101 protein-coding genes, 2 tRNA genes and 3 pseudogenes (2 of these 106 only partly in view) are annotated in these 113983 nt (G+C 64.5%); 36 read left to right on the forward strand and 70 right to left on the reverse strand.

Annotation, left to right across the window (positions count from 1 at the left end; all coding sequences use genetic code 11):
* From I6F16_RS21065 to I6F16_RS21080, 4 genes are all read left to right on the forward strand, one after another.
* Positions 1 to 398, forward strand: the 3' portion of a protein-coding gene (locus I6F16_RS21065; RefSeq protein WP_057030516.1) for a carbohydrate ABC transporter permease. The gene continues 460 nt to the left of window position 1, outside the view; 398 of the gene's 858 nt are visible here — the last part of the coding sequence; the start codon falls outside the window, past its left edge; its stop codon occupies positions 396 to 398.
* A 10-nt stretch (positions 399 to 408) separates the two neighbouring features.
* Positions 409 to 1518: an ABC transporter ATP-binding protein gene (locus I6F16_RS21070; RefSeq protein ID WP_225112530.1), complete on the forward strand. Its 1110-nt coding sequence runs from the start codon at positions 409 to 411 to the stop codon at positions 1516 to 1518.
* The gene (locus I6F16_RS21075) at positions 1515 to 2282 is read left to right on the forward strand and encodes an SDR family oxidoreductase (RefSeq protein ID WP_225112531.1); all 768 of its coding nucleotides are present in this window, start codon (positions 1515 to 1517) and stop codon (positions 2280 to 2282) included. The genes I6F16_RS21070 and I6F16_RS21075 overlap by 4 nt, the downstream gene beginning before the upstream one ends.
* Positions 2283 to 2412: 130 nt before the next feature.
* A complete protein-coding gene (locus I6F16_RS21080) occupies positions 2413 to 2730 on the forward strand; it encodes a hypothetical protein (RefSeq protein ID WP_141697647.1) in 318 nt (105 codons plus the stop codon).
* Positions 2731 to 3041: 311 nt separating this feature from the next.
* On the opposite strand, the gene I6F16_RS21085 is transcribed toward I6F16_RS21080, so the two are convergent.
* Entirely contained in the window at positions 3042 to 3704 is a 663-nt protein-coding gene (locus tag I6F16_RS21085; RefSeq protein ID WP_225112532.1) for a phytochelatin synthase family protein, read from the reverse strand.
* A gap of 258 nt (positions 3705 to 3962) precedes the next feature.
* On the opposite strand from I6F16_RS21085, the gene I6F16_RS21090 reads away from it, so the two are divergent.
* The 4 genes from I6F16_RS21090 (at position 3963) to I6F16_RS21105 (ending at position 5346) form a co-directional block, all read left to right on the forward strand.
* On the forward strand, positions 3963 to 4178 hold the full coding sequence (locus I6F16_RS21090; protein ID WP_035699963.1) for a dodecin family protein: 216 nt from the start codon (positions 3963 to 3965) through the stop codon (positions 4176 to 4178).
* Positions 4179 to 4334: 156 nt separating this feature from the next.
* A complete protein-coding gene (locus I6F16_RS21095; RefSeq protein WP_057030484.1) occupies positions 4335 to 4646 on the forward strand; it encodes a hypothetical protein in 312 nt (103 codons plus the stop codon).
* Between the two features lie 148 nt (positions 4647 to 4794).
* Positions 4795 to 4980, forward strand: coding sequence for a hypothetical protein (locus I6F16_RS21100; protein WP_225112533.1), 186 nt, complete (start codon positions 4795 to 4797; stop codon positions 4978 to 4980).
* 39 nt (positions 4981 to 5019) lie between these two features.
* The gene (locus I6F16_RS21105; protein WP_036010004.1) at positions 5020 to 5346 is read left to right on the forward strand and encodes a GcrA family cell cycle regulator; all 327 of its coding nucleotides are present in this window, start codon (positions 5020 to 5022) and stop codon (positions 5344 to 5346) included.
* A gap of 81 nt (positions 5347 to 5427) precedes the next feature.
* Here the strand turns inward: I6F16_RS21105 and I6F16_RS21110 are convergent.
* Positions 5428 to 5571: pseudogene (locus tag I6F16_RS21110) on the reverse strand (lipid-A-disaccharide synthase); the annotation flags it as partial.
* Between the two features lie 352 nt (positions 5572 to 5923).
* Here I6F16_RS21110 and I6F16_RS21115 point away from each other — a divergent pair.
* Positions 5924 to 7459: a PAS domain-containing sensor histidine kinase gene (locus I6F16_RS21115; protein ID WP_225112534.1), complete on the forward strand. Its 1536-nt coding sequence runs from the start codon at positions 5924 to 5926 to the stop codon at positions 7457 to 7459.
* Between the two features lie 111 nt (positions 7460 to 7570).
* Here I6F16_RS21115 and I6F16_RS21120 read toward each other — a convergent pair.
* A pseudogene (locus I6F16_RS21120) lies at positions 7571 to 7746 on the reverse strand (lipid-A-disaccharide synthase); the annotation flags it as partial.
* 493 nt (positions 7747 to 8239) lie between these two features.
* Between I6F16_RS21120 and I6F16_RS21125 the strand changes: the two are divergent.
* The 3 genes from I6F16_RS21125 to I6F16_RS21135 are packed head-to-tail and all read left to right on the forward strand — an operon-like array spanning position 8240 to position 10918.
* The gene (locus I6F16_RS21125; protein WP_225173978.1) at positions 8240 to 9589 is read left to right on the forward strand and encodes a glycosyltransferase; all 1350 of its coding nucleotides are present in this window, start codon (positions 8240 to 8242) and stop codon (positions 9587 to 9589) included.
* Complete coding sequence (locus tag I6F16_RS21130; RefSeq protein WP_225112536.1) at positions 9586 to 10632, forward strand: HlyD family efflux transporter periplasmic adaptor subunit; 1047 nt, start codon at positions 9586 to 9588, stop codon at positions 10630 to 10632. The genes I6F16_RS21125 and I6F16_RS21130 overlap by 4 nt, the downstream gene beginning before the upstream one ends.
* Positions 10633 to 10666: 34 nt before the next feature.
* Positions 10667 to 10918, forward strand: coding sequence for a hypothetical protein (locus tag I6F16_RS21135; RefSeq protein ID WP_225112537.1), 252 nt, complete (start codon positions 10667 to 10669; stop codon positions 10916 to 10918).
* 52 nt (positions 10919 to 10970) lie between these two features.
* Here I6F16_RS21135 and lpxB read toward each other — a convergent pair whose 3' ends face one another.
* Genes lpxB through lpxA form a run of 3 tightly spaced genes read right to left on the reverse strand, consistent with a single transcriptional unit; the run spans position 10971 to position 13854 of the window.
* A complete protein-coding gene (gene lpxB / locus I6F16_RS21140) occupies positions 10971 to 12164 on the reverse strand; it encodes a lipid-A-disaccharide synthase (RefSeq protein ID WP_225112538.1) in 1194 nt (397 codons plus the stop codon).
* Positions 12164 to 13033, reverse strand: coding sequence for a UDP-2,3-diacylglucosamine diphosphatase LpxI (lpxI, locus tag I6F16_RS21145; RefSeq protein WP_036038899.1), 870 nt, complete (start codon positions 13031 to 13033; stop codon positions 12164 to 12166). The genes lpxB and lpxI overlap by 1 nt, the downstream gene beginning before the upstream one ends.
* A gap of 29 nt (positions 13034 to 13062) precedes the next feature.
* Positions 13063 to 13854, reverse strand: a complete 792-nt coding sequence (gene lpxA / locus I6F16_RS21150) for an acyl-ACP--UDP-N-acetylglucosamine O-acyltransferase (RefSeq protein WP_036025239.1) — start codon at positions 13852 to 13854, stop codon at positions 13063 to 13065.
* Between the two features lie 174 nt (positions 13855 to 14028).
* On the opposite strand from lpxA, the gene I6F16_RS21155 reads away from it, so the two are divergent.
* Positions 14029 to 14349 (forward strand): KTSC domain-containing protein, encoded by a 321-nt coding sequence (locus I6F16_RS21155; RefSeq protein WP_225112539.1) that lies wholly within the window; start codon positions 14029 to 14031, stop codon positions 14347 to 14349.
* Between the two features lie 12 nt (positions 14350 to 14361).
* Here I6F16_RS21155 and fabZ read toward each other — a convergent pair whose 3' ends face one another.
* The 16 genes from fabZ to I6F16_RS21235 form a co-directional block, all read right to left on the reverse strand.
* The gene (gene fabZ / locus I6F16_RS21160; RefSeq protein ID WP_036010015.1) at positions 14362 to 14823 is read right to left on the reverse strand and encodes a 3-hydroxyacyl-ACP dehydratase FabZ; all 462 of its coding nucleotides are present in this window, start codon (positions 14821 to 14823) and stop codon (positions 14362 to 14364) included.
* Complete coding sequence (gene lpxD / locus I6F16_RS21165) at positions 14820 to 15887, reverse strand: UDP-3-O-(3-hydroxymyristoyl)glucosamine N-acyltransferase (protein WP_036010017.1); 1068 nt, start codon at positions 15885 to 15887, stop codon at positions 14820 to 14822. Before lpxD ends, fabZ begins: the two co-directional genes overlap by 4 nt.
* A 125-nt stretch (positions 15888 to 16012) precedes the next feature.
* On the reverse strand, positions 16013 to 18538 hold the full coding sequence (gene bamA / locus I6F16_RS21170; RefSeq protein WP_036010019.1) for an outer membrane protein assembly factor BamA: 2526 nt from the start codon (positions 18536 to 18538) through the stop codon (positions 16013 to 16015).
* Positions 18539 to 18714: 176 nt separating this feature from the next.
* Positions 18715 to 19866: an RIP metalloprotease RseP gene (gene rseP / locus I6F16_RS21175; RefSeq protein WP_225112540.1), complete on the reverse strand. Its 1152-nt coding sequence runs from the start codon at positions 19864 to 19866 to the stop codon at positions 18715 to 18717.
* A gap of 44 nt (positions 19867 to 19910) precedes the next feature.
* Positions 19911 to 21134, reverse strand: coding sequence for a 1-deoxy-D-xylulose-5-phosphate reductoisomerase (gene dxr, locus I6F16_RS21180; RefSeq protein WP_225112541.1), 1224 nt, complete (start codon positions 21132 to 21134; stop codon positions 19911 to 19913).
* Positions 21135 to 21138: 4 nt separating this feature from the next.
* The gene (locus I6F16_RS21185) at positions 21139 to 21981 is read right to left on the reverse strand and encodes a phosphatidate cytidylyltransferase (protein WP_225112542.1); all 843 of its coding nucleotides are present in this window, start codon (positions 21979 to 21981) and stop codon (positions 21139 to 21141) included.
* The gene (locus tag I6F16_RS21190) at positions 21978 to 22736 is read right to left on the reverse strand and encodes an isoprenyl transferase (protein WP_036010029.1); all 759 of its coding nucleotides are present in this window, start codon (positions 22734 to 22736) and stop codon (positions 21978 to 21980) included. The genes I6F16_RS21185 and I6F16_RS21190 overlap by 4 nt, the downstream gene beginning before the upstream one ends.
* Before the next feature lie 104 nt (positions 22737 to 22840).
* Positions 22841 to 23404, reverse strand: a complete 564-nt coding sequence (gene frr / locus I6F16_RS21195) for a ribosome recycling factor (RefSeq protein ID WP_025036556.1) — start codon at positions 23402 to 23404, stop codon at positions 22841 to 22843.
* Positions 23405 to 23469: 65 nt separating this feature from the next.
* Entirely contained in the window at positions 23470 to 24186 is a 717-nt protein-coding gene (pyrH, locus tag I6F16_RS21200; protein ID WP_036010035.1) for a UMP kinase, read from the reverse strand.
* Positions 24187 to 24245: 59 nt separating this feature from the next.
* The gene (gene tsf, locus I6F16_RS21205) at positions 24246 to 25169 is read right to left on the reverse strand and encodes a translation elongation factor Ts (RefSeq protein WP_225112543.1); all 924 of its coding nucleotides are present in this window, start codon (positions 25167 to 25169) and stop codon (positions 24246 to 24248) included.
* A gap of 132 nt (positions 25170 to 25301) precedes the next feature.
* Positions 25302 to 26297, reverse strand: a complete 996-nt coding sequence (locus tag I6F16_RS21210) for a 30S ribosomal protein S2 (RefSeq protein WP_036010040.1) — start codon at positions 26295 to 26297, stop codon at positions 25302 to 25304.
* A gap of 211 nt (positions 26298 to 26508) precedes the next feature.
* The gene (locus I6F16_RS21215; protein WP_225173979.1) at positions 26509 to 29316 is read right to left on the reverse strand and encodes a caspase family protein; all 2808 of its coding nucleotides are present in this window, start codon (positions 29314 to 29316) and stop codon (positions 26509 to 26511) included.
* A gap of 222 nt (positions 29317 to 29538) precedes the next feature.
* Positions 29539 to 30324, reverse strand: coding sequence for a carbonic anhydrase (locus I6F16_RS21220; protein ID WP_225113123.1), 786 nt, complete (start codon positions 30322 to 30324; stop codon positions 29539 to 29541).
* A gap of 249 nt (positions 30325 to 30573) precedes the next feature.
* The gene (locus tag I6F16_RS21225) at positions 30574 to 30936 is read right to left on the reverse strand and encodes a DUF2846 domain-containing protein (protein ID WP_036010067.1); all 363 of its coding nucleotides are present in this window, start codon (positions 30934 to 30936) and stop codon (positions 30574 to 30576) included.
* Between the two features lie 271 nt (positions 30937 to 31207).
* Positions 31208 to 34711, reverse strand: coding sequence for a DNA polymerase III subunit alpha (gene dnaE, locus I6F16_RS21230; protein WP_225113122.1), 3504 nt, complete (start codon positions 34709 to 34711; stop codon positions 31208 to 31210).
* 446 nt (positions 34712 to 35157) lie between these two features.
* Entirely contained in the window at positions 35158 to 35880 is a 723-nt protein-coding gene (locus I6F16_RS21235; RefSeq protein ID WP_109143607.1) for an outer membrane beta-barrel protein, read from the reverse strand.
* A gap of 583 nt (positions 35881 to 36463) precedes the next feature.
* Here I6F16_RS21235 and I6F16_RS21240 point away from each other — a divergent pair.
* Positions 36464 to 37780 carry a hypothetical protein gene (locus I6F16_RS21240; RefSeq protein ID WP_225113121.1) on the forward strand — a complete coding sequence of 439 codons (1317 nt, stop codon included), beginning with the start codon at positions 36464 to 36466 and terminating at the stop codon, positions 37778 to 37780.
* Between the two features lie 49 nt (positions 37781 to 37829).
* On the opposite strand, the gene I6F16_RS21245 is transcribed toward I6F16_RS21240, so the two are convergent.
* Together I6F16_RS21245 and I6F16_RS21250 are read right to left on the reverse strand one after the other, a co-directional pair.
* Positions 37830 to 40979 carry a GAF domain-containing protein gene (locus I6F16_RS21245; protein WP_225113120.1) on the reverse strand — a complete coding sequence of 1050 codons (3150 nt, stop codon included), beginning with the start codon at positions 40977 to 40979 and terminating at the stop codon, positions 37830 to 37832.
* Positions 40980 to 41150: 171 nt separating this feature from the next.
* Complete coding sequence (locus tag I6F16_RS21250) at positions 41151 to 41924, reverse strand: helix-turn-helix transcriptional regulator (RefSeq protein ID WP_225113119.1); 774 nt, start codon at positions 41922 to 41924, stop codon at positions 41151 to 41153.
* A 111-nt stretch (positions 41925 to 42035) separates the two neighbouring features.
* Between I6F16_RS21250 and I6F16_RS21255 the strand changes: the two genes are divergently transcribed.
* The gene (locus I6F16_RS21255; protein WP_036025284.1) at positions 42036 to 43115 is read left to right on the forward strand and encodes a zinc-binding alcohol dehydrogenase family protein; all 1080 of its coding nucleotides are present in this window, start codon (positions 42036 to 42038) and stop codon (positions 43113 to 43115) included.
* A 92-nt stretch (positions 43116 to 43207) separates the two neighbouring features.
* Here the strand turns inward: I6F16_RS21255 and I6F16_RS21260 are convergent, their stop codons facing one another.
* The 8 genes from I6F16_RS21260 to I6F16_RS21295 form a co-directional block, all read right to left on the reverse strand.
* Positions 43208 to 43912 carry an ABC transporter ATP-binding protein gene (locus tag I6F16_RS21260; protein WP_036010093.1) on the reverse strand — a complete coding sequence of 235 codons (705 nt, stop codon included), beginning with the start codon at positions 43910 to 43912 and terminating at the stop codon, positions 43208 to 43210.
* A 7-nt stretch (positions 43913 to 43919) separates the two neighbouring features.
* A complete protein-coding gene (locus tag I6F16_RS21265; protein ID WP_036010095.1) occupies positions 43920 to 45200 on the reverse strand; it encodes a lipoprotein-releasing ABC transporter permease subunit in 1281 nt (426 codons plus the stop codon).
* 90 nt (positions 45201 to 45290) lie between these two features.
* Entirely contained in the window at positions 45291 to 46610 is a 1320-nt protein-coding gene (gene proS, locus I6F16_RS21270; RefSeq protein ID WP_225113118.1) for a proline--tRNA ligase, read from the reverse strand.
* A gap of 164 nt (positions 46611 to 46774) precedes the next feature.
* A complete protein-coding gene (locus tag I6F16_RS21275; protein ID WP_225113117.1) occupies positions 46775 to 48337 on the reverse strand; it encodes a CopD family protein in 1563 nt (520 codons plus the stop codon).
* Positions 48337 to 48855: a YcnI family protein gene (locus tag I6F16_RS21280; RefSeq protein WP_225113116.1), complete on the reverse strand. Its 519-nt coding sequence runs from the start codon at positions 48853 to 48855 to the stop codon at positions 48337 to 48339. The genes I6F16_RS21275 and I6F16_RS21280 overlap by 1 nt, the downstream gene beginning before the upstream one ends.
* Before the next feature lie 29 nt (positions 48856 to 48884).
* Positions 48885 to 49382, reverse strand: coding sequence for a copper chaperone PCu(A)C (locus I6F16_RS21285; RefSeq protein ID WP_225113129.1), 498 nt, complete (start codon positions 49380 to 49382; stop codon positions 48885 to 48887).
* A 104-nt stretch (positions 49383 to 49486) separates the two neighbouring features.
* Positions 49487 to 51697 (reverse strand): TonB-dependent receptor, encoded by a 2211-nt coding sequence (locus I6F16_RS21290; protein ID WP_225113128.1) that lies wholly within the window; start codon positions 51695 to 51697, stop codon positions 49487 to 49489.
* Between the two features lie 85 nt (positions 51698 to 51782).
* Positions 51783 to 52157, reverse strand: coding sequence for a DUF2946 family protein (locus I6F16_RS21295; RefSeq protein ID WP_225113115.1), 375 nt, complete (start codon positions 52155 to 52157; stop codon positions 51783 to 51785).
* A 482-nt stretch (positions 52158 to 52639) separates the two neighbouring features.
* Between I6F16_RS21295 and I6F16_RS21300 the strand changes: the two genes are divergently transcribed.
* From I6F16_RS21300 to I6F16_RS21315, 4 genes are all read left to right on the forward strand, one after another.
* Positions 52640 to 53044, forward strand: coding sequence for a globin (locus tag I6F16_RS21300; protein WP_225113114.1), 405 nt, complete (start codon positions 52640 to 52642; stop codon positions 53042 to 53044).
* A 142-nt stretch (positions 53045 to 53186) separates the two neighbouring features.
* Entirely contained in the window at positions 53187 to 54206 is a 1020-nt protein-coding gene (locus tag I6F16_RS21305) for a sugar ABC transporter substrate-binding protein (protein ID WP_036010114.1), read from the forward strand.
* Between the two features lie 15 nt (positions 54207 to 54221).
* Positions 54222 to 55724 carry a sugar ABC transporter ATP-binding protein gene (locus I6F16_RS21310; protein ID WP_225173980.1) on the forward strand — a complete coding sequence of 501 codons (1503 nt, stop codon included), beginning with the start codon at positions 54222 to 54224 and terminating at the stop codon, positions 55722 to 55724.
* An 11-nt stretch (positions 55725 to 55735) separates the two neighbouring features.
* Positions 55736 to 56761 carry an ABC transporter permease gene (locus tag I6F16_RS21315; protein ID WP_036038970.1) on the forward strand — a complete coding sequence of 342 codons (1026 nt, stop codon included), beginning with the start codon at positions 55736 to 55738 and terminating at the stop codon, positions 56759 to 56761.
* 310 nt (positions 56762 to 57071) lie between these two features.
* Here I6F16_RS21315 and I6F16_RS21320 read toward each other — a convergent pair whose 3' ends face one another.
* Positions 57072 to 57761, reverse strand: coding sequence for an L-2-amino-thiazoline-4-carboxylic acid hydrolase (locus I6F16_RS21320; RefSeq protein ID WP_225113112.1), 690 nt, complete (start codon positions 57759 to 57761; stop codon positions 57072 to 57074).
* Positions 57762 to 57807: 46 nt separating this feature from the next.
* The gene (locus I6F16_RS21325) at positions 57808 to 58200 is read right to left on the reverse strand and encodes a RidA family protein (RefSeq protein ID WP_225113111.1); all 393 of its coding nucleotides are present in this window, start codon (positions 58198 to 58200) and stop codon (positions 57808 to 57810) included.
* A 129-nt stretch (positions 58201 to 58329) separates the two neighbouring features.
* Here I6F16_RS21325 and I6F16_RS21330 point away from each other — a divergent pair, with 129 nt between their 5' ends.
* The gene (locus tag I6F16_RS21330) at positions 58330 to 58956 is read left to right on the forward strand and encodes a LysR family transcriptional regulator (protein WP_225113110.1); all 627 of its coding nucleotides are present in this window, start codon (positions 58330 to 58332) and stop codon (positions 58954 to 58956) included.
* A 551-nt stretch (positions 58957 to 59507) separates the two neighbouring features.
* Here the strand turns inward: I6F16_RS21330 and I6F16_RS21335 are convergent.
* The 7 genes and pseudogenes from I6F16_RS21335 to mtnK form a co-directional block, all read right to left on the reverse strand.
* Positions 59508 to 60789 (reverse strand): annotated as a pseudogene (locus tag I6F16_RS21335) (lipoprotein-releasing ABC transporter permease subunit).
* Between the two features lie 79 nt (positions 60790 to 60868).
* Complete coding sequence (locus I6F16_RS21340; protein WP_225113109.1) at positions 60869 to 61897, reverse strand: oligopeptide/dipeptide ABC transporter ATP-binding protein; 1029 nt, start codon at positions 61895 to 61897, stop codon at positions 60869 to 60871.
* The gene (locus tag I6F16_RS21345) at positions 61890 to 62870 is read right to left on the reverse strand and encodes an ABC transporter ATP-binding protein (protein ID WP_225113108.1); all 981 of its coding nucleotides are present in this window, start codon (positions 62868 to 62870) and stop codon (positions 61890 to 61892) included. Before I6F16_RS21345 ends, I6F16_RS21340 begins: the two co-directional genes overlap by 8 nt.
* Positions 62867 to 63688 (reverse strand): ABC transporter permease, encoded by an 822-nt coding sequence (locus I6F16_RS21350; protein ID WP_225113107.1) that lies wholly within the window; start codon positions 63686 to 63688, stop codon positions 62867 to 62869. Before I6F16_RS21350 ends, I6F16_RS21345 begins: the two co-directional genes overlap by 4 nt.
* Complete coding sequence (locus I6F16_RS21355) at positions 63685 to 64608, reverse strand: ABC transporter permease (protein ID WP_128265629.1); 924 nt, start codon at positions 64606 to 64608, stop codon at positions 63685 to 63687. The genes I6F16_RS21350 and I6F16_RS21355 overlap by 4 nt, the downstream gene beginning before the upstream one ends.
* A gap of 54 nt (positions 64609 to 64662) precedes the next feature.
* Positions 64663 to 66249, reverse strand: a complete 1587-nt coding sequence (locus I6F16_RS21360; RefSeq protein ID WP_225113127.1) for an ABC transporter substrate-binding protein — start codon at positions 66247 to 66249, stop codon at positions 64663 to 64665.
* Positions 66250 to 66494: 245 nt separating this feature from the next.
* Positions 66495 to 67784 carry an S-methyl-5-thioribose kinase gene (mtnK, locus tag I6F16_RS21365; protein WP_225113106.1) on the reverse strand — a complete coding sequence of 430 codons (1290 nt, stop codon included), beginning with the start codon at positions 67782 to 67784 and terminating at the stop codon, positions 66495 to 66497.
* A 230-nt stretch (positions 67785 to 68014) separates the two neighbouring features.
* Between mtnK and I6F16_RS21370 the strand changes: the two genes are divergently transcribed.
* Together I6F16_RS21370 and I6F16_RS21375 are read left to right on the forward strand one after the other, a co-directional pair.
* On the forward strand, positions 68015 to 68464 hold the full coding sequence (locus I6F16_RS21370; protein WP_036025325.1) for a YidB family protein: 450 nt from the start codon (positions 68015 to 68017) through the stop codon (positions 68462 to 68464).
* Positions 68465 to 68495: 31 nt separating this feature from the next.
* A complete protein-coding gene (locus I6F16_RS21375) occupies positions 68496 to 68759 on the forward strand; it encodes a GlsB/YeaQ/YmgE family stress response membrane protein (protein ID WP_024341246.1) in 264 nt (87 codons plus the stop codon).
* On the opposite strand, the gene I6F16_RS21380 is transcribed toward I6F16_RS21375, so the two are convergent.
* From I6F16_RS21380 to I6F16_RS21485, 22 genes are all read right to left on the reverse strand, one after another.
* Positions 68760 to 69113: a hypothetical protein gene (locus I6F16_RS21380; protein WP_036025327.1), complete on the reverse strand. Its 354-nt coding sequence runs from the start codon at positions 69111 to 69113 to the stop codon at positions 68760 to 68762.
* 30 nt (positions 69114 to 69143) lie between these two features.
* Positions 69144 to 69419 (reverse strand): DUF1467 family protein, encoded by a 276-nt coding sequence (locus I6F16_RS21385; protein WP_025036606.1) that lies wholly within the window; start codon positions 69417 to 69419, stop codon positions 69144 to 69146.
* 9 nt (positions 69420 to 69428) lie between these two features.
* Complete coding sequence (gene mce / locus I6F16_RS21390) at positions 69429 to 69833, reverse strand: methylmalonyl-CoA epimerase (protein ID WP_036010154.1); 405 nt, start codon at positions 69831 to 69833, stop codon at positions 69429 to 69431.
* Positions 69834 to 69843: 10 nt separating this feature from the next.
* Positions 69844 to 71514 carry a ribonuclease J gene (locus I6F16_RS21395; protein WP_225113105.1) on the reverse strand — a complete coding sequence of 557 codons (1671 nt, stop codon included), beginning with the start codon at positions 71512 to 71514 and terminating at the stop codon, positions 69844 to 69846.
* On the reverse strand, positions 71514 to 72320 hold the full coding sequence (locus tag I6F16_RS21400) for a biotin--[acetyl-CoA-carboxylase] ligase (protein WP_128265624.1): 807 nt from the start codon (positions 72318 to 72320) through the stop codon (positions 71514 to 71516). Before I6F16_RS21400 ends, I6F16_RS21395 begins: the two co-directional genes overlap by 1 nt.
* A gap of 1 nt (position 72321) precedes the next feature.
* The gene (gene nuoN / locus I6F16_RS21405; RefSeq protein ID WP_225113103.1) at positions 72322 to 73758 is read right to left on the reverse strand and encodes an NADH-quinone oxidoreductase subunit NuoN; all 1437 of its coding nucleotides are present in this window, start codon (positions 73756 to 73758) and stop codon (positions 72322 to 72324) included.
* A gap of 22 nt (positions 73759 to 73780) precedes the next feature.
* The gene (locus I6F16_RS21410) at positions 73781 to 75289 is read right to left on the reverse strand and encodes an NADH-quinone oxidoreductase subunit M (protein WP_225113102.1); all 1509 of its coding nucleotides are present in this window, start codon (positions 75287 to 75289) and stop codon (positions 73781 to 73783) included.
* Positions 75290 to 77389, reverse strand: coding sequence for an NADH-quinone oxidoreductase subunit L (gene nuoL / locus I6F16_RS21415; protein ID WP_225113101.1), 2100 nt, complete (start codon positions 77387 to 77389; stop codon positions 75290 to 75292). It lies immediately after the preceding gene.
* Positions 77390 to 77450: 61 nt separating this feature from the next.
* Positions 77451 to 77759, reverse strand: a complete 309-nt coding sequence (gene nuoK, locus I6F16_RS21420) for an NADH-quinone oxidoreductase subunit NuoK (RefSeq protein ID WP_036010170.1) — start codon at positions 77757 to 77759, stop codon at positions 77451 to 77453.
* Positions 77756 to 78394, reverse strand: a complete 639-nt coding sequence (locus I6F16_RS21425; protein ID WP_036010173.1) for an NADH-quinone oxidoreductase subunit J — start codon at positions 78392 to 78394, stop codon at positions 77756 to 77758. The genes nuoK and I6F16_RS21425 overlap by 4 nt, the downstream gene beginning before the upstream one ends.
* Positions 78395 to 78403: 9 nt before the next feature.
* Positions 78404 to 78892, reverse strand: coding sequence for an NADH-quinone oxidoreductase subunit NuoI (gene nuoI, locus I6F16_RS21430; RefSeq protein WP_027550624.1), 489 nt, complete (start codon positions 78890 to 78892; stop codon positions 78404 to 78406).
* A gap of 14 nt (positions 78893 to 78906) precedes the next feature.
* Positions 78907 to 79974: an NADH-quinone oxidoreductase subunit NuoH gene (gene nuoH, locus I6F16_RS21435; protein ID WP_085969087.1), complete on the reverse strand. Its 1068-nt coding sequence runs from the start codon at positions 79972 to 79974 to the stop codon at positions 78907 to 78909.
* 10 nt (positions 79975 to 79984) lie between these two features.
* Entirely contained in the window at positions 79985 to 82060 is a 2076-nt protein-coding gene (nuoG, locus tag I6F16_RS21440; protein WP_225113100.1) for an NADH-quinone oxidoreductase subunit NuoG, read from the reverse strand.
* A 5-nt stretch (positions 82061 to 82065) separates the two neighbouring features.
* Positions 82066 to 83391, reverse strand: a complete 1326-nt coding sequence (gene nuoF / locus I6F16_RS21445) for an NADH-quinone oxidoreductase subunit NuoF (protein ID WP_036025343.1) — start codon at positions 83389 to 83391, stop codon at positions 82066 to 82068.
* 15 nt (positions 83392 to 83406) lie between these two features.
* Positions 83407 to 83607 (reverse strand): hypothetical protein, encoded by a 201-nt coding sequence (locus I6F16_RS21450; protein ID WP_050991808.1) that lies wholly within the window; start codon positions 83605 to 83607, stop codon positions 83407 to 83409.
* Positions 83607 to 84218: an NADH-quinone oxidoreductase subunit NuoE gene (gene nuoE / locus I6F16_RS21455; RefSeq protein ID WP_036025344.1), complete on the reverse strand. Its 612-nt coding sequence runs from the start codon at positions 84216 to 84218 to the stop codon at positions 83607 to 83609. The genes I6F16_RS21450 and nuoE overlap by 1 nt, the downstream gene beginning before the upstream one ends.
* Positions 84219 to 84230: 12 nt before the next feature.
* Positions 84231 to 85208, reverse strand: coding sequence for an FkbM family methyltransferase (locus I6F16_RS21460; protein WP_036025345.1), 978 nt, complete (start codon positions 85206 to 85208; stop codon positions 84231 to 84233).
* On the reverse strand, positions 85208 to 86404 hold the full coding sequence (locus tag I6F16_RS21465) for an NADH-quinone oxidoreductase subunit D (RefSeq protein ID WP_036010192.1): 1197 nt from the start codon (positions 86402 to 86404) through the stop codon (positions 85208 to 85210). The genes I6F16_RS21460 and I6F16_RS21465 overlap by 1 nt, the downstream gene beginning before the upstream one ends.
* A 2-nt stretch (positions 86405 to 86406) precedes the next feature.
* Entirely contained in the window at positions 86407 to 87021 is a 615-nt protein-coding gene (locus I6F16_RS21470) for an NADH-quinone oxidoreductase subunit C (protein WP_057029443.1), read from the reverse strand.
* A gap of 11 nt (positions 87022 to 87032) precedes the next feature.
* Positions 87033 to 87617: an NADH-quinone oxidoreductase subunit B gene (locus I6F16_RS21475; protein ID WP_172783815.1), complete on the reverse strand. Its 585-nt coding sequence runs from the start codon at positions 87615 to 87617 to the stop codon at positions 87033 to 87035.
* Complete coding sequence (locus tag I6F16_RS21480) at positions 87614 to 87979, reverse strand: NADH-quinone oxidoreductase subunit A (RefSeq protein WP_008136158.1); 366 nt, start codon at positions 87977 to 87979, stop codon at positions 87614 to 87616. The genes I6F16_RS21475 and I6F16_RS21480 overlap by 4 nt, the downstream gene beginning before the upstream one ends.
* A 665-nt stretch (positions 87980 to 88644) precedes the next feature.
* On the reverse strand, positions 88645 to 90891 hold the full coding sequence (locus I6F16_RS21485; RefSeq protein ID WP_225173996.1) for a TonB-dependent siderophore receptor: 2247 nt from the start codon (positions 90889 to 90891) through the stop codon (positions 88645 to 88647).
* 379 nt (positions 90892 to 91270) lie between these two features.
* Between I6F16_RS21485 and I6F16_RS21490 the strand changes: the two genes are divergently transcribed.
* Positions 91271 to 91474, forward strand: coding sequence for a hypothetical protein (locus I6F16_RS21490; RefSeq protein ID WP_036010204.1), 204 nt, complete (start codon positions 91271 to 91273; stop codon positions 91472 to 91474).
* A 164-nt stretch (positions 91475 to 91638) separates the two neighbouring features.
* On the opposite strand, the gene I6F16_RS21495 is transcribed toward I6F16_RS21490, so the two are convergent.
* Positions 91639 to 92745 carry an autotransporter domain-containing protein gene (locus tag I6F16_RS21495; protein ID WP_225173981.1) on the reverse strand — a complete coding sequence of 369 codons (1107 nt, stop codon included), beginning with the start codon at positions 92743 to 92745 and terminating at the stop codon, positions 91639 to 91641.
* Positions 92746 to 92997: 252 nt separating this feature from the next.
* Positions 92998 to 93249, reverse strand: a complete 252-nt coding sequence (locus I6F16_RS21500; RefSeq protein WP_225113098.1) for a hypothetical protein — start codon at positions 93247 to 93249, stop codon at positions 92998 to 93000.
* Positions 93250 to 93487: 238 nt separating this feature from the next.
* On the opposite strand from I6F16_RS21500, the gene I6F16_RS21505 reads away from it, so the two are divergent.
* Entirely contained in the window at positions 93488 to 95683 is a 2196-nt protein-coding gene (locus tag I6F16_RS21505; RefSeq protein ID WP_225173982.1) for a caspase family protein, read from the forward strand.
* 16 nt (positions 95684 to 95699) lie between these two features.
* Positions 95700 to 97199: a caspase family protein gene (locus I6F16_RS21510; protein ID WP_225113096.1), complete on the forward strand. Its 1500-nt coding sequence runs from the start codon at positions 95700 to 95702 to the stop codon at positions 97197 to 97199.
* 99 nt (positions 97200 to 97298) lie between these two features.
* Here the strand turns inward: I6F16_RS21510 and I6F16_RS21515 are convergent.
* Positions 97299 to 97375 (reverse strand) — tRNA-Asp (locus tag I6F16_RS21515).
* A gap of 233 nt (positions 97376 to 97608) precedes the next feature.
* Here I6F16_RS21515 and I6F16_RS21520 point away from each other — a divergent pair.
* Positions 97609 to 97938, forward strand: coding sequence for an HU family DNA-binding protein (locus I6F16_RS21520; RefSeq protein WP_036010212.1), 330 nt, complete (start codon positions 97609 to 97611; stop codon positions 97936 to 97938).
* Between the two features lie 97 nt (positions 97939 to 98035).
* Entirely contained in the window at positions 98036 to 99286 is a 1251-nt protein-coding gene (pepT, locus tag I6F16_RS21525; RefSeq protein ID WP_036025351.1) for a peptidase T, read from the forward strand.
* 63 nt (positions 99287 to 99349) lie between these two features.
* On the opposite strand, the gene I6F16_RS21530 is transcribed toward pepT, so the two are convergent.
* Positions 99350 to 100240, reverse strand: coding sequence for a hypothetical protein (locus I6F16_RS21530; RefSeq protein ID WP_036010217.1), 891 nt, complete (start codon positions 100238 to 100240; stop codon positions 99350 to 99352).
* Positions 100241 to 100599: 359 nt separating this feature from the next.
* Between I6F16_RS21530 and I6F16_RS21535 the strand changes: the two genes are divergently transcribed.
* The 6 genes from I6F16_RS21535 to I6F16_RS21560 all read left to right on the forward strand — a co-directional run bounded on the left by I6F16_RS21535 (position 100600) and on the right by I6F16_RS21560 (position 107820).
* On the forward strand, positions 100600 to 100830 hold the full coding sequence (locus I6F16_RS21535; RefSeq protein WP_225113095.1) for a hypothetical protein: 231 nt from the start codon (positions 100600 to 100602) through the stop codon (positions 100828 to 100830).
* A 120-nt stretch (positions 100831 to 100950) separates the two neighbouring features.
* Positions 100951 to 101313, forward strand: a complete 363-nt coding sequence (locus I6F16_RS21540) for a hypothetical protein (RefSeq protein ID WP_225113094.1) — start codon at positions 100951 to 100953, stop codon at positions 101311 to 101313.
* Between the two features lie 55 nt (positions 101314 to 101368).
* Complete coding sequence (gene ihpA, locus I6F16_RS21545; protein WP_036010223.1) at positions 101369 to 102643, forward strand: divalent metal ion exporter subunit IhpA; 1275 nt, start codon at positions 101369 to 101371, stop codon at positions 102641 to 102643.
* Positions 102640 to 103626 (forward strand): divalent metal ion exporter adaptor subunit IhpB, encoded by a 987-nt coding sequence (ihpB, locus tag I6F16_RS21550; protein WP_036010224.1) that lies wholly within the window; start codon positions 102640 to 102642, stop codon positions 103624 to 103626. Before ihpA ends, ihpB begins: the two co-directional genes overlap by 4 nt.
* Entirely contained in the window at positions 103619 to 106837 is a 3219-nt protein-coding gene (locus I6F16_RS21555; protein WP_036010226.1) for a CusA/CzcA family heavy metal efflux RND transporter, read from the forward strand. Before ihpB ends, I6F16_RS21555 begins: the two co-directional genes overlap by 8 nt.
* A 2-nt stretch (positions 106838 to 106839) precedes the next feature.
* Positions 106840 to 107820: a cation diffusion facilitator family transporter gene (locus I6F16_RS21560; protein ID WP_036010229.1), complete on the forward strand. Its 981-nt coding sequence runs from the start codon at positions 106840 to 106842 to the stop codon at positions 107818 to 107820.
* A 123-nt stretch (positions 107821 to 107943) separates the two neighbouring features.
* Here the strand turns inward: I6F16_RS21560 and I6F16_RS21565 are convergent, their stop codons facing one another.
* A complete protein-coding gene (locus tag I6F16_RS21565) occupies positions 107944 to 108804 on the reverse strand; it encodes a methyltransferase domain-containing protein (RefSeq protein WP_225113093.1) in 861 nt (286 codons plus the stop codon).
* Positions 108805 to 109299: 495 nt separating this feature from the next.
* Between I6F16_RS21565 and I6F16_RS21570 the strand changes: the two genes are divergently transcribed.
* The 3 genes from I6F16_RS21570 (at position 109300) to I6F16_RS21580 (ending at position 111681) form a co-directional block, all read left to right on the forward strand.
* Entirely contained in the window at positions 109300 to 110814 is a 1515-nt protein-coding gene (locus I6F16_RS21570; RefSeq protein ID WP_225173983.1) for an autotransporter domain-containing protein, read from the forward strand.
* Positions 110815 to 111048: 234 nt separating this feature from the next.
* Positions 111049 to 111411, forward strand: a complete 363-nt coding sequence (locus tag I6F16_RS21575) for a hypothetical protein (protein WP_051057016.1) — start codon at positions 111049 to 111051, stop codon at positions 111409 to 111411.
* A gap of 193 nt (positions 111412 to 111604) precedes the next feature.
* A tRNA-Val gene (locus I6F16_RS21580) sits at positions 111605 to 111681 on the forward strand.
* 120 nt (positions 111682 to 111801) lie between these two features.
* On the opposite strand, the gene I6F16_RS21585 is transcribed toward I6F16_RS21580, so the two are convergent.
* Together I6F16_RS21585 and lon are read right to left on the reverse strand one after the other, a co-directional pair.
* A complete protein-coding gene (locus I6F16_RS21585; protein WP_036010277.1) occupies positions 111802 to 112206 on the reverse strand; it encodes a GFA family protein in 405 nt (134 codons plus the stop codon).
* 72 nt (positions 112207 to 112278) lie between these two features.
* Positions 112279 to 113983, reverse strand: the 3' portion of a protein-coding gene (gene lon / locus I6F16_RS21590; protein ID WP_036010279.1) for an endopeptidase La. It continues 719 nt past the right edge of the window; only the last 1705 of its 2424 coding nucleotides appear in the window; the start codon falls outside the window, past its right edge; its stop codon occupies positions 112279 to 112281.

The following is a 113983-nucleotide window of genomic DNA, read 5'->3' on the forward strand; positions in this document are numbered from 1 at the left end:
ACACCATTCAGGGGCTCTCATTCACCACGCTGTTCTGCCGGAATTATTATGTCGCCATTCCCCATGAACTGATCAGGGCCGCCCGCATCGACGGCGCCGGCTTCTTCCGCATCTTTTGGCGCATCATCCTGCCGCTCTCAGGTCCCATCCTGATCGTCACGGTGATCTGGCAGTTCACCCATATCTGGAACGAGTTCCTCTATGGCGTGACGTTCACCACCGGCCAGCAGCAGCCCGTCACCGCAGCGCTTATCGCGCTGTCCGCCGCCGTCGCGGATATCCCGCAGCATGGCGTGCAGAGCGCAGCGGTGATCATCGCCGCGCTGCCCACGCTGTTGATCTACCTGCTCGGCGGCAAGTACTTCGTCCGCGGCCTGACTGCCGGGGCCGTGAAATGATGGAGTTGTCATGGCAGCACTGAGCATTCGTGCCCTGTCCAAGCGTTACGCCAATCTGGAGGTGCTGAAGGACATCGCGCTCGACATCGAGAGCGGCGAGTTCACCGTGCTGGTCGGCCCGTCCGGCTGCGGCAAGTCCACCCTGCTCAACATCGTCGCCGGGCTCGACCGCCCGAGCGCGGGAACGATCGAAATCGGCGGCCGCGTCGTCAATGACGTCGCGCCGAAGGACCGCGACATCGCCATGGTGTTCCAATCCTACGCGCTCTATCCCTCGATGACCGTGCGCCAGAACATCACCTTCGGCATGGAATGCCGTCACGTTCCCAAAGCAGAGCAGGACGCTGCGGTCGGCAATGTCGCAAAACTGCTCCAGATCGAGCCGCTGCTCGGCCGCAAGCCCTCGCAATTGTCCGGCGGCCAGCGCCAGCGCGTGGCGATGGGACGCGCGCTGGTGCGCAATCCCCTGCTCTTCCTGTTCGACGAACCGCTCTCCAATCTCGATGCCAAGCTGCGCGTCGAGATGCGGATGGAGATCAAGCGCCTGCATCAGCGCATCGGCGCCACCATCATCTATGTCACCCACGACCAGATCGAGGCGATGACGATGGCGACGCGGATCGCCGTGATGCATCAGGGCAGCGTGCAGCAATTCGCCGATCCCGACACCGTGTACCGCTATCCCGCCAATCTGTTCGTCGCACGCTTCATGGGCTCGCCGCCGATGAACACCATGCCGGCGCGGCTCGAGGCCGAAAATGACGGTCCGGTCGTCGTGATCGGCGCGGGACGGCCCGACGAGCTTCGTCTGCGCCTGAGGGGATATGACGCCGCAGCACCCTTTGTCGGGCGCAAGGTGGTGTTCGGAATCAGGCCGGAATGCATCGCTGAGGGGAGCCGCACGTTTTCCAGCGAAGCGCCTGTCCTCGTCGAGGCGCCGGTGGAGCTGGTCGAGCCCACCGGCGCCGAGACGATGGTGCTCCTGCGGCTCGGCGGCGAGCCCGCGATGGCACGAGTCTCGCCGGATATCCGCCCCGCGCCCGGCACGTCCGCCGCCTTCGCGCTCGACACCCGCCGCATTTGCCTGTTCGACCCCGAGACGGAGCGCCTGATCGCATGACGAAGACGACCTATTCCAGCCTAGCCGGCAGCGTGGTGCTGATCACCGGAGGCGCCAGCGGCATCGGCGCCGCCTTCGTCCGGGCCTTCGCGGGCCAAGGCGCCCGGGTCGCCTTCTTCGACATCGATAAGGACGCCGGCGAAGCCCTGGTGCGGGAAATAGCGGCCTCGTCCGGGCCTGCGCCGCTGTTCGTGCCCTGCGATCTCCTCGACATCGATGCGCTGCGCAGCGCGATGGCAGAGGCCCGCCGCTCGCTTGGCGACGCCGCCGTTCTCGTCAACAACGCCGCCAACGATCAGCGCCAGGTGCTCGCCGAGGTCACGCCATCCGAGTTCGACTGGATGATCGGCGTCAATCTCAAGCACGTCTTCTTCGCGGCGCAAGCGGTGGTGCCACAGATGCAGGCGCGCGGCGGCGGCTCGATCATCAACATGTCGTCGATCGCCTGGATGCGCGGCGCGCCGGCACTGCCGGTCTACGCCGCGGCGAAAGCGGCGATCGTCGGCTTCACCAACTCGCTGGCGCGCTCCGTCGGTCCCGACCGCATTCGCGTCAACGCGATCGCGCCGGGCATGGTCATCACCGAGCGCCAGCGCAGGCTGTGGTATCCGGACGATCGGGTCATCGCCGAGATACGCTCGCGCCAGGCGGTGCCCGATGCGGTAACGCCCGAAGACATTGCCAATATGGCACTGTTCCTCGCCTCCGACGAAAGCCAGCGCATCACCAGCCAGTGTTTCAGGGTTGATGGCGGACTCGCCTAGGCCGGTGCGCATAAGACCGTTCGAGTGCCCTTTGCTTAGCCCTACGTGACGTTCGACAATAGTGATTGGAACTAGGAAACCTTGGGAGGTTCGCGCGTTTAGGGGCCGGAGCAAGCCGTGGAGGAGAAGCATGCGAACAGCAATTCTCGCATTGATTGTAGTTGCCGGAAGCGCAATGAGCTTCCAAGCAACGGCCCAACAGCAAAAGGCCGCACCCAGTGAGCAAACCAAGGAGGAGATGAAGCGCGACGTGGACCGGGAGCTCAAGGCTGGCCAGCCCAACGAGCAGATGCAGCGCGATGCGGACAAAGGGATCAAGACCCGCAACTCCGGAGAGTCCGGATACGTGGCCGATCAAGACAAGCCGGCCGCTTCGGCGCATCCTCCGGGCCGACCGGGAAGTGAGCAGACCACGGGTTCGGGTAGCCAGACCGGCACTCCGAAATAGAACACTCGGCCTGCTCTGCGTCTACGGCGAGTTGCGCGGGCGCCGGAAGTGGCCAATTCACGGGTCGCATGCGGTCCCGGGTTAGCGTGTCGTCCGCCTGGTTGCCGCCCAAATGTCCTCCCGGGGTCAGTATGTCGCGCTCAGTGTACGCGTGGAGCGAGACCCCGGGGGCAAGTGGCGGGCCGTCATAGGGCGCACAAGCGCCAGTCGAGGCAAGACGGCCCCCCGCGTTCTGTCCACCGCCGATAGACGACATCCCAACTGCCTCAAATGATCCGGCTAAGGGTCACGAGGCGACATGGAGCGGGATGTCACTCTATGAACAGCAGTCCCCTCTTCTTATCGCCGTCAAACGTATTTACAGCGTCGAACAGCCGCTTCCGTTCGACTAGCCACGGCTGGAAATCGAAATTGACATCGAGCACGAAAACGAGGTCTTCGGCTTCGAAATAGCCTCCAATTGGGGAATGGTGTCCACTACCAGCACCAAAAATATGAGCGCGATCGAAATTCACGATGTAGCGTCGCCGCGGATCGTTGGAGCGACGGAGATGCTCCAGAAACTGGTTTTCGCTGAGATCACGCAAGACAGTAACTTTCCGGCTGGTGTTGGACTGGGCGACGTTGGCCAGTTCGTCAAGCGTGAGCCCCATAATGCATACGCCTGTCCAGCAACTCCACGTCCCGGCCAACACCTTGCCTTCCGTCCTTGCCGCCTCGCCAAGGGACCGATACGCATTTGCAACAGCGGCAGGTCCGCAGCGAGAGCCATTTGACTGCCAAACAACGTGTCCTTCAAATGTTGCTGCCACGGGCAGGTGCCACGCACGCTCAATAAGCTCCGGAGTACGTGTGACCGATGAGGCTATGGCTTCTGATGGCACGTGCGATTGATTGACCACCAGGGCCCCGGCACACACCAGACTCAGGGCAATCACCAAGCTGCTGACGCTTACGCGGTGCCATCGCTTCATGGATCGGAACCTTGGCGGCAATGACGACTTAGGCGCGCAAAATCATACTCGGAAGCCGGAGAGCGCGAAGAAGATACCTGTCCGCGTTCGTTCGGGCTGAAAATGCGAACATAATTTCCGACAGGACGACCCGAGTTCTTCTTTTGGGTCGAACAGGAAAGTGACAGCCAATCGGACCCTTTCCGCGGCATCCCGAGATGTATCAGCGTCGAGATCCCAGTGCTAGACTTCCTGCTCCTAGCGATTGGGAGGACGAACATGCCCGATAGCGTCTACAAGGTCATTGAACTGGTCGGTACCAGCAGCGACTCATGGGAGAAGGCGGCCGCTAACGCAGTCGAGCAAGCTGCTAAATCTCTCCGAGATCTCCGCATTGCAGAGGTCGTCAAGCTCGATATGCAACTGGATGACAAGGGAAAAGTTGAGGCCTATCGCGCCAAGCTCAACGTATCGTTCAAGTTCGAGGGCTCCTGAGCCTCAGCACCTCGCCGCTTCGGGCGAGGACGGCTCATTGGACAGGCGCGTTGCGGTCCGCCAGCCGGACGCTGTGGCCCACCCCGGAAGTTGGCACTAGTCCGAGCGGGACCGAAATGCTTTGATGCGAAGGAGCGTATGGCGCGTGGTGGCCCCATGTACATGGTCATTCGCAAGTACAGTAAGGTTCGTTCGGTCGCCGACGCCGCTCGTCGCGCCAAGAGCGGCGTCGGTGAGATCCTAAGACAATCGCGGGGATTCAAATCTTACCATGTGCTGGATGCGGGCGACGGTGTCGGTATCGCGGTGATGATATTTGACGACCGCGAAAGCGCCAACGCAGCGAACGCCAAGATACTGGCATTTGTTCAAGCCAGTCTACCCGACCTCGATCTTGGAGTTCCTGAAATCGCTGCCGGCGAGGTTTTGGTGAACTTAGAGCCCAATGGGTCCTCGGGCATCAAGTAGCCGAAAACGCTGCCTGTTGCATGGCCCGCCGCCCGCTGATCGTGCAGTCTACCCGACCTGCATCGCGTTTGCGGCGGTCGCGCCCCGGCACCGGCATATGCCGGCCAAGAATCTGGCGACTGCGCTAATTTTCGAGGAGCACAATGCCATGAAGCAACACACCTCCGAAGCATTTTCCACCACAGCCAGGAAACTGCTCATGCGGATGCGCATCGTGATGCCACCCAGGGATCCCGATGAAGACGAGGAGGATGAAGACGAGGAGGACGAAGACGAGGATGAGGAAGATGATGCCGACGAACCGGCGGTCGTGCGCGAGCCGGACGAAGACTAGACTAGCCGGTGTCTGGCAGTCGCCGTTATACTATCTCTCATGGGCTGGGATGCGAAAGACATAGCGCTTCTCAAAAGGCTCTGGTCCGCGGGGCAGAGCGCGGCGCAGATTGCGCGCCATCTCGGCTGCAGTCGTAACGCGGTATGCGGTATGCTGAACCGTCTGGGCCTGAAGCGCGGCCACAAGCCGCCCACAGCGCAGCCCCAGATAAGGCCGGCCCCGAAGCTGAGGCCGTCGTCGGCCGCCTGCGCCCGTCCCATCGCGCGGAGGGTGTCGCCGAGTACAGCAGAGAGGGAGCTGCCAAAAGAATTCAGCCGGCAGCAGCTTTACGCCATTCTGGCTGAGGCGGTCAGAAACACTGGTTAAGAGCTCACCACGAACGTCCTTGCCCTCCCGTCCATGTGTCGGGCCCGCCTCGACGGGTTCGGACGTTCATGAGTACGCGCCTTAGCTCGTTCGCCTACTCTTCCGCATTGTTACGAGCACGATGTCGGCGGCGAGCACGCTCGGCGCTTTGTTGCCGGTCGACACGAACTGATGACGGAGCGGCGAATCCGTCAGCAGCGCGGACAGCGCAGGCGCCAGCTTCTCAAGTTCGAGAAATCCGCTTCAGTTCAACAAGCGAAGAACTCGCGGAAGCAAGTTTAGCCCGTTTCACTCCAATCAGCGGATCGATGGCCGCGTCGTTACTTTGCAAATGAGCGTCGGCCACCCGCGAGCCAGAAACAGGGCCCACCTCACACGCATACGTTGATGGAACCGGGTTTTAGCTCGCGTTGTTCCGGCTCGGGGTCGTCACAGCCACGTCGCTATAGAGAAGCCCTGTATACGGGAGTATAGTCGCCAAAGGCATATTCCCGATCGATCTTGACCGGCTCCGGGAGACGCGATCCGGCATGAGAAATCTGTCGATTGATCCATCACGCGTGAGCAAGAGATGATCATGCAACATGCGATTGAAGTGCCGTCGGTCGCCCTCGATTCGAATGAGAGCAAGCGCCCCGAGGAGGCACTGCGCGAGAGCGAGGAGCGCTTTCGCACGCTGGTGCAATTCTCCTTCGATGTGTACTGGGAAACGGACGCGGAGCATCGCTTCATCCGCCAAGAGTTCGCCGAGACGCTTCCCGAGCCGCCGGTCTCCGAGATCGGCAGGACACGATGGGAGATCCCGTATCTCGAACCTGACGCAGATGGCTGGCGCAAACACCGGGAGATACTCGACGCTCACCTCCCGTTTCGCGATTTCGAGCTCGCGCGGCCGATGCCCGACGGCGGCAAGCGCTATATTTCCGTCTCTGGGCTGCCCATCTTTGACAAGACAGGGAACTTCGTGGGTTACCGAGGTGTGGGGCGCCACATCACGGAGCGCAAGCGCGCCGAACAGGCGCTGATCGAGAGCGAGGCCCGTTTCCGTACCTTCGTGGACCACGCGACCGATACGTTCATGCTGCACAGTGAAGATGGTCACGTTCTCGATGTGAATCGGAATGCCTGCGAAAGTCTCGGCTACAGCCGGACCGAACTGGTTGGGGCAACTGCGGCCTTGTTCGATCTGGAGATGGATGAAGCGACTTGGCGTCGCAACCGCGAGCGTCTCAAGGCCGGCGGCATCGCTACGCTCGAGAGGCGCTATTGCCGAAAGGATGGCACTGTGTTTCCCGTCGAAGTTCGTATGCGCGAGTTCTGCGAAGTCGAACAGTCACGAATCATTTGTCTGAGCCGCGACATCACCGAACGCAAGCGAACCGCCGAGACGTTCCGCGAGATGCAGGCTGAACTAACACACGCCAATCGCGCGGCGGCAATGGGCCAGGTCACGGCGTCGGTGACGCACGAATTAAGCCAACCAATCACCGCTGTGCTCTGCAACGCAGAGGCCGCACTGAACTGGCTAGGAACACAATCTCCGAATTTCGAAAAGGCACAGCAGGCGCTCGCATCCATTGTCGCAGAAGCCAAGCGAGGCGGCGAGATCATCAGTTGGATCCGTTCCTTGATCAAGAAAGCTCCGACGCCGAAGGAGAGTGTCAATGTCAATGGCGCAATCCTGGATGTGATCACCATCGCCCGTAGCGAGCTGCTCAAACATGATGTCTCGATCCAGACCGACCTCGCTCCGGGCTTGCCGCTCGTGCAGGGCTATCGCGTTCAGCTGCAACAGGTGGTTCTCAATTTGATCCTCAACGCGATCGAGGCAATGAACTGTGTCGACGTTGGCGGACGAGAGCTGCGGATCAGCACGGCTGCAGATGCTTCAAATCTCGTTGTTGTCGCCGTACGGGATACCGGACCTGGACTTGACGTCGCAATCGTTGACCGCCTGTTCGAGCCCTTCTACACCACCAAGCCGGACGGAACCGGCATGGGCTTGTCGATCTGCCAATCGATCATCGAGGCGCACGGAGGACGACTTTGGACTGGTGCCAATGAACCACGGGGGGCGGCGTTTCACTTTAGTCTGCCTTCGCAACAGGAGTGATCCACGTCGCTTTAGCGTAACTCACGCCTTCGCTGTTGCGTTTGTTGGCGTCTGGCCTTGGAGGGCAGCTCACGCTTTGGAGGGGGCAGCTCAAGACTTTTATGAAACAACCTAGCTCGTTCGCCGGCATTGGCGCATCGTTGCGAGCACGATGTCGGCGGCGAGCACGCTCGGCGATGTGTTGCGGTCGACATGATCCGATCGAGCCTGGCGAACGCCTCGACCTGCTCTCGGCGGAACGGCGAACCCGTCAGCAGCGCGGAGAGCGCAGTTGCCAGCTTGTCCGGCGCGCCCTCCGAATGCCCCCTTCGGGTCGAATAAACAAAAGCCCATGCCAGTAGTTCACTTCCGGAGATCCGTGCGACACAGATCTCGATGGGGCGAGCGGTAGGTCGACAAAGCGGCACTTAGGGTTTGGTCAAGAAAGCAGCGCGCCTGGCCGCGAGCGGCGCCTGCCGAGAGGAAACACAGAAAGCTAGAACGGCCCTTGTTGCGAGCACCGTGCTGAGGGCGCCTACCACTATGATGGGGGCTGCAACGACCCGATCATTGCTCATTGCGCTTGCCCGCCTCACGCATCTCAGCACAACAATCTGCGCGGGAAAAGGGCCGCGAGGCTGACCTACAGTGCTCACGACATCGAGGCCCAAGGTCTTGGCGAGAAGTGAAGCCTGCGAGGACGTGCCCAACCGACGCTTGGGTTCGTATTGAATCAATCTTTAGAGTTCGCCGATCAGCACGGAACAGGTTGGACGGCCAACGCAGAGGTGCGGGGTGGCATTGATCCATCTCAAGCTGCAGTGTGTTCATCGGCATACGCCTCGCTCAGGAGTCTGGTCACCCCCTCTAGCGAGGCCCCCCATGTTGGAGATGTTGCAGCTCGTCGCCAGGACCGATCCGCTGCAGCTCTTTCTGGCTGTGCTGATATTCGACATCCCCCGCTTCACGCTTTCGCTCCTTTCCCTGGTCTTCTTTGGCATACGCAAGTCGAACGTGGAGCCGCCTGCCGAGCTTCGTTCGGTTACCGTCGTCATTCCGACCTTCAACGGTGGCTCGGGCCTCGAGCCGACGATCGCATCCTTGCGGCAGCAGACGCTGCGACCGGCCGAAATCATCGTCGTGGATGATGGCTCGACCGACGCGACTCGTCGCCTTGCGGAGCGTGCCCGGGCGCTCGGCCTCATCGACGCGGTGATCTGCCACGGCACGCGCTGTGGGCGCAGCGCGGCAATCAATGCCGGTGCCCGATTTGCCAGCGGCGACCTGCTCATGACCGTCGATGCAGACACCGTGTTCGAGCCAACTGCGGTAGCGCGGCTCGCCGACGCATTTCGTGATCCCCGCGTTGCCGGCGCGAGCTGCAACATCGCGATCAGCAACGAGCACGACTCGCTGTGGACCGGGCTGCAAAGCGTCGAGTACCTGATGTCGATCAGCGCCGGCCGCTCCGTCCTGGACGTCGCGGGGGCGATCGCCTGCCTGTCCGGCGCCTGTTCCATGTATCGCCGCGACACGTTCCTCCGGCACGGCGGCCTCGATGTCGGCCCCGGCGAAGACCTCGAATATAGTCTTCGGCTGCGCCGGCTCGGCCATCGTATCAGGTTCGTTCCGGATGCCTGGGCGGAAACGGCTGGCCCGGCAAGTGGCATCGGCCTGTTGCGGCAACGCGCGCGCTGGGACCGCGATGCGCTGCGAATCCGCTTCATGATGTATGGCGAATTGAGCTTCTTCCACCCACTCGAACGATTCCCGGACACGCTCCAGCGGCTGGACTTCGTCATCTTCGATCTCGTCCCGACGCTCGCCCTGCCGTTCTACCTGGCCTACGTCTTCCTGTTGTTCGGCCCGAACGCTGCGGCGTTTCTCGGCGCGATCTATATCCTTCTGCTCTGGATATCGATCTTTAACATGGCGCTCGCGTTCGTCATGTTCAACCGAACGATCGGCTTCTTTGCACTCGGCGCCTCGCTGATCTTTCCGTTCTACCAGGGCATCTATCTGAAGGTCGCCCGGTTCTTCTCCTACTCATCCGAGATCATCTTCGCGACCTCGCGGCATGACGACTTCGTGCCGCCCCGCGTCCGTCGCGCACTGCTGGGGGCGTCGGATTTCAAGGACGCAGCGCGATGAACATCGAAATCAATCGGCTCGATCCCAACGTTCCCGACCCCGTCGAAAGCCGCCGACGCGCGGCGGGGCGAATGGTGCGGTTTGCCTATGCTGTCGTCGTGTTCGGAGTGCTGGCATTCTTCGTCGTCTATTTCGGCGCACCCTTTGTCTATCTCGGCGGCGCCGGCACCGTTGCATCACCGCGCCACGTCGTCTCGCTGCCTTATACGGTTCAGATCACCAGGATGAACCTGGAGTCGGGTGCCCTCGTCAAGGCCGGGGAGGAAATTGCCGACGTGATTTCGCCAGAGCAGGATAGCATCGTCGCAACCTATATGCGCGCGCTGGCGGATATCAACGGCCGCACCGCCGAGTTGCGCATCAAGGCGCGCGTCGCGCAGGAATCACTCAGCGCGGCGCGAGCCTACCTGCAGGTCACCCGCGAGGCCGTCGAGCGCGTGGAAGCGATGGCGTCAGCGACGGTGACGTTCCGCATGGACGTGCTGCGCGAACGCGCCGCAGCCAGCAAGGCAGTGGTCTCGCACGAGGCGGAAGTGGCTGAGTCCGCTATTCAACTCGCTTCGCTCGACACCTTCATTCAACAACTGAACGGTCGCCTTGATGAAGTGCAACGCCATTACAATCAGGGAAAAGTCTTCGCACCCGTCGGCGGAATAGTGTCGACCAGCCTCGCGCGTGTCGGCCAGTCTCTGACGGCGGGCACATCGATCGCCGAAATCCTCGATCCGTCCGACATCTTCGTCGATTGGTACATCCCCAACGAGCGCCTGATCGAGCCGAAGGTCGGCAAGGAGGTCTTTGTCCTGTTCGGCAACCGGCGAATCCCCGGAAAGATCGTGCAAATCCTGCCGGTCTCCGCAGTGTACGCGGTGACGCAACAGGTGCAAATTCGAGACCGTCCCGCGACGCAGATCGCGCGCATCCAGTTCGACCCGGGAACGTCTGCGCCTCCGCTCAACTCCACCGTCTACGTTCACATGCACTACAGCCAATTTGCCGGGCGGATAGCCAGCGCACTTGTCAGTATTTTTGGGCTCGATTGAAAGTAAACCGCCCGCGGAAGCAGGATGACGGCACATGCAGATCGAAAGCCGTGAAACCGCGTGCCCGGCCTGTGGCGCCCGGGCGTTGCAGAGCTTTCCGGTGCTTCATCACATGATCTGCGCCTATGTCGGGCCGGTGTACGATTTCGGCGTGGAGACTGGCGGATATTCCTGTCCAAAATGCCGCCGGACGATCGTAACGAACGACGTCACTTGCGAGATCATAGGAACAAGCGCGCGCTGCCTGCGCTGTTGCAGGGAGATGGTCGTGTTGCCGACCAACTAACCCGAACGAAGGATAATGTCGGCTCTCCCGCTCAGCCGTCGCGAGCAGGCGTTCATAATAAAACACCCTGACCCGCTCGCCGGCCCTGGCGCATCGTTGCGAGCACGATGTCGGCGGCGAGCACGCTCGGCGATGTGTTGCCGGTCGACATGATCTGATCGAGCCTGGCGAAGGCCTCGACCTGCTGCCGGCGCAGCGGAGACTCCGTCAGCACGTCCCGAAGCGCCGGCGCCAGCTTCTCCGGCGTGCATTCCTCCTGCAAATACTCGGGAATGACATCCTTGCCGATCACGAGATTGGCAAGGATCACCGAGGAGACACGGATCGCGCGTCGCAGGATGAACGCCTCGATCGCGCCGACGCGATAGGCCGTCACCATCGGAATGCCCGACAGCGCGAGCTCGAGCGTCACCGTGCCGGATTTCGCCAGCGCGGCGTGAGCGATGCGGAAGGCCGCACGCCGCTCGTTCTCGCCGATCACGATCTGAGGCTTGACCGGCCAGCTCGCGATGCCTTCGCGGATGGTGGCTTCGAGATGCGGCATGGTCGGCAGCATCAGTTCGAACGCACAGCCCTCACCCCTTAAGCGACCGAGCGTTGCGCCGAACACGTCGAGATGATGCCTGACCTCGCTGCGGCGGCTGCCGGGCAGCACCAGCAGCACCGGCGGCTCACTGTCGCGGCGCGCCTGCTCCTCCGCACTCGGCCGCAGCGAGCCCAATTGCTCAATCAGGGGATGGCCGACATAGCTGCAGGGCGGGCCGCCGAGCTTGCGGTATTCCTCGGGCTCGAACGGCAGCAGGCCGAGCACGTGGTCGACATAGCCGAGCATGGTCCGCGCCCGTCCCGGCCGCCATGCCCAGAGCTGCGGCGAGACGTAGTCGACGATCGGGATCACGGGATTGCGCGCGCGCACGCGGCGGGCGACGCGATGGGTGAAGTCGGGGCTGTCGATGATGACGAGCACGTCGGGCGCGGCCTCGGTCACTGCGTCGGCGGTCTGCCGGATCAGCCGCAGGATCTTCGGCAATTGCTGCAGCACCGCGGCAAACCCGACGATCGAGAGCTCCTCGATCGGAAACAGCGATTCCAGGCCCTCGCGCGCCATGGTGCGGCCGCCGACGCCGACGAACTGCACGCCGTCGCCAAGGCGCTGGCGCAGCACCTTCATCAAGGCGCTGCCGAGCCTGTCGCCGGATTCCTCCGTCGCGATCAGGAAGATCTTGCGCTTGGGATCACGCGACATCACGCGGGCAGGCCGATGACGAAGAGATATTTGGCATCGGCAAGCGCGATCATCGCCTGCGGCTCGGCGGCGATGGTGTTGCCCGCGATGACGGCGATGCCGGCAAGGCCGGCAGCCGCGACGCCCTCGATGGTGCGCGGACCGATCGTCGGCAGGTCGAAGCGCAGGTCCTGGCCGCTCTTCGGTGCCTTCACCAGCACACCGCGTCCGGTGGCGGCGCGGATGCGGCCCTCCTCGCGCAGCCTCGCGACGCGGGCGAGCAGCGCGTCGGTGCCCTCGATGTCCTCGACCGCCACCACGTGGCCATCGATCACGACCACGGCCTGGCCGATGTCGAACGGGCCGAGTGCGGTCAGCACCGCCCGGCCCCGGTCGGTATCGGCCTTGCTGGCATCGCTCGGCCAGGCGCGGCTGATGCAGCCCTCAGGCATCAGGAGATCCGGCGCAACGTCCTTGATGCCGACCATCCGGAAGCCGTCCTGCTCGAGGATGCGGCCCACACCCGACAGCAGATGATCGTCGCCGCCACGGAAGGCGCGGATGACGTTGCCGAGCAGGCGCAGCGTCGTGAAGTCGAACCGGATCTCGGACAGCGAAGGCCGCACCAACGTGCCGATGAAGATCAGGTCGCGGCAGCCCTCCTCGCGGAACAGCCGCATCGCGCGTCCGAGCTGGCCGACGGAGATCCAGCGATGCCGGTACTTCTCCACCCGCTGGGGATCGCAGGCCCCGCGTAGCGGAAACAGCACCGGCGTGATGCCGTGCGCGGCGAGCGACTCGGCGACCGCAAACGGCATGGCACCGCCGCCGGCGACGATGCCGACCGGTGACGAAACCTGCAAAGCCGCCGATGTCGTGCCCGCGGCCATCCCAAGATCACTCCAAGATCATTTCAAGATCACTTCGCGATGGCGGGAAGACAGAGCGGGCGCTTGCCCTTGCCGATGAAGTCGAGGATTTCGGCGATCGCGGGGTCCTCGCCCGCGAGCGGCCGCGCCGCCTCCAGCCGCTCGGCGAAGGTGCCGGCGCCATGGAATAGCTTCTGGTAGAAGGCGCGCACGGTGGCGAGGCGCTGCTTGGTGAACTTGCGACGTTTCATGCCGATCAGATTGAGGCCTTCGAGCACGGCATATTGGCCGTTGACGAGACCGAACGGAATGATGTCGTCGCGCACGCCACACACGCCGCCGACCATGACCTGCGGTCCGATACGGGTGAACTGATGCACGGCGGACAGCCCGCCGATGAAGACGAAGTCGCCGATCTCGCAATGGCCGCCGAGCGTTGCCGAGGTCGCGAAGATCACGTCGTTGCCGAGATGGCAGTCGTGGCCGACGTGGCTGCAGTTCATGAAATAGCCGCGGTCGCCAACCGAGGTGACGCCCCCGCCAGCGACGGTACCCGCGTTCATGGTGACGGATTCGCGGATGGTGCAGCCCGCGCCGATCCTGAGCTGCGTCAGCTCGCCACGATAGCTGAGCGATTGCGGCGGCGTGCCCAGCGAAGCGAACGGATAGATGGTGCAGTCGTCGCCGATCGTGGTTTGCGCCGTGATGTGCACATGCCCGATCAGCTTGCAGTTCGCGCCGATGACGACGTTCGGGCCGATGATGCAATAGGGTCCGATCTCGGTGCCCTCGCCGATCACGGCGCCGTCCGCGATCCGCGCGGTGGGATCAATCTTGCTCATCAAGCCAATCTTACTCGTCAAGAAGGTCGGGTTATGTATTGAAGTCGCTCGGTTTTCGGCTGGTTAGCGCGACTATGCCCGATCTGTCCAGTGACGTATCATCTCGCCGTGTTTCAAGTGCCGGATGACGCGGCCTTCCCGTCCCCGCCAGGTTCATGTGGAGCTTCAACGATCGTGGTCAGGGCCCTGATCCTTCTGCTGGCGCAGCTCGCGGATACTCCGATCGTGTCGGAGGCGGTCGAGACCGGCGAACACCGCCTGGTCGATCTGCGGACATTCGAGTGCCGGGACATCACCCGCAGCACGGTGCTTCAGCGGGTCTGTTACGATCGCGCGCAGCAGGACCTGATCGTCGCGAGCAACGGCGCCTATCACCGCTATTGCGGCGTGACGGCCGACACCGTCGAACGCCTCCTCGGCGCGCCCTCCATGGGCCAGTTCTTCAACCGGACTATCAGGCGGGAGACGACCGGCAGCCGCTGCGATTGCACCTGAGCCCAGTGCCGCTCAATCGGTCAGCATGGCGCCGACGTCGGCTTCGGCAACGACCTGACCGTTGACCTTTGCATCGCCGTGAAACCACCACATGGTCTTGCGGCGGCCGAGCGAGCGCATGTGATACTCGATCGTGTCGCCCGGCAGTACCGGCTTGCGAAACTTGCACTTGTCGATGGTGAGGAAATAGACCGCCCGCGGCTTCTCGGTGCCCTCGACCGACTTGATGCCGATCACGCCCGCGGTCTGCGCCATCGCCTCGATCATCATGACGCCGGGATAGACCGGACGCTCGGGGAAATGTCCCTGGAACGCCGGCTCGTTGAAGGTGACGTTCTTGATGCCGATGCCGCTGTAATCGGCGCGGATGTTGATCACGCGGTCGATCAGCAGCATCGGAAAGCGGTGCGGCAGTGTCTGGAGGATCGCGTTGATGTCCACCAGCTCGAACTTAACAGGTGATTCCGCCGTCATTCCCGTCCCTCGTCCTTCGGATCGGCCTTGCTGTCGCGTACCAGCCGCTCCACCGCGATGATCTCCTTGAACCATTGCTTGGTCGGCTTGGCGAAGTGCCCGCCCCAGCGGCCGCCCGGCGGGATGTCGTCCTTGACCGCGCTCATCGCCGTCACCTGCGCCCCGTCGCCGATCTTGAGGTGATTGTTGATGCCAACCTTCGCTCCGAGCGCCACGTTGTCGCCGATGGTCAGGCTGCCGGCGAGCCCGATCTGGGCCGCGAGCAGGCAGTGCCGGCCGATCGTCACATTGTGGCCGATCTGGACCTGATTGTCGATTTTGGTCCCCTCGCCGATCACGGTGTCACGCAAGGACCCGCGGTCGATCGTGGTGTTGGCCCCGACCTCGACGTCGTTCTGGATCAGCACGCGCCCGGTCTGCGGCACCTTCAGATGGCCCTCCGGGCCGAAGAAGATGAAGCCGTAGCCGTCCTGGCCGATCGAGCAGCCGGGATGGATCAGCACGTTGTTGCCGATCAGGGCGCACTGGATAGCGGTCCGGGCGCCGACATTGCAATCCCGGCCGATCTTGACGCCGGGACCGATCACCGCCCCGACGCCAATCACAGTGCCACTGCCGATCTCGACGTCCGGGCCGATCACGGCCAGGGGGTCGACGACCACTCCGTCCTCGAGCCGGGCCGTGGGATCGATGATGGCCGATGGCGCGATACCGTCGTTGCCGACCCAGGATTGCGGCCGCAGCGCGTCGGCGTGCCATTCCCGCGCGATCCGGACAAAGGCGCGGAATGGCTGCGCCACCCGCAGCACGGCCACATGTTCGGGCACCTCGGCCTCGAAGCGCGGACTGACTAGACAGGCCCCCGCCTTGGTCGCCCTGAGCTGATCGGCGTATTTGAGGTTGTCGAAGAACGCCAGATGCATCGGGCCCGCTTCGTCGAGCGAAGCAAGGCCCGTGATGACGTGGCCGCCCCTCGCGGGGTCGACCAGCTGCGCCTTTGTCAGCGTGGCAATGTCGGCCAACGCTGCGGCAGGCGGCTTTGTGAAGAAGATCGGCTGCGCCATTCCACCCCGTCGCGGTCCGGCTTCGGCATGAAGCGGTCAGGCCGCATCATGCCTCATGTCCTGGATCGGCACGATCCCTTTCCGAAACCGGTTCCGGTGATCCGGATCGTGCCGTGCTGATCGAATTAGAACGTGGTGCCGCCGCCGAACCGGAATTCCTGCGTGCGGTCGTACTTGCCCTTGCTGAGCGGCACGGCGTAGTCGAAGCGCAGCGGTCCGAACGGCGACTGCCAGATCACGCCGACACCGACCGACGAGCGAACGACCTTGCTGTCGTCATAGACGAGACCGGTGCAGGTCCCAGTGCTCGAGGGATTGATGCTCGACGGGATACATCCCGGCGCATTGACCTCGTTGGTGGTGGTCCAGCTCGTCGGTCCCTTGTAGTCATAGAGGCCGCCGGCGTCGGCATAGACCGCGCCCTTCAGACCCACTTCCTTGGGCAGGAACCAGAACGGCATCTGCAATTCGAACGAAGCACCCCAATACTGGGTGCCGCCGAGCGCATCCTGCGTGCCGAACGGGTTCAAGTCGCGCGGACCGATGCCGTTCGGGGCGAAGCCGCGGACGAGGTTCGGGCCCATCTGGAAGTGGTCGAGCATGCGCAGATCGGTGCCGATCTTGTTCAGCATGCCGCCTTGCAGGCGGACGAGGCCGACGATGTCGGACACCAGCGGCGTGTAGTACTTCGCGTCGACGACCGACTTCAGATAGGAGACGTCGCCGCCGACGCCGGCGAAGTCCTGCCGGAAGTCGACGAGCAGACCGTCGGTCGGGTTCTTGTTGTTGTCCAGCGTGTTGTAGGTCAGCGTGTAGCCGAGCGCCGAAGTCAGCGTCTTGCCGTTAGCGAGCTCCTTGCGCACCGGCAGCGAGGCTTCGCCGTCGTTATAGCAGCCGAGGCCGTTGGTGGACGGATCCAGAGGTATACCGGTGGCAGCAGAGAAGGCCGGGCTGGGATTGAAGGCCGCCGAACCAACCACGTTGTTACAGTTCGCCAGGTAGCCCGGCAGGGTGATTTCCTGCCGATAGATCGAGTAGCGCACCTGGAGCGAGAGATCTTCACGCAAGGAGAAGCCGAGGCGCGGCGAGAAGCCGAGCGTCTTGGTGCCGTAGGAGATGTAGCTGTTGGACTTCTGCTCACGCTGATAGAGGTCGAGGCCGAGCGCGACGCGGTAGTCGAGCAGGTACGGCTCGACGAACGACAGCGAGTAGCCGCGCGCATACTGGCCATAGGTCACCGCAGCCTTGGCGAACAGGCCGCGACCGAGCAGGTTGCGCTCGGAGATCGAGACTTCGGCCAGCGCGCCGTCGGTGGTGGAGTAACCGCCCGAGACCGAGAAGTCGCCGGTCGACTTTTCTTCCATGTCGACGATCAGGATGACGCGGTCACTCGACGAGCCCGGCTCGGTCGTGATCTTCACGCTCTTGAAATAGTCGAGGTTCTTCAGCCGCCGCTCGGCACGGTCGACCAGCGCGCGGTTGTAGGCGTCGCCTTCCGAGATGTCGAACTCGCGGCGGATCACGTAGTCGCGCGTGCGGGTGTTGCCGCGCAGGTTGATGCGCTCAATATAAGTGCGCGGGCCCTCGTCGATGTTGAACACGACGGACACGGTGTGCGCTTCGAAGTTGCGATCGCCGCCGGGCCGGACCACGGCAAAGGCATAGCCGCGGCGGGAGGCTTCGATCTGCATCTCCTCGACCGACTTCTCGACCAATTCGACGTTGTAGAGCGAGCCGACATTGAGGCGCGAATAGGCGCGCATCGAGCTCGGATCGAAGTTTGGAATGCTGCTGCGGAAATCCACCGCGCCGACGCGGTATTGCTGACCTTCCTCGATCTTGAAGGTGACGTTGAAGCCCTTCTTCTCCGGATCGTACTCGGTCAGCGCCGCGACGACCTGCACGTCCGCGAAGCCGTTCTTGAGGTAGAATCGGCGGATCAGGTCGCGATCGGCTTCGACGCGGTCGGGATCGTAGACGTCACCGCTGCCGAGGAAGCTCAGCAGATTCGTCTCGCGCGTCTTGATCACGTCGCGGAGGCGGTAGGACGAGAAGGCATTGTTGCCGACGAACTCGATCGACCGGACGCCGGTCTTGACGCCCTCCTCGACCGTGAAGATCAGGTCGACGCGGTTGTTCGGCTGCTCGATGATCTCGGGCGTGACGCGCACGTCGTAGCGGCCGGAGCGGCGATAGATTTCGGCGATACGGAGCGTGTCCGACTGCACCATGGCGCGGGAGAAGGTGCCGCGCGCCTTGGACTGGACTTCAGCAGTGAGCTGCTCGTCCTTGATCTTCTTGTTGCCCTCGAAGGCGATACGGCCGATCACCGGGTTTTCCACCACGGAGACGATGAGCTGGCCGCCGGAACCGCGGTTGATCCTGACGTCCTGGAACAGGCCGGTCTCGATCAACGCCTTGAGGCCGTCGTCGATGGCGGCCTGATCCAGCCGGCCGCCGGGACCCGGCTTGAAATAGGAGCGGATCGTCTCCACCTCGACGCGGCGATTCCCTTCGACGGAAATCGACTGAACGGTCTGGGCGAGCGCAGACGAAGACACGAAAACAGCCCCAACCGGGGCAACCACCGGCGCGCCGAACAAGATCAGGGTCGCGAGCAAGCCCCCCCGGAGTCGCAGTCCAAACTTCATCGCGCAACGCGCCCTTATCATTCCCTGCCAGACCCAACCCCAACGCCGGTCCGGAGATTCCCCAAGTTCAGGCCGCTTGTAGCCAATTTCGCCGACGCCGCAAACGGCCGAAAGCGCCGTAATTTCAATTTCATTCCAAGACGTTGCTCAACAGCAACGCCACAAAAAAGCCCCTATCAGGAAGCTGCCATCCGCAGGATGTCGTTGTAGGTCGCAAACACCATCAACATCAGCACCAGGCCAAGCCCGATTCGGAACCCCATTTCCTGGGTCCGCTCGGACAAAGGCCGGCCCCGGACCACCTCGGCCGCATAGAACATCAGGTGGCCGCCATCGAGCAGCGGGATCGGGAACAGGTTCAAAAGGCCGATCGACACCGACAGCACCGCGCAGAGATTGATCACGAACTGGAACCCAGCGCTGGCCGCCTGCCCCGACATTTTCGCGATTCCCAGGACGCCGCTGACCTCGTTCGGATTGCCCTGGCCGACGAACAGCGAGCCCAGGAACTTGAAAGTGCTGGTGATGATGAACCAGACCTGCTCGACGCCGATCTTGAGCGCTTCGCCGACGCCGACCGGGGTGGTCGAGGCCTCCCCGGCCTGCGACTTGTGCTCGATGCCGAGAACGCCGAGACGGTGGCTGTTGCCGAACGGGTCCTTGCGCTCCAGCAGCGCCGGGGTCGCGGTCAGCGAGACGACGGCGCCGTCGCGCTTCACCTGGAAAGTAAGAGCCGAACCGGCGTTCATCGCAACGATTCGCTGCATGTCGGCAAAGCTCTCGATCGGCTTGCCGTCGATCTGGATGACGACGTCGCCCACCTTGAAGCCGGCGGCAGCCGCCGCGCCGTTGGCGACGACGCCGTCGACCCGGGCGATCGTGCTCGGCTTGCCGTAATAGAGCGCCATTCCGGCGAAGATCAGCGCGCCCAGGATGAAATTGGCGATTGGTCCGGCCGCGACAATCGCCGCCCGGGGACCGACCTTCTTGTGGTGGAAGCTGCCGGCGCGCTCCTCGGCCGACATAGACGCCAGCGTCTGGGCCGACGGGGTCGAGGCCTCGCTCTCGTCGCCGAAGAACTTGACGTAGCCGCCGAGCGGGATCGCCGAGATCTTCCAGCGGGTGCCATGGCGGTCGTTGAAGCCGACCAGCTCGGGGCCGAAGCCGAGCGAAAAGGTTAACACGCGTACGCCCGCCCAGCGCGCGACCAGGAAATGGCCGAGCTCGTGGAAGAACACGACAATGGTCAGGACGAACAGGAAGGGAACCGCGTAGCCGAGGAGCCCATGGCTCAAAGTATTGAAACTATGGACGAAAAAGTCGATCATCGAATTCCCTCACCCAGCGCCGCAAGGCCCTGGTCCCGAACCAACTAGGATGCCTTTAAGGCAATTTGAGGCAATAGGGCGGCAGCCCTATTTCGCGCAACATGGTCAACAGAGATTGCATCGTCTGCGGAGGTCAGGGGCGCCTGGTTGCCGCCTGCGATCCAATCCTCGAGGGTCGCCTCGACCAGCCGGGCAATCGCCCCGAACCGGATCTTGCCGCCGATGAAGGCGGCCACCGCGACCTCGTTGGCGGCATTGTAGACGGTGGTCGCGCCCTTCCCGGTCCGGAGCGATTCGTAGGCCAACCGCAGTCCGGGGAAGCGCTCGAAGTCCGGCGCTTCGAAGGTCAGCTGGCCGATCTTGGCAAGGTCGAGCTTGGCCGCCGGGCCCTTGATTCGATCGGGCCAGCCGAGGCAATGGGCGATCGGCGTCCTCATGTCGGGCGCGCCGAGCTGGGCCACCACCGAGCGGTCGGAAAACTCGACCATGCCGTGGATGATCGACTGCGGATGAACCAGCACGTCGATCTCGTCCGGTGAGAGCGCGAACAGGTAGGACGCCTCGATCACCTCGAGCCCCTTGTTCATCATCGAGGCCGAATCGATCGTGATCTTCTGGCCCATGCTCCAGTTCGGATGCTTCAGGGCCTGCTCGAGCGTCGCCTGCTCGATGTCTGAGGGCTTCCAGGTCCGGAACGGGCCGCCGGAGGCGGTGATGATGACGCGGACGAGCTCGTCACGATTGCCTGAGCTCAGCGCCTGGAACAGCGCGTTGTGCTCGGAATCGGCCGGCAGGATGCAGGCGCCGGCTTTTGCCGCACGCTGCATGAAGAAGTCGCCGGCGCAGACCAGGCACTCCTTGTTGGCGAGCGCGACATACGCGCCGCGATCGACCGCGGCGAGCGCCGGCTTCAGCCCGGCAGCGCCGCTGACCGCCGCCATCACCCAGTCGGCCGGACGCGCGCCGGCCTCGATCACCGCGCTTTCGCCGGCGCCGCATTCGGTACTGGTGCCCGCGAGCGCAGCCTTGAGCTCGTCGAGCTTGGAGGTGTCGGCGATCGCGACATAGCGCGCGTTGAATTCCTTGGCGAGCTTGGCGAGCGCTGCGACATTGCCGTTCGCCGTCAGCGCCTCGACACGGTAGCGCTCGGGCGAGGCGCGCAAGAGATCCATCGTGCTGTCGCCGATCGAGCCGGTGGCACCGAGGACCGTGACGCTGCGAATGTCGGACGCAGCAAGCCTGTTGTTACGCAAGGGAACGGCGCTCATATCCTCACCAAACCATAAGACCGCTTCCGGCGCTATGCACACCATGGCGGAAAAAGCCGATAAACCAGGCCGCCAGGATGGCGGCGACAAATCCGTCCAGGCGGTCCATAAGCCCGCCATGGCCGGGAATTAAGTGACTGGAATCCTTGACACCGAAGCGCCGCTTCACGGCGGATTCAAAGAGATCGCCGAGCTGCGACACCATCGACAGGACGGCGCCGACGAGCAGCAGCGGAACCAGCTTTCCGATCCCGCAGGCGGCGAAGCCGGCCGCGACCGCAAGGCTCGCCGCAAAGCCGCCGAGCGCGCCGGCCCAGGTCTTTTTCGGGCTCACGCGCGGCCATAATTTCGGGCCGCCGATGCTGCGTCCGGCGAAATAGCCGCCGATGTCGGTCGCCCACACCACGAGCAGCACGAACATCAGCGCGGAGAAGCCGTTGACGAGATCCTTGCGCACCAGGATCGAGGCCAGCAGCGCCGCCGCCGCATAGGCAAACCCGCTCGCCGCCCACAAGAACTTGCCCCGGGCGATCAGCGTCACGATGGCACCGCCGATGAGGCCGGTGACGACGGAGGTCTTGAGCGCGCCGAAAGCGACGGAGGCTCCCATCATGGCGATCACGACCGTCCCTGCCCCGGTCAGCGCGGCCGACGCTGCGCCCACCACCATCAGCCATTCTGCGAACAGCCCGATCGAGACCAGGGTGACGAGAAGCGCCCACAACCAGCCACCGGCATAGGCGATCGCGATGGCCAGCGGCGCCAGCACCAGCGCTGCGAGGACCCGCATCACCAGATTGCTCGGGGCAGGCTTGGCGCCCGCCGATGCAGGATCGGGTTCGTTCACGAGGCGGTCTTCGCAACCAGGCCGCCGAAACGGCGCTCGCGCCTGGCAAATTCGGCGATCGCGCTTTCCAGCGCCGCCTTGTCGAAGTCGGGCCAATGGATCGGCACGAACACGAGCTCGCTATAGGCGGCCTGCCACATCAGAAAGTTCGACAGGCGCTGCTCGCCGCTGGTGCGGATGATGAGATCAGGGTCCGGGATGTCGGGCGCATCGAGATGCGCGCCAAGCGTCTCGGCGTCGATCGTGGCAGGATCCCGCCTGCCCTCGGCGACCTCGCGGGCCAGCTTCTGCGCCGCCTTCGCAATCTCCTGCCGCGAGCCGTAGTTGAAGGCGACGACCAGCGTCAGGCGCGTGTTGTCGCGCGTCAGCTCCTCGGCCTCGTTCAGCAAGGCGCAGATGTCGCTCTCGAGCCCCTCGCGCTCGCCGATGATGCGGACCTTGACGCCGTCGCGGTGCAGGCTCGCCAGGTCGTTGCGGATGAAGCGCCGCAGCAGGCCGAACAGGTCTCCGATCTCGCTCGCCGGGCGCGACCAGTTCTCCGACGAGAACGAGAAGATGGTGAGATAACGGATGCCGAGCTCGTGCGAGGCGCGCACCACGCGGCGCAGCGCGTCGACGCCGCGGCGATGCCCTTCCGCACGCGGCAGACCGCGCGCGGCCGCCCAACGCCCGTTGCCGTCCATGATGATGGCGACATGCGCAGGCGCCTCGGACCTGTCGGGTCCTTCCGTTGCGGGCGCGGCGGCGTTGGACATGAAGGCGATGCCTTAAAGCATGATCCGGAAAAGTGCGAAGCGGTTTTCCGACAAAATCATGCGCGAACAATAGTCTAGAGCGCGATGATGATACTCATCGCGGTTTAGACGGTGAGGATTTCTTTTTCCTTGGCGGCCAGCAACTGGTCGATCTCGGCGATGGTGCCGTCGGTCGCCTTCTGCACCTCGTCGGCGTGACGCTTCTGGTCGTCCTCCGACATCTCGTGATTCTTCTCGAGCTTCTTGAGCACGTCGAGACCGTCGCGGCGGACATGGCGCGCGGCGACCTTGGCGGCTTCGGCATATTTGTGCGCGACCTTCACCAGCTCCTTGCGGCGCTCCTCGTTGAGCTCGGGAATGCGCAGGCGCAGCACCTGGCCCTCGGTCGCGGGCGACAGGCCGAGATTGGAATCGACGATCGCCTTCTCGACGGCCTTGACCATCGACTTGTCCCAGACCTGCACCGAGATCAGCCGCGGCTCCGGCACGCTGACGGTGGCGAGCTGATTGAGCGGCATGTGGCTGCCATAGGCCTCGACCTGCACCGGATCGAGCATCGAGGCGGAGGCGCGTCCCGTGCGCAGGCCGCCGAGCTCGTGCTTGAGCGAGGCGACGGCGCCCTGCATGCGACGCTTCACTTCGTTGAGATCGAAATTACCCGTGGCCATCACGTTTCTCCTTCAAAATCCCGGCGACCGCTCCGCACCGTCCTTTCGGCGCGTCAGATGAGCCGTCAGCCGGCGACGATGGTTCCGTGGCCGACGCCACGCAGAATCGCGCCGATCGAGCCCGGCTCCGCGATCGAGAATACGATGATAGGCAGCGATGTCTCGCGGGCAAGCGCGAAGGCGGTCGCATCCATCACCTTGTAACCGCCCTCGATCGCCTGCGAATGCGTCAGGCGGTCGAACCGCGTCGCGGTCGGATCCTGCTTCGGATCGGCCGAGTAGACCCCGTCGACATTCGTCGCCTTCAGGACCGCCTGCGCGCCGATCTCGGCGGCCCGCAGTACCGCGGTCGTGTCGGTGGTGAAGAACGGGTTGCCGGTCCCGCCGCCGAGCAGCACGATGCGGCCTTCGGCCAGGTATTTGTGTGCCGCAGTGCGGGTAAACAGCTCGGAAATCTCGGGCATGACGAAGGCCGACAGGGTCCGCGCCGGCGTTCCCTTGCGCTCGATCGCCGCTTCCAGCGCGAGGCAATTCATCATGGTGGCGAGCATGCCCATGGTGTCGCCGGTGGTGCGCGACACCCCGCGGGATGAGACCTCGACGCCGCGGACCATGTTGCCGCCACCGATCACGACCGCGACCTCAGTGCCGAGATGGCGGGCCGCGATCAGATCGTCCGCAACCCGGTCGACGGTCGGCTGATCGATGCCAAAGCCTTGCCGTCCCGCGAGATACTCGCCGGACAGCTTGATCACGACGCGACGATAGACCGGATCAGTCATGAGCACTTTCCTTGTCCGGGCGCCGCTTCCGGCGGCACGCCGGAAGGAACTTCCGGCGCTTACTTCTTGCCGCTGGCCGCGGCGACCTCGGCCGCGAAGTCGCTTTCCTGCTTCTCGATTCCCTCGCCGAGAGCATAGCGCACAAAGCCCGCGATTTTCACAGCCCCGCCGACCTTGCCCTCGGCCTCCTTCACCGCCTGCGCCACCGACTTGCCGGTGTCGTGGATGAAGGCCTGCTCGAGCAGGCAGACTTCCTTGTAGTAGGTCTTGAGGCCGGACTCGACGATCTTCTCGATCACGTTCTCGGGCTTGCCCTGCTGACGGTACTTGTCGGCCAGTACGTCCTTCTCGCGCTTGACCACGGCCGGATCGAGGCCGGACGGATCGAGCGCCAGCGGGTTGGCGGCCGCAATGTGCATCGCGATCTGACGGCCGAGCGCTGCGAGCTCATCGGCCTTGCCCGGCGATTCCAGCGCCACGATCACGCCCATCTTGCCGGCGCCGTCGATGACGGCACCATGGACGTAGTGCGAGACAACGCCCTGGCTCACCTCGAGCGCGGCGGCGCGGCGCAGCGTCATGTTCTCGCCGATGGTGGCGATCGCATCATTGATGGCGGTTTCGATCGTGACGTCGCCGACCTTGGCGGCCTTGATCTTCTCGACGTCCGCTCCGACGTCGAACGCGACCTGGGCGATCATCTTGACCAGGCCCTGGAACTGGCCGTTGCGCGCAACGAAGTCGGTCTCGGAGTTGACCTCGACCACGACGCCCTTGGTGCCCTTGGTGAGCGCGCCGATCAGGCCCTCGGCGGCGACGCGGCCCGACTTCTTGGCGGCCTTGGACAGGCCCTTCTTGCGCAGCCAGTCCTGCGCCGCTTCCATGTTGCCGTCGTTTTCGGTGAGCGCGGCCTTGCAGTCCATCATGCCCGCGCCGGTTGATTCGCGCAGGTCCTTGACCATCGCAGCTGTGATCGTTGCCATCGTTGAGAATCCTTTGTGCCTGCCGGTTTGCCGCGGCGCGGCATCAATCGCCCCGCCGCGGTCCATCTCAGGAATTCGCGTCAACTGAAATGGTGGCCGGATCCTATCCGGCCAACCCATCGCTCTTTTTAACTATTCCGCTTCCGCGGTCAGCGCCTTGGCCTTGGCCACCCAGGCATCCGCACGGCTCGGCAGACCGACTTCTTCGCCGATCGTGTGCGCGGTGTCGTGGTCGAGCTCGGCGAGCTGCCAATAGTGGAAGATGCCGAGGTCGTTGAACTTCTTCTCGATCGCGCCCGACACGCCCGGGAGCTTCTTGAGGTCGTCGGCAGTGCCGCGAGGACCCGCAAGGCCCTGGAAGCCGCTCGAAGACGCCGCCGGCAGCTCTTCGGCGACCGGCTGGGCCGAGGCGCCGACGTCGATGCCCGAATCGCCTTGCGCGCGCGAGATGCCGTCGATCGCCGCACGCGCGACGAGATCGCAGTACAGCGAGATGGCGCGGCCGGCGTCGTCATTGCCCGGCACCACATAGGTGATGCCCTTCGGGTCCGAATTGGTGTCGACGATCGCAGCGACCGGGATGTTGAGCCGCTGGGCTTCCTGGATCGCGATGTCTTCCTTGTTGGTGTCGATCACGAAGATCAGGTCGGGCAGACCGCCCATGTCCTTGATGCCGCCGAGCGAGCGGTCGAGCTTGTCGCGCTCGCGCTGCAGCGTCAGGCGCTCCTTCTTCGTGTAGGAATTGGCTTCGCCGCCCGAGAGCACGTCGTCGAGGTGACGCAGGCGCTTGATGGAAGCCGAGATCGTCTTCCAGTTGGTCAGCGTGCCGCCGAGCCAGCGCGAATTGACGAAATACTGCGCGCAGCGCTTGGCCGCGTCGGCAACGCCGTCCTGCGCCTGGCGCTTGGTGCCGACGAACAGGATGCGGCCGCCCTTGGCCACCGTGTCGCTGACGGCCTGGAGGGCCTGATGCAGCATCGGCACGGTCTGGGCGAGGTCGACGATGTGGATGTTGTTGCGGGTGCCGAAAATGAACGGAGCCATTTTCGGATTCCAGCGGTGAGACTGGTGGCCAAAGTGCACGCCAGCTTCGAGCAGCTGACGCATAGTGAAATCGGGCAGTGCCATCGTTCTAATTCTCCGGTTGGTTCCTCCGGAAACGTGTGAGCAAAACGGAGCGTTCACGCCCCGGTTGCCACCGGACGGCCTTGTGAGCCATGTTTCCGTGTGAGATGGCGCGCTATATAGCGCCATTTCGGCCAGAAGCAAGGAAATAACGGCCTTTGGGGACGCCTCTAGGCTGCTGTCGCATCCCGGCATCCCCTGCCCCTCGCGCCTCCTAACACCTGGGCTGGCCCGGGGGGCAGCTCTTCGGTGGCGGGCCGGCCGGCCGCGGAGGCGCATGCGGCGCGGCGGCCATCGGCGGCGGCGCCGGTCGGGCGACCGGAGGTGGCGGCGGCGGCGGCGCTGGCCGCGCAACCGGCGGCGGAGGTGGTGCCGGCCGCGCCATTACTGGCGGAGGCGGAGGCGGCGCCGGCCGGGCAACAGGTGGCGGCGGCGCCGGCCGCGCCACGGCCACGGGCGGAGGCGCCGCTCGCGGCGGCGGAGGTGGCGCAACCCGCGGCGGAGGCGGCGGCGTCGGCCTTGCCAGAGCCTGAGGAGGCGGCGGCGGAGCGGCGGTCCTGGCGGCCTGCGGTGGCGGTGGCGCGGGCCGATGATCCTGAACTCCGGACGGTGTCCGCGCCGCTACAGGCGGCGGCAGAGGTGTCGCGGGTTTGACCGCAGTCGGGGCCGCGGGCTTGCCGGTGGCCGCGCTCGGCGGCGGCAAAGCGCCCGGCTGGGGCCCGCCCGGCCTGCCGCGCAGGTCAGGCACAGGCGGGGTCGTTGTCCCCGGCGGCCTGGGCAGGGCCGCGGACGGGCTCGCCGCGGTTCCGGAAGCCGGCGGGGGATTGGGCGTCGTTGCCGCGTTCGGCTGCGCCGGCGGAACGTTGCCGCTCGGCGCCGTGGCGGTCGCGGCGGGCTTGCCAGGGGATGGGACGGTCCCGGGCACAGCCCCTGCCCTGGCCGGCGGCGGCCCGCCGGGGGTGCCGGGCACGGGCAGCGTATTGGCCGGCGGCAGCTTGGTCGGGGCCAGCGCTTGCGGGGTTGCTGCGGCGTTGCCGGCGGGAGCGTTCGCGCTCGGACTGGGCGTGCCGCCGGGCGTCCCCGTCGCGGGCGGCGCTCCGGCCGGCGGGCTGCCCGGAGATCCCGGCACCGGCAGCGTATTGGCCGGCGGCGGCTTGGTCGGGGCCAGCGCTTGCGGGGTTGTAGCGGCGCTGCCGGCGGGAGCGTTTGCGGTCGGACTGGGTGTGCCTCCCGGCGTCCCAGCTCCGGGCGCCGCTCCGGCTGGCGGGCTGCCGGGAGCTCCCGGCGGCGGCACAATATTGGCCTGCGGCAGCTTGGCGCCGGCGGGTGGCGGCGCTGTCGTGCCAGGGGCGACATTGGCCGGAGCCGGAGTCGCGATACCCGGCCTTGCCGTCGGCTGGATGGTCGCGCTCGGCGGCATCGGCGCCTTGCCCTGCTGGATCAGGGCGGCGCGCTGAACGACCGCCTGCGGCACGGCCGGTCCTGCCGGCGTGGCGCGGCCGGCAACCGCCGGCGCCAGATTGCCAGGTCCGATCCCAGATCCGAGCGCCGGCCCCGCGGCCGGCGGCGGCGCCGGCGGGCGGTTAATCACGGTGTTGATGACCGTGGTGTTGTGGATGTTCTGATAGATGATGTTGTTCGGCGGCGGCGCGACATAGACCGGCGGCCTCACGAACACCGGGATCGGCACGAACACCGGCTGCGGCAGCACGAACAGGCCGACCACGGGCAGCGGCGGCGGCAGCACGACGAAATCCGGCGGCGGCGGCGGCAGATAATAGACCGGCGGCGGCGGTGGCGGCGCGAAGCCGAAATCGGGATCGCTGAAATACAGCACCGGGCGATCGACATAGACCACCTCCTCCGGCGGCGGTGGCGGCACGTCGTAGTCGATCATCGCGAAGGTCGGCGGCGGCTCGGGCGGCGCGGTGAGGATCGCAAGGCGGCGCCGCGCATCCGCCGCATGCGGCCCGCGCGGATAGCGGCGCAGATACGACCAATAGGCCTCCGGCGTGTCGGTCCGGTAGGTCCGCCGCCAGGTGATGGCTTCGCGGCGCGCGGCAACGATCGCCATCACGCGCTTGGCGAGGGGATCGTTCGGATAGGCCGCGAGAAACTCTTCATAGGCCGCCAGCGTGTCGCGCTCGAGCGCGGCGGCATAGGCGTCCTGCACCCCGAGATCGCGGATCGGCTTGCCGCGGATCGCGGCGACCTGGTCGGGCGCAGCCGCCGGCGGCGCATCGGGCGCGCGCTCGAAGAACGAGAAAGGCGCCGAGATCGTCTGCTCGTTCCAGGGCACCTGCGCACCCTTGGAGGCCTCGTTGACGCGCAGGCGGACGCGGTCGAACACCTCGGGGAGCGGCAAGCCGCCGGTGCGGATCATCTCGGCGAGAGACTGCGCATAGATGCCGTAGGGCCCCGGCTCCTCCGGCGCCACCGTGCCGGGCGCGGCATTGAAGGCGATCAGCATGTTCGCCTCGGGCTCGACCAGCGCCAGACCGCTCGCGATCGGCTGACCGCCCTCGATGAAGGGCTGCGCACGGGCTGCGTCGAGCACGACGATATTGGCCTTGAGCGGAATCGAGGCGAGCTGGCGCGCATAGTCGCTGATGCGCAGGGCCTCGGTCGGTATGTCGGTGTCGCGGCTGATGTTGGAATCGACCGGGATGAAATAGTTCTCGCCGGCGAGCTGCACGCCGTAGCCGGCAAGATAGATCATCGCGACGGTGCCCGGGCCCGACGCCTGGGCCTTCTGGATGAAATCGCGCAAGCTCTTGCGCAGCGTGTCGCCGTCGAGATCGCGCGCGCCGACCACGTCGAAGCCGGCCGCCTGTAGCGTCTGCGCGATCAGGCCGGCATCGTTCGCGGTGGTCGCCAGCGGCGATTTGGCGTAGGCGCCATTGCCGACCACGAGCGCGATACGCTTTTCCTGCTGCTGGGCACGCGCCTGATGCGGCGCGCCTGCGGCAAGGACCGCCATCGGCAGGAGAAGGCAGAGGAAGACTTTGAGCGTCCCACGCATGGCTTGTGCCTGCTTTTGTCGTTGAGGTGGCCACCGCATATACCGCATATCAGGCGCGCGGCCAGCTGAATGGCACTTGAACGAAAAGCGCGGATTGAGGCGGCGGCATGGCGCCGCCGCCCAACTCAAACCTCCACGCCAAACCTCACGTCAAACCTCGAACCTCCACGTGAGGCCTGCAAGCCTCGCGACCGCACTGCGGCACAAGGCTCCTCGGTCCGTTCAGCCCTGGGCGATCAGATCGACCGTGCCCGTGGTTAGCCGGTAGATGCCGCCGACGACCTTCAGCTTGCCCTGCTCCGCGGCCGCATTGAGGATCGGCGCAGCCGTCTTCAGCTTGGCGATGTTGTCGACCACGTTCTGCCGGATCGCCTTGTTGAGCACGTCCCCGCCCTGCTGCATCGCCGCCTTTGCGGCGGGCGCGATCGCATCGACCAACGAGGGAATGTGCCCCGGCGGCGACGTATTGTCCTTGATCGCCTTCAGCGTCGCGTCGACCGCGCCGCAGGCATCATGGCCGAGCACGAGGATCAGCGGTGTGTTCAGCACCGCCACCGCATATTCCATGCTTGCGATGGTCTCGGTGCCGGCAAAATTTCCGGCGACGCGACAGACGAAGAGGTCGCCGCGCCCCGCGTCGAACGCATATTCCGGTGCGATGCGCGAGTCGGCGCAGCTCAGCACGGCCGCGAACGGATTCTGTCCGCCGGCCAGCGCCTCGCGCTCGTGCTTGAAATCGTGACGTCGCGACACGCCGGCGACGTAGCGCCCATTGCCTTCCATCAGTCGCTTCAGCGACGCGTCGGGCGACAGCACGTTCTGCGGCTTCGGCGGCTGCTTGGCGTCCTTGGCCAAGGCGCCTCTGGCGAAAGCTCCACCGGCGAAGGTCATGCCGAACGCGGCGGCGCCAAACAGCATCGCCGATCGCCGCGACGGCGCGATGTCTTGGCGCAGAGAGGCTTGGCGCAGAGATTGGTGATGCAGAGTGTCAGAACACTTGTCGCACATGTGACGTCTCCTCGGGTCAGTGGACGAATGAAGCGTCGCGAAGATAGGTGCGCCGATATGAAGAAAAAACAAATGTTAATTGATGCAACCGATGATTGCTGCACCGCGCGCTATGCTGCAAGCCGAAAGGCCGGTCATTCCGCGCCCGACGATTGCACGAACATGCGTCCGCCTGCATGCATTCGAGATCAACCCGCCAAAGAGCCCCTGCGCCAGCGCGATCAGAGGCACGTCGTCGTACCGCGCGCCCTACTCGACGGCTTCCAGCTCCGCGAGCTTCGTCCGCGCGGTTGCCTCATCCAGCGCGACGAGCTCGCCCGGCCCGAGATTGGCCTCGCCCGCCGTCGCGACGGACACGACCGCAAGTCCGGCCAAACCGCCGAGCACGGCGCCGCCCATGGCCGCATCGTGCCGGGGGCTGCTCTTGATCAGGTAGAAATGCGTCCGGCCTGCCTCCATGACGATCTCGCGCTTGGTCTCGCCCGGAAACATCAGCTCGGTGAGCAGCACGTCGTGACGCCCGGCAGGCCGGTCGGCATAGGCATATTTCCCGGCCACGACTTTTCCGAGCGGCGCACCGTCGAGCTTCACCTCGCAGGCGCAAATGGCCATGCTCAAGCCGCTCCTCTTGTCCTGCAGGAACACCACACGCGAGTGCCCCGCGCGCGGAGGACCAACCTTTTTCGACACCGACGCAAAGTCCGTCCCAACCTGATTGCTGACGCACCCCGTCAGCATGGCACAAACGGCCAACAACAACGCAACCTGTCGCAGCATCACACGCCCCATTCCATTCCCCGGGACATGCTAGTCGGAATCAGCGCAGGGTTGCAACCGATGCAGTATGACGACTTTGCAAAAACCGGAACGCGTGGCGGAGAAGCTAAAGCTGCTGCACGTCGACGACGCCTGCCACCGCCTTGATCGCGCCGGCGATCTGCGGCGAGACCTTGAAGCGGCCGGGCAGCTTCATCTCCACCTCGGTCTCGAGGTCGAGCATCAGCACCAGCGAGACCTCGCCGTCGCCGTTTCCGCGCGGTGCGATGTTGGGACTGCCGACCTTCGGCGCGCCGCCGCTGGAAGCCGCCATCTCGGACCCGGCGAGACGCTTGGCAATCGAGTCCAGCGGCTTGGTGTCGCGCAGGAAGATGCGCAGCCCCTTCTGCGTCTTGGCCGCGGCATCATCGAGCGGCTCGGCATGCAGCACGCGGGCGCGGACGTCCTCGCCCTGAAGCTCGGCCCCGAGTTGCAGCAGCACGGCCGCGCCCGGCTCCAGCACGTCGCGATATTGCGCAAGGCCTTCCGAGAACAGCACCGCCTCGAAATGGCCGGTGGGATCGGACAGCCCCATGATGCCCATCTTGTTGCCGGTCTTGGTACGCCGCTCCATGCGCGAGACCACGGTCGCGGCGACCTTGCCGGCGGTGGCGCCGGTCTTCACCGCGCGCGAGAACTCGGCCCAGCTCTGCACCCGCAGCCGCTTCAGCACGGTCGCGTAATCGTCGAGCGGATGCCCCGACAGGAAGAAGCCGATCGCGTCGTATTCGCGGCGCAGCCGCTCGGCCGGCAGCCATGGCTCGACCTGCGGCAGCATGATGGTCGGCGCATCCGCCGACATGCCGAACATGTCGTTCTGGCCGATGGTCGCAGCTTCATGCGCGCGCTGGCAGGCGGCGAGGATCGCATCCGCACCGGCAAAGACGCGCGCCCGGTTCGGCTCCAGCGTGTCGAAGGCGCCGGCGGCGGCGAGACTTTCGATGATGCGCTTGTTGATCGCGCGCGGCGAGACGCGCGCGGCGAAATCCGCGAGCGAGGTGAACAGGCCGCCCCGGGTGCGCTCCGCGATGATCTGCTCGATCGCCTGGATGCCGACGCCCTTGAGCGCGGCGAGCGCGTAGTAGATCGTGTTCTCGCCGACCTCGAAGGTCGCGCCCGACCGATTGATGTTCGGCGGCTCGACCTTGATGCCGAGGCGCTGCGCCTCGGAGCGGAATTCGGAGAGCTTGTCCGTGTTGTTGAGATCGAGCGTCATCGACGCGGCGATGAACTCCACCGGATAATGCGCCTTCATGTAGGCGGTGTGATAGGACACCAGCGCATAGGCCGCCGCGTGACTCTTGTTGAAGCCGTAGTCGGCGAACTTCGCCAGCAATTCGAAGATGGTCTCGGCCTGCCCCTTCGGCACGCCGTTCTTCACCGCACCCGCAACGAAGATGTCGCGCTGCTTGTCCATCTCGGCGCGGATCTTCTTGCCCATGGCGCGGCGCAGGAGGTCGGCGTCGCCGAGCGAGTAGCCCGACATCACCTGCGCGATTTGCATCACCTGCTCCTGGTAGATGATGACGCCGAAGGTCTCCTTCAGGATCGGCTCGAGCACGGGATGCAGATATTCCGGCTCCTCGTCGCCGTGCTTGCGCGCGCAATAGGTCGGGATGTTCGCCATCGGGCCCGGCCGATAGAGCGCGACCAGCGCGATGATGTCCTCGAAACGGTCGGGGCGCATGTCGATCAGCGCCCGCCGCATGCCCTGGCTTTCAACCTGGAACACACCGACCACGTCGCCGCGCGCCAGCATCTGATAGCTCTCGGCATCGTCGATCGGCAGCGTGGCGAGATCGACATCGATGCCGCGCGGCTTGAGCAGCTTGCAGGCGACGTCGAGCACGGTGAGCGTCTTCAGGCCGAGGAAGTCAAACTTCACGAGGCCCGCCGGCTCGACCCATTTCATGTTGAACTGGGTCACCGGCATGTCGGATTTGGGATCGCGGTAGAGCGGCACGAGCTCGCTCAAGGGGCGATCGCCGATCACGATGCCGGCCGCGTGGGTCGAGGCGTGGCGGGTCAGGCCTTCGAGACGCTGGGCGATGTCGAAGGCGCGCGCCACCACGGGATCTTCGTCGCGGAACGCCTGCAGCTTCGGCTCGCTCTCGATCGCGGCCGCCAGCGTCACCGGCGCCGCCGGATTCTGCGGCACCAGCTTGGTCAGCTTGTCGACCTGGCCGTAGGGCATCTGCAGCACGCGGCCGACGTCGCGCAGCACGCCGCGCGCCTGCAGCGTACCGAAGGTGATGATCTGCGCGACCTGGTCGCGGCCGTAGCGCTGCTGCACGTAACTGATCACCTCGCCGCGGCGGTCCTGGCAGAAGTCGATGTCGAAGTCCGGCATCGAGACGCGTTCCGGATTGAGGAAGCGCTCGAACAGCAGGCCGAACTTGATCGGGTCGAGGTCGGTGATCGTCAGCGCCCACGCCACCAGCGAGCCTGCGCCGGAGCCGCGGCCCGGCCCGACCGGAATGCCGTGAGCCTTGGCCCATTTGATGAAGTCGGACACGATCAGGAAGTAGCCCGCGTACTTCATGCGCATGATGACGTCGAGCTCGAACGCCAGGCGCTTGTTGTAGTCTTCTTCCGTCGTGCCCTGAGAGAGGCCGTGCACGCGCAGACGGTTGGCGAGCCCCTCCTCCGCCTGGCGCTTCAGCTCGGCCGCCTCGACCGCGGCGGCATCCGAGCTCGCCGCGGCGCCGACGGTGAACAACGGCAGGATGGGCTTGCGCGTCATCGGCCGGAACGAGCAGCGCTCGGCGATCTCCACCGTCGAGGCCAGCGCCTCCGGAATGTCGGCGAACAGCACCGCCATCTCGGCGCGCGTCTTGAAGCGATGATCCGGCGTCAGCTGCACACGGTCGGTCTCGGCGATCAGCCGGCCGCCGGCGATGCAGAGCAGCGCATCATGTGCTTCGTAATCGTCGGTGGTTGCGAAATACGGCTCGTTGGTCGCAACCAGCGGCAGTCCCTTGGCGTAGGCGATGTCGATCAGGCCGCCTTCGACGCGCCGCTCCTTCTCGGCGTTGTGGCGCTGCAATTCGATGTAGAGACGGTCGCCGAAAAGAGCGGCCAGACGCTCGCACCGCGCGCCGGCGAGCTCGGCCATGCCGCCGGCGAGCGCCAGCGAGATCGGCCCGTCCGGCCCGCCCGTCAGCGCAATCAGGCCCTCGGTCTCGCCCTCGAGCCAGTCGAGCTTGATGAACGGAGCATGGCTGTCCGGCGATTCCAGGAACGCGCGCGAGTTCAGCCGCATCAGGCTGCGATAACCGCGCTCCTGCGCGGCGAGCAGCACCACGCGCGAGGGTCCCATCGCGTTGCGCGCGTTGGGATCCTGATCGCCGAAATCGATGGCGAGCTCGCAGCCCACGATCGGCTGGATGCCGGAGCTCGCCATCTTGTCGGAGAACTCCAGCGCGCCGAACAGATTGTCGGTGTCGGTCAGTGCCAGCGCCGGCTGGTGGTCCTTCTTGGCAAGCTCGGCGAGCTTGGCGATCTTGATCGAGCCCTTGAGCAGCGAATAGGCCGAGTGAACGTGAAGGTGGACAAATCCGGCGCTCGGCATGGTCGCGTGACGGCCTCTTGCAGATGAGATGGAGCGGTCGCCGGCGCCTCAAGGCATCATGCACTCGCGGCCGACTCGCCTCTCAATGGTGGGGTCTCACAGCTTGAGAGTCCACGCCGGAGCGGCCGCTTGGGCGCGTCGTCCCGCTTTTCCCCAAGAGGTCGGAGAAAGCCGGCCTACAGCTGCGGAATGACCTGGGCCCAAATCGCGATCATCCCGACGAACAGCGTGATGGACGCCAGTGCGGCGGCTTCTTCCACGAAAACCCTGAACATGGCCTGCTCCCTTGTTGGAACGTATGAAGAACATTGTTCTCATTTCGTTCTATGGAGTCAAGCGATCCGGAAGCCGCCGAAAGGAGATGGTTAACTCGCTGAAGACAAACAGCAAAAAAGCCCCGGCCGAGGCCGGGGCTTTCGTCAGCCGCTCACGTGGAGCGGTCAGTCTCAGTAACGGCCGATCATCGGGCCGCCGAACTTGTAGTTCAGGCGGACGAGACCCATGTCGATGTCCTGCCCGATGCGTTCGACAGCGCCACTGGCGAAGGTGACGTTGTGGTCGCCGAGGAAGATGTGGTTGTACTCGACGCCGACCGTCCAGTTCGGAGCAAAACCAAACTCCAGGCCCGCGCCAACCGTGGCACCCCAGCGGGTCTCGTCGGCCCGGTCGAGATTCGCACCCGTCACGACGCTGTAGACGTCGTACTTGTTGCTGACGACCGCCGCACCGCCCTTCGCATAGAGCAGGACGTTGTTCCAGGCATAGCCAACCTGGCCTGTGATCAGACCGAACGCATCGACGCGCGTCCGGTTCCGCAAACCGGTGATTGCGCTGATGTTGTCACCCGAGAAGTCGGCCCAGTTGCCCTGGCCCTCGAGACCGAACACGAACTGGCCGGACTGAAAGCGGTAACCGATCTGGCCACCGACGGTGCCGCCGGTCGAGTTGTGGGAGCCTTCCGGACCGAAGCCGACCAGATCCCACGACGTGTCAGCCGAACCGCCGCCGCCGTTGAGACCGATGTAGAAGCCGCTCCAGTCGTACACCGCAGCGATCGCCGCGGGCGGTGCTTTGGTGTAGGGCCGTGCCGCGAGATCAGCCGCAAGTGCCGGCGCAGTCGCACCAAGCGCGACCAGGCTGACAGCTGCAAGCAACAAATTCTTCTTCATTTGATTCCCGTTCCAGTTTCTTCAGTAGTGGGCCCCCCGGCCGTGGGTCGTCATAACAGCGATCGACGGAATTGCTGTAGCCACGAGGCAACAGGTGCGATCGAAAGGACCTTGCTCACTAACAAATGTTTATCGGCACGTGCGCGGAAGCCCTTTGAAACAAGGGTCTTCAGCAATTTCAATGTCGCCGAGGCGAGACAAACTGCATGCGCGCGCAACATCGTCGCGCGCACATTCGCGTGATGGGAGAATCAAAGACACGTTCGAGTTCCGCATCCAAATTGTCGCCATGTTTTCGCTCGCTTTCATCGCATTCGCGCTCGCATCAATCGCACGCTCGCCCGCGCGCGTTCAGACGATCATCCCTTCTGCTCTAATCCGCGCTAACCGGCATGCGCGTCGCCGCCAGCGTCGGGCGATGGAGTTCGCTACCGCGAGGTGCGAACCGAGGCGCCGGAACGCTCTCGAATCGGGGTTGCGGGGGCCGGCCGTCTGTCCGCATGGGCGTGGGACTGCAAGTTGTGACCGCGCCGGTCATCGGATAGCGTCGGGCCTGGCCTTCCTTCGCGCAGTCGATCCTGCCATGCTCGCCCGTATCCTGCTCCTCCTGGCCTCGCTGCTCCCGGCCGCTTTGCGTGCCGAAGCAGCGCCGGCCGAGAAAACCGGATTTGCCTCCAGGCTGACGATCTATCTCGCCAAGGGGCCGGCCGACGCATGCGGGCCGGGCTGCGATCGCTGGATCGCCATCGAGGGCGAGATCGATCGCGAGGCGGCGCTGCGCATTCGCCGCTTCCTCGCCGGCGTCAAGGACCTGCAGCGTCCGATTTACGTTCATTCGCCCGGCGGCAACGTCGAGCAGTCCTACGCGATCGCGCGGTTGCTGCGCAGCCGCAAGGCGATTGCCAGGGTCGGCCGGACGATCGCGACCGCCTGCGCCGCGGGCACGCAGGGAGACGCCGTTTGCTTGAAGCTCAAGAACGCAAGCGGCGAGGTCGAGGCCGAACTCACCACGACCCGCGCCATGTGCAACTCGGCCTGCGCATACCTGTTTCTGGGGGCGGCATCGCGCGAGGTCGCCCCCGACGCCACAATAGCGGTCCATAATTCCAAGCTGGTGCTCGCCTTCGACGGACGGCCCGATCCGGCGGCGGTCGCGGAATACAGGCGCCGCCGGCTCTTGGCGGCCGATCGCGATCGCGCCGCGTTCATCGCCGCGATGGGAATTGGTCGCGAGCTCGATTCGCTGATCCGGACGGTGAAATTCGAAAGCCTGCACGTGCTGACGCGATCCGAGCTCCACGGTTTCGGCATCGACACGCGACCGCTCGCTGAGACAAACTGGTCGCTGGAGAAGGAGGCCCGGCCGTTCGTCCGCAAGATCGCGACCGCAAAGAAGGCGAACGGCTCCGCGTTCCGAACGATGGAGCTGCGCCTGTCTTGCGAAAGCAGCAAGGGCGCACCGCTGACATTTGCGGCCGAGGTCGACGAAACGGCCACCGGCAAGAGCACGATCCTGATCACGGCGGATGCCGACAAGGAGAAGACGGCCGGAGGATCTCCGCTGCGGACCGGCAAGCACGAGGTCTGGCGCAGCAACATCGACCCCGACATGGTCAAGGCGATACTGGCCTCCCGCTCCCTGCATGTCCGCGAAAGCACGCCGATCGCGGACGACAAGACGGACATCATGACATTCGAGCTCGACCTGGCGGGCCTGCCGTCACAATGGGCTCGGCTCAAGGCATCCTGCGCATTGCCGACGCCGGGCCCGACAAGCTCCTGGCCGACGACGCCTGGGAAAGCGGCTCCCTGGCAGGCAGTTCATTGGCCCGAGAGCCCTTGGACGCCCGCCCCCCAACTGACCGTCAGCACAAACCCTCGGCCCGCTCCGTCGCCTTGAAATGACGTCGGACATCGCCTCGGGGGACGATTCAACGCGCAACATTCATTCACCCCTCGTCGAGCAGGGAGCGGACCTTGGCGGCTAGGTCCTCGATCGCAAAGGGCTTGGAAAGTAAATGCTTGCCGGCATCGAGCACGCCATTATGGACGATCGCGTTGCGCGTGTAGCCGGTGGTGAACAGCACTTTCAGATCCGGGTATCGTCTCGACAGCTCGGCCGCGAGTTCGGCACCGGTCATGTCGGGCATGACGACGTCGGTGAACAGCAGATCCGGAACGAAACCGCCTTCGATCTTGCCGATCGCCTCCCGGGCGCTGGCGGCCTCGACGACGGTATAACCAAGCTCGCGCAGGCTTTCGGACGAGATGCCGCGGACCCGCTCGTCGTCCTCGACGACGAGGATGGTCTCGCTCTGCGGACTTGCACCGGGATGCAGCACGCCGTGCGACGGGGTTGAGACAGGCTCCTCGCCCGCGAAGCGTGGAAGATAGATCTTCACGGTCGTGCCGACGTCCACCTCCGAATAGATTTTGACATGGCCGCCCGACTGCCGCACGAAGCCGTATACCTGGCTGAGGCCAAGTCCAGTCCCCTTGCCGACGACCTTGGTCGTAAAGAACGGATCGAAGACCTTTCCCAGCACGTCGGCCGCGATGCCCGTGCCGTTGTCCGTCACCGCAATGAGCACGTACTGCCCGGGCTGCAGCGCGTATTCGCGGGCGTATTTTCGATCTATCGAGGCGTTGGCGGTTTCGATCGTCAGCCTGCCACCCTTCGGCATGGCATCGCGTGCATTGACAGCAAGATTGACGAGAGCGCTTTCGAGCTGCGCAGGGTCTGCCTTGACGCGCCATAGGCCAGCCGCGAGGACCGTCTCGAGACGGACGAGCTCGCCGAGCGAGCGCTCGAGCAGCTCACTCATCTCACCGACCATCTTGTTGATGTCCACGACCTCGGGCGCAAGAGGCTGCTGTCGCGAGAACGCCAGCAACCTTTGCGTCAAGGTGGCGGCACGGCTTGCACCATCCATGGCACTCTCGAGGAAGCGGTCAATGTCGAGCTCGCCCTTGCCGAGCCGCCGTTTGGCGAGATTCAAGCTGCCGAGGATGACGGCCAGCATGTTGTTGAAGTCGTGGGCGATCCCTCCGGTCAATTGCCCGACGGCTTCCATCTTCTGCGATTGCCGCAATTGCTCCTCGGCCTTCATGCGCTCGGCGATCTCGTCGGCGACACGTTGCTCCAGCTCGGCATTGAGCGCTTCGAGCCTGGTCAGCAGCCCGGCATTGTCGATCGCGGTCGCGGCGTGGCCGGCGATGCCGAGCAATGCGGATTCGTGCTCCTCGTGGAATCGACCGACCTCCGCATGACCGAAGAAAAGCCCACCGAGCACCTCGCCGCTGCGCGAGATCACGGGGACCGCCAGATAGGACCGGACCGGAAGATGGCCCTCGGGCATGCCTTTCCGCGGCGCATTCTTGCCATAGCGCGGGTCTTGCAGGATGTCGTCCGACCTCACCACGCCCGTGCCCTTGAAGGTGGGCTCGAACACGGCGGTGGCGCGCGGCATCGGGAAGTTTTCGAAAGCGGATCGCGGCACGCCGGACAGCGAATACAGCATGTAGCTGCCGCCGTCCGCGGCCAGGACGTTGTAGAAGAAGGCTCCGAACTGGGCGCCCGTCAGCTCGACGCCGGCATCCGTCACGATCTGCACGATCCTCTCGAGATCGCGTTCGCGGGCAACCGACGCTCCCGTGTCGTTGAGGATCCTCAGATGACGCTCGGTCTTCTTTTGCGCGGATATATCCAGCACGGTCCCGATGAATCGCGTGGCGTGGCCGTCAGAAAAGATCGCGTGACCCGTTGCGGCGATCCAGCGCTCGACACCATCCTCGATGCCGATGGTGCGGTATTCGATGTTGTAGCTTCCCGGAGAATTGGGCTGTAACGCGGTCGAGACGGCCTCATGGGCGCGCTGCCTGTCGTCGGAATGGATGCCCTTCAGGAATGAGCCCTCGTAGCTGACCTCGGCATCCGGTGAGAGACCGAACACCTCCTTGCAGCGGTTATCCCATCGAAGAATGTCGTTGACCGGATCGTAGTCCCAGGTGCCGATTCCGGCGGCCTTGTTGGCGAGGACGAGCCGCTCGGCAGCTTCGCGCGCCGCCTGCTCCGATCGGACGCGCTCGATGTGCGCCCATGATCGCTCCGTCACCTCGGTGAGCAAGGCAAGTTCGCGCGGCGTCCAAAGATGCGGGCCACGGTGATGAATGGCCATCAAGGCGGTCAGGCGCCCCTCCTTCACCAAGGGCATGCAGATCGTCGAACCGATGCCGATGCGCTGGAAGGTGGCGGCTTCCTCGGGGGCGATCTCCTTCAGATTGTCGTTGATGATGAGGGGGCGGCCGGCGCCCAGCTCTCGCACCGCCTTCTCGCCGAAGTCGGCAAGGCTGTAGTGCCCCACTATGTGCATCGCACCGGGGGCAGCCCAATCCCCGCGGATGGTGAAGCCGTCCTGATCAGGATCCATGTCGGCATAGGCGCAGTTGGAGACGCCGAGATACTCACCGACCATTCGCGTCGTCACTGCCATGACGCCGTCTGCATCGCGCGTCTTGGCCGTTTCCTTGTTGAGAGCGTCCAGGAAGAGGAGTCGCGCTTCGTTCTCGCGCACCGCGCTCTCGGCGCGGCGACGTTCAACGGCGGTGCGGGTGCGTTCGGCAACCTCGCGGATGAGCTCGAGCTCCGCCGGGGTCCATTCGCGCGGCGTGGCATTGTTGAGGTAGAGCAGCGCCACGACCCCATCGGGCTCGGAGATCGGCATGTTGACGAATGCGCGCGCCGAGATCGCCTCGAGAGCTCGGGCGCGGTCGCCGACGCGAGCGTCCTTTTCGGCATCGGCGCAGACGACCGTCTCGCCCCGCTTCAAGTCTTCGATATAGCTGCCATAGTCGCGAAAGCGCAGCACGCCGGCCAAGCTCAAGATCCCAGGCGCATTCCAGTCGCGCGCGATCGTGATGGTCTCGGCGGAGGTGTCGACGGTGCCGTAACCTGCCCGGCTGACATTGAGGCTGCGGCCAAGCAGCTCGGCCGCCGCATAGGCGAGATCGTCGGGGCTGCCGATCTCTCGAATATGATCGCCGAGGGTGGCCAAGACGGCGTTGCGGTCGGCCGAGGATCCCCCGGTCGCTGTCGTCATCGGTCAACCCCGAACACGTCCCTCGCTCCACCTGCACAATGATGAGACAGTAACTGTAGGTCGGGCCTTCGGTTCCCGGCGCGAGGGGCGGCTCAGCATCAAAACGCCTCTCAGGTCCTGCTCGGCCCAGCGCGCGATGCAGGTGGTCAAGTGTCTTCAACAACGGCGGGCTTAGAGCGGCGTATAGATCACGAGCTTCAGCGCGGGATCGTCGTTGGCCTGGAAGCTGGTGTGCTCGAAGTGCAGCACGCCTTTGCTCGGATGGTTCATGGTCTTGCGGCCCGAGATGGTGCTGCGAACGTCGTGCGCCTCCCACCATTCGACGAATTCCGGACTGCTCTCGCGCAGCCGCGTCAGCAGCTCCGTGAAGGCGGGATCGCCGGCCCAGACGTCGTGATTGGCACGAAACATCGCCACCATCGCCTTGGCTACGTCGGTCCAGCCGGCGCCATAGGATTTTCGCGTCTGCTTGTTCGTCAACATAAGAAGCAGCGTGTTGCGATCCTGCTCCGGCAATCGCCCGAACCCGAACACCTCCTCGGCCGCATCGTTCCAGGCCAGCACGTCCCAGCGCCGGCCGGTGATGTAGGCCGGCTGATGCAGGCTCTCGATCATGCGACGAATGGGCGGAGGCACGATCTCGCGGGTGAAGGGGCTCCTTGCGGGCTCGCGCGCCAGCGCCTTGAGGTGGGCGTGCTCGGCCTTGCTGAGACGGAGGGCCCGGGCCAGCGCATCCACGGTGGTCACGGACGGGCTGACCGTGCGGCCCTGCTCGAGACGGATGTACCAGTCGACGCCGATGCCGGCGAGCTGCGCAACCTCCTCGCGGCGCAGCCCCGCGGTGCGCCGGCGCCTGCCCGCCGGAAGCCCGACCGCCTTCGGCGACAGCTTTTCGCGGCGGGACCTCAGGAAGTCCCCGAATTCAACGCGGCGTGGATCGACCATGGCAGATGTCCCGGCGATGGAGGGCCTACGGAATACTAGGATAATACCAGGCCTTCCTGTCTCCGGACAGGTCGGCGCATACGGACTTCACCCGACCTCGAGGTGAACATCATGAAAGCTGCCGTACTCAAATCCTTCGGCTCGCCGCTGGCGATCGAGACTGTCCCCGAACCGGTGCTCGGCACCGGCGAGGTCATCGTCGACGTCGTCGCGACGCGCGTGCTGTCCTACATGAACGAGGTCTTCGACGGGACGCGCAACTACGCGCTCGACCTGCCAATCATTCCAGGCCCAGGCGGCGTCGGCCGCGTGCGCGCGATCGGTCCGGACGCGACCAGGCTTGCCGTCGGCGACTGGGTGTTCTGCGATCCGACAGTGCGCTCGCGCGATGACGCCGCGGCGCCGGATATCGCCCTGCAGGGCCTGACCGCCGCGGGACCCGGCGGCATGCGCCTGCAACGGCACTTTCGCCACGGCTCCTTCGCCGAGCAGATGCGGGTGCCGACCGAGAACGTCAAACCCCTCGGCCCGATCACGTCCGAGCAGGCGAAACAATGGTGCGCGCTGGGCACGCTGCTGGTGCCCTATGGCGGCTTCCTTGCGGCAAACCTTCGCCCGGGCGAGACCGTGCTGGTGAGCGGCGCCACCGGCAATTTCGGCAGCGCCGCCGTCTCCGTCGCGTTGGCGATGGGCGCAGCCTGCGTGGTCGCGCCGGGCCGCAACGAACGGATCCTCGCCGACCTCGTCCGCCGCTTCGGGGCGCGGGTGAAGCCGGTCAAGCTCTCGGGTGACGAGGACGACGACCGTGAGACGATGAAGCGCGCCGCACCGGGGCCGATCGACTGCGTCTTCGACATCATGCCGCCCTCGGTGAGCCCGACTGTCGTGCGCGCGGCAGTCATGACGGTCCGCGCTTACGGACGCGTCGTGCTGATGGGTGGCGTCGGCATGGCGGGCGGGCCGGGCCTCGAGCTGCCCTACCCCTGGATCATGCGCAACTGCATCAGCATCCACGGCGTCTGGATGTATCCGCCCGATGCGGCCAGCCGCCTGATCGCACTGGTGCGTGCCGGGCTGCTGCGGCTGGAAGAGTACGAGACAGAGACCTTCGATCTCGACCACGCCAACGAAGCCGTGGCGCATGCTGCCGCCAATGGCGGACCGTTCAAATTGACGGTGATCAGGCCCTGAATTGTGAGGCGGCGACGGACCGCCGTCTTCGATTTTTTTCGGAAGTCTCACCAAGCACTTGGCTACTGTGCATGGGGTTGTTTTCGAGCTCTTTAGTCGAGTTCGACCACTTGGCCGTTCGACAGCGAGACGCGCCGGTCCATACGGCCGGCGAGCTCCATGTTGTGGGTGGCGATCAGCATCGACACGTGCGTCGCCTTGACCAGTTGCATCAGGGCCTGGAACACGTGCTCGGCGGTGCCGGGGTCGAGATTGCCGGTCGGCTCGTCCGCAAACAGCACGCGCGGCGCATTGGCCACTGCACGGGCGATGGCGACACGCTGCTGCTCGCCGCCGGACAGCTCGGCGGGGCGATGGGTGATGCGGTCGCCGAGGCCGAGATAACCCAGGATCTCCTTGGCACGCTTGACGGTCTCGGACTTCTTCAGGCCGCGGATCATCTGCGGCAGCATGACGTTCTCGAGCGCCGAGAACTCCGGCAGCAGCCGGTGCGACTGGTAGACGAAGCCGATATCGGTGCGGCGCAGCTGCGTGCGCTCGATGTCGGGCAGCTGTGAGGTCGGCGCGCCCGAGACATAGACCTCGCCGGAATCGGGGGCTTCCAGCAGCCCCGCGATGTGCAGCAGCGTCGACTTGCCCGAGCCCGACGGCGCCACCAGGGCGACGGACTGGCCGGCCCACAGCGCCAGCTTGGCGCCGTCGAGGATCGTCAGCGGCACCTCGCCCTGCAAGTACTGCCGCTTTATCTCGTGGAGATAAATGACCGGTACATCTTCTGCCCCCTGCTGCTGCTCCATCAGTCCCTCACTCGTACCGGAGCGCTTCGACGGGATCGAGGCGCGCGGCGCGCCACGACGGATAGAGCGTCGCCAGGAACGACAGCGTCAGCGCCATGATGACGACGGCCGTGGTCTCGCCGACGTCGATCTCGGCGGGCAGTTTCGACAGGAAGTAGAGCTCCGGCGAGAACAGCTCGGTCGAGGTCAGCCAGGACAGGAATTGCCGGATCGATTCGATGTTAACGCAGATCACGAGGCCGACGCAGAAGCCGACCAGCGTGCCGACCACGCCGATCGAAGCGCCCGTGATCAGGAATATCCGCATGATCGATCCCTGCGAGGCGCCCATGGTGCGCAGGATCGCGATGTCGCTGCCCTTGTCCTTCACCAGCATGATCAGGCCGGAGACGATGTTGAGCGCGGCGACCAGCACGATCATGGTCAGGATCAGGAACATCACGTTGCGTTCAACCTGGAGCGCGTTGAAGAAGGTCGAGTTGCGCTGCCGCCAATCCACCAGGAAGATCGGCCGGCCCGCCGCCTCCGTCACCGCCTTGCGGAAGGCGTCGATCCTGTCAGGGTTGGTCGTGAACACCTCGATCGAGGTGACGTCGTTGCTGCGGTTGAAATAGGCCTGCGCCTCGGCAAGCGGCATGAACACGAAGCCGAGATCGTATTCGGACATGCCGATCTCGAACACCGCGACGATCTTGTACGGTTTTATGCGCGGCGTCGTTCCCATAGGCGTCACTGCGCCCTTCGGCGCCACCAGCGTGATGCTGTCGCCGGCATGCAGCGAAAGCTGATCGGCGAGGCGCCGGCCGATCGCAACGCCCTGTCCTTCGTCAAAGCCCTCGAGGGAGCCCTGCTTGATGTTCTTGGCGATCGAGGTGAGGTTGTTGAGATCGTCGGAGCGGATGCCGCGCACCAGGACGCCCGAGGCGTTCCAAGGCGATGACGCCAGCGCCTGACCGTCAACCACCGGCGCCGCGAGCCGGATGCCCTCGACCTGGCTGAGGCGGTCGGCAACGTCCTTCCAGTCGGTCAGCGGCGATTCCAGGGGCTGGACCAGGATGTGGCCGTTGAGGCCCAGGATCTTATCGAGCAGCTCCTTGCGGAAGCCGTTCATCACGGCCATGACGATGATCAGCGTCGCAACGCCGAGCATGATGCCGAGAAAGGAGAACCCGGCGATGACCGAGATGAATCCTTCCTTCCGGCGCGCGCGCAAATAGCGCGCCGACAGCATCCACTCGAAGGGCGCGAAAGGCGCGGTTTGCACGGTTTCGGTCATGGTCTCATCCATCGCTCGATAATCCCATGATTCGGGGTCAATTGTGGCCGGATTGGCGGCCGCGATATCGCGCGATGAACAATATTCAGCCGATCAGCCTTCTCAGCCCACAAGTCTTGCAACCGCGTCGGCAGGCGACATGGTCTCGCGCGCGCCGTCGCTGCGCCGCTTGATCTCGACCTTGCCGTCGGCGAGCCCCTTCGGCCCGATCATGATCTGCCAGGGGATGCCGATCAGGTCGGCGGCGGCGAATTTGGCACCGGCGCGTTGATCGGTGTCGTCATAGAGCACGTCGACGCCCTTGGCCGTGAGCTCGGCATAGAGCTTCTCGCAGGCCGCATCGACGGCCGCATCGCCCTGCTTCAGGTTGAGGATCGAGACGCGGAACGGTGCCACCGCTTCCGGCCATTTGATGCCGGCATCGTCATGGCAAGCCTCGATGATGGCACCCAGCAGGCGCGAGACGCCGACACCGTACGAGCCGCCATGGATCGGCACGTCGACACCATCAGGCCCCGCCACGAGCGCCTTCATCGGCTCGGAATATTTGGTGCCGAAATAGAAGATCTGGCCGACCTCGATGCCGCGGGTGTTCACCCGCTTGTCCACGGGCACCTCCTGCTCGAACCGCGCGGCATCGTGGACGTCTTCGGTCGCCGCATAGAGCGAGGTCCATTGCTTGATGATCGGCGTCAGGTCGCTCTCATAATCCACGTCCTCGCCCGGCACCGGCAGGTCCAGCACATCGCGATTGATGAACACGCCGGATTCGCCGGTCTCGGCGAGCACGATGAACTCGTGGCTGAGATCGCCGCCGATCGGGCCGGTCTCGGCGCGCATCGGGATCGCCTTCAGCCCCATCCGCGCGAAGGTGCGCAAGTATGCGACGAACATCTTGTTGTAGGCGACGCGCGCCGCGGCCTCGTTGAGATCGAAGGAATAGGCGTCCTTCATCAGGAACTCGCGGCCGCGCATCACGCCGAAGCGCGGACGCTGCTCGTCGCGGAATTTCCATTGGATATGATAGAGATTGAGCGGCAGGTTCTTGTAGGACTTCACATAGGCGCGGAAGATCTCGGTGATCATTTCCTCGTTGGTCGGTCCGTACAGCAGCTCGCGCTTGTGGCGGTCGGCGATGCGCAGCATCTCCGGGCCGTAGGCGTCGTAGCGGCCGCTCTCGCGCCAGAGGTCGGCGAGCTGGAGCGTCGGCATCAAGACCTCGATCGCGCCTGAGCGATTCTGCTCCTCGCGCACAATCTGCTCGATCTTCTTCAGCACGCGAAAGCCGAGCGGCAGCCAGGCATAGATGCCCGCCGCCTCCTGCCGGATCATGCCGGCACGCAGCATCAGCCGATGCGAGACGATCTCCGCCTCTTTCGGATTTTCCTTCAGGATGGGCAGAAAGAACCGCGACAACCGCATGGTAATACTCTGGGAATCAGTGATCGCCTGCAGTGAAACCGGATTGGGAGCGAAAACACAAGACGGGAATGAGGAAAAGCCGCTAATGCGGCGAAATACCTGTCATTTTTCCGTTGCCTTCAGGTTTGACTTCAGGAGCACCGTGCTCAGCAAAGCCGGTGAGCCTAGGGCGGTGGCACTTCGAATTCGTCCGCCAGCGTGATCTTCTCGAAATCGCTCACGAGCGCCTCGATGCGCACACGCCAGCGGCCGGCGAAGGGCAGCTCGACCTTGCGCACGTGCCAGTAGCCATCCGGTCCGAGCAAGGCGTCCCGTTCCATCGGCTCGATGCCACGCTCGGGCAGACTGAGGGTCAACGTCACCTCTTTGGCCGCCAGGGGCGTCCCCTCGCCGGTCATGAGCTGGAGCACGAAATCGTCCTTGCCGACCTTTCCAGGTGACACCAGCACCTGGAACATCGCCTTGTCGCCGTGGATGTGGATCGCCAACGGCGTCTCCGGAATGATCGTTCGCGGCGGCGGCGTGAAGCGCCAGCCGGCGACGACGGCAAAGATGGCGAGGGCGATCATGCATTCGAGGAAGATCGAGCGCTTGAGGATGGCTCGGGCTCCACGATCGCGGGCGAGTGCCGGAGTGAGGCGGAAGCGGTTGAGCGCCGCAAGTGCGAGCAGCATGAGAACCAGGCCGAGCTTGATCGAGAGGATGAGGCCATAGCGGGTCTCGACCAACGCCGAAACTTTTTCGAGCTGAACAATCGCAAGGGCGAGGCCCGTCAATGCCAGCACGCCGACCGCCGGCATGGCGATGCCCGAGAAGCGCTTCACGACGGCGAGTGTTGCCGGCGTCGGCTTCGACAGCAAAGCCGCGAGCGGAGCAAGAGCGCCGATCCATAGCGCAACGCACAGACCGTGAAGAAACATCGCCGGGCGCATCATCATTCGAGGCGGCGCCGTTGCGGCATGCCCGCTCATGGCGAGCGACAGGCCCACGCCGACCATGGCAATGATCGCAAGAGCCCGCGAAGACCATGCGCTGCGGAGCGCCAGCAAGGCGAACAGCATCGCGGCGGCAGCAACTAGAAACGCGCGGCCGGCACTGGTTGCGACCGCGACCTTCCAAGGCGCGGCCGTCGCGAGCGCCGCCGGCGGCAGGCCGAGGAGATCGAGGCCTAGCGCTCCGAGCGATACCACTGCGCTCGAAAGGCCGACCGCGAGTGCCATGCGCGGCACGGTCATGCCGGCCAGAGACCATGATATCCAGCGCGCAAACCACACACCGCCGACGCCTATGAACAGACCGAGATACAGGCCAACGCGCGCCAGCCAGATCAGCGCGGCCAACCAATGGTCAGTACTCGCGGACGGCTTCGTCTCCGACGGCATGCCGACTGAAAACATCACCGATCCCACGATCGGATGGCCATCCTGCGAGACCACGCGATAGCTGACGACCGCGGTCCCCTCAGGCAGATCCGCCGGCATCTGGATCGAAATCGTGTCGCCGGACGCACTGACGCGCGTCTCGTCCCGCGCCCTGCCCGTCCCGTCGATCAGCCGGATCGCGCCCGGCGTTACCGGTTCGTTGAACCGCAGCTCGACCATCTTGGGCGCGGTCGCGAGCGTGCTGCCATTCGCCGGCTCGACCGAGATCAGCGCCGCATGCGCGAGCGCACCGCTCGCGAAGCCCGCAGCGAAGAGCAGCGTCGCGAGCGCGGCGAGGAGGCGCATCAGGGTTTCGGCAGGAGCTTGACGCCAGGCGCCGGCGACTTGCCCTCATGCGAATGGCTTGACCCCTCGGTTGGGATCTCGATCCAGCGTCTGACGCCGGTCTCGCATTCTTGAACCACTGGGAAGTACAAGGTCGTGTTCGCCTTGAGCTTGTCGGTCAGCACCGTCTGCATGATGAACTCGTCATAGTTCTTGTCCGGCAGCTTGCCGCCGGACCACGCCACCTCCTTGACGCCGGACGAGAGCTTGTTGCCGTGATAGTCGTATTCCCCCGCATATTTGCCCTCGACGACGTCGATGGTCCAGCCGGCCTTCGGCATCGGCTTCACCGCGATGACCCCTTCCGGAATCTGCACGCGGAGCTTCACCGTCGGCGAGCCCGCGCAGCCATGCGGCACGGTGAACACCGCCTTGTAGGACGCGCCGATTGTGGCTTGCTTGGTCTCGAGAGAGACATGCGCCGCCACTGGTGATGCGGCGACCGCGGCAATCAGAATCAGGCAGGATCGCTTCGACATATTCGGTCTCCCGAGAGTCCAGAACAGTCTCATTTCATCTTCATTCCCGAATGATCCGGCATTTTCTTCATGTCCATGTGACCCGAGTGCCCCCCACCGCCCGGTGCTTGCGCGCCGACGCCCTGGACGTCGAGGGCAACGGTGACCTTTCCGGCCTTCTCGAACTGAAGCGTCACCGGCACCTTGTCGCCCTGCTTGAACGGCCCCTTCAGCTCCTGAAGCATCAAATGATTGCCGCCGGGGGCGAGCTTCACGGTCTTGCCGGGCTCGATCGCCAGTCCCTTGTCGAGCGCGCGCATCTTCATCACGCCGTTGTCCATGGCCATCTCGTGAATCTCGGCCTTGCCTGCGATATCGGCGGACACGCTGACCAGCCTGTCGGCGGCGCTCCCCTTGTTTTCGATGGTCAGATAGCCGCCGGCGACCTTGGCGCCGCCCGGCGTCGCCCGGCTCCAGGCCTGCGAGATGACGAGATCGCCGGCCTTGACGTCCTCGGCTGCGACCACCGCGCTGGTGCCGAGCAGCATGGCGACGGCGAGAAGTGATAGATTGATCCTGTTCATTTGGTTCCCTCGGCTTTGATCTGATCGAGCACGGTCGGTCTTGGTGGTTTCGGCAGCCTCAGTGCGCTTTACCATCGATACCTCATTCCGGTGTAGACCGCCCGGCCCGCACCTGGCTCGAACAACGCCGACGTCGCGGTGGCGCGATCGATGATACTGACGCTTGCAATGTAGGTCCTGTTGGTGAGGTTTCGACCCTCGATATAGGCGGAGAACGGCCCGCCATTGTCGAAGCCCGCTTTCAATCCGAGCAGTGCATACGGCTCGGTCGTCAACGTGTTCATACTGTCGACAAAATAGGCCTGCGGCACCCATTCGACGTTCGGACCAGCATAGAACCCGGTCGGATGCTTATAGAGCAACTCGGCGCGCAAATAGTGACGCGGCGCGCCGGGCAGCTGGTTGTTGCCGAACGCCGTGTCGCTGTCGAAGCGAAAATCGCTGTAAGTATAAGCGAGGTTGAGCCACACCTTATCGGGCGCGCCTCCTGTCACGAAGATATCGCGGAAGATTGCTGCCCCTGCCCCCGCCTCGACGCCCTGGTGGAAGGTTCGGTCGGCATTGGTCACGTTGCAATTGCCGAACGCGCTGTACAGGCACAGCAGCTCATCGCGGATATCGGCGCGATAGGTGGTCAATTCCCACGAATAGTCGGGCCGTCGCATGCGGGTCCCTATCTCGTAGGTCGTCGCAATCTGCGGGCGGATGCTGGTGAACGGAGTCGTCGGAATGCCAGGACCGCGCGCGCTCTCGCCGAAGCTCGGCACTTCGGCGCTCCGCGAAACATTGGCGAAGGCCTGCCACGTCGGGTCGATCTGCCACAGCAGGCCCGCCTTCGGCGACCACAGATCAAAACGGGTCGCTCCCGACTGGTCGCCGTCGCTAAGAAACCGGTCCCGCCGGTTGCGGGTCGCATGCAGAAATTGCGTGCCGGCAATCGCGGCGACGTTCGGCAGAAAGTAGAAGCTGTCCTCGACGTAGACCGAGGTGTTCTCCGAGCGATCGAACGACGACGACAGCAATGCTCCCTTCTGTCCAGCAATGTTGGCGAACTGCTGGTTGTCGATGCTGCCATTCAACAGGTTGACGCCCGCGACCAGCCTGTTGCGGTAACCGCCGATCATGCGGTCGTCCGTAACCTTCGCGAAGCCGCCATAATCCTTGTAGCGATAATCGAGCCACTGGAAGATCGGATGCATGAGGTGCCGATCGACGCCGAAAGCGCCGAACTCCAACCTGGTGTCGTCGAATCGGATCGTCGTCTTGTTTGCCAACCTGATCGTGTCGATGTTGCGCTGCTGGTCCAGCGCAACGTTCGCCGGAGCCGCGGCCTCCGGATTGGTCAAGGCAGACGCCTTGGTGACGGTTCCTGGAATGCGCTGCCGCACCTCGTTGGCGTTAAGATAGAATCGCGTCTCGAAATCCGGCGAGAACTGGTAGCCAACATTGCCGCTCACGCGGTTGCCCGAGCCGAAGCTGTGAGCGCGGAAGCCGTCCGTGGCCTGCGTTGATGCGGTGACGAAACCATCCCACGGCCCGTTGGCGCCTCCTGCATTGGCCTGCAGTCGCCTGAAGCCGAAGGCTCCCACGTCGAGCGAGACTCCATTCGGAAATCGGTCGCGTCCCGATGGCGTCACGAAGTTGACGGCGCCTCCCAGCGAATTGGCTCCGAACTGCAGCGCGTTCGCGCCCTTGTACACCTCGACGTATTTGTAGGCGGTCGGGTCGATCTCCTGGAAATCGCCGTAGCCGTCCGCCGTATTGATCGGGATGCCGTCCATGTAAAGCTGCACGCCGCGCAGATGGAAATTGCGCGACAGGCCGGATCCGCGGATCGAAAGCCGGGTGTCGTCACCCCATTTCGGCTGCGCAAACACGCCGGGAACGTAGTCCAGGACATCCTTGATCGTGCTGGCGGGAGTCGAATTCCGGTAGGCCTCCGCTGCGACCAGCGCTACGCCGCCCGGCGTCTGGTTGATCTCGCTCAGTGCCTGCTGGGCGGTGAGAACCGTCAGGGCACCAGGACCGAGGCCCCCTTCGGAAGCTGCCGTCGGTTGCGGACGCGCAGTTGCGGGCGCGCGGGCCCGCGTTGATCGCGCGGCGGTTCGCTGTGCGCGGGCTGGAGAGGCCCGTTTCTCCCGCGGCGCGTCGACTGTGACGGGAGGAAGCTCGCGTCGGTTTTCCTCCGCGATTGCGTTGGATGGCACAACGAGGGCAGAAGCTGAGGCAAGCAGAATTTTGCGTGCGGAAAGCAGTCGAAAGAAGCCTGTACGAGGCATGAGGTCATTCCTGATGCCGGCAGAGAGCCGGTGCATAGCGATCCCGGCACGGCCGAAGCCGGCGCGGAGCTGAAGGTTTCGCGGATCAGGAAATGCGAGGGGGAGCGCGCGCCCAAGCGCTCGAACCGTCGATGGCGGCGAGGACGGGCGCGTTCGCCACGTGCCAGACGATGCGGGCGATGGGGCGGACGGGAGTTGAGAACGCCGCATGGGGCGGCGCGTCAAGCGAAGCGTCAGCGTGCGCGAGGCAACAAAGCGCACATGCGCCAGCTTTTGCGGCCGGTGTCCCGGTCTCGTCGACCGGGCCGCCCTGCTCACTTGCGCTGTGGCAGATGACGCCTGCAGAGAACGGATCGGCCGCAGCCTGGCCGGCCGCGAGACAGGCGGCGATCGGCGCCAGCACCTGCATCGCCAGGGCGAGCAGGACCAGAGGCAGGAATTTTTGCAGGCGTGCGCGCATCCGCCGGACCATTCGTTCGTGCGCTAACTAATCACTCGGGCGCAGCCGAGTCGAGGCCAGTTCCGCCGCCCGCTTGGTCCCGCGCAAATTGCTCGAAAGCTGTGGCCGGGACCGCCCTACGCCCGAGCCCGGCCGGTGTCTGAGGCAGGGAAACCTGCCCGGCCATCCACAAATTTCTTATATCTGTCATATGTTTAGGTAGGCAGACGCCCGATCGTTTCGTCAGCTGCTCCTATTTTGAACATTCGTTGCCGAAAATGATGACAAGTGAGAAAAGTTGATCTAGCATCCCTCTTGCTCAGGCGCTGACCGCGAGGTCGAGGCCTGGTGGTCCAAGTCTCGGGAGGAGCCCCTGGCGCGCAAAACGCAGCGTCGCCCCGTCAATCAAGATCAAATCTTAAGATCGGGGATAATAGGGTCGACACAATTTTTGAGCGGGGCCAGGGCCCCGCTCTTTTTTTGCCCGCGCGGCTGAACTGTCGATGAACGCGGCCTTTCATCCCATCCACGACAGCTTCGAACGTGCGGCCTCGCGCTGCGCCGACCTCACGCCGTTCGTCTATCGACGTCTGTTCGATCTCCATCCGGAAACGCAGGCGATGTTCCGCGCGGACGGCGGTGACCTCGTGAAGGGGTCGATGCTGGCGCTGACGATCGAGGCGATTCTCGACTTCGCCGGCGAGCGCCGCGGGCATTTCCGGCTAATCGCGTGCGAGGTCGGCTCGCACGACGCCTATGGCACGCCGCGCGAGCTGTTCATCGCGTTCTTCGCCGTCATCAGGGATGCGCTCCGCGATCTGCTCGGCGATGAATGGACGCCCGAGATCGCGCAGGCCTGGGATACATTGCTCGCCGAGATCGACGCATTCGCCGCCGCGGCCACCTGACGCTTTGCGCTGCACCAACGCACGGGCTGCGACGACGCTGCGGCTGAATGCAGATTGAGTGCGAACAACTCTTGTGAGAGACTTTCGGAGATCGGTAGCGCTACCAATGACGCGCCGACGACAAAATATATGGGAGCGAGCGATGTCCGGGACGAAAGATTTCTCGACGACCAGGCGCGATCTTCTTCAGGCGGCTGCGGCCGCCGGCGCCGGAGCTGCCATCCTCGGCAGCATGGGCATAAACCCCGCACTGGCCGCAGTCGGACGCAGCGAGAAGCCGTTGAAGGCGGCCTTCTCCAACGCCGGCCTCCAGGCCACCTGGTGCGCGCAAGGCAAGCAGGCGGCGGAATTCTGGGGCAAGCTGTTCAATGTCGAGGTGACCTGGTTCGACGGGCAGCTCGATGCGGTGAAGCAGCGCGCGGCGATCGACAACATGGCCTCGCAGAAATGGGACTTCGTCGCGATCCAGGCCTTCGGCATCGGCACCCTCACCCAGCCGGTGCAGAAGATGATCGACGCCGGCACGCCCGTGATCGACATGGACACGCTGATCGCGCCGCTCGATCAGATCAACGTCCATTCCTTCCTCGCTCCCGACAACGAGTTCATGGGCGCTTCGGTGACACAGGCGCTGTGCAACGCCATGGGCGGCAAGGGCAAGATCATCATGACGCAGGGCGCGCTCGGCCACACCGGTGCGCAGGGCCGCGCCAAGGGCTTCAACTCGGTCGTGAAGCAATTCCCGGGCATCGAAGTGCTGGACACCCAGCCGGCCGATTGGGACGTGTCGAAGACCGCCCGTCTCTGGGAGACCTATCTGACCAAATACCCGCAGATCGACGCGGCCTTCTTCCACAATGACGACATGGCGCTGGCCGCCGCCAACATCATGAAGGCGCGCAATCGCACCAACATCCTGATCGGCGGGGTCGACGCCATGCCGCCGGCGATCCAGGCGGTCAGCGAAGGCCGCATGTTCGCGACCGTCCGCAATCCGTCCTGCCGCATCCATGGCGGCGCGATCGTCGCGGGCGTCTCCGCCGTGGTCGGCGGCGAGAAGAGCGGACAGGGCATCCCGAAGAACGTCGTCACCGACGGCCCGGTCGTGACCAAGGCCAACGCCGCCGGAATGCAGTGGATGCAGGATCACTTCCTGATCTGAGCGTCCAGATCTTTCATGAGCGTGGGACAACAGCCCATCCTGGAACTGCAGGGCATCACGAAGAGCTTCGGCGGCGTCGAAGCGCTTCGTGGTGTCGACTTTGCGCTTTATCCCGGCGAGATCCACGGTCTCGTCGGCGAGAACGGCGCCGGCAAAAGCACGCTGATGAAGATCATCGCCGGCGTGCACACCGAGTTCTCCGGCCGCTTCCTGGTCGACGGCCAGGAGATGCATTTTCGCTCGGCGCGCGATGCGCACGCCGCCGGCATCGCCATGGTGCACCAGGAGCTCAGCGTCGCGCCCGACCTGACGGTCGCGGAGAACGTCTTCCTCGGCAACCAGCCGACCAACGCCTTCGGCCTCGTGCAATGGCGGCGGATGGCGCGCGAGGCGGGCGAGCAGCTCGCCCGCTTCGGCATCGACGTCGATCCGATGGCGCGGCTCGGCGACCTTCCGATCGGGCTGCAGCAGTTGATCGAGATCGCGCGCGTGCTGTTCTGCGGCGCGCGCATCGTCATCCTGGACGAGCCGACCTCCGCCCTCTCCCCGCCCGAGGTCGAGCGCCTGTTCACAACGCTCCGACGGCTGCGCGAGGAAGGCACGGCGATCGTCTTCATCTCGCATTTCATCGAGGACATCCTGCTGGTGTCCGACACGGTGACCGTGTTCCGCAACGGCCGCAAGGTTGCGGAGACGGCGAGCGCCGCGACCAGCAAGGGCGCGCTGATCGAGGCCATGATCGGCCGCGGCGGCGAGGCGCTCGAGCATAGCTACACCGACGATCTGATGCTGCCGCAGCCAAGCGACAGCAAGGTCGTTCTCAAGGTTGACCAGCTGTCGTTGTCCCGCAGCCTTCAGGACGTCTCCTTCGAGGCCCGTGCCGGCGAGGTGCTCGGCATCTACGGCTTCATGGGCTGCGGCCAGCAGGAGCTGTCGCGCATCCTGTTCGGCAAGCTGAAGCCGGACGGCGGGACGCTTGCAGTCGAAGGCGTGCCGAAAACCTTCGCCAGCACGGCGGCGGCGCGGCGCGCCGGCGTGGCGCTGGTGCCGGAGAGCCGGCGCGACATGCTGTTCCACCAGGAGCCGGTCTACAAGAACATCTCGATCAGCATTCTCGACCGCATCTCCTCGCTGCTGCTCAAGCCGGCGCAGGAGCGCGACATCGCCAAGCGCCAGGTCGAGCAGCTGCAGATCCGGCCGCCGGTGGTCGGCCTCGATCTCGGCATGCTCTCGGGCGGCAACCAGCAGAAGGTCGCGCTGGCGAAATGGCTGACCTATCCGCCCAAGCTGCTGGTGCTGTGCGAGCCGACCCGCGGCATGGATGTCGGCGCCAAGAACGACGTCATCAACATCGTGCGCGACCTCAGAACGAAGGGGCTCGCGATCATCGTGCTGTCGACCGAGCCGGAAACGGTGCTGTCGCTGGCAGATCGCATCCTCGTGCTCAAGCGCGGCGCCTTGGTGCGTGAATTCAAGAACGAGCCGGTCAGCAAGGACCGCCTGCTGGAAGCGGCGTGACGGAGAAGCACATGAGCAGCGAGACGGCTTTGGCGACAGGACAACGGGCGCGGGGCCTTGCCCCCTTCCTGCGCTCGCAGATGCGCAACATCGCCCCGTTCCTGACGCTGATCTTCCTCACCGCCTTCTTCGCCTTCGCCAGCCCCTCCTTCGCGACGCTCGACAATCTCGGCAACATCCTGACCCAGGTGTCGGTGACGGGCATCATTGCCGTCGGCCTCACCTTCGTGATCCTCTGCGCCGAGATCGACCTGTCGGTCGCCAGCATCGCCAACGTCACCGGCATTGCGGTCGCCTACTTCACGCTGCAGGAATCCTACGTCAACATCGCCAACATTCCCCTGCCCGGCGCGGTCGCGATCATCCTGTCGCTCCTGCTCTGCGCCCTGCTCGGTCTCGTTAACGCGCTGGGGCTGACCGTGATCGGCATCCCCTCCTTCATCATGACGCTGGCGATGATGCAGATCGCCGCCGGCATCTCCGCGCTGCTGGTGCGCGGCCAGATCGCCTACAAGGTGCCGAGCCTGATCACGACGCTCGGCTCCGGCTCGATCGGCGGCATCCCCTGGATCGTCATCGTCGCCGCCATCATGCTGCTCGGCGGCCATCTGGTGCTGACCTACACGCGCTTCGGTCGCTACGTCTACATGGTCGGCGGCAATCGCGAAGCGGCCGAATATTCGGGCCTCAACGTCAAGCTAATCCTCGGCGCGGTCATGGTGATCTCGGCGGTGTGCTCGGGCCTCGGCGGCATGCTCGGCGTCGCCCATTTCGGCAGTGCGCAGCAGAACGAGTTCGACACCTACCTGCTCGATTCCATCGCCGCCGTCGTGGTCGGCGGCACCAGCCTGTTCGGCGGCCGCGGCGGCATCGGCAACACCATCGTCGGGCTTTTCGTCCTCGGTGTGCTCAATAACGGCCTCGACCACGTCAACATCGACAGCTTCCTGAAGATCCTGATCCGCGGCCTGATCCTCCTGGCGGCGCTGGTCATCAACGTCTATGCGCAGCGCTTGAGGGAGAAAGCGGCAGAATAGACGGCCGGCAAGACAAAAATGCGAGAACAACCCCATGCACAGTAGCCGGTGCCAGCGGAATCAATGACTTGCCGGCGGGCGTCGTTAAATTGCGGATTCGGCGAAGTCGATTTGCTCCGTCGGGCAAAACAGGGGTATAGTGGCATCATCGCCAGCCGGCTTTGAAAGGCCGGTGCGTCCCCCGTCATCGGGTGCGTCCCCGTCATTGCGAGCGCAGCGAAGCCAATCCAGGACTCTCTCCGCGGATGCATTTCTGGATTGCTTCGCTGCGCTCGCAATGACGACGTGGACTCGGGATCAAGATCGCGGGTCAACGAGTGCGGTCTAATCGCGAGAAGCGGAAATTGCAGTGGCTGGCGCCGCCCGCCAGCGTCTGGGTCCGCTCCAGGCGGATGCCTCGCGTGGCGTAGGCGACGAAGTCGAGGCCGCAGATGGTCGGCAGGATCTCGGTGTCGCCGCGGCGCGCCGCGAGCTTGCAGAAGCCGCAGGCCTTGTAGTCGATGCCGAATTCGAAAGTGTCCTCGGGACCCGGCTCGACGAAATCGTAGACGAAATCTTCCGGAAACTCCGCTTGGTGAGCCTTTGTAACGCTTCTTGCCGCCTGTTCGCGCATCAAGGCCTGGTTCTCCCGTGACATGAACTGACGCCCTGCGACGAGACGCTCGGCTTCGGGAATCATCAGCAGCTGGGCCTTGTAGGTTTCCCGCTCGATCTCGCCGATCACCGGCACCGGAACGCCGTGGCGCCGCAGCACCCGGCTGATGGCCATGAAGCCGGTCAGACGCATGAAGAAATCGCTCATGCGGCTTGCCGCGCCGCCGACATAGGGCATCTGGGTGAGGACGATCTGAAATTCGTCCATCACCTCCTGCCTGATTGCGTCGATGTCGGAGAGATGCGTTCGCTCGCGGAGCATCGCTTCGGCAAGGCCTATCCGCTCGCGCATGGCGGCCTCCATCGCATGGCGATGCGTCTGGTAGAACGGATGAATCTCAGCCATTGGACACCTCATATGCTTGCCTCATCGCAACATCGACGACGCCGCCTCATTCCGCGGCGATCGCCTCGATCTCCAGCAGCCATTTGCTGTCGACGGTCTCGACGACCACGACGGTCAGTGCCGGCTGGTGCTCCCCGAGCATGGCCCGACGAATGGCGCGGTTGGTGACGACTTGGCTGCGATCAGTCAGGAACGTGGTGACCTTGACCAGGTGCTCGACGCCAAGGCCTGCCGCGGCGAGCACCTCCCTGACATTGCGCCAGGCCTGCTCGCATTGCGCCTCGAAGCCGTCGGGCACGGTGCCGTCGGACGTTTCAGGAACCTGGCCGCTGATGAACAGCAGGCGGCGATGCTGCTTCAGCTCCAGGCCCATGCAGTAGCCGCCGACGGGCGGGTGAACCGTTGCGGGATTGTGGCTGACGATGTGAGCTGGTGACATGGCGATTCTCCGGATTTGCGGGCCAACCGTAGCCGGCGGCATCACGCTAGCGCAAAGCATCATTGCTGCGGTTCAGCGCAAGAAAATCTATTGCAAGGCCGCAGCTTATCGGTGTCAAAGTGCGCTGCGATGACCTACGCCCTGCCCCCACTCAACGCGCTCCGCGCCTTCGAGGCCGCCGCGCGCCATCTCAGCTTCAAGCTGGCCGCGCACGAACTGCACGTTACGCCCGCGGCCGTGGGACAGCAGGTGAAAGCGCTGGAGGCGCGCCTCGGCGTGCAGCTGTTCGAGCGTCTGCACAAGCAGCTCATCCTCACCGAGGCCGGCCGGGCCTATCTGCCCGGGATCTCCGAAGGCTTCCGCCACATTGCCGAGGCGACCTCGCAGCTGAAGCCGGCAGGCACGGTGCTGCTGCAAGTGGGGGTCCACGGCAGCTACGACCTGCGCCGCCTCGAACTTGGGGCGTTTCGCAGCGCACATGCGGACATCGGTTTGAGCGTGCTGCAGCCCGCCGGCCTGCACGAGCTCGTCGAGGGCAAGGTGGACGTGCTGATCGCCCGCGGCGTAAGCCACCATCCGGGCTATCGCTGCGAGCGGATCAACGAGGGATCGGGCCCGGGTGATTGGCTGGTTGCGCCGGAAGGCACGGCGGATTGCCCGGAGATCGTGAGTTTTCGGGCGTGGCTGCGCGCCCTGTCGACGGCAAAACAGCTCCCAAATCGCCGCCCGCGTCTGGTCGGCGGAGTCGGGAGCTGACGGGGCTGAAGGTTATAGCGGCAGCTTGGGACAATCCGGTCTCTCGCCCATGAACCTGTGTTCGGAGCATACGTCATGCTGTCGCTCGACGACGCATTGGGTCGCTTTGATGAGGTCGTCGCAAAATGTATCGTGCGCATCGCTCAATGTTCAAGGAGAGGACAGGCGCCGCTGGAGCTGTCAATAGCTTCGTCCGGACTCTTGCCCGTCCCGCCCCCGAACCTCAGCCTCACGCCGTCCGGATAAAGATAGCGGCAATTGTAGGTGTAGAAACCACCCATGCTCGGTTGGTATTCTGTCATCGACCCCACGAATATCCCGCGCGTCAACCCGTAGCCGAACAGCAAGACCACAAGTAGCCCAAGGCCCAACCAAGTTTTGTGCCGACACTCATTAGCCAAGCTCCGCTAATTCCTCTTCAAGCTTTCCCTGTTCCCGATTGGCATCGGCTTCAAAGTGCCCCCCGCACCGAAGCCGGCCTCACCGAGGTCAGAGTTGGACCAGAAGGCGACGTATCCACCCCACAACACGCCCACCATATAGCCTCTGCACTAACCCCGCTGTCGCAGAGCCTCGACGGGATCGAGCCGCGCAGCTCGCCACGACGGATAGAGCGTTGCGAGGAATGACAGGGTCAGCGCCATGGTCACGACAGCTGCGGATTCCAAAGGGATCGATCTCCGCCGGCAGTTTTGACAGAAAATAGAGCTTTGGCGGGAACAACTCGGTACGCGTCAGCCAGGACATCAATTGCCGGACCGCTTCGATATTCCTGCAGACGAGAAGCCCGACGCCGAAGCCGATCAGCGTCCCGGCCACGCCGATCGAAGCGCCGGTGATCATGAACGTCCGCATGATCGCACCCCGTGAGGCGCCCATGGTCCTGAGGATCGCGATGTCGCTGCCCTTGTCCGTCACCAGCATGATCAGACCGGACACGATGTTCAGCGCGGCCACTAAGACGATCAGGCTGAGGATGAGGAACATCACATTTCGTTGGACCTCGAGCGCGTTGAAGAACGTCGTATTTCGCTGTCGCCAGTCAACGAGGAAGATTGGTCGACCAGCCGCTTCCGCTACCGACTTGCGAAACAGGTCGATCCGATCGGGATTGGCCGTGAAAACCTCGATCGCGGTCACGTCCTGATTGCGGTTGAAAAACGCCTGCGCTTCTGCGAGCGGCATGAAGATGACGCCCGCGTCGTATTCGGACATCCCGATCTCGAAGACAGCCGCGACTCGATATTTCTTGACGCGCGGCATCATACCCATAGGCGTGACTGCGCCGCGTTGCGCAACGAGCGTGATACTTTCGCCGGCACGGACCGAGAGTTGATCGGCAAGACCCTGGCCGATGGCGACGCCCTGGCTCTCGTCAAAATGTTCAAGTGAGCCCTCCTTGATGTCATTGGCTATCGAGGGAAGCTGAACGAGATCCGCCGCCCGAATGCCGCGCACCAAAACGCCGGAAGCGTTTGACGACGATGCCAGTGCCGGGCCGTCAACGACCGGTACCGCCAACCGAACGCCCTGCGCCTGACCGATGCGCTCGGTGACATCCTTCCAGTCGGTCAAAGGGGTCTCCAGCGGCTGCGCCACAATATGCCCGTTGAACCCGAGGATCTTGCCCAAAAGTTCGGTGCGAAAGCCGTTCATCACCGCCATGACGATGATCAGCGTGGCGACCCCGAGCAAGATTCCGAGAAACGAAAACCCCGCGATGACTGAGACAAACCCCTCTTTGCGACGGGCGCGTAGATAGCGTGCAGCGAGCATCCATTCGAACGGTGCAAAGGGTCCTGCTTGCGGCGAATCCATCACGGTCTCGTCCATCATCCGATTAGGTCCGCCATTCTGTTCTGTTATGATCGGATTGGCTACCTTGCGTGTGCCCAGACGCGCCTTCGGCGCATCAGCCCTCGGTCGAGACTAACGCCATCCGCCCCGCAATCTCCTCACTCCGCCAGCACCGCACCGCATGCCCATCCGCCCGCGTCCCCAGCGCCGGTCCCGGCTCGCTCCGGCACACCGCCTCGGCGTAACGGCAGCGCGGGCTGAAGGCGCAGCCGTTCGGCGGGTTGAGCGGATTGGGCAGGTCGCCGCCGGTCGTCGCCAGCGGCGCATGGCGCAGCGGATCGGGGATGGCCGCTATCAGGGCCTGCGTGTAGGGGTGCGCGGGGCGCTCGAAAATCTCGCGCCAATGGCCGTTCTCGACGATGCGGCCGAGATACATCACCGCGACGCGGTCGCTCATGTGCTCGACGACGCCGAGGTCATGGCTGATCATGATGTAGGACAGGCCGAGCGTCTCCTTCAATTCCAGCAGCAGGTTGATGATCTGGGCGCGGATCGAGACGTCGAGCGCCGAGACCGGCTCGTCGCAGATGACGATCTTCGGGTTGAGGATCAGGGCGCGGGCGATCCCTATGCGCTGGCGCTGGCCGCCGGAGAACTCATGCGGATAGCGGTCGGCCTGCTCGGGGCGCAGGCCGACGTGCCTGAGCATCGTCGCGAGGCGGTCCTCGATCTCGCTTTTCGCGGTCACGCCGTGCACGCGCAGGGGATCCTCGAGCGTGCGGCGCACGGTCTGGCGCGGATTGAGCGAGGCGTAGGGATCCTGGAACACGATCTGCACGATGCGGGCGAGCGCTTTCCGGTCTCCGGATTGCCGGTTCGTGACGACCTGCCCGTCCAGCACGATGCGGCCGCGCGTCGGCGTCAGCAGGCCCAGAATGGACAATGCGACCGTCGACTTGCCCGAGCCGGACTCGCCGACGAGGCCGAGGCATTCGCCGCGCTTCAGCCTGAGGTCGACGCCGTCGACGGCGCGGAGCAGCCGACGGCCGCGGCCCAGCAGGCCGCCGCCGAGCGGAAAGTGAACGGCGAGATCCTCCACGCTGAGGATCACATCGTCATCCGCTCTCCCCTTTGGCTCATGCATGGTGGTGACACCGGACGAAACCGCCCGCCTCCAGCCCTTCCGTCTGAGGCGCGGTGGTTCGGCAAATATCCGTCGCCTGCGCGCAACGCGGATTGAACCGGCAGCCATCGGGGAAGCGCGTGATCGCCGGCACGACGCCCGCGATCTCCTTCAGCCTGCTGCGGCCGAGCGCAGCACGGCTGCCGAGACGCGGCAGGGAGTCGACGAGGCCCTGCGTATAGGGATGGGAGGGCGCTCGGAAGATGTCGGCCGAGCCGCGCTCCTCGACGATGCGGCCGGCATACATGACGGCGACGCGGCGGCAGACATTGGCAACAAGGCCGAGATCGTGGCTGATCATCAGGATCGCCGTTCCGCGCTCGGCGCACAGATTGCGCATCAGCTCGATGATCTCCGCCTGCACTGTGACGTCGAGCGCCGTCGTCGGCTCGTCGGCGATCAGCAGGTCCGGACCGCAGGCGAGCGCAATCGCGATCATCACGCGCTGGCGCATCCCGCCCGACAGCTGATGCGGATAGTCCTTCACGCGCCGCTCCGGCGCGGGGACGCGGACGCTCGCGAGCGCCTCGACCGCCAGCTGGTTGGCCTCCCGCCAGCTCTTGCCCTTATGCAGCACGAACATCTCGGCGATCTGCCGCCCCACCGGCGAGACCGGGTTCAGCGCCGTCATCGGCTCCTGGAAGATCATGGCGATGCGATTGCCGCGCAGTTGCCGTTGCCTCGCAGCGGACAGGTGCTGGATCTCCTGGCCCTGGAACCGGATGACGCCGCCGCCGATCGACAAGGGTGGCCGCAGCAGGCCGATCAAAGCGAGCGCCGTGATGCTCTTGCCGCAACCGGACTCGCCGACGAGGCCGAACGTCTCCCCGCCATCGATGCGGAATGAAACGCCTTCGGCCGCAGCAACGCGCCTTAATCCGTCATCGAGATCGATGCGGAGATCCTCGACCTCGAGCAGCGGCGCGCCGGTCATGTGCGCCGGCTCCGCGATTGCGGATCGAGGATGTCGCGCAGGCCATCGCCGAGCAGATTGAGGCCGAGCACGGTGAGGAAGATGGCAAGGCCCGGGAAAATCGAAAGCCACGGCGCCGTCGTGATCTGCTCGCGCGCTTCCGACAGCATGCTGCCCCAGCTCGGAAAGGGCGGGCGGACGCCGAGGCCCAGGAACGACAATGCGGCTTCGGACAGGACCGCGCTGCCCATGCCCAGCGTGCCGATGACGACGATCGGTCCCAGCATGTTCGGCAGGAGCTGCGTGATCATGATGCGCACGTCACCGTAGCCGAGCACGGTTGCCGCCTGCACATAGCCCTGGCTCCGCAGCGACAGTGCCGAGGCCCGTGCGAACCGGCAGGTGAACGACCAGTTGGTCAGCCCGAGCGCGATCAAAAGGCTGGTCAGGCCGGGACCGAGCACGGCCATGATGGCGAGCGCAAAAATCAGCGAGGGGATCGCGAGCATGAGGTTGGTCAGGGCGTTGACGACGTCGTCCCACCAGCCGCCGAAATAGCCGGCACTGAGGCCGAGCGCCACGCCGATGACGCTGTTGATGAGCTGGGAGACGATGCCGACCGTCAGCGAGACGCGCGCGCCGTAGAGGACACGGGAATAGATGTCGCGGCCCTGCGCGTCGGTGCCGAACCACCAGGTCCAGCTCGGGGGCTCCTCCGCATTCATGAGGTTGGCGTCCATCACGGGATCGGTATGTGCCAGCCATGGCGCGAGCAGGCCGACGACGATCGCCAGCGCGAACAACGCTCCCCCGATGACGAGATTGGCGCGCAGCTTCATGCGTATCTGATCCTGGGATCGATCACGCCGTAGAGCATGTCGATCAACAGATTGATCGCGAGAAAGAACATCACCACGACGAGGATGGAGCCCTGGACGGCGGGAATGTCGCGCTGGAGCACGCTGTCGACCAGCAGCGAGCCGATGCCCGGCCAGGAGAACAGTTTCTCGACCACCACCGCCTGCCCCATCAGCGCGCCGAATTGCAGGCCCATGGTCGTGAGGATGAGTACGAGCGCGTTGCGCATCACGTGCCACTTGACGACCCTGGTCTCGCTCATGCCCTTCGAGCGCGCGGTGCGGACGAAATCCGCGGTCATGATCTCGAGCACCGCGGCGCGCGTCGTCCGCGCCAGCAGCGCCATCGGCGAGACGCCAAGCGTCACGGCGGGCAGGATCAGGTATTTGAGGCTGCCGTCACCGTAGCCGAAACTCGGCAGCCAGCCGAGCTTGAGCGCGAACAGGTACATCAAGAGCAGCCCGAGCCAGAACTTGGCCAATGACAGGCCGGACACTGCCAGCATCATCGAGACGGTGTCGACGAGGCTGCCCGGCCGCAAGGCGGCGACGAAGCCGAGCGGCACGCCGAGCAGAATCGCAAACGCCATGGATGCGAAGATCAGCTGCAGCGTCGGCCATGCCCGCTTGGCGATCATGGTCGTGACAGGCTCACGGGTCCGGAACGATGTTCCGAAATCGCCGGTCGCGAGCCCGGCGATGTAGGTGCCGAAACGCATATAGACGGGCTGATCGAGGCCGAGCTGCTTCTTCATGCGCAGCTCGACCTGCGGATCACTGTCGTCGCTCATGCTCGAGACGATGCTGCCGGGAACGACGCTGAACAGCACAAACACCAGCAGCACCACGGCGAGCACGGTCGGGATGGTCTGCAGGACGCGGCGGATCAGGAACGCGAGCATCTCAACTTTTCCCCGCTCCCTCCCTCGCCGGTCGCGCTGGAGGGAGCGCGCGTGTCACTTCGCGGGCGAGGTCTCGTCGACCCAGAGCTCCTCGACGTTCTGGTGGGTCAGCTCGGTCGCGTTGAGCTGAATTCCCTTGAGCCAGGGCTGCACCGCCATGACCGCCTTGTTGTAGTTGAAGAACCAGACCGGCGCCTCGTCGTAGAGCAGCGCATTGGCCTTCTGTAGCAGCTGGATGCGCTTGGCCATGTCGTCGGTCTGGCCGGCCTCATCGAGGATCTTGTCGAAGTCGGGATTCTTGTAGGTCGTGTAGTTACAGGCCGCCTGCGGCGTCGCCGAATGGAAGCATTTCAGCGCGGCCTGAGGATCCGGGCCGCTCGCCTGGGAATAGATGAAGGCCTGGTAATCGCCGGTGCGGACCACCTCCGCCAGCACAGCGGTTTCGACCTGCTTGACCTTGGCCTTGATCCCGACCTTGTCCAGCATCGGAATGACGGCCGAGACGATCGGCAGGCCCCAGCTTTCATTCTGGCTGGTGGTCCATTCGAACTCGAAGCCGGATGCGTAGCCCGCCTCGGTGAGCAATTGCTTGGCCTTGGCGGGATCGAAGGGGTAAGGCTTCATCGCCTTGTCGTAGGCCGGCGAGGTCAGCGGCAGCCAGCTGGTGGCGCGGTAGGCCTTGCCCTTGACCAGCTTGTTGATGATCAAATCGGTATCGATGGCGTAATTGATCGCCTGCCTCACGCGCTTGTCGGAGAACGGCTTGACCGCGGGATTCATGCCCATGTAGCGCGTGAACACCTCGGCGACCTCGACGATGGTGCCCTTGAGGTCAGCGTCGGATTGGTAGGCGACGTACTGCGCAGGTCCCAGCACCGAGGTGTCGATCTCTTTGTTGCGGAAAGCGACGTCGCGCGCCGCGGCCTCGCCCATGACCGACACCACGATCTTGTCGGCATAGGGCTTGCCGGGCTTGTAGAACCGGTCCCAGCGCTCCAGGACGATGCGCGATCCCGGCACATGCTCGACGAACTTGAACGGACCGAGACCGATCGGCTTCTGGATGAAGCTTTCCTTGGCGGCCTCGTCGGCGGGATAGATCGAGGTCAGCGCGGTGAAGAAATAGAAGCCCGGATCGACCTTCTCGGTCAGCTTCATCTCGATGGTGAAGTCGTCGATCTTCTTCAGGCCGGAGATCTCCTTGGCCTGACCCTTCTCCACCGCGGCGGCGCCCTCGATCACGCGGACGTAACGCGCGCCGGGATAGGCCTTGCTGCCGTCCATGATGCGGTTGTAGGACCAGATGACGTCGTCGGCGGTCATCTTGCGGCCGCTGTGGAAATAGGCGTCGTCGCGCAGCTTGAAGGTGTGAACGAGGCCTCCGCCCGAGACCACGTCCTCCTTGGCGAGCTCCAGCACTGGCTTGCCTTCCGCCGAATTCCAGATGTAGAGCGAACGGTGCAGGGCCTTGGCGTAGATCTCGTCCTGGGCGCGCTGCGTGGTGTGAATGTCGAGGCTGGTGAAGCTCGAGCCGTAGGGCGCCGTCATGCGGATGGTTCCGCCCTTGCGCGGTGTCTGCGCCTCGGCTGTGGCGGCGAGCGCCAGTCCCAAACCGGCAACGATCGCGATGGTCTTGAACATCATGTGTCCCCCCGACGCAGGCGTATTCCGATGAGTGATTTGATCATTCGTCGCCTGCCGAAAGCAAGCTTCGTTTTGACGGCAAATGATGCCGGTTCCTGAGGCAGTCTTTCGGCGGGGCATTGACGCGGTGCGTCATCGACGACCAGGATCGATGAACATTTTTCCTGATCAACGCGACCAAGCTCAGGATCACTTTTTGAGCCGCGAGCGCGGCTCCTCCTCCGTCATGGCGAGAGCCCCTGTCAGCCCGACAATTCCGGCATCCAGTCCCGCAGTTTTCGCGCGGCATTCGTCACATCCGCGATGGTCCGGAACGACGCCGTCTCCACCATCATCGCCCTCGCCAGCCGCACGGCACGGGCTTCGCTGACCGCCCGCGTGCGCGGGTCCTCGATCAGTTCGAAATCCATGTTGTGGGCGAGGCCGAAGATGCGGCGGATGATTTTTGCGGCTGCGAAGCCGACAGTGTCGGCGAACAGGCGTTGCATGTAGCATTGTCGCTCGGCTTCCAACCGCGCGGCACCCTGTTCGCCGGCGAAAAGCGAGACCGGATAGGCATCGCCGGTGCCTCCCGCCCGCCAGAGATCGAGGAACTTTCGGGCGAACTCGGTCCAGACCTGCTCGACCGTCTCCAGCACCCAGGCCTCGAATGCCGCCCGTTCGCCCGGCGCGCGCTCGTGGCCGGCGGAAGCGAAATAGGCCATCAGGAGATTGGCCAGCACGGCGCCGATGTCGAAGCCCATCGGACCATAGAATGCGAATTCCGGATCGATCACCCGGGTCTGGCCGTCCGTGACCATGATCGAGCCGGTGTGGAGGTCGCCATGGATCAGCGCTTCCGGGCTCGCCATGAATTTCAGCTTCAGCCGGGAGACCGCGACATGCAGCTCCAAGTCCTCGCGCAGGTTCGCGGCGAGGCCGTCGAGATGGGGCGCGGTCCAGCGGTTCTGCTCGGCGATGCGGTAGGGATCGGTGAAGATCAGGTCCTCGGTGATCTTGCAGAGCGCATGGTTGCAGGCAAAGGCCGCGATGGCCTCCTTCTTCTCGGCCGCTGACAGCGCGAGGTCGGAGGTGAAGAACAGCGTCTGCGCCATGAAGGTGGTGATATCGTCGACGAAACGCGGATAGCGCGTTGCCGCGACCAGGCCCTTTCGCATGATGATGTGGGGCTCGAGCAGCTCCATCACGGTCAGCGCCAGGGCCTCGTTGTGATGCAGCACGGCCGGCACCAGGCCGGGCGCGAGCTGGGCCTGGCGGGACAGCGCCAGATACTCGTAATGGGCGCGCGACAGCGGCAGCGGCCAGCTCTCGCCGACCAGGCGGACATAAGGCAGGGCCTGCTTCACGGCAATGCCGCCGCGTGCGCCCTTGACGATGAAGACGAGGTTGAGGTTGCCGTCGCCCACCTCGGTGATCGCCCAGGAGGACGCCTCGCCGCCAAGGAGCGCGGCGATATCAGGCAAGCCCGCGAGATAGTCCCGCAAGTCCGCCTCGTGCAAAATCCGATAGTCCCCTGCCCGGTCCCCGGTCATTGCGATCCCATCCCATGTCTGGGCCGGATCGCTACTCCCGATGCTGGCAAGCTCGAGCCGATCCGGCCATTCTTTTCATCGGATCGTAGCCACAATGTACGTTGTCTGCCACCCGGTGCTTTGGTGGCGGCCAAGCTGGGACGCTTGGTCGCGAGCTCCGATTGGTCGATTGAGGAACCCAAGCAAGCTGAGACGGTTTTGGGTTTCTGACCTTCTAAAAGGAGCGAGCGATGAGCCGCGGAATGCCATCTATGACTGCCCTGCTGGCGATGCTGGCCATCGCCGGATATCAGAACCGCGACAAGCTGGCGGAGCTGCTGAAAGGCGCCGGCGCCGGCTCGTCCACGGGCGGCCAGCAGCCGCTCGGAGGCATGCTCGGCAATCTCGGCGGCATGCTCGGCGCTGGCGGAATCGGGGGCCTGCTCAATGGCGGGATTGGCGAGCTCCTGGAGAGGTTCAACCAGAATGGGCAGGGCGAGATCGCCGATTCATGGGTGAAGCCAGGCCCCAACAAGGAGATCTCCCCGCCGGAGCTCAAGCAAGCCATCGGCAGCGACGTCCTGGAGAAGCTCGCGCAGCAAACCGGGCTTTCCCAGGAGGAGATCGTCTCACGGCTAACCCGCGAGCTTCCTTCCGCAATCGACAAATACACGCCGGATGGACGCCTGCCCGACGCATAGAAGCAGCGGCTCAACTCGAAAAGGTGTACTCATGAGCATTCTCTGGACCATCATCATTGGCTTTCTCGCCGGCGTGATCGCCAAGTTCATCATGCCGGGCGACAACGAACCTTCAGGGTTCATCCTGACGACCATCCTCGGCATCGTCGGCGCCTTCGTCGCTTCGTATCTTGGGCAAGCGCTGGGCTGGTATCGCCCTGGCGAGGGTGCGGGCCTGATCGGTGCCGTGGTCGGCGCGATCATCGTGCTGTTCGTTTACGGTCTCTTCGCCGGCCGGCAGCGCCGCGCGATCTAGCTAGAAAGTCTCCCGCTCCAGGAAGCTGGAGCCGATGTCGGCCTTTCTCTTGATCGGATCGTAGTCGCAATAGACGCTGTCCGCGACCAGCGTGTAGCTGGCGCTGACCGTGTATTTGTCCGTCTTGACCGAGTTCAGGCCGATCACCGAGGTGCTCTTGCCGCCGTTCCATTTGAACGGCGTCGAGCTTTTGGCCTGCTCGCAGGCCAGCACGGCCTCGTTGAAGACATAGCCCTCGACGAACGCCTTCAGGGTGCGCACCTGCACCGCCATCCGCCATTCGAAATAGCCGATGGCACCGAGCCCTGCGACGATCAGCACCAGAAGCGCAATGACGATACGCTGAAATGTCATTTGTGACCCCATAACAACGCCAATCAAAACTTAAAACGGCATTCCCATCATCTTCGACAGGCGCTCGATCGAGAGATAGCCGGCATGATAGGCCGCAAGGCCAATGCCGAACACGATTGCCGAGATGATCGTGGTCCAGATCAGCTTGTGCCCCATGCGGGTGAGGATGGGAGCACCGGGATCGGTGCCGGGCGCGCCAACACCGTCCTCATGCTGGCTACGCACGCCGAACGGCAGCGTCACGAACAGCATGACCCACCAGAGCACGAAATAGATCGCGAGCCAGGTTGAAATCTGGATGGCCATGACGCGGCCCTATGCCTGCTCGATCTCGACGAGGGCGCCGGAAAAATCCTTGGGGTGCAGGAACAGCACCGGCTTGCCGTGGGCGCCGATCTTCGGCACGCCGTCGCCGAGCACCCTCGCGCCCTCCTTCACCAGCGTGTCGCGCGAGGCGATGATGTCGACGACCTCGTAGCAGACGTGATGGATGCCGCCGTCGGGATTGCGCTCGATGAACTTCGCGATCGGCGAGGCCTCGCCGAGCGGCTCGATGAACTCGATCTTGGTGTTGGGCAGGGTCGCGAACACGGTGGTGACGCCGTGCTCGGGCAGCGGCACGGCCTCGGAAATCTGGGCGCCGAAGGCCGCACCGTAGATCTTCGCGGCCTTGACCGCATCCTTGGTCGCGATCGCGACATGGTTGAGCCGGCCCAACATGTTCCCCTCCCTATACCGTCAGTACATGTACCAGACAGGGGGGCTTTTTGCCCCAATGTTCGTTGATCACGGCCCGGACAGCGCGTCGCACCGACTCGGCCAAGGCGTCCGGATCGCGCCGGCGCGCCCTCGGCAAGCCTTCGATGGTCGACATCACGGCATCGAAGACGACGTCGTCGAAGGCCTCGCCGGCCCTGTTCTTCTCGGGGATGCCGACCAAATCGAGCTCGGGATCACCGGCGAGCTCACCCTGCGCGGTCATCGCGATGGCGACGAAGGCGCAGCCGGAAAAGCCCATGCGGCGCCGCTCCACGACGGCACGGGACTTGGAGTCTTCCAGGATCGTGCCGTCCTTGTACAGACGTCCCGACGGCACCTCGCCGACGATGCCGGGATCGCCGGGGCCGAGCTTGACGAGGTCACCGTTGCGGCAGACCAGCACGCGCGGCACGCCGGCAGCGCGGGCGAGCTTGGCGTGCTCATGCAGGTGCAGGGCCTCGCCGTGGACCGGGATCAGGAGCTGCGGCTTCACCCAGGAGATCATATCGCGCAGCTCGTCGCGGCGGGGATGGCCGGAGACGTGGACCAGCGCATCGCGATCGGTGATGACCTCGACGCCCTGCAGCACCAGATTGTTGATGATCGAGCCGACCGCCTTCTCGTTGCCGGGAATAGTGCGCGAGGAGAAGATGACGCTATCGCCGCGGTTCAGCGTGATTTCAGGATGGTCGTCATTGGCGATGCGGGCCAGCGCGGCGCGCGGCTCGCCCTGGCTTCCGGTGCACAGCGCCAGCACCTTGTCCTGCGGCAGGTGGCCATAGACCTCGGGCGAGCGGAAATTCTGCACGCCCTCGAGATAGCCGGTCTCGCGCGCGACCTGCACCACGCGCTCCATGGCGCGGCCGACCACGACGACCTCGCGGTCCGCGGCCCTCGCGGCGTCAGCCACCGCTTTGACGCGAGCAACGTTGGAGGCGAACGTCGTCACCGCGACGCGGCCCTTGGCGGATTTGACGAGGTCGATGATGGTTCGGGCGACCTCGGCCTCCGAGGGCGAACGGCCGTCGCGCACGGCATTGGTGGAATCGCCGATCAAGGCGAGCACGCCCTGCTCGCCCAATTCGCGCAGCCGCTTCTCGTCGGTCGCGGCTCCAAGCGTCGGGGTCGGGTCGATCTTCCAGTCGCCGGTGTGCAGCACGATGCCGGCGTCGGTGTGGATCGCCAGCGCATGCGCTTCCGGAATGGAATGCGCGACCGGAATGAACTCGACGTTGAACGGACCGATATCGACACGGCCGCCTGAAGGCACCACGGTGACCGGAATCTCGGGCGCGTTGCGCTCGGCGGCGCATTTGGCCTCGAACAGCGCGGCGCTGAACCTGGTGGCGTAGATCGGGCATTTCAGCTTCGGCCAGAGGTCGATGATGGCGCCGAAATGATCCTCATGGGCGTGGGTCAGCACGAGGCCCATCAGGTTCTTGCGCTCCTTCTCCAGGAAGGAGATGTCGGGCATGATCAGGTCGATGCCGGGCAGATGCTCCTCATCGCCGAAGGAGACGCCGAGATCGACCGCAAGCCAGGCGCGCTGGTGACGGTTGCCGAGGCCGTAGATCGACAGGTTCATGCCGATCTCGCCGACGCCGCCGAGCGGCGCAAACACCAATTCGTCCGGCCTTGCCATCACGCTGCTCCCACCGAGGCGACGGGCCCGAAGAACACCTCGCCGGCCGCCACCGGAACGAGGCGGCCCTCCGCGGTGCGGACGATCAGGCAGCCGGTGTCGTCGATCGTGTCAAAAACACCTTCCAGCGTCATGGTTCCCGTGTGGATGGCAACCTTTTCGCCGAGGCCGGCGGCGCGCTCTAGCCAGAGCCTGCGGATCTCGGCAAAGCCGCGGCCATTGTCCCAGATGCCGCGGAACTCGACCCAGGCATCCGACAGCGCCATGAATAGCTCCTCGGCGCTGATCTGGACGCCGAGGGCGGCCAACGACACCGCGGGCGTCGGGGTGCCCTCGGGCGCGGCGACCACATTGGTCCCGATGCCGACCACGACGGCAAGGCCGCCACCGACGGCCTCGGCCTCAAGGCCAATGCCGACCAGCTTCTTGCCGCTGGCGAGCACGTCATTCGGCCATTTCAGCGCGTAGCGGGGCCGGCCTTCGCCGAGACGGAGCGCGGCCTCGAGGCTCACCTTCTCCAGTGCCGCCTCCTCGGCCAGCCCTGCGGCAAAGCCGAGCGTGGCGGCGACGGCGGGGGCGACGTCCATGACTTCGAGGATGCTGGCGGCGAGATTGCCGCGCGGCGCGATCCAGGCGCGCTGGCGCCGGCCGCGGCCGGCGGTCTGCTCGGACGTGACGAACCACATCGGGCCGCGCTCGCCGGCCCTGGCGTGTTCGATCGCCTCGGTATTGGTCGAGCCGGTCCGTTCGAACGCCGCGAGCCTGTAGCCCGCAGCCGATGCGCGAGGACCGAGCGCGAAGACCATCCTAGAACAACGACTTTGCCGCGGCGGAGGCGACGCTCACCACGGGCCCCGCGAACAGCGCAAACAGCAGGTTGAATAGGCCAGCGACCGCCAGCACCGTCCGCACTTCGATGCGGACCGGATCGACCCGGCCGGCTGGCTCGTCGAAATACATCGTCTTGACGATGGCGAGATAATAGTAGGCGCCGACCACGCTGGTCAGCACGCCGATGACGGCGAGCGTGAACAGGTTCGCCTTGATGGCGGCGACGAAGACGTACCATTTGGCGAAGAAGCCGGCGAGCGGCGGAATGCCGGCGAGCGAGAACAGCAGCATCGCGAACATGAAGGCGAGCAGCGGATTGGTGCGCGACAGGCCGGCGAAATCGCTGATCTGCTCCACGGCCTGGCCGTTGCGCTTCATGGCGAGAATGATGGAGAACGAGCCCAGCGTCATCGCGACATAGATCACGATGTACATCAACACGCCCTGCGCGCCTTCCACCGTGCCGGAGGCAAGGCCGACCAGCGCAAAGCCCATGTGACCGATCGACGAATAGGCCATCAGGCGCTTGATGTTGCTCTGGCCGATCGCGGCGAAGGAGCCGAGCGCCATCGAGGCGATCGACACGAACACCAGGATCTGCTGCCATTGCGAGACGATGCCGGGGAATGCGGTGAGCGTCACGCGGGTGAAGACTGCGAGCGCGGCGACCTTCGGCGCCGACGCGAAGAAGGCGGTGACCGGGGTCGGCGCGCCCTCGTAGACGTCAGGCGTCCACATGTGGAACGGCACGGCCGAGACCTTGAAGCAGAGGCCGACGAGCAGGAAGACGAGGCCGAACACCAGGCCGACATTCGAGACCGTCGCGGCCGCGGCGATCCCGGTGAAGCTGACGGTGCCGGTAAAACCATAGACCAGCGACGCCCCGTACAGCAGCATGCCCGAGGACAGCGCGCCGAGCACGAAGTACTTCAGGCCGGCTTCGGTCGACTTGGCATTGTCGCGGTTCGAGGCCGCCACGACGTAGAGCGCCAGCGACATCAATTCGAGGCCGAGATAGAGCGAGATCAGGTCGCCGGCCGAGATCAGCACCATCATGCCGAGCGTCGAGAGTAGCACCAGGATGGCGTATTCGAATATGCGGCGCGACGGGTCGGACAGGAACTCGGTCGACAGGACGAGCGTCACGGCCGAGCCGATCAGGGCCAGGATCTTCATGAAACGGGCGAAGTCGTCGACGATGAAGCTGCCGCCGAACGTCACCTGCTTGCCGGCGGGCTGCATGTAGACGAGCGCACCGACCACGATCAGAAGCACCACCGCAAGCGACGTCACGGTCCTGGTCGTCTCCTGCCCGCGATAGGCGCCGAGCATCAGAAGCGCCATCGCGCCGACCGCGAGCACGAGCTCGGGCAGCACCGGCGCCAGTTGATAACCTGCAGTCGAAAAGCTCATGGCGATATCCTGACCTGCCCGATCACTGGAGCAGTGCGGCGGCCTTCACGGCCGTCACGGCGGAGTTGTAATTGTTGACGAGTTGCTGGACCGAGGCGGCCGACATGTCGAGCACCGGCTTCGGATAGACGCCGAACAGGATCGTCAGCGCGATCATCGGGAATAGAATGACGCACTCCCGCAAGGTGAGATCCTTCATGCTCGCCAGTTGCGGCTTGACCAGCGCTCCGAACACGACCTTGCGATAGAGCCATAGTGCGTAGGCCGCCGAGAGGATCACGCCGAAGCTGGCGAAGAACGCGGTCGGGATCGAGACCTTGAAGGTGCCGAGCAGCGTCATGAACTCGCCGACGAAGCCGCTCGTGCCGGGCAGACCGACATTGGCCATGGTGAACACCATGAAGGTCATCGCATAGAGCGGCATCCGGTTGACGAGACCGCCATAGGCCGCGATCTCGCGGGTATGCAGGCGGTCGTAGACGACGCCGACGCAGAGGAACAGCGCGCCGGAGACGATGCCGTGCGAGATCATCTGGAACACGCCGCCGGCGACGCCCTGCATGGTGCCGGCGAAGATGCCCATGGTGACGAAGCCCATGTGCGCGACCGAGGAGTACGCGATCAGCTTCTTCATGTCCTCCTGCATCAGCGCCACCAGCGAGGTGTAGATGATGGCGATGGCCGAGAGCGTGAACACCAGCGGCGCGAAGTCGTGCGAGGCCAGCGGGAACATCGGCAGCGAGAAGCGCAGGAAGCCGTAGCCGCCCATCTTCAGCAGGATCGCGGCGAGGACCACGGAGCCCGCAGTCGGCGCTTCGACGTGCGCGTCCGGAAGCCAGGTGTGCACCGGCCACATCGGCATCTTCACCGCAAAGGAGGCGAAGAAGGCGAGCCACGCCCAGGTCTGCAACGACCGCGGCACGGCGGTGTGCATCAGGGTCGGGATGTCGGTGGTGCCGCCGTTCCAGTACAGCGCCATGATGGCGAGCAGCATCAGGACCGAGCCGAGCAGCGTGTAGAGAAAGAACTTGAACGAGGCATAGACCCGGCGCGGACCGCCCCAGACGCCGATGATCAGGAACATCGGGATCAGGCCGCCCTCGAAGAACAGGTAGAACAGCACGAGATCGAGCGCCGAGAAGGTGCCGATCATCAGCGTTTCCAGGATCAGGAACGCCATCATATATTCGCGGACGCGGTTGGTGATCGCCTTCCAGCTCGCGATGATGCAGAACGGCATCACGGCGGTGGTGAGGATCACGAGCGGCAGCGAGATGCCGTCGACGCCCATGTGGTAGGTGATGCCGGTGGCGAGCCAGTTCGCCTTCTCGACGAATTGGAAGTCGGGGTTGCTGGGGTCGAAGCGCATGACCAGGATCACCGACACCGCGAAGGTGATCAGCGTGGTCCAGAGCGCGATCCAGCGCGAATTGCGCCGCGCCGCCTCGTCGTCACCGCGGCTCAGATAGACGATGAGCGCGCCGACCAGCGGCAGGAACGTCGTGACCGAAAGAATGGGCCAGGTTGTCATTTACTGGCCTCCAAAGCCGAACATGAACCAGGTGATCAGGCCGGCGGCGCCGATCAGCATGGCGAATGCATAGTGATAGAGATAGCCGGTCTGGATCTTGACGACGTTGCGGGTGACGTCCAGCACGCGGGCCGAGACGCCGTCGGGGCCGAAGCCGTCGATGATGAAGCCGTCGCCCTTCTTCCAGAGCTGGTAGCCGATCCACTTCGCCGGTCGGACGAAGATGATGTCGTACAGCTCGTCGAAGTACCATTTGTTGAGCAGGAACTGGTACAGCATCGGCTGCGTGTTCGCGAGCTCGACCGGCAGGTAGGGCCGGCGGATGTAGAACAGGTACGAGACGAGGAAGCCCAGCACCATCATCACCGTCGGCAGGAAGGCGATGGTCTGAGGGATGTGGTGCATCTCCTCGATGATGTGCGGGTTCATCTTCACGGACTCGCGGAAGAACTCCTCGACCCCGTGGCCGGCGAACAGCTCCTTGAACGGCAGGCCCGCGACGAACGAGCCGACCGCGAGCACGCCGATCGGGATCAGGATCCAGAGCGGAGCCTCATGCGCGGCCTCGTAATGATGCTCGTCATGCGGCTCGCCGTGGAAGGTCTTGAAGATCAGGCGCCAGGAGTAGAACGAGGTCAGGCCGGCGGCGACGATCGTCATCAGGAAGCCGTACATCGCGAACGGATTGTGCGAGGCGTAGGCGGACTCGATGATCGCGTCCTTGGAGAAGTAGCCGGCGGTGAGCGGGAAGCCGGTCAGCGCCAGCGTGCCGACCACCATCACCGCATAGGTGTAGGGAATCTTCTTCCAGAGGCCGCCCATGTTGCGGATGTCCTGCTCGTGGTGCATCGCGTAGATCACCGAGCCGGAGCCTAGGAACAGCAGCGCCTTGAAGAAGGCGTGGGTGAACAGGTGGAACATGCCGACCGAATAGGCCCCTGCTCCCATCGCCACGAACATGTAGCCGAGCTGCGAACAGGTCGAGTAGGCGACGATGCGCTTGATGTCGTTCTGGACGAGGCCGATGGTCGCGGCGAAGAACGCCGTGGTCGCGCCGAAGAACATCACGACGGCCTGGGCATTCGGAGCGAGTTCGAACAGCGGCGACAGGCGCGCCACCATGAAGACGCCGGCGGTGACCATGGTCGCGGCGTGGATCAGCGCCGACACCGGGGTCGGGCCTTCCATCGCGTCCGGCAACCAGGTGTGCAGCAGGAACTGGGCGGACTTGCCCATCGCACCCATGAACAGCAGCAGACAGGTCAGGGTCAGCGCGTCGGCGTGCCAACCGAGGAAGTTGATGGTCTTGCCGGTGAGGCCGGGCGCGGCGTGGAAGATGGTCTCGAAATCGGTCGAGCCGACCAGCATGAAGACCGCGAAGATACCGAGCGCGAAGCCGAAGTCGCCGACGCGGTTGACCACGAAGGCCTTGATGGCGGCAGCGTTGGCCGATGGCTTCTGGTACCAGAAGCCGATCAGCAGATAGCTGGCGAGACCCACGCCTTCCCAGCCGAAGAACAGCTGCACCAAATTGTCGGCCGTCACCAGCATCAGCATGGCGAAGGTGAACAGCGAGAGATACCCGAAGAAGCGCGGCCGGTTCGGGTCCTCGTCCATGTAGCCGATGGAATAGAGGTGCACGAGCGAGGACACGGTCGTCACCACCACCAGCATTACGGCGGTGAGCGTATCGACGCGCAGCGTCCACCAGACCTGGAGATCGCCGGAGAAGATCCAGGGCAGCAACTGGATCCTGTAGTCGTGATGCATGAAGCCGACGTCGACCAGCGTCATCCAGGACAAGGCCGCCGAGACGAACAGCAGCCCGGTGGTGATCAGCTCGGCCGCGCGCGAGCCCGCCGCCGGCGGCTCGGTCGGGCCATGGCCGTGATCGTCGTGAGCGTCGTCGTGATGGCTCTCGTGGATGACGGAGGCATCCTCGTTGATCTTGTCGGACGCATGGGCATGCGCGCCATGGCCGTGGCCGCCGTGATGATCGAGCTCGTCGCCCGAGGGATTGCGGGCATGCGCGCCGAACAGCGCGATCAGGCCAGCCAGAATGGCGCCCAGCAGAGGCAGAAAGACAATTGCCTGAACCATGACTTACTCTTTCCGCATGATCTGGTCGGAAAACCGGTACCCACTTTTCCGGATCATGCGCTCAGCCCTTCATCAGATTGACGTCCTCAACCGCGATCGAGCCGCGGTTGCGGAAATAGACCACCAGGATGGCGAGACCGATCGCAGCTTCGGCAGCCGCGACCGTCAACACCAGCAGCGCGAAGACCTGGCCGACGATGTCGCCGAGGAAGCTCGAGAACGCCACGAGGTTGATGTTGACCGAGAGCAGGATCAGCTCGATCGACATCAGGATGACGATGATGTTCTTGCGGTTCAGGAAGATGCCGAGGATGCCGAGCGTGAACAGGATCGCGCCGACCGCCAGATAGTGTCCGAGCCCGATCGTCATTTCACCCACTCCGCCGCGTCCGCGTCCGAGAGCCCCTGCCCCGGCGCCACCTTGCGCACCGCCATCGCGATGTCGGGCGTGCGCGCGTTCTGAACGTTGATGTCCTGCCGCTTGACCTTCTCCTTGTGGCGCAGCGTCAGCACGATGGCGCCGATCATGGCGACCAGGAGCACCATGCCCGAGAGCTGGAAGTAGTGGATGTACTTCGTATAGAGCACGAGACCGAGCGCCTCGGTGTTGCTGACGTTGGCCGGGATCGCCGCCGTGATCGTCTTGGAGACGCCGGGATTGATGACCCAGAAGCCGACGGTGAGCAGCAACTCGAACATGAAGATGCCGCCGATCACGAGGCCGACCGGCAGGTACTCGATGAAGCCCTCGCGCAGCTCGAGGAAGTCGACATCGAGCATCATGATCACGAACAGGAACAGCACCGCGACCGCGCCGACATAGACGACGATCAGCATCATGCCGAGGAACTCGGCGCCCATCAGCACGAACAGGCCGGAGGCGTTGACGAAGGCCAGGATCAGGTACAGCACGGAGTGCACGGGATTGCGCGAGACAATCACCATCACGGCCGAGGCGACGCAGACGCCGGCGAAGAGATAAAAGAACAGTGCGGGAAGGATCATGCCCTCACCTCACCGGTACGGCGCGTCGAGCTCGATCGCCTTGGCGATCTCGCGTTCCCAGCGGTCGCCGTTGGCGAGCAGCTTGGCCTTGTCATAATAGAGCTCCTCGCGGGTCTCGGTCGCGAACTCGAAGTTCGGGCCTTCAACGATGGCATCGACCGGACAGGCCTCCTGGCAGAGGCCGCAATAGATGCACTTCACCATGTCGATGTCGTAGCGCACGGTGCGGCGGGTGCCGTCGTTGCGGCGCGGGCCGGCCTCGATGGTGATGGCCTGCGCCGGGCAGACCGCCTCGCACAGCTTGCAGGCGATGCAGCGCTCTTCGCCGTTCGGATAGCGGCGCAGCGCGTGCTCGCCGCGGAAGCGGGGCGAGATCGGGCCCTTCTCGAACGGATAGTTCAGCGTCGGCTTCGGCTGGAAGAAATAACGCATGGCGAGGAAGAACGCCGAGACGAATTCCGACAGCAGAAGCGAGCGTGCAGTGGCGTTGACGTTGATACCCATGACGGCCCTCACTTCGGCGCGATGCCGGCGAAATGCAGCACGCCGGCCACCACGATCACCATCGCCAGCGACAGCGGCAGGAACACCTTCCAGCCGAGGCGCATCAGTTGATCGTAGCGGTAGCGCGGCACGATCGCCTTCGCCATCGCGAACAGGAAGAACATGAAGAACAGCTTCAGCGAGAACCAGATGATCCCCGGCACCCAGTTGAAGGGCGGCAGGTCCACCGGCGGCAGCCAGCCTCCGAGGAACAGGATCGTCGCCAGCGCGCACATCGTGACGATTGCGACATACTCGCCGAGCATGAACAAGAGGTACGGCGTCGAGCCGTACTCGACCATGAAGCCGGCGACGAGCTCGGATTCGGCTTCGACGAGGTCGAAGGGCGGGCGGTTGGTTTCCGCCAGCGCCGAGACGTAGAACACCACGAACATCGGGAACAACGGCCAGACGTACCAATTCAGGATCGTCAGCTGCGGCAACCCGATCAGGCTGGCAAGGCCCCGCGCGTGCTGGGCCTCGACCACCGCCGTCAGGTTCAGCGTGCCGGCGCAGAGCAGCACGGTGATGATGACGAAGCCGATCGAGACTTCGTAGGACACCATCTGCGCGGCCGAGCGCAGCGCGGCGAGGAAGGGGTATTTCGAGTTCGACGACCAGCCGGCCATGATGATGCCGTAGATCGACAGCGACGAGATCGCGAAGATGAAGAGGACGCCGACATTGATGTCGGCGATCACCCAGCCGAGATTGGTCGGGATCACGGCCCAGGCGGCGAGCGCGAGCACGCATGAGACCAAGGGAGCAAGAAGAAACACGCCCTTGTTGGCGCCGGCCGGGATGATCGGCTCCTTCAGCACGAACTTGAGCAGGTCGGCGAAGGATTGCAGCAGGCCCCACGGGCCGACGACGTTCGGGCCGCGCCGGATCTGCACCGCCGCCCAGATCTTGCGGTCGGCGAGCAGGATGTAGGCGATCGCGACCAGCAGGACGACGAGCACGAGGACGCTCTGCGCGACCATGATGATCAGCGGCCAGAGGAACCCGGTCCAGAATGCGCTTTCGAAGAATTCCATCAGATCACGCTCACTCCGCTGCGGTCAGCATCTGCCCGGAGGCGAGGCGCGAGCACTCCGCCATCACGGCGGACGCACGCGCGATTGGGTTGGTCAAATAGAAGTCCTCGACCAGAGGCTTGAACGGCGCCTTCTCGGGCGAGCCGCCCTTGCCCGCCAGCTTCTTGATCTGGTCGGCCGAGCCGGCCTCGATCTGGTCGAGACGGATGAAATGCGGCACGGCCTTGAACATCGCCTGGCGCAGCTGCGCAAGCGAGTCGTAGCCGAGCTTCTTGCCGAGCGCTTCCGACAGCGCGCGGATGATCGCCCAGTCCTCGCGGGCCTCGCCCGGCGGGAACGCGGCGCGGCCCGTCATCTGCACGCGGCCTTCGGTGTTGACGTAGATCGCGGACTTCTCGGTGTAGGCAGCCGCCGGCAGGATGACGTCGGCGCGGTGTGCGCCACGATCACCATGGGTGCCGATATAGACGACGAAGGTGCCGTCAGGCGCCTTGATCTCGTCGGCGCCGAGCAGGAACAGCAAGTCGAGCGTGCCGAAGGTCGTCATCTGCGCAGCATTGAGGCCGCCGCTGGTTGCGGCAAAGCCGATGTCGAGCGCGCCGACGCGCGAGGCGGTCTCGTGCAGCACGCCAAAACCGTTCCAGCCGTCCTTGACTGCGCCGACATCGAGCGCGAGCTTGGCGCTGGCGGCGAGAATGGCGGCGCCGTCGTGACGGGCGGCCGCGCCCGCACCGACCAGGATGATCGGTTTCTCAGCGTTCTTCAGCACGTCCATGAAGGAATGCTTGCCGGCCGCGAGCTCGGCCAGCGTCTCGGTACCGGCACCGAGATGGTCGTAATCATAGGTCAGGTCGGCCTTGGCACCGATCACGCCGACCTTGAAGCCGCCGGCACGCCAGCGCTTGCGGATGCGGGCGTTGAACACGGCCGCCTCTTTCCGCGGGTTCGCGCCGATGATGAGCAGCGCGTCCGCCTGCTCGACGCCGGCGAGCGTCGGATTGAAGATGTAGGAGCCGCGGCCGAGCGCCGGATCGAAGGCGTCGCCGCCCTGCACCGCCAGATTGCTCGAACCGTATTTGCCGAGCAGGTCCTTCAGCGCGAACATCTCCTCGACGCCGGCGAGATCGCCTGCGATCGCGCCGATGCGCTTGCCGTCGGTGCGCGCCGCCTTGGCGGCGATCGCGGCGAAGGCCTCGGTCCAGCTCGCGGCGCGCAGCTTGCCGGCTTCGCGGATATAGGGTCGGTCGAGACGCTGGGTGCGGAGGCCATCGACCACGTGCCGGGTCTTGTCGGAGATCCACTCCTCGTTCACGGCCTCGTTGATGCGCGGCAGGATCCGCATCACCTCGCGGCCGCGGGTGTCGACGCGGATCGCAGAGCCGACGCCGTCCATGACGTCGATCGACTGGGTCTTGCCGAGCTCCCACGGGCGCGCCGCGAAGGCATAGGGTTTCGAGGTCAGCGCGCCGACCGGGCAGATGTCGACGAGGTTGCCCTGCAATTCGGACGTCAGCGCGTGCTCCAGATAGGTCGTGATCTCCATGTCCTCGCCGCGGCCGGTGGCGCCCATCTCGGGCGCGCCGGCGACTTCCGCCGAGAAGCGGACGCAGCGCGTGCACTGGATGCAGCGGTTCATAGAGGTCTTGACCAGCGCGCCGAGATATTTGTCCTCGACCGCGCGCTTGTTCTCGGCGAAACGGCTGGTGTCGACACCGTAGCCCATCGCCTGGTCCTGCAGGTCGCACTCGCCGCCCTGGTCACAGATCGGGCAGTCCAAGGGATGGTTGATCAGGAGGAATTCCATCACGCCTTCGCGTGCCTTCTTCACCATCGGCGAACGCGTCGAAATCTCGGGCGGCTCGCCCTTGGGGCCCGGACGGCAATCGCGCACGCCCCAGGCGCAGCTCGCGACCGGCTTCGGGCCGCCCTTCACCTCGACGAGGCACATCCGGCAATTGCCGGCGATCGACAGCCGCTCGTGATAGCAGAAGCGCGGAATCTCGGCGCCGGCCGCCTCGCACGCCTGAAGCAGCGTGTATTCGGCGGGGACATCGATCTCTTTGCCGTCGATGATGAGCTTGGTCATGTCTCTTACTCCGCCGCGACCATGTTCACGGGATCGCGGACGCCGATGTCGTCGACATCGGCCTTGTGCGAATATTGGTCGATGCGCGCTTCGATCTCGTGGCGGAAGTGCGTGATCAGGCCCTGGATCGGCCAGGCCGCGGCGTCGCCGAGCGCGCAGATGGTGTGGCCTTCGACCTGCTTGGTGACCTCGAGCAGCATGTCGATCTCGCGCTTGTGGGCGCGGCCTTCGGCCATGCGGGTCAGCACGCGCCACATCCAGCCCGTGCCTTCGCGGCACGGCGTGCACTGGCCGCAGCTCTCGTGCTTGTAGAAATAGGAGATGCGGGCGATCGCGCGGATCAGGTCGGTCGACTTGTCCATCACGATCACGGCGGCGGTGCCGAGGCCCGAGCGCAGCTTGCTCAGGCTATCGAAATCCATCGGCGTGTCGATGATCTGCTCGGCCGGCACCATGCGCACCGACGAGCCGCCGGGGATCACGGCCTTGAGGTTGTCCCAGCCGCCGCGAATGCCGCCGCAATGCTTCTCGATCAGCTCACGGAACGGGATGCCCATGGCCTCTTCGACGTTGCAGGGCCGCTCGACATGGCCAGAGATGCAGAACAGCTTGGTGCCGACATTGTTCGGGCGGCCGATGCCGGCGAACCACGCCGCGCCGCGGCGCAGGATATCGGGCGCAACGGCGATGGATTCGACGTTGTTGACGGTGGTCGGGCAGCCGAACAGACCGACATTCGCCGGGAACGGCGGCTTCAGCCGCGGCTGACCCTTCTTGCCTTCGAGGCTTTCGAGCAGCGCAGTCTCCTCGCCGCAGATATAGGCGCCGGCCCCGTGGGCGACGTAGAGGTCGAACGGCCAGCCGTTGAGATTGTCCTTGCCGATCAGCTTGGCTTCATAGGCCTGGTCGATCGCGGCCTGAAGGCGCTCGCGCTCGCGGATGAACTCGCCGCGGACATAGATGTAGCAGGCATGCGCGTTCATCGCGAAGCTCGCGATCAGGCAGCCCTCGACCAACAGATGCGGATCATGCCGCATGATCTCGCGGTCCTTGCAGGTGCCGGGCTCGGATTCGTCGGCGTTGACGACGAGATAGCTGGGACGGCCGTCGGTCGATTCCTTCGGCATGAAGGACCACTTGAGACCGGTGGGGAAGCCGGCGCCGCCGCGGCCGCGGAGCCCTGAGGCCTTCATCTCGTTGATGATCCAGTCGCGGCCCTTGTCGATGATGTTCTTGGTGCCGTCCCAGGCGCCGCGACGCCGCGCACCCTCCAGCCCCCAATCATGGAGGCCGTAGAGGTTCTTGAAGATGCGGTCCTTGTCCTCGAGCATATCAGTGCTTTCCGATCAACGAATGGACTGCTTGTAGGCAAGTCCGGCGGCGCAGACGGCGAAGAACAGCGCCCAGAGCAGACTGGTCTCCTGCGACGCGTTCATGAAGTAACGCTGCAGCAGGAACATGAAGGCAGCCGCGATCGCGGCGTGCATGGCGACGAAGCCCCATTTCTTCACGGCCGCGGTCCCTCCGGTTACGACGAGATCACGCATCAGGTGATCTCCTTGAGCGTGGTCGGTCCGGTCATCGGCGCCGAGAATTGGCGGCCGTTCTGCGGACCCGGCTTGGGCGGATTGCCCGAAGCGAAGCCATCGAGCACCTTGCCGAAGCTTTCCTTGGTCAGGTCCTCATAGGTGTCCTTGCCGATCAGCACCATCGGCGCGTTCACGCAGGCGCCCAGGCACTCCACCTCCTCCCAGCTGAAATTGCCGTCCTTGGAGAGATGGAAGGGCTCGTGATGGATGCGGTGCTCGCAGACGTGGATCAGATCCTCGGCGCCGCGTAGCCGGCACGGCGTGGTGCCGCAGACCTGGACGTGAGCCTTCTTGCCGACGGGGGCGAGCTGGAACATGGTGTAGAAGGTCGCGACCTCCAGCACGCGGATATAGGGCATGTCGAGCATGTCGGCGATGACGCGGATCGCGGCTTCCGACACCCAGCCCTCGTTCTGCTCCTGCGCACGCCAGAGGATGGCGATGACGGCGGAGGCCTGGCGGCCTTCGGGATATTTCGCGATCTGCTGCCGGGCGAATGCGAGGTTCTCCTCCGTGAACGCAAAGCTCGCGGGCTGGACTTCCTTCGGTGCTAATCGGCGAACGGACATCTCTTCAATCTCTCACTGCATGCGGCGCGCGGTCTTGGTATCCAGGTTCTTGGCGTTCATGGCCTCGATCCTGTCCTGCCAGAATGCGCTTGCGGTGCCGAAAACGTTGTAGCCGACGTGGGTCGAGACCTTGATGCGGTCGAGGATCGACAGCTCGGTCACGGTTTCCATGCGGTTGCTGCGCGGATCGAACACGATCAGCTTCAGCGGGGTCTGTTCGAGGATGAAGCGCGACACTGCGTGCGAGCGGTCGCTGCCGTGCTCCTCGCACATGATGACGCTGTCGGCCTGAAGCAGCCGTGCCCCGCCCTTGATCGCCTCGATCTCGACGCCCTCGACGTCGAGCTTGATCAGGTATTTGCCGGTGGCCGCGACCTTGCCGTCCTCGATCAAATTGTCGAGCGCGATCACCGGAACCTCCTCGCCGCCCGCCGACTGATCGCCGGCGATGCTGAAGGCCTCGTGCTTGGTGCCCGACAGACGCGCGGTGCCGCGCGCCGCGCCGATCGCGCATTTCATGGTCTCGAAGCGGCCAGCGTTGATGCGGGCATTGTTGGCGAGCTTCGAATAGTTCTGGCCCGACGGCTCGATCGCGATCGCCTTATGCGCGCCGAACGGCTTGCTCGAGACCAGCACCGACCAATAACCGTAATTGGCGCCGCAATCGAGCAGCGTGTAGTCGACGTCGATGGAATCGGCGAACAAGAGCTCGAGCTCGTCCTCGTAAATGTAGGAGCGGTTGAGCAGCTTGCTCCAATAGCCGTCGCCGTAAGGGAATTCGAACACCGCGTCGGGATTGAGCCTGATCGCGATGTTGCGCTCGGGTAGCGTCTTGCGCAGCAAATTCGCGCAGGCGATGTAGCCCATATGCGAGAAGTGCGAAGAGATCTTCGATCCCGTCACCAGCGCCAAGGCAGCCGTCCGCTCCCACAGGTTGGCCCCTTCAAGGGCCCCCGAGGCACGGTCAAACTGGATTGGCGCCTGCGCCATCACCGATCGACCTCTCCGAACACGATGTCGAGCGATCCTAGGATCGCCGACACGTCGGCCAGCAGATGGCCGCGGCAGATGTGGTCCATGGCCTGCAGATGTGCAAAGCCCGGCGCGCGGATCTTGCACTTGTAGGGCTTGTTGGTGCCGTCGGCGACGAGATAGACGCCGAACTCGCCCTTGGGCGCCTCGACCGCAGCATAGACCTCGCCGGCCGGCACGTGGACGCCTTCGGTGTAGAGCTTGAAGTGGTGGATCAGCGCTTCCATCGAGCGCTTCATCTCGCCACGGCGCGGCGGCGCGACCTTGTTGTCTTCGACGACGACGGGGCCCTTGCCGTCAGGCGCGTTCAGCTTCTGGATGCACTGTTTCATGATGCGCACGGACTGGCGCATCTCTTCCATGCGGATCAGGTAGCGGTCGTAGCAGTCGCCGTTCTTGCCGATCGGAATGTCGAAATCCATCTCGGCGTAGCACTCATAGGGCTGCGACTTGCGCAAGTCCCAGGCCGCGCCCGAGCCGCGCACCATCACACCCGAGAAACCCCATTCCCAGGCTTCCTTGAGCGGCACCACGCCGATGTCGACGTTGCGCTGCTTGAAGATGCGATTGGCGGTGAGCAGACGGTCGAGATCGTCCACAACCTTAAGGAACGGATCGCACCAGGCCTCGATGTCGTCGACCAGCTTCTGCGGCAGGTCCTGATGCACGCCGCCGATACGGAAATAGGCCGCATGCATGCGGCTGCCCGAGGCGCGCTCGTAGAACACCATCAGCTTCTCGCGCTCTTCGAAGCCCCACAGCGGCGGGGTCAGCGCGCCGACGTCCATCGCCTGCGTGGTGACGTTGAGCAGATGCGAGAGGATGCGGCCGATCTCGCAATAGAGCACGCGGATCAGCTGGCCGCGGCGCGGCACCTCGATGCCGAGTAGCTTCTCGGCGGCGAGGCAGAAGGCATGCTCCTGGTTCATCGGCGCGACGTAGTCGAGCCGGTCGAAATAAGGGATCGCCTGCAGATAAGTCTTCTGCTCGATCAGCTTCTCAGTGCCGCGGTGAAGCAGGCCGATATGCGGATCGACGCGCTCGACCACTTCGCCGTCGAGTTCGAGCACGAGGCGCAAAACGCCGTGCGCCGCCGGGTGCTGCGGTCCGAAATTGATCGTGAAGTTACGGAGATTCTGCGGTTGCTCGTTCATGATCAGACCTTCGGCCCCGCTTTTTCATCGCCCGGAAGCACCGGATAGTCGGCCCCTTCCCAAGGGGATAAAAAGTCGAACTTGCGGAATTCCTGGTTGAGGCGGACCGGCTCGTACACCACCCGCTTCTCCTGATCGTCGTAGCGGACCTCGACGAATCCGGTGAGCGGGAAATCCTTGCGCAGCGGATGGCCCTCGAAGCCGTAGTCCGTGAGGATGCGGCGCATGTCGGGATGGCCGACGAAGAACACGCCGTAGAGGTCGTAGGCTTCGCGCTCGAACCAGTCCGCGCCCGGGAAGACGTCGATCAGCGAGGGCACCTGCGTGGTCTCGTCGGCTTGCGCCTTGAGCCGGATGCGCGCGTTCAAGGTCGGCGACAGGAAGTGATAGATGACGTCGAAGCGCTTCTCGCGATCCGGATAGTCCACCGCCGTGATGTCGGTGATGTTGACGAACCGGCAGTTCGGGTCATCGCGGAGGTACTTGACCACCTCGACGATCCTGGCGGCCTCGACGTCCACGGTGAGCTGGTTGAAGGCCAACGAGTGACCGGTCGCGGCGCCCGGAAGCGCGCTAACGATCGTCTGCCCCAGGGCGTCGAGCTTGGCGTCGTCCATGACGTAAAACCTTAGCGTTCGATGGTGCCGGTGCGCCGGATCTTCTTCTGCAGCAGCAGCACGCCGTAGAGCAGCGCCTCCGCCGTGGGCGGGCAGCCCGGCACGTAGATGTCGATCGGCACGATGCGGTCGCAGCCGCGCACGACCGAGTAGGAATAGTGATAATAGCCGCCGCCATTGGCGCAGGAGCCCATCGAGATGACGTAGCGCGGCTCGGGCATCTGGTCGTAGACCTTGCGCAGCGCCGGCGCCATCTTGTTGGTCAGCGTTCCCGCCACGATCATCACGTCGGACTGACGCGGCGAGGCACGCGGGGCGAAGCCGAAGCGCTCGACGTCGTAGCGCGGCATCGAGACCTGCATCATCTCGACCGCGCAGCAGGCGAGACCGAAGGTCATCCACATCAAAGAGCCGGTACGCGCCCAGGTGATGAGGTCGTCGGTCGCGGCCACGAAGAAGCCCTTGTCGGACAGCTCGGAATTGACCTCGAGGAAGAACGGATCATTGGCCCCGACCGGCTTGCCGGTCGAAGGATCCAGAATGCCCTTCGGGGCCGGTGCGATCACCGGACCTGCGGACTGTGTAGCCGGGTTCAATCCCATTCGAGGGCCCCTTTCTTCCATTCATAGGCGAACCCGACCGTCAGCACGGCGAGGAACACCACCATGGACCAGAAGCCGGTCGCGCCAAGCTTGCCGAACGCCACCGCCCAGGGAAACAGAAACGCCACCTCGAGATCGAAGATGATGAAGAGGATGGCGACGAGATAGAAGCGGACGTCGAACTTCATGCGGGCGTCGTCGAAGGCGTTGAAGCCGCACTCGTAGGCCGACAGCTTTTCGGGATCCGGCTGCTGGAACGCCACGATGAACGGCGCGATCAGCAGCACGAGGCCGATCAGGCCCGCTACCCCTATAAAGACGACGAGTGGAAGATAGTTCTGCAGAATGCCGCTCATTGGCGAGCCCTTTTCCCGCAGCCTCGGGACAGCCACGGATTCGTCCGATTTGGAATTATTCTGAGCCTTAGCGCAGTGCACCAATGGGCGCAAGACACGCTCTTTTCAGGCCCTTTGCCGCCCCCAGCACGGTGAAAATCCCGGAATCACCCCGCGGCTGGTATGGAGCAGATCGCCCCACCCAGCAAGGGCTGCCACGGTCTCGCAGGTCAGCCGTTCTGAGATTGCGGCACTCGGGCCGAGGCAGCTGATTGCTGCGCTGACGGACCAAAACTCGGGTTTTGATGCAGCGCCGCAGGGGCACTTCCCCCCGTTGTCGCGGCGACAGATTTGCCAATCGGCGCGGTCAGGACATCAATGCTGTGCGGCCGCCTTCAGGTGCAGGAAAGACCTGTCCACAGCTCAGAGTAATCGGAGGAGCCATGCGTCATCACGGGACCAGGGCTCGTCCGGCGAATGTGCCTGCCATTGGCTCCGAACCGGCCGCGAGCGCGGCGGCGGCGACCTGCCGGTCGCTCGCGCCGCGCTCGGATGAGCTTTGGGCCGGGCGGCATGGCCCGCGAAGCTCATCTTGACGGATCAGCGGACGCCCAGGCGGAGCCGGGCGAACATCACGATCGGTTGCTCCGAGCCCCAGAGCCTTCCGGCCCTGCCCTCGCCTGTCCTCACCATTTGTAGGACACGCTGGCGGTGACGCGGCGGCGGTCGCCGTAGAAGCAGGCGGTGGGAGAAGAGCAGCTTCCCACAAAGGTCTTATCCGTGACGTTCGACACGTTGAGCGCGTATCGCCAGCCCTGCCAGTCGTAGTGAACGGCCGCATCACCCAAGAGATAGGCCGGGACCTCCAGCGTATTCATGTTGTCGGCGTAGGATTTGCCGACATAGCGGATGCCGCCGCCGAAACCGAGCCCGGCCAGCGGGCCGGATTGGATGGTGTAGTCGGCCCAGCCAGAGGTGAGCTGGCTTGGCGTGTTGGTCGGCGCCTTGCCGATCAGCGCGCTGTTGAGGTCGCGGCTCACGAAGATGTCGAAGACGGTATGCGAGGCGATTACCTTCAGCCCGGGCATAACGTTGGCTACGGCTTCGAGCTCGATACCGCGCGAGGTTACCTGCCCGGTCTGCACGGACCACAACGCATTGTTGGGGTCGGTAGTCAGCACGTTGTCGCGCTTCAGATCAAACAGCGCGACACCGAAATGACCGTCGAAGCCGAGCGGTTGGTACTTCAGGCCGACTTCCGCCTGCCTTGCGGTCTCCGGCAGATAGAGCTGATTGAGCGTGAAGTTCGTGCCAATGATTGGATTGAAGCTCGTCGCGTAGGAGACGTAAGGCGCAATCCCATTGTCGAAATTATAGATCAGGCCGGCGCGGCCAGAGAACGCGCTGTCGTTCCGACCCATGCTCGCGCCGATATGGTTGTCATTGTCAGTCTCAACCCAGTCGTTGCGACCCGACAACACCAGCGTCAGCCGATCAAGCCTGATCTGATCCTGCACGTAGACGCCGACTTGCCTCTGGGTCAGCGTGGCGTCCTGATAAGGGGCACCGGCGAAGCGCGCAGTGGGCGTATAGACCGGGTTCAGCAAATTGAGCGGCGTTGCCGCACCAAAACCCTGCCAATCGTCGATCTTGTAGTGTTTGAGGTCGACGCCGAACAGCGAGGTGTGCTGCAACGGGCCGGTCGCGAAGCGATACTCCACCTGATTGTCGAGATTGGCCTGATTTGCGACGCCATGGGTCAGGAAGTTGCCTCGGCTGAGGTTTGCCGCGGCGGGCGTCGTCAGGTAGCCGAGACCGTAAAGGGTCGAAAGGGTTACGTCGACATGGGCAAAGCGCGCGTTCTGCCGCACAGTGAGGTTGTCAGAGAGGTTGCGCTCGAAACGGTAACCGATCATTTCCTGCTCACGCTGGAAAGTGTCGACGCTCGGATCACTGGCGAAGAGGCTCGTCGGAATCTTCCCCCAGGGCGCATTCACGACGGTGCCGACATAAGGAAGGAAGTTGAGGCTGCGTGTCTCGTACTTGGATGCCGACGCCAAGACGGTGAAAGACGTGTCCTCATCGGGCTTCCAGGTAAAGGACGGCGCGATGAAGTAGTTATTGTCCGGCGTGAAATCGACCTGAGTGCCGCCGCCCTTGACCTGCCCGACCACGCGGTAGAACAGCTTGCCAGGTTCGGTGGCGGTTGCAACGGGACCACCAAAATCGAACGACAGATAACTGTTGCCGAAGTTGTTGACGCCAGCCTCGAGATAGCGGATTGGTTCGGCAGGCGGCGTCTTCGAAATGGCGTTCACGATGCCGCCCGGATTTGATCCGCCGTACAGAACCGCTGACGGCCCGCGCAGGATCTCGACGCGTTCCAGGTTGAATGGCTGCAGCTTCCAGCTGGCGTAAGAAGTATAGAAAAGCTGCAGTCCATCGAGAAACAGGCCGACATCCTCGGCTTTGAATCCGCGAATTTGGAACCAATCGTTGCGGTTGTCGGCGCCGTAGGTTCCTCCGTGAATGCCGGGCGAGTAGCGCACGATCTCGTCGAACTTGTTCGGCTTCTGGTCGCGAATCTGTTCCGCACCGACCACCGAAATCGCCTGCGGCGTCTCCATGATCGGCGTGTTGGTCTTGGTGCCCGACGAGCTGCGGCCGGCGACGTAGCCGTTCACCGGCCCGCGCGGCGTCTCGACGAAGCCGACGTCACGCCGTGGCTGCGGCCTGTTGCTAGCGGCGGTCTGCACCGCGATCCGCGTCGCGCGGCGCTGAGGCGTCGCCGCGGTACGGCGGCGCGCTTCCGGCGCCGTGACCGTCACCGGCGGAATGTTCTGCGCGCCACTCTGCGCGGAAGGTTGTGCAAGCGATGCCTGAGGCATCAAAACCCAAGCGGATGCGGTCGCCAACACGGCCGACCGCAGCATTCCAAGACTGTTCAACGCGCCACCCCAAAGCTGCATGTTTCGATGCGTCATGCCGCCTGTCCCCGGAACGGCATGCGCTCGCGATGACGCTTATGTGAGGGCGCGGGAATTCCCTAATTGAATGCTTCTTAGAAGGACTCTTAGAAATGCTCCAATATTTCCGTATGTTGCTGCAACATCAGCGGGCTTCGGCGGCGATCACCGAAAGACGATCAGGCGGCCAAACGGCGCCCCAGACCAGCCCAACGCGGCCGTCCGAATGAAACTTGCCGGCCGGGCGAGATGAAACCATTTTGCGGAACCCGCGAAACCATCCGGAAACAGACGGCGCTTAGAAGATGAGCCCGTAGACGACGGCAAAGCCCGTCGGGAGGCTCAGATGAACCACTCAATTCATTCTGCTGATCGTGCGACCCACCTGAAGATCGTGGTGGTGGCGCTGGTGGCCGGCATTGCCGTGGCCGGCTTCGGGATTGCGGCCCGCACCCATGCCGATTACAGCCAGACCGCCCAGTCCACCCAGGTCATCAAGGCCGGCAAGCCGGTGGTGGTGACCAGCGCGGGCACGTCCGAGATTCGCTGAACAACCGAAAAGGTCCGGTTTGATACCAAACGGCCGCCTTCGGGCGGCCTTTTCGTTCGGTTTCACCCATGCGACGGCGCCGCGGGGATGTTGCCTCCGCCAGGCGCGAGAGGAGCGCAAGAAGATGCCCGACGGGCACGGCGGGCATCCGTCGCGAGATCACTCTACCAGGTATAGCGAAGGCCGGCCTGAGTACCCGCGATCGAGGTTCCGAATCCGCCAACCCCAGGCAGCAGGGGGTCCGGCAAGGTGATGCTGCTGCCATGAACTTCGAGGTAGGACGACAGCTGCGGCGTCCAGAGCACGTTGACCTTTGCGGAACCGCGAAGGCCATTGGTACCGATCACGCCGGCCGCAACGGGGACCGCACCTCCAACCGCGCCGGCGCCGCTCGCATCGACGATCCTGTAGTACTGACCCGAGATCGACGGCTGGATCTTAAAGCCCAGCCAGTCCGTCTCGAAGCCGGCGCGCATGCCACCGTGAAATTCGGTTGAATCGCCCGTCTTGCTGCCGAAATTGGCGGTATAGCTCTCCGAATAGGTTACGCCGACCGTGGGCTCGAACCAAACGGTGTAGGGGAAGTCGAACCGGTATTGGCCGTTCCAGGTATAGGCGACGCCGGTGCCGTCCGCGGTCGCGGCAAGGGGAAGATTGGATGTGGTGCGAGTCCAGCTCGCGAGCGCGGTGAAGTCAGTCGAGAAACCGCCGTTGAGATAGGAAAGGGTGCCGGAAGTCGATGGAATTGAACCGTCGGTCGTCAGTCCGCCATTCGTGAAGGTGTGCGCCCACGAATGGGAGCCAGTCCCGATGAAGGTCAGCGCGTCGGTTGCAGTGAAGATACCGATCTTGGTCACATCGACTGCGCCGGTCACCGTCGCAACGCTGACCTGGACCCCGCTCGATTGCGCACTGTCGCCACTGCCGACGAGGTTCGCGCCGTAAAGCCAGGTCGCCGGGGGCGGCGCCGCAAGTGCCGGAGCCTTGGCGTAGGCCAGCGCACCGAACGGATTGCTGACACCGCTTGCGGCGAACGGATCACGACGGTCGAAATCCGACTCCTCGCCGCTGAAGCGCAGCATTCCAGGAGGAGCAACGACCCTGCGATGCTGAATCTGGTCGCGGACGTTCTGGATGATGTTCTGAACGGTGTTGTTGATGACTTGCTGCGGAACATTGACCTCCTGTGCGGAGACCGGTCGCGTCGCAAACAGACTAAGCAAAAAAGGTACGGCCACGACAAAGCTGCGGCGGAAAATTCCTGCCCTCATGGTATTCGATCAGCCCCCTGCTGGTTCAGCCCCGAGCCTTGGCGGGAGGTAAATTCCCGCAAGCTTCAGGCGCCGAATTTATTTGCAAAGCACCCGCGGCGTCTTCACCTGATTGGCTGAATTGGGGGTTCGGCTCCATCAAGCGCGCCCAGCTGATGCTCATTTGCAACACTTTCCCAAGCCGCGCTGCACGCCGAGCAACACGCCCGGATACGAGAAGCAACCCAACGCAGGGCGCGCGCCGATATCCCACTACTCCACCGTCGAGCGGTTTCGCTTCTTCGTGGCACCACGCTGCGTTGCCGTCTGGCTCAGCTCCGGACTTTTCTTAGGCTTGCCTGCTTCCCGTGCCCGGATGTGCCGTCGCACGTCCTCTCGAACGTTCTGGATGATCGAGTCGCGTGACGACTCGGCCGGATCATTGCAGCGGGCCACGCTGCACAAAGCGACGAGCAGCGGCAGGGCCAGAATTGGCGCACGGGCGAACTTGACTGTCCTGGTCATCCGCAGTCTCCGAAGATGTCGCCGGCCTCGGCCGCCTGCGCCATCAACACCAGCGCAGCGCGACTGGTTTCACCGCTCGCGACGTGCAGCCTCTTGGTCGAAGCATCGCCACTCCCGGTTCACGAAATCCTGAACACGGAGGCCTTTGATGTCGTCATCCAGCATCCCTTGATGTAAAATCCACGAACAAGCCGCCTTAGCCCGTTTCTGCGATTTTTCATTTTCTGAGTTTCTGCCGATGCCTGCCCATTTCGGGATTTTCGTTCTCGCCAGCTTGCGTCCCCTCTTCACGTTGCAGGATCTGGCACGCCGGATCGCCGTTCTCGGCTGCGTAGCATTGTCGATGCTCGTTTCGACAATACTGCAGGCGACCGCTGGAGACAGGATCGCGCTCGTTGTCGGCAACAGCAACTATCGCAAGGTCCCAAAACTCATCAACCCGGCCAACGACGCCGCCGACATGGCGATGTCGCTGGGTCGTCTGGGATATTCCGTCAGGCACCTCGCCGACCTCGATTACAATCATTTCCGGCAGGCCCTCATCGAATTCGGCAATGCTGCGAAGACGGCCGACAAGGCGGTGATCTTCTTCGCAGGCCATGGCGTCGAAATGGACGGAAAGAACTGGCTGATTCCGGTCGATGCCGAAATCAAGTCCGAGATCGATGTCTATGCCGAGGCGATCAATCTCGAGACCCTGATCGATATCTCCGTGATGCCGAAGATCATCGGCCTCGTGGTTCTCGACGCCTGCCGCAACGACCCGTTTGAAACGACGAAGGTCGCCGCCGCGGGACGCGCGCTGTCGTCGCGGTCATCGAAGGCAGCCGCGCCAGTGTCCGGCACACCCCGTTCCCCGACGCCTTTCGCGGCCGACACGCGCGGTCTTGCCCCTGTCGAGGTGAGCGACAACGTGCTCGTTGCCTTTGCGGCCGCTGCCGGCACGACGGCGAGCGATGGGACCGGGCGGAATAGCCCCTACTCCGGCTCGCTCCTGCGCCATGTCGAAACGCCGCAACTCGAGATCAACTATCTCTTCCGGATCGTGCACGACGAAGTCTGGAAGGAGACCGGGACACAAGAGCCGGCAATCTACGGGACGCTGCCGAAGGGCGACATCTATCTCAACGGCGACGCCGCGGTCGCAAACGGCGATGGTGGAGCAGATGCCGAGCAGCTCGCCTGGGAGTTCGTCCGCTCGACCAACGAGATCGCGACCTTGCGCCGTTTCGCCCAGCAATTCCCGGCGAGCGCGCATAGGGCCGAAATCGACCAGCGCATTGCGCAGTTGCAGACAGCTGAAACGAACGCCTGGAAGATCGTCGAGCGACAGAAGTCGCTCGCGGCCTACCGCGCCTATTTGGATCTCTATCCGTTTGGCGAGCATGTCGAGAGCGCCCGGGTCGCGCTGGCTTCGCTCGAGAAATCGGCTAAGCCGGGCCAAGCCACCGGGCAGATCGACATGCCCGGTCCGCCACCGGCGAGCTATCAGCTCGCCTCGGCCGAGACGACCACCGGCAATTCGGAGGCAGTCGAGAAGGCATGGGACGTCCTGAAGGAATCACGCGACAAGAGCGTGGTTGGCCGGTTTGCCGAGCGCTATCCGAGCTCGCGCCATAACCGCCTGCCGCCGGGCAGCGACCTTGCCCTGCGACCGGTCAATTCCACCGAACTGATGCTGCAATCAGCGCACGATAGCGACGTGAACGCCTGCTTCGACGGCGATTCCGGGGCGTGCGCCAGATCCATCAAAAAATACCCGGACTACGTCCAGCTTCAATTCCAGCTTTGCCGGTCCAAGGGCAATCCCAAGGGATGCATGATCAACGCGGTGACCGAGGCGCGCAGGCGCGGGCTCCTGGTTTCCGCCTACACCCGCTCGGAAGAGGAAAAGGTTCGCAATCGCGAATATCGGCGAGTAGTTGCACGCGTGAACCAGAATGTCGGCAATGTGGTCAGCGGCGTCGTCAGCAACGTCGTCGGCAACGTTGTCAGCAATGCCGTTTCGACTGCGGTCAGCAATGCCGCGTCGAGCGCAGCAAGCCGGGCGGCATCGCAGGCGGCATCAGCCGCAGCGTCGAACGCTGCCAGCCGATCAGCCTCGAGCGCTGCATCAAGCGCGGCCAGCAGAGCGGCCTCGACTGCCGCTTCGAATGCCGCGAGCCGCGTCACCATTCCATCGGACATCCGCCTCAAGGAGGACATTACGGCACTCGGCTGGACCGATACTGGCCTCCGCCTCTATCGCTATCGATACAAGGGCGATGCGAGGTTCTATGTCGGCGTGATGGCGCAGGAGGTCGCGCGGCAGACTCCCGCGGCGGTGTCGTCTGGAGTGGACGGGTTTCTGCGCGTCGACTATGGTCTGCTCGGCCTCGATTTTCTCACCGACCGCGACTGGATGAGGCGGCAGCTCCGTTCGGGCATCGACTAAGGGACGCGACTCCAACTTGCGCTGGCTGGCACTGTTCATTGCCATCGGGCTTCTCTTCGACGCCGAAGCAGAAGCTTCCAACCGCCGTGTCGCCTTGGTCATTGGAAACGCGAGCTACGCGAACGCGCCGCCGCTCGGCTCTCCCGTCAATGATGCCGAGGACATTGCCGCGGGTCTCGCCGGCCTCGGCTTCGATGTCGATCTGCGCAAGAACACGACCATCGACGATCTGCGCGTGGGGCTCGTCGCCTTCACCGAGAAGTCCGCCGCTGCGGACATCGCGATCTTCTATTTTGCCGGATACAGCGCAGCCGCCGGTGTCGGCAGTTACCTGATCCCCGTCGATGCGCATCTCGCCACACCTGAATCGGCCAACGCAGAGACCGTTCCCCTGGCTGCGGTGACCGCTGCCGCAGGGCGGGCTCGCAGGCTGGGTCTGGTGATCCTGGATGCCATGCGGGAGAACCCGTTCCCTGCGATACCGAATAGCCGCAGCAGCAGCTCTTCCCTGACCTCAGCCGGAAGCACACCGATCCGCAACACGCTCGTGTTCTTTCCAGCGGAGCCGGGGCGGACCGCGGAAGAAGGCGAAGGCCGCAACAGCCCTTTCGCTGCGGCGCTGCTGAAATACCTCCGGCAGGCCGACCTCGAGATCAACTTCGTGTTTCGCAACGTTCGCGACGAGGTTCGGCAGGCAACGCACCGGAAGCAGACGCCCTACATGTATGGTCAGCTTTCCAAGGACAAGATCTATCTCCATCCCGTCAAGCAAGTCGTCCAGGACGATACCGCCGTCATGCAGCACTGCGACAACGCCGTTGCCGGGCTCGCGGATTTGAGGGCAGCCGGCGCCGACCAAGGCGAGACGCGCGACAATCTAAAGGCGGCGAGCGCGGTTGCGGCGTGCGCGGAGGCGGTCAAGCGGTGGCCAGGGGCGGACCGCCTGCACTACCAGCTCGGGCGTTCATTGTTCGCCATGCGCGATTACGGAGGAGCGGTGGCGAGCTACAAGGCGGCATCCGAGCTCGGCAACGCACGCGCGCTCTACGAGCTCGGATTGATGTACGAGAACGGCAACGGCGTCGAGAAAGATCCCGCCCGCTCGCGCTTCTACTATGAGATGGCCGCCGAGAAGAAGATTGCGCCAGCACTCGTCAGCCTCGGCCTACAGCAGGAGCGTGGAATCGGCGCGGCCAGCGATCCCGCAAAGGCCTATGCGTTGTACCAGCGGGCCGCCGAGCTCGGCGATGCGACGGCCGTCAACAGGATGGGGGAGCTTGCCGAGAAGGGACTGGGAGCCAGGCGAGACCTGAAATTGGCTCGGGCGCTGTACCAGAGGGGCGCCGCGATGGGCGGACTCGAAGCCCTGGTCAATCTCGCCCGGTGCAACGCCAACGGAATCGGCGGCCGACGGGACCTTGCCGAGGCCAGGCGGCTCCTGGCCAAGGCAGCGCAGGCCGGCAGCACCGACGCACGGCGAATCCTCGCGCATATCGAGGAGTCCAAGCCGAAATAGACGAATTCTGGCGGGGAGGAAGCGATCGGGATGAAACAGCAGTCCAAGCGGCGCTTTTGGCTGCAAAAGACAGCAACTATTTGATCCATCTGCCAAAAATGGCGCGAGAGACGGGGCTCGAACCCGCGACCTCCGGCGTGACAGGCCGGCGCTCTAACCAACTGAGCTACTCCCGCGTGACACGCAATGTCTGCGGAACGAGGGGGGACTTAAAGGCCCGATCTGGTGAAGTCAAGGATGTTGCATCCACAGCTCAAACCAGCGGATTCCACTGCTGGCACACACGAACGCGGCCCTCGGTAACGCCGGCGGCGTAGTCAGTCCGGTCCCGAATCGTCTACGCCTCCGGGAACTTGCGGGTCAGGGGCCATCTCCCTCTGGACGATCTGCAAGATCGAGGAGGCCAGACATGGCTAAGAAGGATCCGGCTAAGAAGGATTCTGCGAAGAAGGCAGCCGCGCCCGCCACGATCACGCTCAAGCACCTCGCCGCCGACATTGCCGAGCGCCAGGATGTCTCCAAAAAGCATGCCGAGGCCGTGCTGACCGACATGGTCGATCTGATCACCAAGCACCTCAAGAAGGGCGACCGGGTCCGCATCGTCGGCCTCGGCATCCTCCAGGTCCGCAAGCGCGCCGCCCGCACCGGCCGTAATCCTTCCACCGGCGAAGCGATCCACATCAAGGCCACCAGGAAGGTCGCGTTCCGCCCGGTGAAGGAACTGAAGGAAGCGATCTGAGGCCGCTAAAGCCCGCCCCCGAGCCCGTTGCGGCCGCATCACGGCCCGCTTTTCTGATATACCGCCAGCTTCAAGAACACCCGGCGGTTTGACCAGAATGTCCTCCCTCTCCTTTTCGCATACCGTGACCGAGCGCTTCCTGCGCTACGTCACCATCGACACCCAGTCCGATCCGGCATCCCCCAGCTCGCCGTCGACCGAGAAGCAGAAGGATCTCGGCCGCGTGCTCGCTGCCGAGCTGAAGGCCATGGGCGTTGTGGACGCGCATCTCGACGATTACGGCTACGTCTACGGAACGATCCCGGCCAACACCGACAAGAAGGTGCCGGTGATCTGCTTCTGCTCGCACATGGACACCTCGCCCGACGTCACCGGCAAGGACGTCAAGCCGCAAATCGTGAAGAACTATCGCGGCGGCGACATCGTCCTGCCCGGCGACACCAGCCAGGTGATCCGCTTCAATGAGCACCCTGCGCTGAAGAACCAGATCGGCAACGACATCATCACCACCGACGGCACGACGCTATTAGGCGCCGACAACAAGGCCGGCGTCGCCGAGATCATGGATGCCGCGCATTTCTTCATCAACAATCCCGACGTGAAGCACGGCACCATCAAGATCCTGTTCACGCCGGACGAGGAGATCGGCCGCGGTGTCGATAATGTCGACCTGAACAAGCTTGGCGCCGATTTCGGTTACACCATGGACGGCGAGAGCGCCGGCTGCGTCGAGGACGAGACCTTCTCGGCCGACGGCGCCACCATCACCATCAACGGCGTCAGCGCCCATCCCGGCTACGCCAAGGGCAAGATGGAGCACGCGATCAAGATCGCCGCCGCCATCGTCGAGCGCCTGCCGAAGGAGGGCTGCTCGCCCGAGACCACCTCAGGCAAGCAGGGTTTTCTGCATCCGATCGGCATCGACGGCGCGCTCGAACAGGCGACGCTCTCCTTCATCGTCCGCGACTTCACCGAGGAGGGGCTAAAGGAGAAGGAGGCGCTGCTCGAGGGCATCGTCAAGGACGTCATGAAGGACTACCCGCGCTCGACCTACACGTTCGAGGTCAAGGAGCAGTACCGCAACATGAAGCAGGTGATCGATCGTCACCCGCACGTGCTCGAATACGCCATCGAGGCGATCCGCCGCGCCGGCCTGCGCCCGATGCGCACCGCGATCCGCGGCGGCACCGACGGCTCGCGCCTGTCCTTCATGGGCCTGCCCTGCCCCAACATCTTTGCCGGCGAGCACGCGTTCCATTCGCGGCTCGAATGGGTCAGCCGGCAGGACATGGAGAAGGCGGTGCAGACCATCGTGCATCTGGCGATGATCTGGGAAGAGAAGGCCTGACGCTTCCTGAAGAGTCGAATATGGCCGGGCTTGTGCCCGGCCATTTCCATTTGGTTGAGGGGCCTACGGCACCGGCATTGCGCGCGGGTTGCGGTGGAAGCGGTTGGCGCTCGCCATCCAGTTCGGCAACGGCTCTCCATCGCGATGGCGTCCGCCGGCAACCGCCGCGGCCCAGGCCACTGCGGCGCCGATCAGGGTCGCGGCTGCGACCGAGAACGCCACGATGATCGAGTTGCGCCGCGCGCGGTTGATCGCCGTCTTCGCGTCTGCGATCAGGGCGTCAACGCGCTTTTCGGCGTCGGGGGCCGCCAGTCCCGTGACCGCGGCGACCTGCTGCACGAGGTACGTCCGGTCATCGGCGGCGACGCCGCTGTGGCTGGACGACGTCATCAGGATACGTCCGGCTTCGGCGCGCGCTTCCCTTAGGTCGGTGTTCGGAGCGCGGCGCGGCGCGCGGAACAGCTTGTCGAGCTCATAGCTCAACAGGGGCTCGGCGGCCGAGGTGTTGCTCGCCGAGCTGCGCATCGGGGAACGGTCGATCGCGGCAGCGCCGAGAAGGGCCAGCAGCGCGGCGCCGGCCAGGACTGCCAGCGCCCAGGCGGTCAACCCGTGAAGCCCGTCCCGCCGCTCGCCGTCATCCTCGATCGTTGCGAGCGCGGGCTCGGACCGGGTGGTCCGGCCGGCGACGTAACCGCCAAATCCAAAACTGACGATCGCCTGGATGATCAGATAGAGCCCGGAGAGTAGCGCCAGCGCCGCCGACGCATCGCGCCAGCTCGGCGAGGCCGAACTGACACCGAGGCCGACCGCGACACCAAAACCGATCAGGATGAACGACATTGCACTCGCAGCAAGCGCGCCCGCGAACACCGAGCTCCACTGGATGGTTCGAGGCGCCTCAACTGCCAAGCCGCCTTCCATGACCTCTTCCCGCATCAGAGTCTCGACCGTCATCGCGGCGCTCTCAGCGCAGGCCGAAGAACGACAGGATCGCCATGATGACGACGATCAAGCCGATCAGATAAATCAGTCCGTCCATTGTCCGTCCTCCTCAGTTTCTTCTCTCGCTAATCGCGAGGTATGAGGAACGTTCCAAATTGGACAGATCGTATGGAACGAACTTGGAGGATGCGGGTTGTCTGTCCAAGTCCTAGGGATAGAGATTGTGAGCACATGAGGCCTCAGCCGGCTCGTCCGGCTGGGGCCTTTCCGCGTTGCGGCCGGCAGGTTTCCTCCTGTCGTATGTTAACGACGCCGGATCCGGGATCATCAATGATGCGATCGGGGCGGAACCTCCGGATCAGGAGAGGCGCGTGGACCGCAGAACGGCGTGCCTGCATCAGGCGAATGCATTCCGGGAGAAGGCCCTCGCCGATCCCGAGCACCACGACCAATGGATCGACGAAGCCATCAAATGGCTGGAACGGGCTATGGAAGCGAGCTGTCGGGCGGTCATCACCATGGAAGGTGACAATGGCAGCGACGCTCCGGCCCCCGCGTTCGAAACCATGACGCCGCATCGGCGCGTCATTATCCGCCAGTGAGAGGCGCTGGCAGCGCATGCACTGCTGCGGCAATTGTTCCAGGGACGTAACAATGTTGCGGGTCGACACTGTTCCCGCACCCATGCTAGGCCGGGCACAGACCGCAACCAGAGTGAACTCGTGCTCGCAAACCGTCAGCCCTCAGGATCCCGCCGCTCGCGTTTTCCGCGCGGGCTGCTGTCCGTGCTGATCGCGGCGGTCTATCTGCTCGCGGGCGCTCTGCACGGCGCGCACGACATCGACATCACCACGCCCCGCGGCAGTTCGGAGATCGCCGCGGTCCTCGATCGCGCCTCCGGCCATGGCGACCACAAGACCATCGGCGGACATCATTGCCACGGCTGCTTTTCGCTGACCGTGGCACAGCCGGCACCATCGACCGCGGCGATCGCGCTCGTGTCGGCACCGAGCCCGCAACAGGCCCCCCGCCTCGCCGGAATTGTGCCCGATACCGACTCTCCCCCTCCCAGACCTATTGCCTGAACGGATTGGTCGGGCGCGGCGCGCCCATTAGGTTCATCCTTCACAGGTCGATTTCATGTTTTGCAGGGGAATGGCCGCGCGCCTCGCGTGCGCGGCAGCGTGTCTGATTGCAGCATCGGCGCTTGCACCGGCTCACGCCCAGACTTTAACGATGCGAAGCGCGCTGTCGCGCGCGCTGGCGGCGAGCCCGCGCCTGACGGCAGCCGAGCGCGACGTCGGCATCGCCACGGGCCAGCGTATCCAGGCGGGCGCCCTGCTCAATCCGGAACTGTCCTACGAACAGGACGATTCATTCGGCTCCGGCAGATATCGCGGAACGCGCTCGGCGGAGACCACGCTCCAGATCAGCCAGGCCTTCGAGCTGTTCGGCAAGCGCGAGGCGCGGATTGCCGCAGGCGCAGCCGGCGTCGAGGTCGCCGCGATCCAGCGCAAGGCGATCAGGCTGGAGGTGCTGTCGGAGACCGCGATCGCCTTTCTCAGCGTGCTCGGCGCGCAGCGGCGCATCCAGATCCTCGACGAGCAGATCGCCGCGATCGACCGCCTGACGCCGCTTCTGCGCCGCCGTGTCGAGGCCGGTGCCTCCTCGCCGGCCGAGACCGGCCGCGCCGAGGTCGCCTCCGCCCTGGTGAAGGCGGACCGCGAGCGCTTCAAGGCGACGCTGGCGAGCGCCCGGCGCGAGCTTGCGGTGCTGATGGGCGATCCCGCCGCCAAATTCGGCGAGGTGTCCGGCCGGCTCGACACCACCGGGCGGCCGCCGGCGTTCCAGGCCGTGGTTGCCGCCATCGACGCCAATCCGCAGCTGGTGCGCTGGACCGCAGTCTACGCCCAGCGCAATGCCGAGCTGCTACTGGCGCGGCTCAGGCCCTATCCGGACGTGCGGATCGCGGCTGGCTGGCGCCACTTCAACGAAACGGGCGACGATGCGGCGCGGCTGACCGTCTCCGTGCCGATCCCCGTCTTCGACCAGAACCAGGGTAACATCCTCTCGGCCCAGGAAAGCCTCGCCAAGACCAAAGCCGAGCGCGAGGCCAACCGCAACGCGCTGATCGTGATCGCCGGCCGCGCCTATGACTCGCTGCAGGGATCGCTGCGCGAGCTCGCGGTGCTGCGCGAGACCGCAATTCCCAAGGCCGTCGAAGCGTCCGAGGCGATTTCGCAAGGCTATGGCCAGGGCCGCTTCACCCTGCTCGAAGTGCTCGACGCCCAGGCCAGCGTCACCCAGGCGCGGCTGCGCGAGCAGGAGGCGCTGCAGAATTTCCACGCCGGCGTGGCCATCATCGAAGGCCTTGTCGGCAATCCCTTTACGCTGGCCCGGGAGAGCGCGCGATGAAGACGTCCTCCACCATCCTTGTAGCCATCGTCGCCGCCGCGCTCGGCGCTTACGGCTATTCCCTGCTCGCAGCAGACAAGCTCGCGCACACCGAGCACGGCGAACACGCCGAGCATTCCGAACATAAGAAGCCGAACGACCATGTCGAGCAGGACGAGCACGGCGCCGACCGCATCCGCATCTCCGACGTCAAGCTGGCGGCCGCGGGCGTCACGCTGGCGGAAGCCGCCAGCGCCACGTTGACCGACACGCTCGCCTTCAACGGCATCCTGCGCGCCAACCAGGAAGCCGTGGTGCAGGTGACGCCGCGCTTTCCGGGCCTCGCCAAATCCATCCAGAAGCGGATCGGCGACAAGGTCGGCAAGGACGACCTGCTCGCCGCGATCGAGAGCAACCAGAGCCTCACCGTCTACGAGCTGAAGGCGCCGATTGCCGGCACCATCATCGAGCGGCAGATCTCGCTCGGCGAATACGCCTCCGAGCAGAAGCCGGCCTTCGTGGTCGCCGACCTCTCCACCATCTGGGTCGACCTGTCGATCTACCGGCAGGACCTCCGCCGCGTCCGCCTCAACGACGAGGTCCTGATCGATCCCGACGACGGCCGCGGCGAGATCAAGGGCACGATCTCCTACATCGCACCGATCGGCTCAAGCGAGACCCAGACCGCGCTGGCGCGCGTGGTGCTGCCAAATCCGGACGGACGGCTGCGGCCCGGCCTGTTCGTCACGGCGCGGCTGATCCTCGCGGCGCGCAATGTCGCGGTTGCCGTGCGCCGCAGCGCGATCCAGACGCTGGAGAACAAGACCATCGTGTTCGTGCGCGAGGACGGCGACAAGATCGAGGCGCGCCCGGTCGAAACAGGCGATTCCGATCCGCGCCATGTCGAGATCAAGGCCGGGCTTTCGGCCGGCGAGCATTACGTCGCGGAGAACAGCTTCGTCGTGAAGGCGGAGATGGGCAAGGGCGAGGCCGAGCATGATTGAGCGTCTCATCGCCGTCTCGCTGCAGCAGCGCTGGCTGGTCCTCGTCCTCGCGCTCGGCGCCGTCGCCTTTGGCGCCTGGAATTTCCAGCGCCTGCCGATCGACGCCGTGCCTGATATCACCAACGTCCAGGTCCAGATCAACACCCGCGCTCCCGGCTATTCGCCGCTCGAGACCGAGCAACGCATCACCTTCCCGGTCGAGACTGCGATGGGCGGCTTGCCAAAGCTCGACTACACCCGCTCGCTGTCGCGCTACGGCCTCAGCCAGGTCACGGTCGTCTTCAAGGACGGCACCGACATCTACTTCGCCCGGCAGCTCGTCGGCGAGCGCATCCAGCAGGTGAAAGACCAGCTGCCGGCGGGTGTCGAGGTCGCGATGAGTCCCATCTCGACCGGCCTCGGCGAAATCTTCATGTACACCCTCGAGGCCAAGGCGGGCGCGAAGACGCAGGGCGACCGCGACTATTCGCTGACCGACTTGCGCACCGTGCAGGACTGGATCATCCGACCGCAGCTTCGCAACGTGCCGGGCGTGATCGAAGTCAACACGATCGGCGGCTTCGAGCGGCAATTCCACGTGCTGCCGGATCCCGGCAAGCTGATGGCCTACCGGCTCGGCTTCCGCGACGTGATGACCGCGCTCGCCGCCAACAACGCCAATGTCGGGGCCGGCTATATCGAGCGCAACGGCGAGCAATATTTGGTTCGCTCGCCGGGCCAGGTCGGCACTGTCAGCGAAATCCAGGACATCGTCATCGGCTCGCGCGGCGGCAATCCGGTCAGGATCAGGGACGTCGCTGCTGTCACCGAGGGGCGCGATTTGCGCACGGGCGCTGCGACCTGGAACGGCGAGGAGACCGTGCTCGGCACCGCCATGCTGCTGATCGGCGAGAACAGCCGGACCGTGGCCCGCCGCGTCGCAGCCCGTCTGGAGGACATCGCCAAATCGCTGCCCGAGGGCGTCGTGACGCGGACCGTCTACGACCGCACCGATCTCGTCGAAGCCACCATCCGCACCGTCCGGAACAACCTGCTGGAAGGCGCGGCGCTGGTGGTCGCCGTGCTGTTCCTGATCCTCGGCAACTTCCGCGCCGCGCTGGTCACGGCCTGCGTCATTCCGCTGTCCATGGCGTTGACGATCACCGGCATGGTCGAGACCAAGGTGAGCGCCAACCTGATGAGCTTGGGGGCGATCGACTTCGGCATCATCGTCGACGGCGCCGTGATCATCGTCGAGAACTGCCTGCGCATGCTGGCGGTGGCTCAGCGCGAGAAAGGCGGGCTGCTGACGACGCCCGAACGGCTGCGCGCGATCCTGCGCGGGTCAAGTGAGGTCATCAAGCCGAGCCTGTTCGGAACGCTGATCATCGCCGTGGTCTATTTGCCCGTGCTGACGCTGACCGGCGTCGAGGGCAAGATGTTCACGCCGATGGCGCTGACGGTGCTGATGGCGCTGGGCGCGGCCGTGCTGTTCTCCATCACCTTCGTGCCGGCGGCCGTCGCCATCTTCGTCACCGGCAAGGTGTCCGAGCACGAAAACCTATTCATGCGCGCGGCGAAGCGCGCCTATCTCCCCCTGCTCCGCTTTGCCATCGATAACCGGCTCGCCGTCGCCCTGTCCGCCGCGCTCATCGTGACCGCGAGCGGCATCGCCGCCTCGCGCATGGGCGGCGAGTTCATTCCGAGTCTCGACGAAGGGGACGTCGCGCTGGCCTCGATCCGGATTCCAGGTACCAGCCTCACGCAGTCGCTGGACCTGCAGAAGGCGCTGGAAAAGCGCATCATGCAGATTCCGGAGGTGAAGGAGTTCTTCACCCGCATCGGCACCGCGGAGATCGCCACCGACCCGATGTCGCCGGCGCAGACCGATGGCTATGTCATGCTGAAGCCGCGTGCCGAATGGCCCGATCCGGGCAAGTCGAAATCGGAGGTGGTCGAGGCCATCGAGCATGCTGCAGACGAGATTCCCGGCAGCGCATACGAAATCTCCCAGCCGATCCAGTTCCGCGTCAACGAGCTGATCTCGGGCGTCCGCACCGATGTCGGCGTCAAGATCTTCGGCGACGACCTCGACATCCTGCAAGGCGCCGCCAAGCAGGTGGAGGCCGCGATCCGCGGCATCCGCGGCGCCAGCGACGTCAAGATCGAGCAGGTCTCGGGCTTGCCGATCCTCACCGTGCGCCTCGATCGCCAGGCGCTTGCCCGCTACGGCCTCAGCGTCGCCGAGGTGCAGGGCATCGTCGAGATCGCGGTCGGCGGCAAGTCGGCCGGCAAGCTGTTCGAAGGCGATCGCCGCTTCGACATCGTGGTGCGCCTGCCGGAGCACCTGCGCGGCAATCTCGAGGCGATCCGGGCGATCCCGATCCCGCTGCCGCCCGCCGAGGACGCGGCAACCGGCAGCGCCGTTCGAACGGCGCTGGCCAACTCGCCCCTCACCCAGATGCGCTACGTGCCGCTGTCATCGGTCGCCACCGTGGATGCGACGCCGGGGCCGAACCAGATCAGCCGCGAGAACGGCAAGCGGCGCATCGTCGTCACGGCCAATGTCCGTGCGCGCGACCTCGGCTCTTTCGTCGCGGAGGCCGAGGCGGCCGTTGCCGAGAAAGTCAAGCTGCCGCCGGGTTACTGGATCGGCTGGGGCGGCCAGTTCGAGCAGCTGGTCTCGGCCACCAAGCGGTTGACGATCGTGGTTCCGGTGGCGCTGCTCTTGGTGTTCCTGCTGCTGTTCATGGGCATGGGATCGGCGGCGGATGCGGCGCTGGTGTTCTCCGGCGTGCCGCTGGCGCTGACCGGCGGCGTCGCGGCGCTGCTGCTGCGCGACATTCCGCTATCCATCAGCGCCGGCGTCGGCTTCATCGCGCTATCCGGCGTTGCCGTTCTCAATGGCCTCGTCATCATCGCCTTCATCGAGCGTCTGCGCAGCGAGGGACGCTCGGTCGCGGACGCCGTGCGCGAAGGCGCGCTGACACGGCTGCGCCCGGTGTTGATGACGGCGCTCGTCGCCTCGCTCGGCTTCGTGCCGATGGCGCTCGCCACCGGCGCCGGGGCCGAGGTGCAGCGGCCGCTCGCAACCGTGGTGATCGGCGGCATTCTCTCCTCGACCGTCCTGACGCTGCTGGTGCTGCCGGCGCTCTACGTGCTGTTCCGCCGTGACGTGGCGAAGGAAACGCCTACAATGGCCCCTGATTTGGCGGCGTCTGCGGAGCGCTAGATTTGGGCAGCCACGACCACCACGGTCATCACGACCATGATCATGCGGGCCACTCGCATGCGCATGGCCATACACACGATCATGGTCATGGACACGGCCATGTCCACGCGCCCGCCAGTTTCGGCAAGGCGTTCGCGCTCGGCATTACGCTCAACACCGCGCTCGTCGTGGCCGAGGCGGTTTACGGCTATGTCGGCAACTCCACCGCGCTGCTCGCCGATGCCGGCCATAATTTGTCGGACGTGCTCGGCCTCGTCATCGCCTGGGGCGCCTCGATCGCAGCCCGCCGCGCGCCCAAAGGCCGCTTCACCTACGGCTTTCGCGCCTCCACCATCCTGGCGGCGCTGGCCAATGCGGTGTTCCTGCTGGTCGCGACCGGCGCGATCGGCTGGGAGGCGATCCTGCGCCTGCGCGAGCCGGAGCCGGTCGCAGGCGTCACCGTGATGGTGGTCGCCGGCATCGGCATCCTCATCAATGGTTTTACCGCCCTGCTGTTCGCTGGCGGACGCAAGGACGACATCAACATCGAAGGCGCGTATCTGCACATGGCCGCCGACGCCGCGGTCTCGCTCGGCGTCGTGGTCTCGGCCGCGCTGATCATCTGGACCGGCTGGCTCTGGCTCGATCCCATCACCAGCCTCATCATCTGCGCCACCATCCTCTGGAGCACGACCAGCCTCTTGCGCGGCTCCATCGACATGTCGATGGCGGCCGCGCCCAAGGGTACCGACCTCGCCGCAATCAGGGCGTTCCTGCTGGCGCGACCGGGCGTCTCGGCGATTCACGATCTCCACGTCTGGCCAATCTCGACCACCGAGACGGCGCTGACCTGCCACCTCGTTATGCCCGCAGGCAGCGACGACGCATTCCTGATGCAGACGACGGAGCTCCTCAAGACATCCTTCCGCATCGGCCACACCACGCTCCAGGTCGAGACGCATCCCGACAACGGCTGCGCGCTCGCGCCGGATGATGTGGTGTGAGGCGACTCTGCCTCCGCATCGTCATTGCGAGGAGCCGTTGCGACGAAGCAATCTAGATTGTCTCCGCGGAGGGATTCTGGATTGCTTCGCTTCGCTCGCAATGACGGTGGAGAGCGCTGCGCCCTAGCCCGCCTTCGCCGTCACGATCCAGATCGCGCCCTGGAGCGCCACGCTCTGCTCCTTCAGGAACGGCGCGAGCGCCTCGCGGATCGAAGCCTTGGCAGCTTCATAAGTCTCGGGCGGATGGCCCTGGAGTGCGCGGCTGGCGGGACCGATCTGGAGAGAGCCGTCGACGGCGGCCTCGAGCCCGCCGCCGATAGCAATGTCCATCGACAGATTGTGCGGCTCCATCGCGACGTCCGCGAATCCTGCGCCTTTCAGGATGCGCATGACGCGCTCTTCCGAAGCAAAGGCGAACGGGCCCGGCTCCTCCGGCCCAACCGGCGGCATCTTGGGCACGTGCTTGTAGACCGCCATCAGCGGCGTCATCGCCCACGGATTTTCCTTCGGCTCCCGCCAGCAGGCGAAGGCGAGCCGGCCGGCCGGCTTCAGCGCGCGACGCAGATTGGCGAAGGACGCGATGGGATCGGCGAAGAACATCACGCCGAAGCGTGAAGCGAGCAGATCGAAGCTCGCCGGTTCGAACGGATAAACGGTCGCATCCGCCAGCACGAAGTCGAGCGGCAGGCCCTTCGGCGCGAGCGCCCGCGCCTGCGCCAGCATCGGCTCGGAGACGTCGAGGCCAAGCGCGAAGCCATCGGGCGCCACCGCCTTTGCGAAGGCCAACGTCGTCGCGCCGGAGCCGCAGCCGACATCCAGAACGCGCTGGCCCGGCTTCGGCTTGGCGCGGTCGATCAACACGTCGGCAATAGGGCCGAGCAGCTTCTCCTGCGCCGCGTGGCGATCGGCCCAGCGCTGCCCGCTCGGCCCGTTCCAATAGGCGATCTGGTCGGCGTTCTCTGCGTGCCCGGCGGGTCGTTCCATTCAAGGCTCCATCATCTATTCTTGCTCTATCATAGAAGCCTGTTCGGTCGAAAAGCGGGCGCCCTAACGTCAGGCACGTGTGAGAGCGCCTTGGAGGTCGCGCGACGGATTGCCGCGTCGGCGCGTACCGGCCCGTCCGGGCCGCGTCCGATCAGAGACTGACTTTCGGAAAGCTGTCGATGTCCGCAGCCCTGGACTGCACGCGTCGAACCGTCAGAACCCTCTGCTAGCAAAGAGGTTCTGCTGGACGCCATCCGGTCCCTTCGAAGGGCCAAGGCTCGCACCCTCTGCTCCCACGAGACCGACACCAGAAACGCGGTGTCGCGAAAAGCCCGGCTCGCGGCTGGATATGCACAGGCGAGCCGCACACTTTCCGCGATTGTAGCCTTCCTGCAACAGCATTCTGAATCAAACTTCGTATGTTTGTCCGAGGAGTCGATTGTGGCTTGGCGAGGGGTCGCTTGGCCGCGGTCTGGTGGGATGGGAATGTTTGGAATGAAGCAGGTTGCGCCCGCCCTCGTGGCATTGGTGACGTTTTCCGGATCAGCATTGGCAGCCGACCTTCCGCGCAAATACGCCAAGCCACCGGCTGTCGCCGCAGCTTTCGTCAACTGGACCGGCTGCTATGTCGCGGGCGGCGGCGGCTACGGCATGTGGAATCAGGAAAATTCGACTTTTGTCGACGGTCCGCTCCGCTTTCAGAATGCCGATACGATCACCACCGGTGGCCGCGGGTACTTCGGGACGGTACAGGCGGGATGCGACTATCAGTTTGCGGCGGCCAGCGAGCGCTTCGTGATCGGCGCCTTCGGTGATTATGATTTCGCCAGTCTAACCGGGCGGCTCACTCCCTCCGGCTTCTCGATGGTTGGCGACGAGAAAATGAGCTCGGCCTGGGCGGTCGGCGGCCGTCTCGGCTGGCTGGCGACGCCTAGCCTGCTGACCTATGTCTCGGCGGGTTACACCGAAGCGACTTTCGACCGCACGAACTTCAATCTGAACTTTCCGCCCTTCGGAGTTGCGGCCGGCCTCTATCAGGACAAGCGAACCTACGATGGCTGGTTCATCGGCTCCGGCGCCGAATATGCGCTGGGCTTCCTGCCGGGTCTCTTCTGGAAAACGGAATACCGCTTCTCCGACTTCAATGTCGGCACAAATCCGATCCGGGATACGGCGAGCGGATTGCCGATCGGCTTTTCCGAGGATTCGAAGAAGTACGTCCACACTGTCCGCAGCGAGTTGGTCTACCGCTTCAATTCGAGCGGCCCCGCCGCCGATGTGACGTCCCCTGCCTATCTGAAGGCGCCTCCGGCCCCCACGCCGCTCACGAATTGGACCGGCTGCCACGTCGGCGGCGGCGGAGGCTATGGGCTCTGGAATCAGGACAGCACGACCTACATCGATGGTCCCACCAGAACCCGCTTCAGCGATACAGCAACGACCGGAGGCCGCGGCTTCTTCGGGACTGTGCAGGGCGGCTGCGACTACCAGTTTGCGGCAGCGGGCGCGGCCTTCGTCGTCGGCGCATTCGGCGACTACGATATCGGCAGCCTCAAGGGCCAGCTCAGCCCGCCTCGCTTCGGGATCGTGGGCGAAGAGAAGATGAGCTCGGCCTGGGCGGGCGGCGGCCGGCTCGGCTGGCTGGCGACCCCGAGCCTCCTAACCTATTTCTCAGTCGGCTATACCGAAGCCAGCTTTGACCGTACCGATTTCACCCTCAACGCTGCGCCGTTCGGAAGACCAAGCGGCGTGTTCATGGACAAGCGTACCTACAGGGGCTGGTTCATCGGCGCCGGCGAAGAACACGCGCTGAAGATCGTGCCGGGCTTGTTCTGGAAGACCGAATATCGGTTCTCTGAATTCGACACCGCAACGAACGCCGTCCGCGACACGGCAACGGGTCTGTCCGTTGGAGCGTCGATCGATTCCGAGAAATGGGTTCACGCCGTTCGCAGCCAGCTGGTCTATCGCTTCAACTGGGGCGGAGGCCCCGTCGTGGCGAAGTACTGATCACCCCACTGCTGGTCGTCGCTAAGGCAAAGCTCCGGTTCGTCCGGGGCTTTTGCTTTCTGCATTCGGTCAATATGAAAGTCTGGAACAGAGTTGCGCTTTGGGCTCCGGACCCGACGCAAGCGTCTCATCCGCGCGCATTGCGGCCGCATTGTTTCACCGAACGGCCACATCGGAATCAGATGCCAACCAGATTTCCGCGCTAGGTTCGCGCTTCCTCAAACTGGAAAAGGCATGACCATGCGCAGCTTCACGGCATCCGTCCTCGTTGCAGCTCTCTCGCTGGGAACACCTGCCCTGGTGCAGGCACAGGGCGCATCGTCGCAATCCGACACGGAGCAATCGTCCACGCAATCCAGCACTGTGATCCGGAGCATACAGGTTGTAGACGTCAAGGAACTGCAGCCGGCCGTGCGCGCGAAGGTCGATGAACTCGTGGCGCATACGAGCGAGACGGACATCCAGTCGCTTCGGCAGTCCATCGACGCCACACCGCAGGCCGCCTCCGTGCTCAAGGCCAAGGGCTTGAGCTCGGCACAAGTCGTCGCGATCAACATCGTCGACGGTGTCCTGACGATGTTCACCAAGACAGCCTGACACCCGCAGCATGATCGCTGGCTCCTCGGCCTTACGTCGAGATCGCGCTGCGAGAAAGATTGCCCTGCAGCGGACCTGCTGCAGGGTTGGCCGTGTCCGGCATGAAAGCTCTCACCGGGCCGGCAATTGCAGCCGGGTCGGGCGCGCTCGGCCCTTGCTTCGGCCCCCGCCGGGGCGCTAAAGAGGCGCCATTGGGCGGTTAGCTCAGCTGGTTAGAGCATCTCGTTTACACCGAGAGGGTCCGCGGTTCGAATCCGTGACCGCCCACCAGCCTTCGCTCGCTTCGCGAGCTACGGCTCGGCAAGCCAGCACAGCAAGGTCGTAAGCGCGAAGCGATCGAAGGTTGCCGCGCCGAAGCCCAACGGCGAAGGCGGGCTCGGCCAGCCAACTTCAATCCCTGGGCCGCCCGGGCAGCAGCGGCACGGCGTCGATCCACACCGCTGCCGATTGGCACCAGATCTGCCTCACCGGCCGCAGCGCATCCCGCTGGCGGATCGAGCCCCAACGGATGCCCCAATCGTCGGCCTGGTCGCCCTCGCCGCTGGTGAACAGCGGGGAACCGCAATCGGCACAGAAATGCTGAAAGCGCATCCGGCCGTTGTCGCCGCGCTTGCCGTAGATTTTGGGCGAGCCACGGGTCAGGCGGACATCGGCCTTGGTGCAGATGGCCGTCACGCGGAACGGCGAGCCGGTCAGCGTCTGGCAATCGGTGCAGTGACAGACCGAGACTGCCTCCGGATCGACCTCGGCCTCGAACGCGACCTTCCCGCAATGGCATTGCCCATCGACGTGCATTGCCTCCTCCCCTTCCCCAAACAAAAACGGCGCCCGAAGGCGCCGTTTTATCATCATTTTCGAGCTGCGATCTCAGTGAGCGGTCAGGCCGCCGGCGGCTTCATCGCCGTCCGGCTTCACCGTCACCTTGGTGTCCTCTTCCCAGACGATCGGCGTAGGCTTCTTCACCAGCGCCTTGGCGACGACGTCATCGAGGCGCGAGACCGGGATGATCTCCATGCCGCCCTTGATCGCATCGGAAATCTCCGTGAGATCCTTGGCGTTGTCCTCGGGGATCAGCACCGTCTTGATGCCGCCGCGGGCCGCAGCCAGCAGCTTCTCCTTGAGGCCGCCGATCGGCAGCACGCGGCCGCGCAGCGTGATCTCGCCGGTCATCGCGACATCATGGCGGACCGGGATGCCGGTCATGACCGAGATGATCGCGGTGGCCATCGCAACACCTGCGGACGGGCCATCCTTCGGCGTCGCCCCTTCCGGCACGTGCACGTGGATGTCGCGCTTGTCGAACAGCGGCGGCTCGACGCCGTAGTTGATCGCGCGCGAGCGGACGTAGGACGCCGCCGCGGAGATCGACTCCTTCATGACGTCGCGCAGATTGCCCGTGACCGTCATCTTGCCCTTGCCGGGCATCATGACGCCTTCGATCGTCAGCAGCTCGCCGCCGACATCGGTCCAGGCAAGGCCGGTGACGATACCGACCTGCGGCTCGCTCTCGATCTCGCCGAAGCGGTACTTCGGCACGCCGAGCAACTCTTCCAGAGTCTTCTCGGTGACCTTGACCGACTTCTTCTTGGAGATCATCAGCTCCTTCACCGCCTTGCGGGCCAGTGTAGAGAGCTCACGCTCCAGGTTACGCACGCCCGCTTCGCGGGTGTAGCGGCGGATCAGAAGCAGCAGCGCCTCGTCGTCGATCGAGAACTCCTTGGAGTCCAGGCCATGCTTGGACACCGCGTTCGGGATCAGGTGCTTGCGCGAGATCTCGACCTTCTCGTTCTCGGTGTAGCCCGCGATCCGGATGATCTCCATGCGGTCCATCAGGGGCCCCGGAATATTGAGCGTATTCGCGGTGGTGATGAACATCACGTTGGACAGATCGTAGTCGACCTCGAGATAGTGGTCGTTGAAGGTCCCGTTCTGCTCGGGGTCGAGTACCTCGAGCAGCGCCGAGGACGGATCGCCGCGGAAATCGGCGCCCATCTTGTCGATCTCGTCCAAGAGGAACAGCGGATTGGACGACTTCGCCTTGCGCATCGACTGGATGATCTTGCCGGGCATCGAGCCGATATAGGTGCGGCGGTGACCGCGGATCTCGGCCTCGTCGCGCACGCCGCCGAGCGAGACGCGCACGAACTCGCGCCCCGTCGCCTTCGCGATCGACTTGCCGAGCGAGGTCTTGCCGACGCCGGGAGGCCCGACCAGGCACAGGATCGGCCCCGTCAGCTTGTTGGCGCGCGACTGCACCGCGAGGTACTCGACGATACGCTCCTTGACCTTCTCCAGCCCATAGTGATCGGAGTCCAGGATGGCTTGCGCCTGCTCCAGGTCCTTCTTCACCTTAGACTTCTTGTTCCACGGGATCGACAGTAGCCAATCCAGATAGTTGCGCACGACGGTCGCTTCCGCGGACATCGGCGACATCTGGCGCAGCTTCTTCAATTCATGCTGCGCCTTCTCGCGCGCTTCCTTGGAGAGCTTGGTCTTCGAGATCTTCTCTTCGAGATCGGCGAGCTCGTCGCGACCGTCGTCGTCGCCGAGTTCCTTCTGGATCGCCTTCATC

Source organism: Bradyrhizobium sp. IC4060 (assembly GCF_020193715.1).
Taxonomy (GTDB): Bacteria; Pseudomonadota; Alphaproteobacteria; order Rhizobiales; family Xanthobacteraceae; genus Bradyrhizobium; species Bradyrhizobium yuanmingense.

Coding starts and splice junctions, on each gene's coding strand:
- I6F16_RS21360 (WP_225113127.1), bottom strand. CDS start 66,249: ATGTTCAAGACCATCGCGATCGTTGCCGGTTTGGGACTGGCGCTCGCC.
- I6F16_RS21450 (WP_050991808.1), bottom strand. CDS start 83,607: ATGCGTGATCTCGTCGTAACCGGAGGGACCGCGGCCGTGAAGAAATGG.
- bamA (WP_036010019.1), bottom strand. CDS start 18,538: ATGAAGTTTGGACTGCGACTCCGGGGGGGCTTGCTCGCGACCCTGATC.
- I6F16_RS21245 (WP_225113120.1), bottom strand. CDS start 40,979: ATGACGACAGCGACCGGGGGATCCTCGGCCGACCGCAACGCCGTCTTG.
- proS (WP_225113118.1), bottom strand. CDS start 46,610: ATGCGGTTGTCGCGGTTCTTTCTGCCCATCCTGAAGGAAAATCCGAAA.
- lpxI (WP_036038899.1), bottom strand. CDS start 13,033: ATGGCCGCGGGCACGACATCGGCGGCTTTGCAGGTTTCGTCACCGGTC.
- I6F16_RS21210 (WP_036010040.1), bottom strand. CDS start 26,297: ATGGCACTGCCCGATTTCACTATGCGTCAGCTGCTCGAAGCTGGCGTG.
- nuoE (WP_036025344.1), bottom strand. CDS start 84,218: ATGTCCGTTCGCCGATTAGCACCGAAGGAAGTCCAGCCCGCGAGCTTT.
- I6F16_RS21090 (WP_035699963.1), top strand. CDS start 3,963: ATGCCCGATAGCGTCTACAAGGTCATTGAACTGGTCGGTACCAGCAGC.
- I6F16_RS21315 (WP_036038970.1), top strand. CDS start 55,736: ATGAGCAGCGAGACGGCTTTGGCGACAGGACAACGGGCGCGGGGCCTT.
- I6F16_RS21345 (WP_225113108.1), bottom strand. CDS start 62,870: ATGACCGGCGCGCCGCTGCTCGAGGTCGAGGATCTCCGCATCGATCTC.
- I6F16_RS21080 (WP_141697647.1), top strand. CDS start 2,413: ATGCGAACAGCAATTCTCGCATTGATTGTAGTTGCCGGAAGCGCAATG.
- I6F16_RS21530 (WP_036010217.1), bottom strand. CDS start 100,240: ATGACGGTCGAGACTCTGATGCGGGAAGAGGTCATGGAAGGCGGCTTG.
- nuoF (WP_036025343.1), bottom strand. CDS start 83,391: ATGCTCGAGGACAAGGACCGCATCTTCAAGAACCTCTACGGCCTCCAT.
- I6F16_RS21070 (WP_225112530.1), top strand. CDS start 409: ATGGCAGCACTGAGCATTCGTGCCCTGTCCAAGCGTTACGCCAATCTG.
- I6F16_RS21235 (WP_109143607.1), bottom strand. CDS start 35,880: ATGAAGAAGAATTTGTTGCTTGCAGCTGTCAGCCTGGTCGCGCTTGGT.
- I6F16_RS21255 (WP_036025284.1), top strand. CDS start 42,036: ATGAAAGCTGCCGTACTCAAATCCTTCGGCTCGCCGCTGGCGATCGAG.
- I6F16_RS21215 (WP_225173979.1), bottom strand. CDS start 29,316: ATGCGTGGGACGCTCAAAGTCTTCCTCTGCCTTCTCCTGCCGATGGCG.
- I6F16_RS21320 (WP_225113112.1), bottom strand. CDS start 57,761: ATGGCTGAGATTCATCCGTTCTACCAGACGCATCGCCATGCGATGGAG.
- I6F16_RS21095 (WP_057030484.1), top strand. CDS start 4,335: ATGTACATGGTCATTCGCAAGTACAGTAAGGTTCGTTCGGTCGCCGAC.
- I6F16_RS21130 (WP_225112536.1), top strand. CDS start 9,586: ATGAACATCGAAATCAATCGGCTCGATCCCAACGTTCCCGACCCCGTC.
- I6F16_RS21100 (WP_225112533.1), top strand. CDS start 4,795: ATGAAGCAACACACCTCCGAAGCATTTTCCACCACAGCCAGGAAACTG.
- I6F16_RS21300 (WP_225113114.1), top strand. CDS start 52,640: ATGAACGCGGCCTTTCATCCCATCCACGACAGCTTCGAACGTGCGGCC.
- I6F16_RS21375 (WP_024341246.1), top strand. CDS start 68,496: ATGAGCATTCTCTGGACCATCATCATTGGCTTTCTCGCCGGCGTGATC.
- frr (WP_025036556.1), bottom strand. CDS start 23,404: ATGGCCACGGGTAATTTCGATCTCAACGAAGTGAAGCGTCGCATGCAG.
- I6F16_RS21330 (WP_225113110.1), top strand. CDS start 58,330: ATGACCTACGCCCTGCCCCCACTCAACGCGCTCCGCGCCTTCGAGGCC.
- I6F16_RS21290 (WP_225113128.1), bottom strand. CDS start 51,697: ATGCCTCGTACAGGCTTCTTTCGACTGCTTTCCGCACGCAAAATTCTG.
- I6F16_RS21190 (WP_036010029.1), bottom strand. CDS start 22,736: ATGTCCAACGCCGCCGCGCCCGCAACGGAAGGACCCGACAGGTCCGAG.
- I6F16_RS21225 (WP_036010067.1), bottom strand. CDS start 30,936: ATGGCCATTTGCGCCTGCGAGGTGAAGCTCGACGGTGCGCCGCTCGGA.
- I6F16_RS21460 (WP_036025345.1), bottom strand. CDS start 85,208: ATGGCGCAGGCGCCAATCCAGTTTGACCGTGCCTCGGGGGCCCTTGAA.
- dnaE (WP_225113122.1), bottom strand. CDS start 34,711: ATGCCGAGCGCCGGATTTGTCCACCTTCACGTTCACTCGGCCTATTCG.
- I6F16_RS21350 (WP_225113107.1), bottom strand. CDS start 63,688: ATGAAGCTGCGCGCCAATCTCGTCATCGGGGGAGCGTTGTTCGCGCTG.
- ihpA (WP_036010223.1), top strand. CDS start 101,369: ATGTTTTGCAGGGGAATGGCCGCGCGCCTCGCGTGCGCGGCAGCGTGT.
- nuoK (WP_036010170.1), bottom strand. CDS start 77,759: ATGACGATCGGGCTCGGACACTATCTGGCGGTCGGCGCGATCCTGTTC.
- I6F16_RS21575 (WP_051057016.1), top strand. CDS start 111,049: ATGACCATGCGCAGCTTCACGGCATCCGTCCTCGTTGCAGCTCTCTCG.
- I6F16_RS21485 (WP_225173996.1), bottom strand. CDS start 90,891: ATGCTGCGGTCGGCCGTGTTGGCGACCGCATCCGCTTGGGTTTTGATG.
- I6F16_RS21250 (WP_225113119.1), bottom strand. CDS start 41,924: ATGGTCGATCCACGCCGCGTTGAATTCGGGGACTTCCTGAGGTCCCGC.
- I6F16_RS21565 (WP_225113093.1), bottom strand. CDS start 108,804: ATGGAACGACCCGCCGGGCACGCAGAGAACGCCGACCAGATCGCCTAT.
- I6F16_RS21260 (WP_036010093.1), bottom strand. CDS start 43,912: ATGGAGCAGCAGCAGGGGGCAGAAGATGTACCGGTCATTTATCTCCAC.
- nuoH (WP_085969087.1), bottom strand. CDS start 79,974: ATGGAATTCTTCGAAAGCGCATTCTGGACCGGGTTCCTCTGGCCGCTG.
- lpxD (WP_036010017.1), bottom strand. CDS start 15,887: ATGGCGCAGCCGATCTTCTTCACAAAGCCGCCTGCCGCAGCGTTGGCC.
- I6F16_RS21275 (WP_225113117.1), bottom strand. CDS start 48,337: ATGCGCCTCCTCGCCGCGCTCGCGACGCTGCTCTTCGCTGCGGGCTTC.
- I6F16_RS21295 (WP_225113115.1), bottom strand. CDS start 52,157: ATGCGCGCACGCCTGCAAAAATTCCTGCCTCTGGTCCTGCTCGCCCTG.
- I6F16_RS21085 (WP_225112532.1), bottom strand. CDS start 3,704: ATGAAGCGATGGCACCGCGTAAGCGTCAGCAGCTTGGTGATTGCCCTG.
- I6F16_RS21105 (WP_036010004.1), top strand. CDS start 5,020: ATGGGCTGGGATGCGAAAGACATAGCGCTTCTCAAAAGGCTCTGGTCC.
- I6F16_RS21500 (WP_225113098.1), bottom strand. CDS start 93,249: ATGACCAGGACAGTCAAGTTCGCCCGTGCGCCAATTCTGGCCCTGCCG.
- I6F16_RS21410 (WP_225113102.1), bottom strand. CDS start 75,289: ATGACAACCTGGCCCATTCTTTCGGTCACGACGTTCCTGCCGCTGGTC.
- tsf (WP_225112543.1), bottom strand. CDS start 25,169: ATGGCAACGATCACAGCTGCGATGGTCAAGGACCTGCGCGAATCAACC.
- lpxB (WP_225112538.1), bottom strand. CDS start 12,164: ATGTCGCGTGATCCCAAGCGCAAGATCTTCCTGATCGCGACGGAGGAA.
- mce (WP_036010154.1), bottom strand. CDS start 69,833: ATGTTGGGCCGGCTCAACCATGTCGCGATCGCGACCAAGGATGCGGTC.
- I6F16_RS21490 (WP_036010204.1), top strand. CDS start 91,271: ATGAACCACTCAATTCATTCTGCTGATCGTGCGACCCACCTGAAGATC.
- I6F16_RS21355 (WP_128265629.1), bottom strand. CDS start 64,608: ATGCTCGCGTTCCTGATCCGCCGCGTCCTGCAGACCATCCCGACCGTG.
- I6F16_RS21400 (WP_128265624.1), bottom strand. CDS start 72,320: ATGGTCTTCGCGCTCGGTCCTCGCGCATCGGCTGCGGGCTACAGGCTC.
- I6F16_RS21285 (WP_225113129.1), bottom strand. CDS start 49,382: ATGCTGCTCGGCACCAGCGCGGTGGTCGCAGCCGAGGACGTCAAGGCC.
- I6F16_RS21480 (WP_008136158.1), bottom strand. CDS start 87,979: ATGAGCGGCATTCTGCAGAACTATCTTCCACTCGTCGTCTTTATAGGG.
- I6F16_RS21220 (WP_225113123.1), bottom strand. CDS start 30,324: ATGTGCGACAAGTGTTCTGACACTCTGCATCACCAATCTCTGCGCCAA.
- ihpB (WP_036010224.1), top strand. CDS start 102,640: ATGAAGACGTCCTCCACCATCCTTGTAGCCATCGTCGCCGCCGCGCTC.
- I6F16_RS21280 (WP_225113116.1), bottom strand. CDS start 48,855: ATGTCGAAGCGATCCTGCCTGATTCTGATTGCCGCGGTCGCCGCATCA.
- fabZ (WP_036010015.1), bottom strand. CDS start 14,823: ATGACGGCGGAATCACCTGTTAAGTTCGAGCTGGTGGACATCAACGCG.
- nuoG (WP_225113100.1), bottom strand. CDS start 82,060: ATGACCAAGCTCATCATCGACGGCAAAGAGATCGATGTCCCCGCCGAA.
- I6F16_RS21135 (WP_225112537.1), top strand. CDS start 10,667: ATGCAGATCGAAAGCCGTGAAACCGCGTGCCCGGCCTGTGGCGCCCGG.
- nuoL (WP_225113101.1), bottom strand. CDS start 77,389: ATGGTTCAGGCAATTGTCTTTCTGCCTCTGCTGGGCGCCATTCTGGCT.
- I6F16_RS21495 (WP_225173981.1), bottom strand. CDS start 92,745: ATGAGGGCAGGAATTTTCCGCCGCAGCTTTGTCGTGGCCGTACCTTTT.
- pyrH (WP_036010035.1), bottom strand. CDS start 24,186: ATGACTGATCCGGTCTATCGTCGCGTCGTGATCAAGCTGTCCGGCGAG.
- I6F16_RS21505 (WP_225173982.1), top strand. CDS start 93,488: ATGCCTGCCCATTTCGGGATTTTCGTTCTCGCCAGCTTGCGTCCCCTC.
- I6F16_RS21265 (WP_036010095.1), bottom strand. CDS start 45,200: ATGGATGAGACCATGACCGAAACCGTGCAAACCGCGCCTTTCGCGCCC.
- I6F16_RS21380 (WP_036025327.1), bottom strand. CDS start 69,113: ATGACATTTCAGCGTATCGTCATTGCGCTTCTGGTGCTGATCGTCGCA.
- I6F16_RS21555 (WP_036010226.1), top strand. CDS start 103,619: ATGATTGAGCGTCTCATCGCCGTCTCGCTGCAGCAGCGCTGGCTGGTC.
- pepT (WP_036025351.1), top strand. CDS start 98,036: ATGTCCTCCCTCTCCTTTTCGCATACCGTGACCGAGCGCTTCCTGCGC.
- I6F16_RS21570 (WP_225173983.1), top strand. CDS start 109,300: ATGAAGCAGGTTGCGCCCGCCCTCGTGGCATTGGTGACGTTTTCCGGA.
- I6F16_RS21395 (WP_225113105.1), bottom strand. CDS start 71,514: ATGGCAAGGCCGGACGAATTGGTGTTTGCGCCGCTCGGCGGCGTCGGC.
- I6F16_RS21370 (WP_036025325.1), top strand. CDS start 68,015: ATGAGCCGCGGAATGCCATCTATGACTGCCCTGCTGGCGATGCTGGCC.
- mtnK (WP_225113106.1), bottom strand. CDS start 67,784: ATGACCGGGGACCGGGCAGGGGACTATCGGATTTTGCACGAGGCGGAC.
- I6F16_RS21465 (WP_036010192.1), bottom strand. CDS start 86,404: ATGAACGAGCAACCGCAGAATCTCCGTAACTTCACGATCAATTTCGGA.
- I6F16_RS21310 (WP_225173980.1), top strand. CDS start 54,222: ATGAGCGTGGGACAACAGCCCATCCTGGAACTGCAGGGCATCACGAAG.
- I6F16_RS21340 (WP_225113109.1), bottom strand. CDS start 61,897: ATGCATGAGCCAAAGGGGAGAGCGGATGACGATGTGATCCTCAGCGTG.
- I6F16_RS21385 (WP_025036606.1), bottom strand. CDS start 69,419: ATGGCCATCCAGATTTCAACCTGGCTCGCGATCTATTTCGTGCTCTGG.
- rseP (WP_225112540.1), bottom strand. CDS start 19,866: ATGATCGACTTTTTCGTCCATAGTTTCAATACTTTGAGCCATGGGCTC.
- dxr (WP_225112541.1), bottom strand. CDS start 21,134: ATGAGCGCCGTTCCCTTGCGTAACAACAGGCTTGCTGCGTCCGACATT.
- I6F16_RS21325 (WP_225113111.1), bottom strand. CDS start 58,200: ATGTCACCAGCTCACATCGTCAGCCACAATCCCGCAACGGTTCACCCG.
- lpxA (WP_036025239.1), bottom strand. CDS start 13,854: ATGAGCAAGATTGATCCCACCGCGCGGATCGCGGACGGCGCCGTGATC.
- I6F16_RS21470 (WP_057029443.1), bottom strand. CDS start 87,021: ATGGACGACGCCAAGCTCGACGCCCTGGGGCAGACGATCGTTAGCGCG.
- nuoN (WP_225113103.1), bottom strand. CDS start 73,758: ATGAGCTTTTCGACTGCAGGTTATCAACTGGCGCCGGTGCTGCCCGAG.
- I6F16_RS21305 (WP_036010114.1), top strand. CDS start 53,187: ATGTCCGGGACGAAAGATTTCTCGACGACCAGGCGCGATCTTCTTCAG.
- I6F16_RS21520 (WP_036010212.1), top strand. CDS start 97,609: ATGGCTAAGAAGGATCCGGCTAAGAAGGATTCTGCGAAGAAGGCAGCC.
- I6F16_RS21115 (WP_225112534.1), top strand. CDS start 5,924: ATGCAACATGCGATTGAAGTGCCGTCGGTCGCCCTCGATTCGAATGAG.
- I6F16_RS21585 (WP_036010277.1), bottom strand. CDS start 112,206: ATGCACGTCGATGGGCAATGCCATTGCGGGAAGGTCGCGTTCGAGGCC.
- I6F16_RS21075 (WP_225112531.1), top strand. CDS start 1,515: ATGACGAAGACGACCTATTCCAGCCTAGCCGGCAGCGTGGTGCTGATC.
- I6F16_RS21425 (WP_036010173.1), bottom strand. CDS start 78,394: ATGATCCTTCCCGCACTGTTCTTTTATCTCTTCGCCGGCGTCTGCGTC.
- I6F16_RS21240 (WP_225113121.1), top strand. CDS start 36,464: ATGCTCGCCCGTATCCTGCTCCTCCTGGCCTCGCTGCTCCCGGCCGCT.